The 109,920-nt window shown below is 68.8% G+C and carries 112 protein-coding genes, 1 tRNA gene and 3 pseudogenes (2 of these 116 cut by a window edge); 41 read left to right on the forward strand and 75 right to left on the reverse strand.

Annotated elements, in window-relative coordinates:
- Positions 1-490, reverse strand: the 5' end (the start) of a protein-coding gene (locus tag ACHMXA_RS01640) for a sugar ABC transporter permease (RefSeq protein ID WP_126021227.1). The gene continues 710 nt to the left of window position 1, outside the view; 490 of the gene's 1,200 nt are visible here — the first part of the coding sequence; its start codon is at positions 488-490; its stop codon lies off the left edge, out of view.
- Positions 491-655: 165 nt separating this feature from the next.
- Entirely contained in the window at positions 656-1,690 is a 1,035-nt protein-coding gene (gene xylF / locus ACHMXA_RS01645) for a D-xylose ABC transporter substrate-binding protein (protein ID WP_395317954.1), read from the reverse strand.
- 301 nt (positions 1,691-1,991) lie between these two features.
- On the opposite strand from xylF, the gene ACHMXA_RS01650 reads away from it, so the two are divergent.
- Complete coding sequence (locus tag ACHMXA_RS01650; RefSeq protein ID WP_176665127.1) at positions 1,992-2,264, forward strand: hypothetical protein; 273 nt, start codon at positions 1,992-1,994, stop codon at positions 2,262-2,264.
- A gap of 40 nt (positions 2,265-2,304) precedes the next feature.
- Here the strand turns inward: ACHMXA_RS01650 and ACHMXA_RS01655 are convergent, their stop codons facing one another.
- Positions 2,305-2,808: a PA2169 family four-helix-bundle protein gene (locus ACHMXA_RS01655; protein WP_395317956.1), complete on the reverse strand. Its 504-nt coding sequence runs from the start codon at positions 2,806-2,808 to the stop codon at positions 2,305-2,307.
- Between the two features lie 186 nt (positions 2,809-2,994).
- Entirely contained in the window at positions 2,995-3,630 is a 636-nt protein-coding gene (locus ACHMXA_RS01660; protein WP_176665129.1) for a response regulator transcription factor, read from the reverse strand.
- 401 nt (positions 3,631-4,031) lie between these two features.
- On the opposite strand from ACHMXA_RS01660, the gene ACHMXA_RS01665 reads away from it, so the two are divergent.
- The 7 genes from ACHMXA_RS01665 to ACHMXA_RS01695 all read left to right on the forward strand — a co-directional run bounded on the left by ACHMXA_RS01665 (position 4,032) and on the right by ACHMXA_RS01695 (position 11,603).
- Positions 4,032-4,940, forward strand: coding sequence for an AraC family transcriptional regulator N-terminal domain-containing protein (locus ACHMXA_RS01665; protein WP_395321201.1), 909 nt, complete (start codon positions 4,032-4,034; stop codon positions 4,938-4,940).
- 299 nt (positions 4,941-5,239) lie between these two features.
- Positions 5,240-5,893: an aldehyde dehydrogenase iron-sulfur subunit PaoA gene (gene paoA / locus ACHMXA_RS01670; protein ID WP_395317959.1), complete on the forward strand. Its 654-nt coding sequence runs from the start codon at positions 5,240-5,242 to the stop codon at positions 5,891-5,893.
- Positions 5,890-6,840 carry an FAD binding domain-containing protein gene (locus tag ACHMXA_RS01675; protein WP_395317961.1) on the forward strand — a complete coding sequence of 317 codons (951 nt, stop codon included), beginning with the start codon at positions 5,890-5,892 and terminating at the stop codon, positions 6,838-6,840. The genes paoA and ACHMXA_RS01675 overlap by 4 nt, the downstream gene beginning before the upstream one ends.
- A gap of 2 nt (positions 6,841-6,842) precedes the next feature.
- Positions 6,843-9,053: an aldehyde oxidoreductase molybdenum-binding subunit PaoC gene (gene paoC / locus ACHMXA_RS01680; protein WP_395317963.1), complete on the forward strand. Its 2,211-nt coding sequence runs from the start codon at positions 6,843-6,845 to the stop codon at positions 9,051-9,053.
- 107 nt (positions 9,054-9,160) lie between these two features.
- Positions 9,161-10,204 (forward strand): thiamine pyrophosphate-dependent dehydrogenase E1 component subunit alpha, encoded by a 1,044-nt coding sequence (locus ACHMXA_RS01685; RefSeq protein ID WP_395317965.1) that lies wholly within the window; start codon positions 9,161-9,163, stop codon positions 10,202-10,204.
- The gene (locus tag ACHMXA_RS01690) at positions 10,201-11,160 is read left to right on the forward strand and encodes an alpha-ketoacid dehydrogenase subunit beta (RefSeq protein ID WP_395317967.1); all 960 of its coding nucleotides are present in this window, start codon (positions 10,201-10,203) and stop codon (positions 11,158-11,160) included. Before ACHMXA_RS01685 ends, ACHMXA_RS01690 begins: the two co-directional genes overlap by 4 nt.
- 17 nt (positions 11,161-11,177) lie before the next feature.
- Entirely contained in the window at positions 11,178-11,603 is a 426-nt protein-coding gene (locus tag ACHMXA_RS01695) for a MarR family winged helix-turn-helix transcriptional regulator (protein WP_395317969.1), read from the forward strand.
- A 130-nt stretch (positions 11,604-11,733) separates the two neighbouring features.
- Here ACHMXA_RS01695 and ACHMXA_RS01700 read toward each other — a convergent pair whose 3' ends face one another.
- Positions 11,734-12,516 carry an SDR family oxidoreductase gene (locus ACHMXA_RS01700; protein WP_395317971.1) on the reverse strand — a complete coding sequence of 261 codons (783 nt, stop codon included), beginning with the start codon at positions 12,514-12,516 and terminating at the stop codon, positions 11,734-11,736.
- A 122-nt stretch (positions 12,517-12,638) separates the two neighbouring features.
- On the opposite strand from ACHMXA_RS01700, the gene ACHMXA_RS01705 reads away from it, so the two are divergent.
- Both ACHMXA_RS01705 and ACHMXA_RS01710 read left to right on the forward strand, forming a co-directional pair.
- The gene (locus ACHMXA_RS01705; RefSeq protein ID WP_395317973.1) at positions 12,639-13,586 is read left to right on the forward strand and encodes a LysR family transcriptional regulator; all 948 of its coding nucleotides are present in this window, start codon (positions 12,639-12,641) and stop codon (positions 13,584-13,586) included.
- A 91-nt stretch (positions 13,587-13,677) separates the two neighbouring features.
- Positions 13,678-14,703, forward strand: coding sequence for a Bug family tripartite tricarboxylate transporter substrate binding protein (locus ACHMXA_RS01710; RefSeq protein WP_395317975.1), 1,026 nt, complete (start codon positions 13,678-13,680; stop codon positions 14,701-14,703).
- 125 nt (positions 14,704-14,828) lie between these two features.
- Here ACHMXA_RS01710 and ACHMXA_RS01715 read toward each other — a convergent pair whose 3' ends face one another.
- Positions 14,829-15,152 (reverse strand): DUF1840 domain-containing protein, encoded by a 324-nt coding sequence (locus tag ACHMXA_RS01715; RefSeq protein ID WP_395317977.1) that lies wholly within the window; start codon positions 15,150-15,152, stop codon positions 14,829-14,831.
- Between the two features lie 11 nt (positions 15,153-15,163).
- The gene (locus tag ACHMXA_RS01720) at positions 15,164-16,435 is read right to left on the reverse strand and encodes a class I SAM-dependent methyltransferase (protein WP_395317979.1); all 1,272 of its coding nucleotides are present in this window, start codon (positions 16,433-16,435) and stop codon (positions 15,164-15,166) included.
- Positions 16,436-16,566: 131 nt separating this feature from the next.
- Between ACHMXA_RS01720 and ACHMXA_RS01725 the strand changes: the two genes are divergently transcribed.
- The 6 genes from ACHMXA_RS01725 to ACHMXA_RS01750 are packed head-to-tail and all read left to right on the forward strand — an operon-like array spanning position 16,567 to position 23,510.
- Entirely contained in the window at positions 16,567-18,951 is a 2,385-nt protein-coding gene (locus tag ACHMXA_RS01725) for a bifunctional salicylyl-CoA 5-hydroxylase/oxidoreductase (RefSeq protein ID WP_395317981.1), read from the forward strand.
- A 1-nt stretch (position 18,952) separates the two neighbouring features.
- Positions 18,953-19,435 carry a MarR family winged helix-turn-helix transcriptional regulator gene (locus ACHMXA_RS01730; RefSeq protein WP_395317983.1) on the forward strand — a complete coding sequence of 161 codons (483 nt, stop codon included), beginning with the start codon at positions 18,953-18,955 and terminating at the stop codon, positions 19,433-19,435.
- Positions 19,432-20,286, forward strand: a complete 855-nt coding sequence (locus tag ACHMXA_RS01735) for an enoyl-CoA hydratase family protein (protein WP_395317986.1) — start codon at positions 19,432-19,434, stop codon at positions 20,284-20,286. The genes ACHMXA_RS01730 and ACHMXA_RS01735 overlap by 4 nt, the downstream gene beginning before the upstream one ends.
- A 4-nt stretch (positions 20,287-20,290) precedes the next feature.
- A complete protein-coding gene (locus ACHMXA_RS01740) occupies positions 20,291-21,484 on the forward strand; it encodes an acyl-CoA dehydrogenase family protein (protein ID WP_395317988.1) in 1,194 nt (397 codons plus the stop codon).
- Between the two features lie 5 nt (positions 21,485-21,489).
- Positions 21,490-23,115, forward strand: a complete 1,626-nt coding sequence (locus tag ACHMXA_RS01745) for an AMP-binding protein (RefSeq protein ID WP_395317990.1) — start codon at positions 21,490-21,492, stop codon at positions 23,113-23,115.
- Positions 23,112-23,510 carry a RidA family protein gene (locus tag ACHMXA_RS01750; protein ID WP_176665145.1) on the forward strand — a complete coding sequence of 133 codons (399 nt, stop codon included), beginning with the start codon at positions 23,112-23,114 and terminating at the stop codon, positions 23,508-23,510. Before ACHMXA_RS01745 ends, ACHMXA_RS01750 begins: the two co-directional genes overlap by 4 nt.
- 143 nt (positions 23,511-23,653) lie before the next feature.
- Here ACHMXA_RS01750 and ACHMXA_RS01755 read toward each other — a convergent pair.
- From ACHMXA_RS01755 to rplN, 18 genes are all read right to left on the reverse strand, one after another.
- A tRNA-Met gene (locus ACHMXA_RS01755) sits at positions 23,654-23,730 on the reverse strand.
- An 18-nt stretch (positions 23,731-23,748) separates the two neighbouring features.
- On the reverse strand, positions 23,749-24,147 hold the full coding sequence (gene rplQ / locus ACHMXA_RS01760) for a 50S ribosomal protein L17 (protein WP_176665146.1): 399 nt from the start codon (positions 24,145-24,147) through the stop codon (positions 23,749-23,751).
- A gap of 96 nt (positions 24,148-24,243) precedes the next feature.
- The gene (locus tag ACHMXA_RS01765) at positions 24,244-25,233 is read right to left on the reverse strand and encodes a DNA-directed RNA polymerase subunit alpha (protein WP_009124827.1); all 990 of its coding nucleotides are present in this window, start codon (positions 25,231-25,233) and stop codon (positions 24,244-24,246) included.
- A gap of 142 nt (positions 25,234-25,375) precedes the next feature.
- Positions 25,376-25,999 carry a 30S ribosomal protein S4 gene (gene rpsD / locus ACHMXA_RS01770; RefSeq protein WP_093196104.1) on the reverse strand — a complete coding sequence of 208 codons (624 nt, stop codon included), beginning with the start codon at positions 25,997-25,999 and terminating at the stop codon, positions 25,376-25,378.
- A 131-nt stretch (positions 26,000-26,130) separates the two neighbouring features.
- Entirely contained in the window at positions 26,131-26,535 is a 405-nt protein-coding gene (rpsK, locus tag ACHMXA_RS01775; protein WP_009124825.1) for a 30S ribosomal protein S11, read from the reverse strand.
- Between the two features lie 12 nt (positions 26,536-26,547).
- Positions 26,548-26,913 (reverse strand): 30S ribosomal protein S13, encoded by a 366-nt coding sequence (rpsM, locus tag ACHMXA_RS01780; protein WP_013544105.1) that lies wholly within the window; start codon positions 26,911-26,913, stop codon positions 26,548-26,550.
- 23 nt (positions 26,914-26,936) lie between these two features.
- Positions 26,937-27,050 (reverse strand): 50S ribosomal protein L36, encoded by a 114-nt coding sequence (gene rpmJ / locus ACHMXA_RS01785; protein WP_013544106.1) that lies wholly within the window; start codon positions 27,048-27,050, stop codon positions 26,937-26,939.
- Positions 27,051-27,114: 64 nt separating this feature from the next.
- Entirely contained in the window at positions 27,115-28,428 is a 1,314-nt protein-coding gene (gene secY / locus ACHMXA_RS01790; RefSeq protein ID WP_176665147.1) for a preprotein translocase subunit SecY, read from the reverse strand.
- A 27-nt stretch (positions 28,429-28,455) separates the two neighbouring features.
- Positions 28,456-28,887 (reverse strand): 50S ribosomal protein L15, encoded by a 432-nt coding sequence (gene rplO, locus ACHMXA_RS01795; protein ID WP_019653975.1) that lies wholly within the window; start codon positions 28,885-28,887, stop codon positions 28,456-28,458.
- Between the two features lie 11 nt (positions 28,888-28,898).
- The gene (gene rpmD, locus ACHMXA_RS01800) at positions 28,899-29,084 is read right to left on the reverse strand and encodes a 50S ribosomal protein L30 (RefSeq protein WP_009124818.1); all 186 of its coding nucleotides are present in this window, start codon (positions 29,082-29,084) and stop codon (positions 28,899-28,901) included.
- A gap of 35 nt (positions 29,085-29,119) precedes the next feature.
- Complete coding sequence (gene rpsE, locus ACHMXA_RS01805; protein ID WP_176665148.1) at positions 29,120-29,638, reverse strand: 30S ribosomal protein S5; 519 nt, start codon at positions 29,636-29,638, stop codon at positions 29,120-29,122.
- An 18-nt stretch (positions 29,639-29,656) separates the two neighbouring features.
- Complete coding sequence (gene rplR, locus ACHMXA_RS01810) at positions 29,657-30,022, reverse strand: 50S ribosomal protein L18 (protein ID WP_026346312.1); 366 nt, start codon at positions 30,020-30,022, stop codon at positions 29,657-29,659.
- A 14-nt stretch (positions 30,023-30,036) separates the two neighbouring features.
- Complete coding sequence (rplF, locus tag ACHMXA_RS01815; RefSeq protein ID WP_176665149.1) at positions 30,037-30,570, reverse strand: 50S ribosomal protein L6; 534 nt, start codon at positions 30,568-30,570, stop codon at positions 30,037-30,039.
- 24 nt (positions 30,571-30,594) lie between these two features.
- Positions 30,595-30,990 (reverse strand): 30S ribosomal protein S8, encoded by a 396-nt coding sequence (gene rpsH, locus ACHMXA_RS01820; RefSeq protein WP_176665150.1) that lies wholly within the window; start codon positions 30,988-30,990, stop codon positions 30,595-30,597.
- A 20-nt stretch (positions 30,991-31,010) separates the two neighbouring features.
- Positions 31,011-31,316, reverse strand: coding sequence for a 30S ribosomal protein S14 (rpsN, locus tag ACHMXA_RS01825; protein WP_019653969.1), 306 nt, complete (start codon positions 31,314-31,316; stop codon positions 31,011-31,013).
- 8 nt (positions 31,317-31,324) lie between these two features.
- Positions 31,325-31,864: a 50S ribosomal protein L5 gene (gene rplE, locus ACHMXA_RS01830; RefSeq protein ID WP_093196100.1), complete on the reverse strand. Its 540-nt coding sequence runs from the start codon at positions 31,862-31,864 to the stop codon at positions 31,325-31,327.
- An 11-nt stretch (positions 31,865-31,875) separates the two neighbouring features.
- On the reverse strand, positions 31,876-32,208 hold the full coding sequence (gene rplX / locus ACHMXA_RS01835) for a 50S ribosomal protein L24 (protein ID WP_093196099.1): 333 nt from the start codon (positions 32,206-32,208) through the stop codon (positions 31,876-31,878).
- A 12-nt stretch (positions 32,209-32,220) separates the two neighbouring features.
- Positions 32,221-32,589, reverse strand: coding sequence for a 50S ribosomal protein L14 (rplN, locus tag ACHMXA_RS01840; protein WP_009124801.1), 369 nt, complete (start codon positions 32,587-32,589; stop codon positions 32,221-32,223).
- 310 nt (positions 32,590-32,899) lie between these two features.
- Between rplN and ACHMXA_RS01845 the strand changes: the two genes are divergently transcribed.
- A complete protein-coding gene (locus ACHMXA_RS01845) occupies positions 32,900-33,991 on the forward strand; it encodes an esterase-like activity of phytase family protein (protein WP_395321202.1) in 1,092 nt (363 codons plus the stop codon).
- Positions 33,988-34,845: a pyrroline-5-carboxylate reductase gene (proC, locus tag ACHMXA_RS01850; RefSeq protein WP_395318000.1), complete on the forward strand. Its 858-nt coding sequence runs from the start codon at positions 33,988-33,990 to the stop codon at positions 34,843-34,845. Before ACHMXA_RS01845 ends, proC begins: the two co-directional genes overlap by 4 nt.
- A gap of 20 nt (positions 34,846-34,865) precedes the next feature.
- Here the strand turns inward: proC and ACHMXA_RS01855 are convergent, their stop codons facing one another.
- The 16 genes from ACHMXA_RS01855 to ACHMXA_RS01930 all read right to left on the reverse strand — a co-directional run bounded on the left by ACHMXA_RS01855 (position 34,866) and on the right by ACHMXA_RS01930 (position 56,311).
- Positions 34,866-35,348 (reverse strand): MaoC/PaaZ C-terminal domain-containing protein, encoded by a 483-nt coding sequence (locus ACHMXA_RS01855; protein WP_395318002.1) that lies wholly within the window; start codon positions 35,346-35,348, stop codon positions 34,866-34,868.
- A gap of 5 nt (positions 35,349-35,353) precedes the next feature.
- Entirely contained in the window at positions 35,354-36,253 is a 900-nt protein-coding gene (gene ubiA, locus ACHMXA_RS01860; RefSeq protein ID WP_395318004.1) for a 4-hydroxybenzoate octaprenyltransferase, read from the reverse strand.
- Positions 36,243-36,818 carry a Dps family protein gene (locus tag ACHMXA_RS01865; RefSeq protein WP_019653962.1) on the reverse strand — a complete coding sequence of 192 codons (576 nt, stop codon included), beginning with the start codon at positions 36,816-36,818 and terminating at the stop codon, positions 36,243-36,245. The genes ubiA and ACHMXA_RS01865 overlap by 11 nt, the downstream gene beginning before the upstream one ends.
- 151 nt (positions 36,819-36,969) lie before the next feature.
- Entirely contained in the window at positions 36,970-37,935 is a 966-nt protein-coding gene (locus ACHMXA_RS01870) for a LysR substrate-binding domain-containing protein (RefSeq protein WP_176665153.1), read from the reverse strand.
- A 29-nt stretch (positions 37,936-37,964) separates the two neighbouring features.
- Positions 37,965-38,915 carry a hypothetical protein gene (locus ACHMXA_RS01875; protein WP_395318007.1) on the reverse strand — a complete coding sequence of 317 codons (951 nt, stop codon included), beginning with the start codon at positions 38,913-38,915 and terminating at the stop codon, positions 37,965-37,967.
- The gene (locus ACHMXA_RS01880) at positions 38,849-39,241 is read right to left on the reverse strand and encodes an acyltransferase family protein (protein WP_395318009.1); all 393 of its coding nucleotides are present in this window, start codon (positions 39,239-39,241) and stop codon (positions 38,849-38,851) included. The genes ACHMXA_RS01875 and ACHMXA_RS01880 overlap by 67 nt, the downstream gene beginning before the upstream one ends.
- A gap of 166 nt (positions 39,242-39,407) precedes the next feature.
- On the reverse strand, positions 39,408-39,629 hold the full coding sequence (locus tag ACHMXA_RS01885; RefSeq protein WP_395318011.1) for an MbtH family protein: 222 nt from the start codon (positions 39,627-39,629) through the stop codon (positions 39,408-39,410).
- Between the two features lie 36 nt (positions 39,630-39,665).
- Positions 39,666-40,988 (reverse strand): glycosyltransferase, encoded by a 1,323-nt coding sequence (locus tag ACHMXA_RS01890; RefSeq protein ID WP_395318013.1) that lies wholly within the window; start codon positions 40,986-40,988, stop codon positions 39,666-39,668.
- Positions 40,989-40,992: 4 nt separating this feature from the next.
- On the reverse strand, positions 40,993-48,513 hold the full coding sequence (locus ACHMXA_RS01895) for an amino acid adenylation domain-containing protein (protein ID WP_395318015.1): 7,521 nt from the start codon (positions 48,511-48,513) through the stop codon (positions 40,993-40,995).
- A gap of 293 nt (positions 48,514-48,806) precedes the next feature.
- Positions 48,807-49,805, reverse strand: coding sequence for a TRAP transporter substrate-binding protein (locus tag ACHMXA_RS01900; RefSeq protein WP_395318017.1), 999 nt, complete (start codon positions 49,803-49,805; stop codon positions 48,807-48,809).
- Positions 49,806-49,816: 11 nt separating this feature from the next.
- Entirely contained in the window at positions 49,817-51,547 is a 1,731-nt protein-coding gene (locus ACHMXA_RS01905) for an acetyl/propionyl/methylcrotonyl-CoA carboxylase subunit alpha (protein ID WP_395318019.1), read from the reverse strand.
- Between the two features lie 10 nt (positions 51,548-51,557).
- Positions 51,558-53,120 (reverse strand): 5-oxoprolinase/urea amidolyase family protein, encoded by a 1,563-nt coding sequence (locus ACHMXA_RS01910; protein WP_395321203.1) that lies wholly within the window; start codon positions 53,118-53,120, stop codon positions 51,558-51,560.
- 5 nt (positions 53,121-53,125) lie between these two features.
- Positions 53,126-53,890 carry a LamB/YcsF family protein gene (locus ACHMXA_RS01915; protein ID WP_395318021.1) on the reverse strand — a complete coding sequence of 255 codons (765 nt, stop codon included), beginning with the start codon at positions 53,888-53,890 and terminating at the stop codon, positions 53,126-53,128.
- A gap of 22 nt (positions 53,891-53,912) precedes the next feature.
- Positions 53,913-54,599, reverse strand: coding sequence for a pyroglutamyl-peptidase I (pcp, locus tag ACHMXA_RS01920; RefSeq protein ID WP_395318023.1), 687 nt, complete (start codon positions 54,597-54,599; stop codon positions 53,913-53,915).
- A gap of 9 nt (positions 54,600-54,608) precedes the next feature.
- Positions 54,609-55,565, reverse strand: coding sequence for a DUF979 domain-containing protein (locus ACHMXA_RS01925; RefSeq protein WP_126021188.1), 957 nt, complete (start codon positions 55,563-55,565; stop codon positions 54,609-54,611).
- A gap of 2 nt (positions 55,566-55,567) precedes the next feature.
- The gene (locus tag ACHMXA_RS01930; protein ID WP_176665163.1) at positions 55,568-56,311 is read right to left on the reverse strand and encodes a DUF969 domain-containing protein; all 744 of its coding nucleotides are present in this window, start codon (positions 56,309-56,311) and stop codon (positions 55,568-55,570) included.
- Between the two features lie 310 nt (positions 56,312-56,621).
- On the opposite strand from ACHMXA_RS01930, the gene ACHMXA_RS01935 reads away from it, so the two are divergent.
- Entirely contained in the window at positions 56,622-57,332 is a 711-nt protein-coding gene (locus ACHMXA_RS01935) for a GntR family transcriptional regulator (RefSeq protein ID WP_176665164.1), read from the forward strand.
- Positions 57,333-57,374: 42 nt separating this feature from the next.
- Positions 57,375-58,007: a LysE family translocator gene (locus ACHMXA_RS01940; protein ID WP_395318026.1), complete on the forward strand. Its 633-nt coding sequence runs from the start codon at positions 57,375-57,377 to the stop codon at positions 58,005-58,007.
- A 130-nt stretch (positions 58,008-58,137) separates the two neighbouring features.
- Here the strand turns inward: ACHMXA_RS01940 and recG are convergent, their stop codons facing one another.
- From recG to ACHMXA_RS01955, 3 genes are read right to left on the reverse strand one after another with little or no spacing between them, the layout of a single operon-like run.
- The gene (gene recG / locus ACHMXA_RS01945; RefSeq protein ID WP_395318028.1) at positions 58,138-60,270 is read right to left on the reverse strand and encodes an ATP-dependent DNA helicase RecG; all 2,133 of its coding nucleotides are present in this window, start codon (positions 60,268-60,270) and stop codon (positions 58,138-58,140) included.
- Between the two features lie 11 nt (positions 60,271-60,281).
- Positions 60,282-61,772: a TIGR01777 family oxidoreductase gene (locus ACHMXA_RS01950; RefSeq protein WP_395318030.1), complete on the reverse strand. Its 1,491-nt coding sequence runs from the start codon at positions 61,770-61,772 to the stop codon at positions 60,282-60,284.
- A complete protein-coding gene (locus ACHMXA_RS01955) occupies positions 61,769-62,449 on the reverse strand; it encodes a DUF4166 domain-containing protein (RefSeq protein WP_395318032.1) in 681 nt (226 codons plus the stop codon). Before ACHMXA_RS01955 ends, ACHMXA_RS01950 begins: the two co-directional genes overlap by 4 nt.
- A 166-nt stretch (positions 62,450-62,615) precedes the next feature.
- Here ACHMXA_RS01955 and queA point away from each other — a divergent pair, with 166 nt between their 5' ends.
- The 4 genes from queA to tgt are packed head-to-tail and all read left to right on the forward strand — an operon-like array spanning position 62,616 to position 65,476.
- Positions 62,616-63,665: a tRNA preQ1(34) S-adenosylmethionine ribosyltransferase-isomerase QueA gene (queA, locus tag ACHMXA_RS01960; protein WP_395318034.1), complete on the forward strand. Its 1,050-nt coding sequence runs from the start codon at positions 62,616-62,618 to the stop codon at positions 63,663-63,665.
- Between the two features lie 37 nt (positions 63,666-63,702).
- Positions 63,703-63,909, forward strand: a complete 207-nt coding sequence (locus ACHMXA_RS01965; protein ID WP_286553614.1) for an AbrB/MazE/SpoVT family DNA-binding domain-containing protein — start codon at positions 63,703-63,705, stop codon at positions 63,907-63,909.
- Complete coding sequence (locus ACHMXA_RS01970) at positions 63,909-64,304, forward strand: type II toxin-antitoxin system VapC family toxin (protein ID WP_126021179.1); 396 nt, start codon at positions 63,909-63,911, stop codon at positions 64,302-64,304. Before ACHMXA_RS01965 ends, ACHMXA_RS01970 begins: the two co-directional genes overlap by 1 nt.
- Positions 64,304-65,476 carry a tRNA guanosine(34) transglycosylase Tgt gene (tgt, locus tag ACHMXA_RS01975; protein ID WP_395318037.1) on the forward strand — a complete coding sequence of 391 codons (1,173 nt, stop codon included), beginning with the start codon at positions 64,304-64,306 and terminating at the stop codon, positions 65,474-65,476. Before ACHMXA_RS01970 ends, tgt begins: the two co-directional genes overlap by 1 nt.
- A 9-nt stretch (positions 65,477-65,485) precedes the next feature.
- On the opposite strand, the gene ACHMXA_RS01980 is transcribed toward tgt, so the two are convergent.
- Positions 65,486-65,863 (reverse strand): hypothetical protein, encoded by a 378-nt coding sequence (locus ACHMXA_RS01980; RefSeq protein WP_395318038.1) that lies wholly within the window; start codon positions 65,861-65,863, stop codon positions 65,486-65,488.
- Between the two features lie 121 nt (positions 65,864-65,984).
- On the opposite strand from ACHMXA_RS01980, the gene ACHMXA_RS01985 reads away from it, so the two are divergent.
- Positions 65,985-66,767 carry an SDR family NAD(P)-dependent oxidoreductase gene (locus ACHMXA_RS01985; protein WP_395318040.1) on the forward strand — a complete coding sequence of 261 codons (783 nt, stop codon included), beginning with the start codon at positions 65,985-65,987 and terminating at the stop codon, positions 66,765-66,767.
- 139 nt (positions 66,768-66,906) lie between these two features.
- Here ACHMXA_RS01985 and ACHMXA_RS01990 read toward each other — a convergent pair whose 3' ends face one another.
- The 7 genes from ACHMXA_RS01990 to ACHMXA_RS02020 form a co-directional block, all read right to left on the reverse strand.
- Positions 66,907-67,290 (reverse strand): DUF3597 domain-containing protein, encoded by a 384-nt coding sequence (locus ACHMXA_RS01990; protein ID WP_019653942.1) that lies wholly within the window; start codon positions 67,288-67,290, stop codon positions 66,907-66,909.
- A 138-nt stretch (positions 67,291-67,428) separates the two neighbouring features.
- Positions 67,429-68,505 carry a zinc ribbon domain-containing protein gene (locus ACHMXA_RS01995; protein WP_176665174.1) on the reverse strand — a complete coding sequence of 359 codons (1,077 nt, stop codon included), beginning with the start codon at positions 68,503-68,505 and terminating at the stop codon, positions 67,429-67,431.
- Positions 68,506-68,527: 22 nt separating this feature from the next.
- The gene (locus ACHMXA_RS02000) at positions 68,528-69,334 is read right to left on the reverse strand and encodes a DUF2145 domain-containing protein (RefSeq protein ID WP_395318042.1); all 807 of its coding nucleotides are present in this window, start codon (positions 69,332-69,334) and stop codon (positions 68,528-68,530) included.
- Positions 69,331-69,792, reverse strand: coding sequence for a hypothetical protein (locus ACHMXA_RS02005; protein ID WP_395318044.1), 462 nt, complete (start codon positions 69,790-69,792; stop codon positions 69,331-69,333). Before ACHMXA_RS02005 ends, ACHMXA_RS02000 begins: the two co-directional genes overlap by 4 nt.
- A gap of 29 nt (positions 69,793-69,821) precedes the next feature.
- Complete coding sequence (locus ACHMXA_RS02010) at positions 69,822-70,334, reverse strand: YiaA/YiaB family inner membrane protein (RefSeq protein WP_395318046.1); 513 nt, start codon at positions 70,332-70,334, stop codon at positions 69,822-69,824.
- Positions 70,335-70,461: 127 nt separating this feature from the next.
- Positions 70,462-72,420, reverse strand: a complete 1,959-nt coding sequence (locus ACHMXA_RS02015) for an MFS transporter (protein ID WP_395318048.1) — start codon at positions 72,418-72,420, stop codon at positions 70,462-70,464.
- A gap of 14 nt (positions 72,421-72,434) precedes the next feature.
- A complete protein-coding gene (locus tag ACHMXA_RS02020) occupies positions 72,435-73,289 on the reverse strand; it encodes a hypothetical protein (RefSeq protein WP_395318050.1) in 855 nt (284 codons plus the stop codon).
- A 145-nt stretch (positions 73,290-73,434) separates the two neighbouring features.
- Between ACHMXA_RS02020 and ACHMXA_RS02025 the strand changes: the two genes are divergently transcribed.
- Positions 73,435-74,169, forward strand: coding sequence for a helix-turn-helix transcriptional regulator (locus ACHMXA_RS02025; RefSeq protein WP_019653935.1), 735 nt, complete (start codon positions 73,435-73,437; stop codon positions 74,167-74,169).
- Between the two features lie 3 nt (positions 74,170-74,172).
- Here the strand turns inward: ACHMXA_RS02025 and pyrF are convergent, their stop codons facing one another.
- Genes pyrF through ACHMXA_RS02050 form a run of 5 tightly spaced genes read right to left on the reverse strand, consistent with a single transcriptional unit; the run spans position 74,173 to position 77,940 of the window.
- Complete coding sequence (pyrF, locus tag ACHMXA_RS02030; protein WP_395318052.1) at positions 74,173-74,997, reverse strand: orotidine-5'-phosphate decarboxylase; 825 nt, start codon at positions 74,995-74,997, stop codon at positions 74,173-74,175.
- A gap of 43 nt (positions 74,998-75,040) precedes the next feature.
- Positions 75,041-75,844, reverse strand: coding sequence for a uracil-DNA glycosylase family protein (locus tag ACHMXA_RS02035; protein WP_395318054.1), 804 nt, complete (start codon positions 75,842-75,844; stop codon positions 75,041-75,043).
- On the reverse strand, positions 75,841-76,383 hold the full coding sequence (rimI, locus tag ACHMXA_RS02040) for a ribosomal protein S18-alanine N-acetyltransferase (protein ID WP_395318056.1): 543 nt from the start codon (positions 76,381-76,383) through the stop codon (positions 75,841-75,843). The genes ACHMXA_RS02035 and rimI overlap by 4 nt, the downstream gene beginning before the upstream one ends.
- Before the next feature lie 10 nt (positions 76,384-76,393).
- On the reverse strand, positions 76,394-77,110 hold the full coding sequence (gene tsaB, locus ACHMXA_RS02045) for a tRNA (adenosine(37)-N6)-threonylcarbamoyltransferase complex dimerization subunit type 1 TsaB (protein ID WP_395318058.1): 717 nt from the start codon (positions 77,108-77,110) through the stop codon (positions 76,394-76,396).
- An 8-nt stretch (positions 77,111-77,118) separates the two neighbouring features.
- Positions 77,119-77,940, reverse strand: coding sequence for a DeoR/GlpR family DNA-binding transcription regulator (locus ACHMXA_RS02050; RefSeq protein WP_395318060.1), 822 nt, complete (start codon positions 77,938-77,940; stop codon positions 77,119-77,121).
- A gap of 79 nt (positions 77,941-78,019) precedes the next feature.
- On the opposite strand from ACHMXA_RS02050, the gene ACHMXA_RS02055 reads away from it, so the two are divergent.
- The 3 genes from ACHMXA_RS02055 (at position 78,020) to ACHMXA_RS02065 (ending at position 81,811) form a co-directional block, all read left to right on the forward strand.
- Complete coding sequence (locus ACHMXA_RS02055) at positions 78,020-78,607, forward strand: GDP-mannose pyrophosphatase (RefSeq protein WP_395318062.1); 588 nt, start codon at positions 78,020-78,022, stop codon at positions 78,605-78,607.
- 7 nt (positions 78,608-78,614) lie between these two features.
- Positions 78,615-80,048: a D-alanyl-D-alanine carboxypeptidase/D-alanyl-D-alanine-endopeptidase gene (dacB, locus tag ACHMXA_RS02060; RefSeq protein WP_395318064.1), complete on the forward strand. Its 1,434-nt coding sequence runs from the start codon at positions 78,615-78,617 to the stop codon at positions 80,046-80,048.
- Between the two features lie 155 nt (positions 80,049-80,203).
- Entirely contained in the window at positions 80,204-81,811 is a 1,608-nt protein-coding gene (locus ACHMXA_RS02065; RefSeq protein ID WP_395318066.1) for an alpha/beta hydrolase family protein, read from the forward strand.
- A gap of 115 nt (positions 81,812-81,926) precedes the next feature.
- Here ACHMXA_RS02065 and ACHMXA_RS02070 read toward each other — a convergent pair whose 3' ends face one another.
- The 3 genes and pseudogenes from ACHMXA_RS02070 to purE form a co-directional block, all read right to left on the reverse strand.
- Positions 81,927-82,928, reverse strand: coding sequence for an L-threonylcarbamoyladenylate synthase (locus ACHMXA_RS02070; RefSeq protein WP_395318068.1), 1,002 nt, complete (start codon positions 82,926-82,928; stop codon positions 81,927-81,929).
- Positions 82,925-84,133 (reverse strand): 5-(carboxyamino)imidazole ribonucleotide synthase, encoded by a 1,209-nt coding sequence (locus ACHMXA_RS02075; protein ID WP_395321205.1) that lies wholly within the window; start codon positions 84,131-84,133, stop codon positions 82,925-82,927. The genes ACHMXA_RS02070 and ACHMXA_RS02075 overlap by 4 nt, the downstream gene beginning before the upstream one ends.
- A gap of 147 nt (positions 84,134-84,280) precedes the next feature.
- Positions 84,281-84,685: pseudogene (purE, locus tag ACHMXA_RS02080) on the reverse strand (5-(carboxyamino)imidazole ribonucleotide mutase); the annotation flags it as partial.
- Between the two features lie 36 nt (positions 84,686-84,721).
- On the opposite strand from purE, the gene ACHMXA_RS02085 reads away from it, so the two are divergent.
- Entirely contained in the window at positions 84,722-85,642 is a 921-nt protein-coding gene (locus ACHMXA_RS02085; RefSeq protein ID WP_395318070.1) for a tetratricopeptide repeat protein, read from the forward strand.
- Between the two features lie 146 nt (positions 85,643-85,788).
- Positions 85,789-86,238 (forward strand): META domain-containing protein, encoded by a 450-nt coding sequence (locus tag ACHMXA_RS02090; RefSeq protein WP_395318072.1) that lies wholly within the window; start codon positions 85,789-85,791, stop codon positions 86,236-86,238.
- A gap of 6 nt (positions 86,239-86,244) precedes the next feature.
- Here ACHMXA_RS02090 and ACHMXA_RS02095 read toward each other — a convergent pair whose 3' ends face one another.
- The 4 genes from ACHMXA_RS02095 to ACHMXA_RS02110 form a co-directional block, all read right to left on the reverse strand.
- Positions 86,245-87,150: a phosphoribosylaminoimidazolesuccinocarboxamide synthase gene (locus ACHMXA_RS02095; protein WP_395318074.1), complete on the reverse strand. Its 906-nt coding sequence runs from the start codon at positions 87,148-87,150 to the stop codon at positions 86,245-86,247.
- Between the two features lie 104 nt (positions 87,151-87,254).
- Complete coding sequence (gene fba / locus ACHMXA_RS02100; protein WP_395318076.1) at positions 87,255-88,319, reverse strand: class II fructose-bisphosphate aldolase; 1,065 nt, start codon at positions 88,317-88,319, stop codon at positions 87,255-87,257.
- 65 nt (positions 88,320-88,384) lie between these two features.
- A complete protein-coding gene (locus ACHMXA_RS02105) occupies positions 88,385-89,317 on the reverse strand; it encodes an alpha/beta hydrolase (RefSeq protein ID WP_395318078.1) in 933 nt (310 codons plus the stop codon).
- Positions 89,318-89,352: 35 nt separating this feature from the next.
- Positions 89,353-89,838: an Lrp/AsnC family transcriptional regulator gene (locus ACHMXA_RS02110; protein WP_395318080.1), complete on the reverse strand. Its 486-nt coding sequence runs from the start codon at positions 89,836-89,838 to the stop codon at positions 89,353-89,355.
- 157 nt (positions 89,839-89,995) lie between these two features.
- Between ACHMXA_RS02110 and ACHMXA_RS02115 the strand changes: the two genes are divergently transcribed.
- A complete protein-coding gene (locus ACHMXA_RS02115; protein ID WP_395318082.1) occupies positions 89,996-91,012 on the forward strand; it encodes a 1-aminocyclopropane-1-carboxylate deaminase in 1,017 nt (338 codons plus the stop codon).
- 103 nt (positions 91,013-91,115) lie between these two features.
- Here the strand turns inward: ACHMXA_RS02115 and pyk are convergent.
- From pyk to ACHMXA_RS02135, 4 genes and pseudogenes are all read right to left on the reverse strand, one after another.
- Positions 91,116-92,565: pseudogene (gene pyk, locus ACHMXA_RS02120) on the reverse strand (pyruvate kinase).
- A gap of 89 nt (positions 92,566-92,654) precedes the next feature.
- Positions 92,655-93,848 carry a phosphoglycerate kinase gene (locus tag ACHMXA_RS02125; protein ID WP_395318084.1) on the reverse strand — a complete coding sequence of 398 codons (1,194 nt, stop codon included), beginning with the start codon at positions 93,846-93,848 and terminating at the stop codon, positions 92,655-92,657.
- A gap of 103 nt (positions 93,849-93,951) precedes the next feature.
- Positions 93,952-94,251 carry a LysR substrate-binding domain-containing protein gene (locus tag ACHMXA_RS02130; protein ID WP_395318086.1) on the reverse strand — a complete coding sequence of 100 codons (300 nt, stop codon included), beginning with the start codon at positions 94,249-94,251 and terminating at the stop codon, positions 93,952-93,954.
- Between the two features lie 103 nt (positions 94,252-94,354).
- Positions 94,355-94,822: pseudogene (locus ACHMXA_RS02135) on the reverse strand (LysR family transcriptional regulator); the annotation flags it as partial.
- A gap of 130 nt (positions 94,823-94,952) precedes the next feature.
- On the opposite strand from ACHMXA_RS02135, the gene ACHMXA_RS02140 reads away from it, so the two are divergent.
- From ACHMXA_RS02140 to ACHMXA_RS02165, 6 genes are read left to right on the forward strand one after another with little or no spacing between them, the layout of a single operon-like run.
- Positions 94,953-95,498 (forward strand): VOC family protein, encoded by a 546-nt coding sequence (locus tag ACHMXA_RS02140; RefSeq protein WP_395318088.1) that lies wholly within the window; start codon positions 94,953-94,955, stop codon positions 95,496-95,498.
- Complete coding sequence (locus ACHMXA_RS02145) at positions 95,491-96,612, forward strand: alpha/beta hydrolase family protein (protein ID WP_395318090.1); 1,122 nt, start codon at positions 95,491-95,493, stop codon at positions 96,610-96,612. Before ACHMXA_RS02140 ends, ACHMXA_RS02145 begins: the two co-directional genes overlap by 8 nt.
- 13 nt (positions 96,613-96,625) lie before the next feature.
- Positions 96,626-98,278 carry an FAD-dependent oxidoreductase gene (locus ACHMXA_RS02150; protein ID WP_395318092.1) on the forward strand — a complete coding sequence of 551 codons (1,653 nt, stop codon included), beginning with the start codon at positions 96,626-96,628 and terminating at the stop codon, positions 98,276-98,278.
- The gene (locus tag ACHMXA_RS02155) at positions 98,275-98,487 is read left to right on the forward strand and encodes a DUF2783 domain-containing protein (RefSeq protein WP_395318094.1); all 213 of its coding nucleotides are present in this window, start codon (positions 98,275-98,277) and stop codon (positions 98,485-98,487) included. The genes ACHMXA_RS02150 and ACHMXA_RS02155 overlap by 4 nt, the downstream gene beginning before the upstream one ends.
- On the forward strand, positions 98,484-99,449 hold the full coding sequence (locus ACHMXA_RS02160; protein ID WP_395318096.1) for an MBL fold metallo-hydrolase: 966 nt from the start codon (positions 98,484-98,486) through the stop codon (positions 99,447-99,449). The genes ACHMXA_RS02155 and ACHMXA_RS02160 overlap by 4 nt, the downstream gene beginning before the upstream one ends.
- A 44-nt stretch (positions 99,450-99,493) precedes the next feature.
- Entirely contained in the window at positions 99,494-100,468 is a 975-nt protein-coding gene (locus ACHMXA_RS02165; RefSeq protein ID WP_395318098.1) for a Bug family tripartite tricarboxylate transporter substrate binding protein, read from the forward strand.
- A 30-nt stretch (positions 100,469-100,498) separates the two neighbouring features.
- Here ACHMXA_RS02165 and ACHMXA_RS02170 read toward each other — a convergent pair whose 3' ends face one another.
- From ACHMXA_RS02170 to def, 5 genes are read right to left on the reverse strand one after another with little or no spacing between them, the layout of a single operon-like run.
- Entirely contained in the window at positions 100,499-100,810 is a 312-nt protein-coding gene (locus tag ACHMXA_RS02170) for an AzlD domain-containing protein (RefSeq protein WP_093055509.1), read from the reverse strand.
- Positions 100,811-100,842: 32 nt separating this feature from the next.
- Complete coding sequence (locus tag ACHMXA_RS02175) at positions 100,843-101,583, reverse strand: AzlC family ABC transporter permease (RefSeq protein WP_395318100.1); 741 nt, start codon at positions 101,581-101,583, stop codon at positions 100,843-100,845.
- Positions 101,583-102,548, reverse strand: a complete 966-nt coding sequence (gene fmt / locus ACHMXA_RS02180) for a methionyl-tRNA formyltransferase (RefSeq protein WP_395318102.1) — start codon at positions 102,546-102,548, stop codon at positions 101,583-101,585. The genes ACHMXA_RS02175 and fmt overlap by 1 nt, the downstream gene beginning before the upstream one ends.
- A complete protein-coding gene (locus tag ACHMXA_RS02185; RefSeq protein WP_395318104.1) occupies positions 102,545-103,060 on the reverse strand; it encodes a hypothetical protein in 516 nt (171 codons plus the stop codon). The genes fmt and ACHMXA_RS02185 overlap by 4 nt, the downstream gene beginning before the upstream one ends.
- Positions 103,061-103,071: 11 nt before the next feature.
- Positions 103,072-103,590, reverse strand: a complete 519-nt coding sequence (gene def, locus ACHMXA_RS02190; protein ID WP_395318106.1) for a peptide deformylase — start codon at positions 103,588-103,590, stop codon at positions 103,072-103,074.
- 158 nt (positions 103,591-103,748) lie between these two features.
- Here def and ACHMXA_RS02195 point away from each other — a divergent pair, with 158 nt between their 5' ends.
- From ACHMXA_RS02195 to ACHMXA_RS02205, 3 genes are read left to right on the forward strand one after another with little or no spacing between them, the layout of a single operon-like run.
- Complete coding sequence (locus ACHMXA_RS02195; RefSeq protein WP_395318108.1) at positions 103,749-104,966, forward strand: LysM peptidoglycan-binding domain-containing protein; 1,218 nt, start codon at positions 103,749-103,751, stop codon at positions 104,964-104,966.
- Between the two features lie 34 nt (positions 104,967-105,000).
- Positions 105,001-106,152: a DNA-processing protein DprA gene (gene dprA / locus ACHMXA_RS02200; protein WP_395318110.1), complete on the forward strand. Its 1,152-nt coding sequence runs from the start codon at positions 105,001-105,003 to the stop codon at positions 106,150-106,152.
- Between the two features lie 34 nt (positions 106,153-106,186).
- Positions 106,187-106,705 (forward strand): DUF494 family protein, encoded by a 519-nt coding sequence (locus ACHMXA_RS02205; RefSeq protein ID WP_176665211.1) that lies wholly within the window; start codon positions 106,187-106,189, stop codon positions 106,703-106,705.
- Between the two features lie 122 nt (positions 106,706-106,827).
- On the opposite strand, the gene ACHMXA_RS02210 is transcribed toward ACHMXA_RS02205, so the two are convergent.
- Together ACHMXA_RS02210 and secF are read right to left on the reverse strand one after the other, a co-directional pair.
- Positions 106,828-109,221 (reverse strand): DUF1631 family protein, encoded by a 2,394-nt coding sequence (locus tag ACHMXA_RS02210; protein WP_395318112.1) that lies wholly within the window; start codon positions 109,219-109,221, stop codon positions 106,828-106,830.
- A 162-nt stretch (positions 109,222-109,383) separates the two neighbouring features.
- On the reverse strand, positions 109,384-109,920 hold the 3' portion of the coding sequence (gene secF, locus ACHMXA_RS02215) for a protein translocase subunit SecF (protein WP_176665213.1). 417 nt of this gene lie beyond the right edge of the window; 537 of the gene's 954 nt are visible here — the last part of the coding sequence; the start codon falls outside the window, past its right edge; its stop codon occupies positions 109,384-109,386.

Consider the following 109,920-nt stretch of genomic DNA (forward strand, 5'->3'; position numbering starts at 1 on the left):
GGCGCTGGAAGAACTCGTCGTTCACCGGCTGCGTCTTTCCGTCGGCCACCAGGAAGGCCGCGCCGCGGAAGGACATGAGGCCGCCCAGCGTGACCACGAACGAAGGCACGCCCAGCACCGCCGTGAGCCAACCCTGGTAGATGGACACCAGCAGCGCCACCGCGAGCCCCGCAAGGCAGGCCGTGGGCCACGACCAGCCCGAGGTGTACTGCAGGTAGGCGATGAGCACGCCCACGAAGCCCATCACCGAGCCCACCGACAGGTCGATGTGCCGCGCCACGATGATGAGCACCATCACGGTGGAGACGATGCCCACCACCGCCGTCTGCTGCGCGACGTTGTAGAGGTTCTCGGGCGAGAGGAACACGCCGCCGGACATGACGCTGAACGCCACGGCCATGATGACCAGCAGCACGCACATCAGGATCAGCCGCAGGTCGACGCCGGTGCGGCGCCACCAGCCCGGCGTGGATGACGAAGGGTTGCTCATGTTTCGGATCCTTTTTCTGGGCTGCGCGGACTACGAAGAGATGCGCAGGCCCCCGCCGGCCGGGCCCGTGGGCGCCGGCAGCTGGTGCGTTGCATGGGAAAGGGAGAAAAGCCGGCGCGCTTTCCGCGGATGGCGCCGGCGGGGTTGCTCGTCTGTTGCGCCGCTTTACTTGCAGGCCGCGGGCGCGCTCGCGCCCGTCACGCCCTTGCAGAGCTCGTCCTTCTTGATCCAGCCGGCCTTGACCACGACGTCGAGGTTGTCGCGGGTCACGGCGACGGGCGTCAGCAGGCGCGACTGCAGCGCGACCTTCTTCGGGCCCGAGTTCCACGGCGCGGCCTTGTCGACCGGCTTGCCCTGCGACAGCGCGATGGCCGCGGCGGCGGCTTCGCGGCCGAGCTCGCGCGAGTCCTTGAAGATGGTTGCGGTCTGCGTGCCCAGCGCGATCCGGTTGAGCGCCGCGAAGTCGGCGTCCTGACCCGACACCGGAATGCCGCGGATGCCCTTGGCCGTGAGCGCTGCCACCGCGCCGCCGGCCGTGCCGTCGTTGGCCGCCACCACCGCGTCGACCTTGTTGCCGGCCTTGGTGAGGATCTGCTCCATGTTCTTCTGCGCGACCTCGGGCTTCCAGCCCTCGGTGTATTCGTCGCCGACGATCTTGATGTCGCCCTTCTTGATGGCGGCGTCCAGCACCTCCTGCTGGCCGGCGCGCAGGAAGTCGGCGTTCGGGTCGCTGGGCGAGCCCTTGATGATCACGTAGTTGCCCTTGGGCTTGACCTTGAAGACCTCGCGCGCCTCCATGCGGCCGACCTCGACGTTGTCGAAGGTGATGTAGAAGACGCCCGGCGCTTCGATGAGCCGGTCGTAGGCCACCACGGGCACCTTCTGGCGCGTGGCCTTGGTGACTGCCGGCAGGATGGCGTCCTTGTCCATCGCCAGCACGATGAGCGCCTTCGCGCCCTTGGACATCAGGCCCTCGATGTCGCCCAGCTGCTTCTCGGGCGAGCCGCCCGCATCGGCACTGATGTACTTGGCGCCGAGCTTTTCCAGCTCAGCCTTGATGGCGGCCTCGTCGGTCTTCCAGCGCTCTTCCTGGAAGTTGGACCAGCTCACGCCGACGACGGTCTGCGCCATCGCGCCCACGGCCGTGGAACCGAGTGCCGTGGCGAAGGCCATGGCGGCCAGGGTTTGTTTCAGTCGCATCGATGTCTCTCCTGTTGGTTCGCCCTGTCGATCGGCCATGGCCGCCGCAGTAAGAAATTAGTTAGTTTGAAGGGCGAACTAACTATCCCATCGCGGCGGGATTCGTGGCATCCGGGAATTCCCGAAGCGCATTCGAGGGCTCCCGCGCCCCTTTTTGCGAGACGCGGTCCTACGCGGCGGGACCGTACGGCCCGGTATCTTTCGCTGCCCCCGCCCCGGCGGGAGCCCCATTGAGCCCATTGACCCCATTGACCACCACTCCCCGACGCGCCAGGCGCGCCGCCCACAAGGAGACGACGAAATGTCCACCGACATGCTCAGGCAGATTGCCGCCACGCGACTGCCGATGGTGATGTCCTCGCCCCGGGACATCGATGAAGTGCTGAAGCTGCGCGCCGCCGGACTGGTGATCGCGCTGGTGCCCTCGGCCGCCGACATGGCGAAGATGCCGGGCCTGCGCGTGGTGCAGGTGCTCGCGGTCACGCAGAAGGGCTTCGAGACGCTGCAGTGCGTGCGCTATCCGGGCGAAGGCGCCCACGAGAAAAAGGGCCAGGAAGCCCTGGCCCTTTCCTGAGGCGCGCCGCTCGCCTCTATCTGGTCATTCATTCACCCGCTCATTCGCGCGTACGCGCGGCGTTGCGCAGGTCGCGGATCTGGTCGTGGTTGCGCTGCGCGCCCTCGGCCTGCATGGAGACGACCCTGCGCACTTCGAGCGGCAGGTTCTGCTTGAGCGCCTTGCGATAGCGCGCGACCGCCGCGTCTTCGCCGCGCTCGCACGACTCGAGGATCGACAGCTCGCTGTTCGCGCCCAGCGATCCCTTCACGTGCACCCAGCCGCGATGCAGCGCGCCGCTGGCGGTGCCGCCCGAGGCCGGCGTGCCGCCGTAGGTGGTGATCAGCGCGATCAGCTCGACGCCGGCCTGCCTGCATTGCTCGGCGCGATTCGCGAACAGCTGCTTGGTCGCGGGATCCTTCACCTCCTCGGCGCAGGCGCGGAAGCCGTATTCGCCGTCGCGCGCGTTCTCGAGAAGGTCGTTGAGCACGTCCACCACTTCGTCGTTGCCCAGCGTGGGGCCGGTGGTCAGGGTGTCCGCCGCGATTGCTTCGGTGTATGCCATGTCGTGGTCCTTTCGTTGCCTGCCTCGCGGCAGGCCGGGTCTTCGGAGTCCAGCCTTGCCGCCCGGCGCTGATGGCAGCGGCCGCGGGCGGTGTTGGCGGCTGGTCGAAGACCCATCTTGGAAAGATCGACGGCATCGCCGCGTCGGCCCATCGGGCAACGCGGCGTAGGCGAAGGACGACCCGGCTCAGTCGATGAGCTGCGTCTTGATGGCGTAGTAGGTCAGGTCGCTGTTGGTGGAGAGATTCATCTTCTCCATCAGGCGCGTGCGATAGGTGCTGATGGTCTTCACCGACAGCGAGAGCGCCTCGCCGATGGCGCCCACGGTCTCGCCCTTCGCCAGCTTGAGGAACACCTGGAACTCGCGCTCCGACAGCTGCTCGTGCGGCGGTGCGCTGCCGTCCTTGCGCTCCAGCTGGCCCGCGAGCAGTTCGGCCACCGAGGGCGAGATGTAGCGCCGGCCCAGCGCGATGGTGCGGATGGCCTTGGCGATCTCCTCGGGGTCGCATTCCTTGTTGAGGTAGCCCGATGCGCCCTGGCGGATCAGGTTCACCGCGTAGTGCTCCTCGGGGTAGCCGCTGAGGATGAGCACGCCCAGGTCCGGCGCCTTGGCGCGCACCATGGCGAGCGCGTCGATGCCGCTCTGGCCTGGCATGGACAGGTCCATCACCAGCACGTCGATGTCGGTCGTGCGCACGAGGTCGATGGCCTCGCGGCCGCTGCCGGCCTCGCCGACCACGCGGAAATCGACGAAGGTGGAGAAGAACGACTTCAGGCCTGTGCGGACGACCGCGTGGTCGTCGACGATGCCGATCTTGATCATGTGATGAGCCTCCTGTGATGTGGTTGTTGAGGGCCGCATGCCCGCGCGTCGGCAGGCAGCGGAAGGAGGGCGTCACGATGCCACATGCGTTCGCGCCTCGGGGCCTCCGAAGTCGGGTCGCGCGCTTGTCCTGCACGGGTTCGCTGAAACGTCTCGCAACGATGTAGGAGAGCAGGCGGGTGGCCACCCCGCGCGGCAGTGACAGAGCTTGCCCGCTCCTCTGGATTTCTTGCCCGATCCTGTGAAGACACGGCTGCCGCGTGAATGCCGCCGCGGCACGCGGGTAGAGTGCCGGGCAAGTTTTCGAAGCGAGCAAGATGTCACCCAGACCGGACGAGGAGGACGCGAAGGACTCGAACGACGCCGGCGCCGCGGCACGGTGCAGGGCCCTGCAGGCGGCGATGGCGCGGATCATCGGCGCGCGCACGCCGGCGCCGGGCGACTACGACACGCCCATCGCGAACCTCGGCTTCTTCCGGCGCGAGTCGCCCGCGCCGCCCGCGGTGTGCATGGTCGAGCCGAGCATCGTGCTCGTCGCGCAGGGCGCCAAGCGGATGTGGGTGGGCGGCGAGGCCTATCCCTACGACACCTCGCGCTTCCTCGTCACCTCGCTGGACATGCCCGCCAACTCCGAAGTGACGGCGGCGAGCCCGCGGCAGCCTTGCCTGGGCCTGATGCTCAAGCTCGACGTGCGCGTGCTGGCCGAGCTGATCGCGCAGGGCAACCTGCCGCCGCAGCGCGAGCGCCCCATCGGCATCGGCGTGGGACTCGGCGAGGCGACGCCCGCGCTGCTGGCGCCGATCGCCCGGCTGGTGGAACTGCTGGACGAGCCCGAGGCCATTCCCGTGCTCGCGCCGATGATCCACCGCGAGATCCACTACCGGCTGCTGCTGAGCGACCAGGCGGCCAGGCTGCGGCAGATCGCCTCCGTGGACGGGCAGGGCCACCGCGTGGCGAGGGCCATCGACTGGCTGAAGCTCAACTACGCATCGCCGCTGCGCATCGACGAGCTCGCGGCCCGCGTGCAGATGAGCGCGCCGACCTTCCACCACCACTTCCGCCAGCTCACCGCGATGAGCCCGCTGCAGTACCAGAAGTGGCTGCGGCTGAACGAGGCGAAGCGGCTGATGCTGAACGAGCACTTCGACGCGGCGAGCGCCGCCTTCAGGGTGGGCTACGAGAGCCCGTCCCAGTTCAGCCGCGAATACAGCCGCCTCTTCGGTGCCCCGCCCAGGCGGGACATCGAGGTGCTGCGCGAAGGAGCCAGGCGCGAGGCCGGGCAAGCGCGGCTTCCGCCGGCCGCGAACTGACGGAGCCTTCGCCGCCTCATCGGATCGGGCAAGAAAACAAGAGGATTGCTCTATCGATCGGCGTGCCGCTTCAGAAGAATGGGAGTCCCTGGCCCCGCTCGCAGGCGGGGACCGATTCCGATGCGGGAAGCCGGCCGCGGCTCCCGTCCTGAGAACCTTTTTCCGAAGCCAGCGATTCCATGAGCCACGGACAGGGGGCAACAGCCGCCGTTCTCCTACTGCCGAAGCCCATGGGCCGCGATATCAGCACTGATCAGCATTGATCGCCACCACCCGAACCTCGAACAGCAGGAGCCGACATGGACAGTCCCACGACCCCACTGATCTCCCGGCGCGACGCGCTCCTCGCAGGAGCAGCCACCGCCGCGGCGATCTCGACCTCATCCGCGCCAGCAGCGCCGGCGACGGCACAGGCGGCACCCGCGGCCAGCGCCGCCGGATTCCGCGCGAAGCTCTCGCTGAACGTCAACGGCATGGCGCACGCGCTCGACCTGGACACGCGCACCACCTTGCTCGACGCCCTGCGCGAGCACCTGCAGCTGACGGGCACCAAGAAAGGCTGCGACCACGGCCAGTGCGGCGCCTGCACGGTCATCGTCGACGGCAGGCGCATCAACTCATGCCTGACGCTCGCCGTGATGCACGACGGCGCGCAGGTCACGACCATCGAGGGCCTGGGCACGCCGCAGAACATGCATCCGCTGCAGGCCGCTTTCGTCAGGCACGACGGCTACCAGTGCGGCTACTGCACGCCCGGCCAGATCTGCTCGGCCGTGGCGGTGATCGACGAGGTCAGGCGCGGCATCCCGAGCCACGTGAGCGCCGACCTCACGGCCCGCCCCATCCTCTCGGCCGAGGAACTGCGCGAGCGCATGAGCGGCAACATCTGCCGCTGCGGCGCCTACTCCAACATCGTCGAGGCCATCACGGAAGTGGCGGGGAGCAAGGCATGAAGGCTTTCACCTACGAGCGCGCCGCCACCCCGGCGCAGGCCGCGTCCGCCGTTGCGGGCCGGCCCGGCGCGAAATTCATCGCCGGCGGCACCAACCTGCTGGACCTCATGAAGCTGCAGATCGAGGCGCCGGTGCATCTGGTCGACGTGAACGGCCTGGCGCTGGACCGCATCGAGCAAACGCCCGAGGGCGGCCTGCGCATCGGCGCGCTGGTGCGCAACACCGACCTGGCGGCCGACGAGCGCGTGCGCCGCGACTACGGCGTGCTCTCGCGCGCGCTGCTGGCCGGCGCATCGGGCCAGCTGCGCAACAAGGCGACCACCGCGGGCAACCTGCTTCAGCGCACGCGCTGCCCCTACTTCTACGACACCGACCAGCCCTGCAACAAGCGCCGTCCCGGCAGCGGCTGCAGCGCCATCGGCGGCGTGACGCGGCAGCTCGCGGTGATCGGCGGCAGCCGGTCCTGCATCGCCACCAACCCCAGCGACATGGCCGTGGCGATGCGCGTGCTGGACGCCTCGGTCGAGACCGTGCGGCCCGACGGGCGCACCCGCGTGATCCCCATTGCCGACTTCCATCGCCTGCCCGGCGACACGCCCCACATCGAGACGGCGCTGGAGCGCGACGAGCTCATCACCGGCGTGACCCTGCCGAAGCCGGTCGGCGGCACGCACGTCTACCGCAAGGTGCGCGACCGCGCCTCCTACGCTTTCGCGCTGGTGTCGGTCGCGGCCATCGTGCAGCGCGACGGCTCCGGCCGGGTGGCGCTGGGCGGCGTCGCGCACAAGCCGTGGCGCATGGAGGCTGCCGAATCCGCCATGCCGCAGGGCGCGAAGGCCGTGACCGCGCGGCTGCTCGCCGATGCGCAACCCACCCACGAGAACGCGTTCAAGCTGCAGCTCGCCGAGCGCACGCTGGCCGCGGCCATCACGCAAGCGAGGAGCTGAGCATGAGATTCGACACCCCCGCCACCACCAACCCCATCGACCAGCTGAAGATCATCGGCAAGCCCACCGACCGCATCGACGGCCCGATGAAGACCACCGGCTCCGCGCGCTACGCCTACGAGCGCAACGCCGAGATGCCGAATGCCGCCTATGGATATGTGATCGGCGCAGGCATCGCGAAGGGCCGCATCGCGTCGATGGACACAGCTGCCGCCCGGACGGCGCCGGGCGTGCTGGCCATCGTCACCGCGCGCAATGCGGGCAAGCTCGCCAAGGGCGACTTCAACACGGCGAAGCTCCTGGGCGGCCCGGAGATCGACCACTACCACCAGGCGGTGGCGCTGGTCGTGGCCGAGACCTTCGAGCAGGCGCGCGCGGCCGCGCAGCTGCTGCGCATCGAATACGAGCGCACGCCCGGCCGCTTCGACCTGGCCGCCGAGAAGGGCACGGCGCAGATGCCCGCCGCCAACCCCTTCTCGGGCGAGCCGCAGACGAAGACGGGCGATTTCGCCAGCGCGTACGCGGCCGCCCCCGTGCAGCTCGACGCGACCTACACCACGCCCGACGAGTCGCACGCGATGATGGAGCCGCACGCCTCCATCGCGCAGTGGCAGGGCGACAAGCTCACCATCTGGACCTCGAACCAGATGATCGCCTGGGGCGCCGGCGACGTCGCCAAGACGCTCGGCATCCCGAAGGCGAACGTGCGGCTGATCTCGCCCTTCATCGGCGGCGGCTTCGGCGGCAAGCTCTTCGTGCGGGCGGACGCGCTGCTCGCGGCGCTGGGCGCGCGGGCTGCGCGACGGCCGGTGAAGGTCGCGCTGCCGCGGCCGCTGATGGCGAACAACACCACGCACCGGCCCGCGACCATCCAGCGCATCCGCCTGGGCGCCGGCCGCGACGGCAGGCTCACCGCCATCGCCCACGAAGGCTGGTCGGGCGACCTGCCGGGCGGCCAGCCGGAAACGGCCGTGAACCAGACCCGGCTGCTGTACGCCGGCGCGAACCGCCTCACGACCACGCGCCTGGCCGTGCTCGACCTGCCCGAGGGCAACGCGATGCGCGCACCCGGCGAGGCGCCCGGGATGATGGCGCTGGAGATCGCCATGGACGAGATGGCCGAGAAGCTGGGCATCGACCCGATCGAGTTCCGCGTGCTCAACGACACGCAGGTCGATCCCGAAAAGCCGCAGCGCCCCTATTCGCAGCGCAAGCTGATCGAATGCCTGCGCACCGGCGCCGAGCGCTTCGGCTGGAACAGGCGCAACCCGGCGCCGGGGCAGCAGCGCGACGGCCGCTGGCTCGTCGGCATGGGCATGGCCGCCGCGTTCCGCAACAACCTGGTGATGAAGTCCGGCGCGCGCGTGCGCCTGGACAACCGGGGCATGGTCACCGTGGAAACCGACATGACGGACATCGGCACCGGGACCTACACCATCATCGCGCAGACGGCCGCCGAGACCATGGGGGTGCCGCTCGACAAGGTGCTGGTGCGCCTGGGCGATTCGGCGCACCCGGTCTCGGCCGGCTCCGGCGGGCAATGGGGCGCCAACAGCTCGACCTCGGGCGTCTTCGCGGCATGCATGAAGCTGCGCGAAGCGGTCGCCGCCAAGCTGGGCCTTCCGGCGGCCGAGGCGGAGTTCGCCGACGGCATGGTGCGCGCCGGCTCGCGCGCGGTGCCGCTGGCCGAGGCGGCCGGCGCGCAGGGGCTGGTGGCGGAGGACAGCATCGAATTCGGCGACCTCGACAAGAAGTACCAGCAGTCGACCTTCGGCGCGCATTTCGTGGAAGTCGGCGTCGACGCGGCCACCGGCGAGATCCGCGTGCGGCGCATGCTCGCGGTGTGCGCCGCGGGGCGCATCCTGAACCCGAAGTCCGCGCGCAGCCAGGTGATCGGCGCGATGACGATGGGCGTGGGCGGCGCGCTGATGGAAGAGCTCGCGCTCGATAAGCGGCACGGCTTCTTCGTCAACCACGACCTGGCGGGCTACGAGGTGCCGGTGCACGCCGACATTCCGCACCAGGACGTCGTCTTCCTCGACGAGACCGACCCGATCTCCTCGCCGATGAAGGCCAAGGGCGTGGGCGAGCTCGGCATGTGCGGCGTGGCCGCGGCGGTGGCGAACGCCGTCTACAACGCGACGGGCGTGCGGGTGCGCGACTACCCGATCACGCTCGACAAGCTGCTGGATCGGCTGCCGCCGGTGGCCTGAACCTGCGGGCAAGCAGGAGGAGGCGGCGGGTAAGCCCGGTGCCGCGAGTCCGTCTCGCTTGATACGATTTTTTCCGGAACGCCCGCTCCAAGGGCGTCGGAGACAAGATGGACTCGAGCATTTCCAGCAGCGCCGCCCACGGCGCGCATGGCGCGGGTGTGGCCCTGTACCGCGTCATGGTGCGGATACGGGCCTTCGAGAACGCGGCGGAGACCGCCAGCCAGGGCGGCGTGAGCGCCTACGGCCAGCAGGCGGCGGGCGCCGCCAAGGTGCGCGGGCCGCTGCACCTGTCGACCGGGCAGGAGGCGGTGCCGGCAGGCGTCTGCGCCCACCTGCGCGCGAGCGACTACCTCACTTCCACCCACCGCGGCCACGGCCACACGCTGGCCAAGGGCGCCGACCTCGCGCGGATGATGTGCGAGCTGTTCGGCAAGGCCACCGGCTTCAACGGCGGCAAGGGCGGCTCGATGCACATCGCGGACTTCTCGGTCGGCATGCTGGGCGCCAACGGCGTGGTGGCGGCGGGGCTGCCGATTGCGGTGGGCGCGGCGCATGCGCAGAAGCTGCTGAGCAAGGGCGACGACATCACCGTCTGCTTCTTCGGCGACGGCGCGATCAACCACGGCCCCTTCCTCGAAGCGCTGAACTGGGCGCGCGTGTACCAGCTGCCGGTGCTCTTCGTCTGCGAGGACAACCGCTGGAGCGCGACCACGGCGAGCGGCCCGATGACGGCCGGCGAAGGCGCCTCGGCGCGCGCCGAGGCGATGGGCATCGCGTCCACGCAGGTCGACGGCAACGACGTGTTCGCGGTGCACGCGGCCGCCGCGAAGCTGGTGGCGGAGGTTCGCAACGGCGGCGGGCCGCGCCTGCTGCATGCGCTGACCTACCGCGTGAAGGGGCATGTGTCGGTGGACGTCGCGGCGTACCGCGATCCAGCCGAACTGGCCGCCGCGCTCAAGACCGACCCGATCGCGCGGGCACGCGGCCATCTGCTGGCAGCCGGCGTTGCCGCCTCGACGCTCGACGCCATCGAGAACGCCGCGCGCGACGAGGTCGATACCGCCCTCGCGGTCGCCGACGCGGCCCCGTGGCCCGAGCCGGCCACCGCCTTCACCGACGTGCAGACCGTCGGGGAGGGCCAGTGGCGATGAAGCACGAACTGAGCTATTCGGAAGCCGCCCTGCTCGCCCTGCAGCGCGAGATGGAAGCCGACCCGCGCGTGGTGGTGCTCGGCGAGGACGTGGGCCGCGGCGGCATCTTCGGCCAGTACAAGGGGCTGCAGCAGCGCTTCGGCGAAGGTCGCGTGATCGACACGCCGATCAGCGAGGCGGCGATCATGGGCGCCGGCGTGGGCATGGCGCTCGCGGGCTTGCGTCCGGTGGTCGAGATGCGCGTGGTCGACTTCGCGCTGTGCGGCATGGACGAGCTGGTGAACCAGGCCGCCAAGAACCGCTTCATGTTCGGCGGCCAGGGCCGCGTGCCGCTGGTGGCGCGCATGCCCGGCGGCATCTGGGACGCCTCGGCGGCGCAGCATTCGCAGTCGCTCGAAGCCTGGTTCGCGCACCTGCCGGGCGTGGTGGTGGTGTGCCCCTCGACCCCACAGGACAACCACGGCCTGCTGCGCGCCGCGCTGCAATGCGGCGACCCGGTGGTCTACATCGAGCACAAGACACTGTGGGGCGCGCGCGGCGAGGTCGACGAAACCATCGCCGTGCCGCTGGGCAAGGCGGCGCGCGTGCGAGAGGGCGATGCGCTCACGCTGGTGAGCTGGAGCCGGCAGATGCAGGCCTGCGCGGCAGCGTGCGATGTGCTGGCCGCCGAGGGCATCGCGGTGGACCTGATCGACCTGCGCACGCTGTGGCCGTGGGACCGCGAGACGGTGCTGTCCTCGTGCGCGCGCACCGGCAGGCTGCTGGTGGTGCACGAGGCGGTGCAGGCCGCGGGCTTCGGCGCGGAGATCGCGGCCAGCGCGGCGGAGGCCACCGGCTGCCGCGTCGCGCGGCTGGGCGCCCCGCGCATTCCGGTCGGCTACGCGCCGGTGCTGGAGGCGCAGTCGCGCGTCGGCACGGAAGCGATCGTGGCCGCGGCAAAAAGGCTCGCCGGCTGAAGCACGATCGATCGGCCATGGACCCGCTCTTCTTCAAGCTGGTGAGGGTCGTGAACCTCACGGCCCGGCCCTTTCACGAGCGCGTGGGCCGCGAGCACCGGCTCACGCTCAACGAGTGGCGCACGATGGCGGTGCTCGCCGCGCAGCCCGGCCTCAACGCCACGCAGGTGGCCGACCAGACCGGCCTCGACAAGATGGCGGTGAGCCGCGCCCTCGCCGGCCTGCTGCGCCACAAGCGCGTACAGCGCCACGACGACCCGACCGACCGGCGCAGCAGCCGGCTCTACCTCACGGCCGCCGGCAAGGCGCTGCACGAGACGGTGGGCGCCCTCGGCCGCGAACGCGAAGTCGCGCTGTTCGGCGGCATCGATGCCGCCGAACTGGCCCAGCTCGACGCCACGCTCGACAAGCTCATCGAGGCCGTGCAGCGCGGCACCCCCTGACCGCAACCACGAGCAGGCCGCGCCCCATTCCAGAACACCACGGAACCGGCTTCGCCGGGCCGTCGGTGTTGCCCCCGGAAGGGGGTTGGCGCAGCGACACGAAGTGCGCGCAGCCTGGGGGCGAGCCAAGTCAAGCCGCGAAGCCGCCGTCGATGTTCAAGCTCGCGCCCGTCACGAAGCCGGCTTCGGGGCTGGCGAGGTAGCCGACCATGCCGGCGATTTCTTCCGGGCGGGCGTGGCGGGCCAGCGCCATCAAGCCGTGCATCGACGCGGCGTTGGGGCCGTCGACGGGGTTCATGTCGGTGTTGACCGGGCCGGGCTGCACGTTGTTGACGGTGATGCCGCGCGGGCCGAGGTCGCGCGACAGGCCCTGCACCAGGCCGACCAGCGCCGACTTGCTCATCGCGTAGGCGCTGCCGCCGGGCCAGGGCATGCGCTCGGCATTGGTGCTGCCGATGTTGATGATGCGGCCGCCCTCGCCCATGTGGCGCGAGGCCGCCTTGGCCGCGACGAACACGGCGCGCACGTTGATGGCCAGCGTCTTGTCGAAGTCTTCGAGCGAGAACTCGTCGAGGGTGCCGCCGAGGAACACGCCTGCGTTGTTCACGAGGATGTCGATCCTGCCGAAGGTGCGGGCGGCTTCGTCGATGCCGGCAGTGAGGGCCGCGGCGTCGGCGCTGTCGATCTTCAGCGCGAGGGCGCGGCCGCCTTCGGACTGGATGCTGCGCACCAGCTCTTCGGCCGGCGCGGCCGAGGCTGCGTAGCTGAAGGCCACGGCGGCGCCGTCGCGTGCCAGGCGGCGCACGATGGCCGCGCCGATGCCGCGCGAGCCGCCGGTGACGAAGGCGACCTTGCCGGTCAGGACGGGGGAAGAAGAGGACGAGGACGAGGAGGAAGTGGTGTTGGAGACCATGATTTTTCCGTTGAAGTGGAGGAAGAAGGCCTCAGTCTGAGCTTTTCATTCCATCTCCGGTAGCCATCAATCCATCCAATCAAATTCAATCAATAGTTGAAGATGAGACCGACAATGCCGCCATGGAACCGCTCAACCACCTCGAATCCTTCGTGCAGAGCGCGGAGGGCGGCAGCTTCTCCGAGGCCGCACGGCGCCTGGGCCTGACGCCGGCCGCCGTCAGCAAGAACGTGGCGCGCCTGGAGGCGCGGCTGGGCCTGCGGCTGTTCCAGCGCAGCACGCGCAGCCTGAAGCTGACCGAGGGCGGCGAGCGCTTCCTCGCGCAGATCGGCGGTGCGCTGGCCACGCTGCGCGAGGCGGTGGCGGGCGTCGACACCGACGACGGCCAGCCCTCGGGCACGCTGAAGGTCAGCATGGGCCAGGCCTTCGGGCGCGAGCACGTGCTGCCGCTGATGGGCGGGTTCCTCGCGCGCTACCCGGCCATCGTGCCCGACTGGCACTTCGACAACCAGCAGGTCGACCTGGTGGGCGAAGGCTTCGACGCGGCCATCGGCGGCGGCATCGAACTGCCGGCCGGGCTGGTGGCGCGCGAGCTGGCGCGCATCCACGTGGTGGCGGTGGCCTCGCCCGCGTACATGGAGGGGCGCAAGCCGCCCCGGCATCCGTCGGACCTGGCGGCGCTCGACACGCTGATGCGCCGCTCGTCGCCCACAGGGCGCGTGCGCAGCTGGACGCTGCGGCGCGTGCGCGGCGCAGGCGAAAGCGAAGGGGAACGCGAGGTCAGCGTCGAGCTTCCGCGGCCGCGCGCCATCTTCAACGACCCCGAGGCGATCGCGCATGCCGCGCTGATGGGACTGGGCGTGGCGATGCTGCCCCTGCCCTTCGTGGAGCGCGGGCTGCGCAGCGGCGAGCTGCTGCGGCTGGTGCCAGACTGGTACCAGGAGGCGGGCGCGGTGTGGCTCTACTACCCGAGCAAGAAGCTGCTGCCGCCGAAGACGCGGGTGTTCATCGACTTCGTGCTGGAGCGCTTCCGCGAGGAGCGGTTCGCGCAGCGGATGCAGGTGGCCTGAGGCGCCGCGGACCGCGCGCTGCCGACTCCCTCACGCAGCCACGGGGTTTTCACCCGCGACGGCCGGGGCGTGCGCCTGTACAAACGCGCGCATGACCAATCAGACTTTCTCTTTCTCCCCGAATCGCCGCACCGTGCTGGCCGCATCCGTTGCCGCCGCGCTGACCCTCATCACCGCGCCGTCGTGGGCCCAGGCCACCTGGCCGACCAAGCCGGTGCGCATCGTCGTGCCCTTTGCGGCCGGCGGCACCACCGACATCCTGGCGCGTGCCGTGGCGCCCGAGCTTTCCAAGGCCTTCGGCCAGCAGTTCATCGTCGACAACCGCGCCGGCGCGGGCGGCAACGTGGGCGCCGAGATCGTGGCGCGCGCGCCGAACGACGGCTACACGCTGCTGATGGGCACGGTGGGCACGCACGGCATCAACCGCGCGCTGTACCCCAAGCTGCCCTTCGACCCGATCAAGGACTTCGCGCCGATCACGCTGGTGGCCGCCGTGCCGAACGTGATGGAGATGAACGCCGACAAGGCGAAGTCGCTGAACATCCACAACGTGCAGGACTTCATCAAGTACGCCAAGGCCAACCCGGGCAAGCTGAACATGGCCTCCAGCGGCAGCGGCACCTCGATCCACCTGGCGGGCGAGCTGTTCAAGAGCATGACGGGCACCTTCATGGCGCACATCCCGTACAAGGGCTCGGGCCCGGCGCTGCTGGACATGGTGGGCGGCAATGCCGACGTGATGTTCGACAACCTGCCTTCGTCGATGACGCAGATCAAGGCCGGCAAGCTCACCGCGCTGGCCGTGACGAGCGCACAGCGTTCGCCGGCCCTGCCCGACGTTCCGACAGTGGCGGAAGTGGGCGGGCCCTCGCTCAAGGGCTACGAGGCGAGTTCGTGGTTCGGGCTGCTGGCGCCGGCGGGCACGTCACCGGAGATCGTGAACCGCATCCAGCAGGAAGTGGCCAAGGCATTGGGTACGCCGGCCATGAAGGAAAAGATGCTCGCGCAGGGCGCGATCCCGAGCGGGAATTCGCCTGCGGACTTCACGAAGCTCATTGCGAGCGAGCATGTGAAGTGGGCGAAGGTGGTCAAGGACTCCGGCGCTAAAGTTGACTGACCCCCAGGCTGCGCGCACTTCGTGTCGCTTCGCCACCCCCCTTGCAGGGGGCAACGCCTGCGGCCCGGCAGAGCCGGTTCCGGCGGCGTTTCACGTAAAGACCGAGGGCGGCTGATCTTTTGTGATCAGGTCTTCCAGGTCACGTCCTTCTTTTCGGCCAGGGAGTCCTTGAGCATGTGCAGCAGCGGGATCGCGCGCTGGTGCAGGCCGACGTGCTGCTTCTCGGCCTCGTTGGCGTGGCCTTCGACGGCGTAGTCGTCGTTGTTGTGGGCGTTGGAGGCCTCGCGCGCCAGGGCGGCTTCGAGGGCCGCGATGGCGCCGGGGATCTGTTCGACTGTGATGATGCCCTGCGGGGCGGCGGACTTGCCGACGATCTCGAGCAGTTGGCGGGCATGCACTTCGAGCATCACGAAATCGGGAGCGGCCCGGGACTGGAATCGATAGAGCATGGTGTTCTCACTCACTTGTTGTAGATGTAGTCACGCGCAAAAGGGTACACCGATTGCGCGCCGCGAAGGACGCCGTGTTCGACCTTCCCGTCGGGCCGGGTGGAAAGCATCTGGTGCAGCGAGATCCAGCCCTGCTCGAAGCTCATGGCCGAGCCCGCAAGGTACAGCCGATAGGCGCGCAGGATGCGTTCCGCGTTCTCTTTCTGGCGGCCGCCGCTTCGTTGCAGCACTTCCCGCGCGGCGTCGAGCTGCGACTCCAGCGCGTCCGACCAGGCCCAGAGCGTGCGCGCGTAGTGCGGCCGCAGGCTCTCGGTGTCGACCATCTCCAGGCCGGCCGCGGCGGTCTCGCGCAGCACGTGCGTCACGTGCAGCAGCTCGCCGCCCGGAAAGATGTACTTCTCGATGAAGTCGCCCATGCCGGCGCCGAGCTGGCGGTAGTTGAGCTCGCCGGAGGTGATGCCGTGGTTCATCACCAGGCCGCCGGGCTTGAGCAGCGCATGGATCTTGCGGAAGTAGGTCGGCATGTTGGCCGCACCCACGTGCTCGAACATGCCGACGGAGGAAATCTTGTCGAAGGGCTTGTCGGTGGGCACTTCGCGGTAGTCGCGCAGCTCGACGCGCACGCGGCCCTGCAGGCGCTTTTCTTCGATGAGCCGCTGCACGTGCGCGTGCTGGTTCTTCGACAGCGTGATGCCTGTGGCGTCCACGCCATAGTGCTCGGCCGCCCACAGCAGAAGCGCGCCCCAGCCGGAGCCGATGTCGAGATAGCGCTCGCCGGGCTGCAGCATCAGCTTGCGGCAGATGTGGTCGAGCTTGGCTTCCTGCGCCTGCGCCAGCGTGAGGTTGGGCGTGCGGAAGTAGGCGCATGAATACACGCGGCGCGGATCGAGCCACAGCGCGTAGAAATCGTCGGAGACGTCGTAGTGGAACTCGATCTGCGCCGCGTCCTTGCGCAGCGAGTGCGAACCGTGCGACTTGGCCCGGTGCTGAAGGCGGCTCCACCAGCCGGTGTCGGTCTCCGCCGGGTTGCCGGGGAGCATGCCGACCGTGGCGTCGATCAGGTCGCGCATGGCGCCCTCGATCTGCACCTTGCCCTCGACGTAGGCCTCGCCGATGGCCCCCACCTGCCGTGCCGCCAGCTTGGCCAGCACCGTCCACTCCTTGAAGGCCAGCGTGACGCGGGCTCCGGCCTGTGCGACGCGCCTGCCATCGGGCAGCTCGAGCGCGATGGGGACAGGCAGCGACGCCAGCTGCGACTCGATCTTGGGTATCAAGTGTTGCATGGGGCCATGGTATTGATTTTTCCAAGCTTTTGCATGACTTCCCGTGTCGGCGCAAGCCGCGATCTGGGCTGGCTCGCAGCCTGCGCGAACCCGGATTGACATTGGATTGTTTATGTCTAAACTATTTAGCCATGAACAGACTCGACCCGTCCAAGTCCGCTCCCGCCTCGGACCTCCAACGCATCCTGTGCATCGGCGGCGGGCCGGCAGGCCTGTACTTCGCCCTGTTGATGAAGGCGCGCAACCCGGCGCTGCAGATCACCGTGGTGGAGCGCAACCGCCCCTTCGACACCTTCGGCTGGGGCGTGGTGCTGAGCGACCAGACGCTCGCCAACCTGCGCGCGGCCGACGCGCCGACCGCGGCGCTCATCGGCAACGAGTTCCACCACTGGGACGACATCCAGGTCTTCTTCAAGGGCCGCCAGGTGCGCTCCGGCGGCCACGGCTTCTGCGGCATCGGCCGCAAGCGGCTGCTCAACATCCTGCAGGAGCGCTGCCTCGAACTGGGCGTCGAGCTGGTGTTCGAGACCGACGTCGCCGACGACCAGGCGATTGCCGCCAAGTACGAGGCCGACCTGGTGATCGCCAGCGACGGCCTCAACAGTCGCATCCGCCAGCGCTACGCCGACGTGTTCAGGCCCGACATCGACCTGCGCAACTGCCGCTTCGTGTGGCTGGGCACGCACCAGACCTTCGACGCCTTCACCTTCGCCTTCGAGCAGACCGAGCACGGCTGGTTCCAGGCGCACGCCTACCAGTTCGACGACAAGACATCGACCTTCATCGTCGAGACGCCCGAGGCCGTCTGGAAGGCCCATGGCCTCGACCAGATGGAGCAGCCCGAGGCCATCGCCTTCTGCGAGAAGCTCTTCGCCAGGTACCTCGGCGGCCACTCGCTCATCAGCAACGCCACGCACCTGCGCGGCTCGGCCAACTGGATCCGGTTTCCGCGCGTGGTGTGCGAGCGCTGGACGCACCGCATCGACGTCGAAGGCCGCTCCGTGCCCGTGGTGCTGATGGGCGACGCGGCGCACACGGCGCACTTCTCGATCGGCTCGGGCACCAAGCTCGCGCTGGAAGACGCGATCGACCTGGCCAACGAGTTCGCGCAGGGCGGCACGGTCGACCATGTGCTCGAAGGCTACGAGGCGCGCCGCAGCGTCGAGGTGCTGAAGATCCAGAACGCCGCGCGCAACTCCACCGAGTGGTTCGAGAACGTGCCGCGCTACACCGGCATGCAGATCGAGCAGTTCGCCTACTCGCTGCTCACCCGCTCGCAGCGCATCAGCCACGAGAACCTGCGCCTGCGCGACACGCAGTGGCTCAGCGGCTACGAGCAGTGGCTTGCAGGCGGCAAAGCGATGCCGCCGATGCTCATGCCCTACAAGGTGCGCGGGCTCACGCTGAAGAACCGCATCCTGGTGTCGCCCATGGCCACCTACAGCGCGGTCGACGGCGTGCCGCAAGACTTCCTTTTGGTGCACCTGGGCGCACGCGCGCTCGGCGGCGCGGCCATGGTGTTCGTCGAAATGACGAGCCCGACGCCCGAAGGTCGCATCACCCCCGGCTGCACGGGCCTCTACAACGATCAGCAGCAGGCCGCCTTCAAGCGCATCGTCGATTTCGTGCACACGCAGTCGAGCGCCAAGATCGCGATGCAGCTCGGCCACAGCGGCCCCAAGGGCTCGACCCGCGTGGGCTGGGAAGGCACCGACGAACCGCTCGAGAGCGGCAACTGGCCGCTGCTGGCCGCGAGTGCGCTGCCCTACGGCGAGCAGAACCAGCTGCCCGCTGCCATCTCGCGCGCCGAGATGGACACGCTGCGCGACCAGTTCGTCGACTCGACCCGCCGCGCCGCCGAGTGCGGCTTCGACTGGCTCGAGCTGCACTGCGCGCACGGCTACCTGCTGTCGGCCTTCATCAGCCCGCTCACCAACCTGCGCACCGACGAATACGGCGGCGACATCGAGGCGCGCTGCCGCTACCCACTCGAAGTGTTCCGCGCCATGCGCGCCGCGTGGCCCGCCGACAAGCCGATGAGCGTGCGCATCTCGGCACACGACTGGGCGCCCGGCGGCAACACCGATGCCGACGCCATCGTGGTCGCGCGCCTCTTCAAGGAGGCCGGCGCCGACTTCATCGACGTGTCGTCCGGCCAGACCACGCGCGCCGCGAAGCCGGTGTACGGCCGCATGTACCAGACACCGTTCTCCGACCGCATCCGCAATGAGGTCGGCATCTCGACCATCGCGGTGGGCGCCATCACCGACGCCGACCAGGCCAACAGCATCATCGCGGCCGGCCGCGCCGACCTGTGCGCCATCGCGCGCCCGCACCTGGCCGACCCCGCATGGACGCTGCACGAAGCCGCCAAGCTGCAAAGCCGCGACATCGAATGGCCCGTGCAGTACCTGAGCGGGCGCGACCAGATGTATCGCGAGATCGCCAAGCAGCAACAGCTCGCGGCCGCCGCCAATGCAGCGATGGCCGCGCAGAACAGCGAGGAGACGCACTGACATGGACCTCGAAGCGCGCGCGCACAGCGAACACACGGAGGCACTGCGGCTGTGGCTTCGGCTGCTCACCTGCACCCAGCTGATCGAGAAGCAGGTGCGCAACGAACTGCGCTCGCAGTTCGCCACCACGCTGCCGCGCTTCGACCTGATGTCGCAGCTAGAGCGCTCGCCCGAGGGCCTCAAGATGAACGAGCTCTCGCGCCGCATGATGGTGACCGGCGGCAACGTGACCGGCATCACCGACCAGCTCGTGTCCGAGGGGCTGGTGGAGCGCATCAACGTCGAGGGCGACCGCCGCGCATGGCGCGTGCGCCTCACGCCGCGCGGGCGCAAGCTCTTCAATGAAATGGCGCAGCAGCACGAGGACTGGATCGTCGAGGCCTTCGCTGGCCTCAGCGCCAAGGAGATCGCGCAACTGCACAAGCTGCTGGGCAAGGTCAAGCAGCACTCGCACAACCAACTACTGATGGCGGAGACCGAATGAAGCACTACATCGGCGCGGGCAATCCCATGCGCGCGCAATTCGAACCCAAGGCGGCCTACAAGGCGGAGCACTTCGCATGGGGCTTCGAGGCCGGCGTGGGCACCATCACGCTGAACCGGCCCGACCGCAAGAACCCGCTGACCTTCGACTCGTACGGCGAACTGCGCGACCTTTTCCGCGCGCTGGCCTACGCCACCGACGTGAAGACGATCGTCGTGACCGGCGCGGGCGGCAACTTCTGCTCCGGCGGCGACGTGCACGAGATCATCGGCCCGCTGACCGGCATGCGCATGCCCGAGCTGCTGGAGTTCACGCGCATGACGGGCGACCTGGTGAAGGCGATGCGCGCCTGCCCGCAGCCCATCGTCGGCGCGATCGACGGCGTGTGCGCGGGTGCCGGCGCGATGATCGCGCTGGCCTGCGACCTGCGCTACGGCTCGCCCGCCACGCGCACCGCCTTTCTCTTTACACGCGTGGGCCTCGCCGGTGCAGATATGGGCGCGTGCGCACTGCTGCCGCGCGTGATCGGCCAGGGCCGTGCGTCGGAGCTGCTCTTCACCGGCCGCGCGATGACGGCGCAGGAAGGCCATTCGTGGGGCTTCTTCAACGCACTGCATGAAAGTGATGCGCTGCTCGAGGCTGCCACCAAGGTCGCGCGCGACCTCGCCGAAGGCCCGACCTTCGCGCACGGCATGACGAAGACGATGCTGTCGCAGGAATGGTCGATGACCATCGACCAGGCCATCGAGGCCGAGGCGCAGGCACAGGCCATCTGCATGCAGACCGAGGACTTCAAGCGCGCCTACGAAGCCTTCGCGGCCAAGCGCAAGCCGGTCTTCGGCGGGGACTGACGCGATGTTGACCAAGGCTCCCGCACCACCTTCGACGGCGCACCTTGCGCTGCCCTTCTTCGACGACGCGCACCGCGCGCTGGCCGACGGCCTTCTGCCCTGGGCCGACGCGCAGCAAGTCGGCGAGCACGACGACCGCGCGGCCTGCCGCGACTGGGTCCAGCGCCTCGGCGCCGGCGGCTGGCTGCGCTACTGCGTGCCGGGCAGCTCCGGCGGCGCGCTGGAGCGGCTCGACTCGCGCGCCCTCGTGCTGCTGCGCGAGACGCTCGCCTACCACTCGCCGCTCGCCGACTTCGCCTTCGCGATGCAGGGCCTGGGCAGCGGCGCGATCACGCTCGCGGGCACGCCGCAGCAGCACGTCGACTACCTGACCGCCGTGGCCAAGGGCAGCAAGATCGCGGCTTTCGCGCTCAGCGAGCCCGAGGCCGGCTCCGACGTGGGCGCGATGGCGATGCGTGCCGAAGCGACCGCCGACGGCTGGAAGCTGAACGGCGAGAAGACCTGGATCAGCAACGGCGGCATCGCCGACTTCTACTGCGTGTTCGCAAAGACCGACCCGGCGGGCGGCACGCGCGGCATCACCGCATTCATCGTCGATGCGAAGACGCCGGGCCTCGACACCTCCGAGCACATCGACGTGATGGCGCCCCACCCGCTGGCCACGCTGCGCTTCGAGAACTGTGTCGTGCCGCGCGCCGCACAACTGGGTGAGCTCAACGGCGGCTTCAAGCTCGCGATGCGCACGCTCGACATCTTCCGCGCCTCGGTGGCCGGGGCGGCGCTCGGCATGGGCCGGCGCGCGCTGGCGGAAGCGATCGCCCATTCGAAGAAGCGCCGCATGTTCGGCCAGACGCTGGCGGACTTCCAGCTCACGCAGGCGAAGCTCGGCGAGATGGCCGCGCTGATCGACGGCGCGGCGTTGCTCACCTACCGCGCCGCATGGATGCGCGACGACGCCGAGCGGCGCGGTGCACCGGCAGTGGGCGACGTGTCGGCCGCTGCGGCCATGGCCAAGATGTGCGCGACCGAGAACGCGAGCCGCGTGATCGACATGGCGCTGCAGATGCACGGCGGCCTCGGAGTGAAGGTTGGCACGAAGGTTGAAAGCCTCTATCGCGACATCCGCTCGCTGCGCATCTACGAGGGCGCAACGGAAGTTCAACAACTGATCATCGGCAAATCCGTTCTACGGGGATAAACACCGTGTCTGCCCAAGTCGACCGCTTCGTTCACGACCGCTTGCCGCCCGCGGCGCAGCTGCCCGTCTTTCGCTACGACCTGCCTGAGCTGCAGCTGCCAGACCAGCTCAACCTGGTCGAGGAGCTGCTCGACAAGGCGGCGGCGAAGGGCTTCGGCGACAAGCCGATGCTGCGCTCGCCGCAGGGCACGCTGACCTATGCGCAGGCGGCCGTCGAGGTCAATCGCATCGCACAGGTGCTGGTCGAGGATCTCAAGCTGGTACCGGGCAACCGCGTGCTGCTGCGCGGCGGCAATTCGGTGGCGATGGCGCTCGCGTGGTTGGCGGTGGTGAAGGCCGGGCTGATCGCGGTGGCGACGATGCCGCTGCTGCGCGCGAAGGAGCTGGGCGACATCATCGAGAAGGCGCAGCCCGTGGCCGCGCTGTGCGACGGGCGGCTGTTGGACGAACTGGCGATCGCGCAGCGGGAGCATCCGGTGCTTGCCTCGGTGATCGCATTCAACAAGCCCGACGCGGAAGACTCGCTCTCTGCGCGCGCGGCGAAGAAGAGCGGCGTATTCCAGGCCTGCCCCACGGCTTCGGACGACATCGCGCTGCTGGCTTTCACATCGGGCACCACCGGCAAGCCGAAGGCGCCCGTCACGACGCACCGCGACGTGCTCGCGATGTGCCAGACCTGGCCGCGCCACGTGCTGCGCGCACGCAGCGACGACATCGTCGTCGGATCGCCGCCGCTGGCCTTCACCTTCGGGCTCGGCGGCTTGCTGGTGTTTCCGATGTGGGCCGGCGCCTCGGTCTACTTCCCCGATGCGCCGTTCACGCCCGAAGGGCTGGTGAAGCTCATCAACGAGGTCGGCGCGACCATCTGCTACACGGCGCCCACGTTCTATCGCCAGATGGCGCCGTTCGTGAAGCAGCACGGCATGCCCACCCTTCGCATCAGCGTGAGCGCCGGCGAAGCCCTGCCCGATGCCACGCGGCAGCTGTGGAAGGAAGCCTCCGGCATCGAGATGCTCGACGGCATCGGCGGCACCGAGGTCTTCCATATCTACATCTCGGCTGCCGGCGCCGACGTGCGCCGTGGCGCGGTCGGAAAGGTCGTGCCGGGCTTCACCGCGAAGGTGGTGGACAACCAGGGCAACGAAGTGCCGCGCGGCACGGTCGGCAAGCTCGCGCTGCAGGGGCCCGTGGGCTGCCGCTATCTGGACGATCCACGGCAGACCGATTACGTGAAGAACGGCTGGAACTATCCGGGCGACTCGTTCGTGCAGGACGACGACGGCTATTTCTTCTACCAGGCGCGCGCCGACGACATGATCATCACCGCCGGCTACAACGTCGGCGGGCCGGAGGTCGAGGACGCGCTGCTCAAGCACCCCGCGGTGGCCGAGTGCGGCGTGATCGGCAAGCCCGATCCGGAGCGCGGCATGATCGTGAAGGCGTTCTGCGTCCTCAAGCCGGGCAACGAAGGCAACGCCGCCCTCGTGAAGGTGCTGCAGGACCACGTGAAGGCGACCATCGCGCCGTTCAAATACCCAAGGGAGATCGAGTTCGTGCCGGCGCTGCCGCGCACCGAAACCGGCAAGCTCCAGCGATTCAAACTGAGACAACCCAACACGACGACATCATGATCAACAAACTCCTGCAACCCGAAGGCTGGCTGCCTCCCAAAGGCTATGCGAACGGCGTCGCCGCTCGCGGAACGATGCTGTTCATCGGCGGCCAGATCGGCTGGAATGCACAACAGCAGTTCGAGTCGGACGACTTCATCGACCAGTGCGGCCAGGCGCTGCGCAACATCGTCGAGGTGCTGCGCGCAGGCGGCGCAGGTCCCGAGCACATGGTCCGAATGACCTGGTACGTGACGGACCGCGATGAATACAGCCGGCGGCTGGGCGAACTCGGCCCGGTCTACCGCGACGCGATGGGCCGCAACTTCCCGGCCATGACCTGCGTGCAGGTGGCGGCGCTGGTGGAGCACCGGGCGAAGGTCGAGATCGAGGTCACCGCGGTCGTACCGGACTGAGCCTCATCGCCGGCCCAAAAACAGGAATGCCCTCATTGCGAGGGCATTTCTTTTGCCTTTCGTGGCAGTTGATCGGCAAAGAAGAGCGACAGAAAAGCGAAAAAGAAAAAGGCCCTTTGATTTCTCAAAGGGCCTTCTCAATTTGGTTGCGCGAGCAAGATTTGAACTTGCGACCTTTGGGTTATGAGCCCAACGAGCTACCAGGCTGCTCCATCGCGCGGCAGACTTAGATTATAGCTTATTCAGCAGCGTTTTGCTCGGCTGCGTCTTCTTTAATTTCAGGACGATCAACCAGTTCGACAAGCGCCATCGGGGCATTGTCGCCCACGCGGAAACCCATCTTCAGGATGCGGGTGTAGCCGCCCGGACGCGCGGCGAAACGCGGGCCGAGTTCGCCGAAGAGCTTGACGACGCTGTCGCGGCTGCGCAGGCGGTCGAAGGCCAGGCGCTTGTTGGCGACGGTGGGCTTCTTGGCCAGGGTGATCATCGGCTCGATGACGCGGCGCAGTTCCTTGGCCTTGGGGACCGTGGTCTTGATGACTTCGTGCTCGATGAGCGAATTCATCATGTTCTGCAGCATCGCGAGGCGGTGCGAGCTGGTGCGGTTGAGTTTGCGGAGTCCGTGTCCGTGACGCATGGTGCTTTCCTTTACTTTATAAAAACAGGCAGCCGTGTCAGGTACTGCCCGGTGCACTGGCCCTTTTCAGGAGGCCTCTTTCAAAAATTCAAATAATCAACGCTTGTCGAGACCGGCCGGCGGCCAGCTTTCGAGCTTCATGCCCAAGGTCAGGCCGCGCGAGGCAAGCACTTCCTTGATTTCGTTGAGCGACTTGCGACCCAGGTTCGGGGTCTTGAGCAACTCGTTCTCGGTGCGCTGGATCAGGTCACCGATGTAGTAGATGTTTTCGGCCTTCAGGCAGTTGGCCGAACGCACCGTCAGTTCGAGTTCGTCGACAGGGCGCAGCAGGATCGGATCGAACTGCTGTGCGCTGCGCGGAGCCGGAGCGTCGAACGCAGCGAGTTCGCCGCCTTCGAGCTGCGCGAACACGGCGAGCTGCTCGACCAGGATTTTAGCCGATGCGCGCACAGCGTCTTCGGCGGTGATCGCACCGTTGGTCTCGATCTCGACCAGCAGCTTGTCCAGGTCGGTGCGCTGCTCCACGCGGGCGCTCTCGACGGTGTAGCTCACGCGCTTGACGGGCGAGAACGAGGCGTCGAGGACGATGCGGCCGATCGACTTGGTCGGCTCGTCCGCGTAGCGGCGCATCGTGCCGGGCACGTAGCCGCGGCCCTTCTCGACCTTGATCTGCATGTCGAGCTTGCCGCCTTGCGACAGGTGGGCGATCACGTGGTCGGGGTTGATGATCTCGACGTCGTGCGGGGTCTGGATGTCGGAGGCCAGCACAGGACCTTCGCCGTCCTTGCGCAGGCTCAGCGTGACTTCGTCGCGGTTGTGGAGCTTGAACACCACGCCCTTGAGGTTCAGCAGGATGTTGACGACATCTTCCTGCACGCCGTCGATCGACGAGTACTCATGCAGAACGCCAGCGATCGTGACTTCGGTGGCCGAGTAGCCCACCATGGACGACAGCAGCACGCGACGCAGCGCGTTGCCGAGCGTGTGGCCATAGCCGCGCTCGAAAGGCTCGAGCGTCACCTTGGCCTTGTTGGCGGCAAGTTGCTCGACCTGGATGGTCTTGGGTTTCAGCAGGGTGGTTTGCATGCAGACTTCCTCTCAATACCCCCGGCTCGTTACACCGGTAAGGCTGGTGAAGCACCTGAGCCGCGACGAAGCGCGGAGCAGGAACGTGAACAACAAAAACAATCTCCCGCCGGCGCGTGGAAGCGCAGGCGGGTAGAAAAAATCAACGCGAATACAGTTCGACGATCAGCGATTCGTTGATGTCGGCTGCGAATTCGTCGCGATCGGGCACCTTCTTGAACGTGCCTTCGGCCTTGTCGGCGTTCACGTCGACCCATGCCGGAATACCGACTTGCTGGGCGAGTTGCAGCGCTTCGACAACGCGGGTCTGCTTCTTCGACTTGTCGCGCACGGCGATCACGTCACCGGTCTTGACCAGGTACGACGGGATGTTGACCGACTGACCGTTCACCGTGATCGCCTTGTGCGACACCAGCTGGCGCGCTTCGGCGCGGGTCGAGCCGAAGCCCATGCGGTAGACGACGTTGTCCAGGCGCGATTCGAGAATGAACAGCAGGTTGGCGCCCGTGTTGCCACGACGGCGGTCGGCTTCCTCGAAGTAGCGGCGGAATTGCTTCTCGAGCACGCCGTACATGCGCTTGACCTTCTGCTTCTCGCGCAGCTGCAGGCCGTAGTCGGAGGTGCGCTGACCCGAGGTGCGGCCATGCTGGCCGGGCTTGGAGTCGAACTTGGCCTTGTCCTGGATCGAACGGCGGGCGCTCTTCAGGAACAGGTCGGTGCCTTCACGGCGGGAAAGTTTGGCCTTGGGGCCGAGGTAACGTGCCACGATTTTTCCTTTGTGTCATCTGCCGCAGTTGCCTGCGGGAGCCGTCGGTTGCATGCCGATGGCGGTGGGCTTAGTAAAAAAACAAACGCGCAGCCGCTATTCAAAGCCGGCTGCGCCTTGCGGACTGACGATCAGATGCGGCGACGCTTCTGGGGACGGCAGCCGTTGTGCGGAACGGGCGTCACGTCGGCAATGGAATTGATCCGGATGCCGAGCGCAGCCAGTGCGCGCACCGACGATTCGCGACCGGGGCCGGGGCCCTTGATCTCGACGTCGAGGTTCTTGATGCCTTGTTCGACAGCAGCACGGCCGGCAACTTCCGAAGCGACCTGCGCAGCGAACGGGGTCGACTTGCGCGAGCCCTTGAAGCCCTGGCCACCCGACGAAGCCCACGACAGGGCGTTGCCCTGGCGATCGGTGATCGTGATGATGGTGTTGTTGAACGAAGCGTGCACGTGAGCGATACCGTCCGCGACGTTCTTGCGAACCTTCTTGCGAACGCGCTGTGCGGCGTTGTTTGCAGGTGCTTTAGCCATGCTGTTCTATCCTTATTTCTTCAGGGACTGCGCAGCCTTGCGCGGACCCTTGCGGGTGCGGGCGTTGGTGCGCGTGCGCTGGCCGCGCATCGGCAGGCCGCGACGATGACGGAAGCCGCGGTAGCAGCCGATGTCCATCAGGCGCTTGATGTTCATCGTCGTCTCGCGACGCAGGTCGCCTTCGATCGTGAACAGTGCGATCTGGTCGCGGATCTTCTCGAGATCGGCGTCGGTCAGATCCTTGATCTTCTTCGAATACTCGATGCCGCTCGCTTCGCAGATCTGACGGGCGCGGGTGCGACCGATGCCGAAGATGGCGGTCAGGCCGATTTCAGCGTGCTTGTGCGGCGGGATGTTGATGCCAGCAATACGTGCCATGTGCGTCCTCTAATACTCTTCAATCAACCCTGGCGCTGCTTGTGGCGCGGGTCGGTGCAGATCACGCGCACCACACCCTTGCGGCGGATGACCTTGCAATTACGGCAGATGGTTTTGACCGAAGCCGAAACTCTCATTTCACTCTCCTAAAACTGTTTAACGTGGCGGTCTACCGCCCGGACTCAATACTGAAACACAGCCCTACGATGTCTTGAAGTTAGCCTTCTTCAGCAGCGATTCGTACTGCTGGGACATCATGTAGTTTTGCACCTGGGCCATGAAGTCCATCGTGACGACCACGATGATCAGCAGGGAGGTACCACCGAAGTAGAACGGCACGTTGTACTTCAGGATCAGGAACTCTGGCAGCAGGCAGACGAAGGTGATGTACACCGCGCCAGCCAGCGTCAGGCGAACCAGAATCTTGTCGATGTAGCGAGCGGTCTGGTCACCCGGGCGGATGCCAGGAATGAATGCACCACTCTTCTTCAGGTTGTCGGCCGTTTCCTTGCTGTTGAACACGAGTGCCGTGTAGAAGAAGCAGAAGAAAACGATCGCAGCGGCATACAGCAGCACGTAGATCGGCTCGCCGGGGCGCAGCGCGCTGGCCACGTCCTTGATCCAGCGGAAGCCACCTTCGCCGGTGCTGAACCAGCCGACCACCGTTGCCGGCAGCAGGATGATCGACGAGGCGAAGATCGGAGGGATCACGCCAGCCATGTTCAGCTTCAGCGGCAGGTGCGACGACTGGCCGCCGTACACCTTGTTGCCGACCTGGCGCCGCGCATAGTTCACGAGGATCTTGCGCTGGCCACGTTCCACGAACACCACGAAGTAGGTGACCAGCACCACCACGGCGACGATGAAGAGCGCGACGATCACGTTCATGGCGCCGGTACGCACCAGCTCCAGCAGGCCGCCGATGGCGTTGGGCAGACCGGCCGCGATACCCGCGAAGATCAGGATCGAGATGCCGTTGCCGAGGCCGCGTTCGGTGATCTGCTCGCCGAGCCACATCAGGAACATCGAACCTGCCGTCAGGCTCACCATGGCGGTCAGGCGGAAGCCGAAACCGGGCGAGATGACCAGGCCGGCCGACGACTCGAGAGCCACTGCGATGCTGAACGACTGGAACAGGGCCAGGCCCAGCGCGCCATAGCGCGTGTACTGCGTGATCTTGCGGCGGCCGGCCTCGCCTTCCTTCTTCAATTGCTCGAAGGTCGGAAGCACGTAGGTCATCAGCTGCATGATGATCGACGCCGAGATGTACGGCATGATCCCCAACGCGAACACGGTGAAGCGCGACAGCGCACCGCCCGAGAACATGTTGAACAGGCTCAGAATGCCGCCCTGCTGGCCCTGGAACAGCGCAGCCAGCTGGTCCGGGTTGATGCCCGGGACAGGGATATGCGCGCCAATCCGGTAGACCACGAGCGCGAGCAGCAAGAAGACGAGCCGGCGACGGAGGTCGCCGAACTTGCCTGTCTTTGCGATCGTTGCCGCGTTAGTTGCCACGAAGAACTTCTTTCAGTTCGATGATGATCAGGCGATGCTGCCGCCGGCCGCTTCGATCGCAGCCTTGGCGCCAGCCGTTGCGCCCACGCCCGTCAGCTTGACGGCCTTGGTGAGCTCACCGGTCTTCACGACCTTGACGACCTTGGCCAGCTGGCCCACGAGGCCGGCTTGCTTCAGCGCCAGGATGTCCACTTCGGCCAGGCCGAGCTGCTCGAGAGCGGTCAGCGTGACTTCGGCGTTGAACTTCAGCAGGTGCGACTTGAAGCCACGCTTCGGCAGGCGACGCTGCAGCGGCATTTGACCGCCTTCGAAGCCGACCTTGTGGAAACCGCCTGCGCGCGACTTCTGGCCCTTGTGGCCGCGACCCGAGGTCTTGCCCAGGCCGGAGCCGATACCGCGGCCAACGCGGCGCTTGGCGTGCTTGGCGCCATCCGCCGGCTTGATGCCATTGAGTTCCATATCAGTCTCTCTTACAGAACTTTGACCAGATAACTGATCTTGTTGATCATGCCGCGCACTGCGGGCGTGTCTTGCAGTTCGCTCACGCTGTTGAGCTTGCGCAGGCCGAGGCCACGCACGGTCGCGCGATGCGATTCCTTGGTGCCGATCGGGCTCTTGACCAGCTGCACCTTGAGGGTTTGTTGTTGCGTCGTCATTTGAATGCTTCCTTCAGCCTTGCGAGAGCTCGCGCTCAGGCGAAGATTTCTTCGACGGTGAGGCCGCGCTTGGCAGCCACCTGGCCCGCCGTCGTCGAGTTCTTCAACCCGTCGAGCGTGGCGCGAACCATGTTGTAGGGGTTCGACGAACCATGGCTCTTGGCCACGATGTCGGTGATACCCATCACTTCGAACACGGCGCGCATCGGGCCGCCGGCGATGATGCCGGTACCCTTGGGAGCCGGGTACATCACCACCGTCGCAGCGCCATGGTGGCCTTGCACCTGGTGGTGCAGCGTGCCGTTCTTGATCGAAACCTTCAGCAGGTTGCGACGCGCTTCTTCCATTGCCTTCTGCACTGCAGCGGGCACTTCCTTCGACTTGCCCTTGCCCATGCCGACGCGGCCATCGCCGTCACCGACCACGGTGAGTGCTGCGAAACCGAGGATACGACCACCCTTCACCACCTTGGTGACGCGGTTGATCGCGATCATCTTCTCGCGCAAACCGTCCTCAGGGCCTTCGTTCTGAGCTCTTGCCTGAATCTTTGCCATTTTGAATCTCGTGTCCGGTTAGAACTGCAGGCCGGCTTCGCGGGCGGCTTCGGCCAGCGCCTTGACGCGGCCGTGGTAGGCAAAGCCTGCGCGGTCGAAAGCGACCTTCTCGATGCCGGCTGCCTTCGCCTTTTCAGCGATGCGCTTGCCGACGGCGGTGGCTGCTGCGGCATTGCCGCCCTTGCCCGAACCGCCGAGCGAGGTACGCACTTCGGCTTCTGCCGTCGATGCGGTTGCAATCACCTTGGCGCCGTCGCCGGAGATGACGGTGGCGTAGATGTGCAGGTTGGTGCGGTTCACCGTCAGACGGGCCACGCCCTGCGTCGCGATGCGAATGCGGGTCTGGCGCGAGCGGCGAAGACGCTGTGCTTTTTTGGTCAACATCATTTTGCTGCCCCTTACTTCTTCTTGGTCTCTTTGATCACGATCTTCTCGTCCGCATAGCGGATGCCCTTGCCCTTGTAGGGCTCTGGCGGACGAACAGCGCGGATCTCAGCGGCGATTTGACCCACTCGCTGACGGTCAGCACCCTTGATCACGATTTCGGTCGGGGTCGCGGTGGCCACCGTGATGCCTTGCGGCATGTCGATGTTGACCGGGTGCGAGTAACCGACTTGCAGGTTCAGCTTGGCGCCCGTTGCGGCGGCCTTGTAGCCGACGCCGATCAGGTTGAGCTTCTTTTCGAAGCCCTTGGTCACGCCAACCACCATGTTGTTCACCAGCTGGCGGATCGTGCCGCTCATGGCGTTCGCTTCACGCGAATCATTGGCGGGTTCGAAGTTCAGCTTGCCGTCCTTGCTGACGACGTTGACCAGTGCGTTGCGCGACAGGTTGAGCGTGCCGCCCGAACCCTTGACGCTGATCTGGTCTTCCTTGATCGACACATCCACGCCTGCGGGGATGGTGATCGGCATTTTTCCTACTCGGGACATTTCAGTAACTCCTCGATGTCTCGGTTAGGCGACGTAGCACAGAACTTCGCCGCCGACACCGGTAGCGCGAGCCTTGCGATCGGTCATCACGCCCTTGGGGGTCGTGACGATCGCAACGCCGAGGCCGTTCTGGACTTGCGGGATGGCGGCGCTGGCCTTGTAGACGCGCAGGCCGGGGCGGCTCACGCGTTCGATACGTTCGATGACCGGGCGGCCAGCGTAGTACTTCAGCGTGATGACGAGCTCGGACTTGCCGGCATCGGTCTTGACTTCGAAACCGTCGATGTAGCCCTCGTCCTTCAGGACTTGTGCAATCGCAGCCTTCACCTTGGAAGACGGGATCGACACAGTGGGCTTCGCCACCATCTGCGCGTTGCGGATACGCGTCAGCAGGTCGGCAATAGGATCACTCATGCTCATGTTGTTTGCTCCTGCCTGGCTTACCAGCTGGCCTTGGTGACACCGGGGATGTCGCCGTTGAAAGCCAGTTCGCGGATCTTGGCGCGGGCCAGACCGAATTGACGGAAGGTGCCACGGGGGCGACCGGTGATTTCGCAACGGTTGCGCTGACGCGTGGGGTTCGCGTTGCGCGGCAGCTTCTGCAGCGCCAGGCGTGCAGCAGCGCGCTCTTCTTCGGTCTTCTTCAGGTCGTTGGAGGCTGCCTTCAGTTCGGCGTGCTTCGCTGCGAACTTGGCAACCAGCTTGTCGCGCTTGAGTTCGCGCTGGATCAAAGATGCTTTAGCCACAGGTCACCTCAGTTCTTGAACGGGAAACGGAAGCCAGCGAGAAGCGCCTTGGCTTCTTCGTCGGTCTTGGCCGTCGTCGTGATGCTGATATTGAGACCGCGCAGGGCATCGACCTTGTCGTACTCGATCTCGGGGAAAATGATCTGTTCCTTGACGCCGATGTTGTAGTTGCCACGGCCATCGAAAGCACGGCCGGAGATACCACGGAAGTCGCGAACGCGCGGCAGCGCGATGGTCACGAAGCGGTCCAGGAATTCGTACATGTGCACGCCACGCAGCGTGACCATGCAGCCGATCGGCTGGTTTTCGCGGATCTTGAAGCCGGCGATGGCCTTCTTCGACTTGGTGACCACGGGCTTCTGGCCGGCGATCTTGGTCAGGTCGGCAACGGCGTTGTCGAGGACCTTCTTGTCGGCGACTGCTTCACCCACACCCATGTTGAGCGTGATCTTGGTGAGGCGCGGGACCTGCATCGGCGACGTGTAGCCGAACTTTTCCGTCAGGTCTTTCGCGATCTTTTCGCGATAGTGTTGTTGGAGACGTGCCATGTGAGTACCTCTTAGGCGAACTTGATTTCTTCGCCGCTCGACTTGAACACGCGAACAGCCACGCGCTTGCCGTCAGCATCCTGGGTGACCTTGACGCCCACGCGATCGGCCTTGCCGGTCGCGGCGTTGAAGATCGCCACGTTGGATTGGTGAATCGGCATGGCCTTCTCGACGATGCCACCGGTCGTACCCTTCAGGGGGTTCGGCTTGGTGTGCTTCTTGACGAGGTTGATGCCTTCGATGACCACGTGCGAGTCATCCTTGCGCAGCGAGACGGTGCCCCGCTTGCCCTTGTCGCGGCCGGCCAACACGATGACCTGGTCGCCCTTGCGAATCTTGTTCATGGCGTTGTGTCCTTAGAGAACTTCGGGTGCCAGCGACACGATCTTCATGAACTTCTCGGTGCGCAGTTCGCGCGTGACCGGTCCGAAGATGCGGGTGCCGATGGGCTCCAGCTTGGCGTTGAGCAACACTGCTGCGTTGCCGTCGAATTTCACGAGCGAGCCGTCGGCGCGACGGATGCCCTTGGCGGTGCGGACCACCACTGCGCTGTAGATCTCGCCCTTCTTGACGCGACCACGCGGAGCGGCTTCCTTGATGCTGACCTTGATGACGTCGCCCACGCTGGCGTAACGCCGCTTGGAGCCACCGAGCACCTTGATACACAGGACGGATTTCGCGCCCGTGTTGTCGGCCACTTCGAGCCGGGATTCAGTTTGGATCATTTCTTGATATTCCCAACTTGTACCGATGCGCCTCCAGGAGGGAGGCAAATCAGTCAGTCTTGGGCCCGTCGTCCATACCCCGAACCACTCGGGGCACTTCCGCTTTGGGCTGAAAGCTCCGCCTTTTGAAAGCGAAGCCCGCGATTTTTGCACGCGAAGGCCGGGAAGTCAACAACCCTGTTTGGGGCGAGACGGTGCCACTAGACTTCGGGGCGTGCGCCCGTCCGAAAAGCCCGAGAAATCCATCCTTTCGACCTCGTCGCCGCTGCCGCGCCGCCGCCTTCTGCTGGCCGGCGGCGCCGGGCTGGCGATGCTGGGCATGGCCGGCTGCAAGGGCGGCGCGACGCCCAGCCCGGACTCCGGCCGGCTGCGCCGCATTGCCGAGGCGCGATGGCCGCACCGCCTTCATATAGAAGGAACCACGGCCGGGGGGCTCTCGGGCATCGACTACGACCCGATCCGAGGTGAGTACCTGCTCATCAGCGACGACCGATCGGACCTGGCTCCCGTGCGCTATTACATCGCCCGCTGGCCCGACCCGCCGGCCGCGCCGCCCGAGCCGGCGGGCGTGGTTCAGCTGCAACGTCCCGGCGGCGGCCCATGGCCGAACCGGCGCAACGCGGTCGACGGCCTTCCGGTTCCGGACCCCGAGGCCCTCCGGCTGCGCCCCGCCACCAACACACTGCTGTGGACCAGCGAAGGCGACGTCGCCCGCGGCTTCGGCCCGGCGCTGTACGAATCGGCCCGCGACGGCCGCTTCCTGCGCGAATTCCCGATGCCGGCGATGTTCCAGCCCGACCAGGCAAGGCGTCGCGGCCCGCGCGACAACCTGACTTTCGAGGGCGTCAGCCTCACGCCCGACGGCCGCTTCGCCTGGCTGGCGATGGAAAACGCCCTGATCCAGGACGGCCCCGAACCCACCATCGGCGCCGCCGGCGGGCCCTGCCGCTTCACGCGGATCGACCTGGAGACCGGCCAGCCCGACCGCCAGATCGCCTACGTTCCCGACGCCATCCCGCTGCGCCCGCTCGTTCCCGGAAGCTACGCCGACAACGGCGTCAGCGAGATCCTGATGCTCGACGCCGACCGCATGCTGGTGCTCGAACGCGCCTACGCCACCGGCCGCGGCAATTCGCTGCGCCTGTATGAAATAGACACCCGCGCCGCCAGCGACGTGCTCGCGGTCGATGCGCTGGCGCCCGGCAACCACCGGCCGGCGGCCAAGACGCTGGTGGCCGACTTCGCTACGCTGGGCCTCTCCCGGCTCGACAACACCGAAGGCATGTGCTGGGGTCCACCCCTGCCCGGCGGCAAGCGCATGCTGGTGGTCGTGAGCGACGACAATTTCAATCCGCTTCAAATCACCCAGTTCGCCGCCTTCGAATACGCCGACCGACCATGACCATCGCCGTGACCTTCCTGCCCCGCACCGGCCCCGCGCCGCTGCCTCCCGTCGCCTTCATCGGGGGCGGCAACATGGCCAGCGCCATCATCGGCGGCCTGATCCAGCAAGGCACCCCGGCGGATGCCTTCGAGGTGGTCGAGCCCTTCGACGAGGCCCGCGCGAAGCTGGCGCAGTCCTTCGGCATCGTCGCGAAGGCCGAGGCGAGCGAGGCGCTGTCGCGCTGCGGCGTGGTGGTCTGGGCGGTCAAGCCCCAGACCTTCGCCGAGGCCGCCAGGCCGGTCCGCGCCTTCGCCGCCGATGCCCTGCACCTGAGCGTGGCCGCCGGCATTCCGTCCGACAGCATCGCGCGCTGGCTCGGCACGGAGCGCGTGGTGCGCGCGATGCCCAACACGCCCGCGCTTGTCGGCAAGGGCATGACCGGCCTGTTCGCGCGGCCCGGCGTCGAGAGCGCCGACCGCTCGACGGTCGGGCAACTGCTTGCGCCCACCGGCGAGCTGCTCTGGGTCGACACCGAACCGGCGCTCGACGCCGTCACCGCCATGTCGGGCTCCGGTCCGGCCTATGTCTTCTATTTCATCGAGGCGATGGCCGAGGCCGGCACCGAGATGGGCCTGACCTCCGAGCAGGCCCTGCGCCTGGCCATCGGCACCTTCACCGGCGCCTCGGCGCTGGCGCACAGCGCGACCGAGCCGCCATCGGTGCTGCGCGAACGCGTGACCTCCAAGGGCGGCACGACCTACGCGGCCATCACCTCGATGCAGGCGGCGGACGTGAAGTCCCAGTTCAAGACCGCGATCCGCGCGGCGCAGAAGCGTGCCGCGGAGCTGGGCGAGGAATTCGGCCGCGGCTGACCAGGGGCACCGGGCAGGACTCAGTCCGCGCCCAGCGCACGCGGGCCGAGCAGGAACAGCCATTCGGCGGCCAGCGTGACGGTGCCGTCCTCCAGCTCAAGCCAGACCTCTTCCTTCAGCAGGAAGCTGTCGCCAGCCTTCGGCGTCACGTCGGCGATGCGCACCCGCGCCCGGAAGCGCGCGCCCACCGGCATCGGCCGCACGAAGCGCAGGCGGTCGAAGCCGTAGTTGAGGGCGCGGTTCGAGTCGAAGGGCAGCAATGTGCGCATGGCCTCGCCGGTCAGCCGGATCAGGTGCGACACCTGGAAGAAGCCCTGCACGATGGTGCCGCCGTAGCCGGCCTCGCGCGCGGCGCGCTCGGGGTCGAGATGGATCCACTCGCCTTCGCCGTCGCCCGAGAGCTCCGAATAGCGGTCGACCATCTCCTGCGTGATGCAATGCCAGCCGGAGTGGCCCTCCTGGCCGATCTTGAACTTCAGCCGCTGCAGCAGCGCGTCGGACATCATGTTCAACGCAGCGCGTAGCCGGCCACGACGCCGGCGAACACGGTGAAGCCCAGCCAGTGGTTCAGGCGGAAGGCCTTGAAGCAGCCTTCGCGCGTGCGGTCGTGGATCAGCCGCCAGTGCCACAGCGCCTGCGCCGCGGCCACCGCGATGCCGACGTAGAACAGCACGCCCAGCGAACGGCTCGCGCCGGCCCAGGTCCAGACGGCGAGGAAGATCGCGTAGCTCGTCATCACCGCCGCCACGTCGAGACGGCCGAAGGTGATGGCCGAAGTCTTCATGCCGATCTTGAGGTCGTCGTCGCGGTCGACCATGGCGTACTCGGTGTCGTAGGCCAGCACCCAGAACAGGTTGCCCGCGAGCAGCACCGCGGCGAAGGGCGGCACGCTCGACTGCACGGCCGCGAACGCCATCGGAATGCCGAAGCTGAAGGCAATGCCCAGCACCGCCTGCGGCACCGAGACGAAGCGCTTGGCGAAGGGATACACCAGCGTGATGGCCAGCGCCGCGAACGACCACAGCACCGTCGTGCGGTTGGTCGTGAGCACCAGCCCGAAGGACACCAGCGCCAGCACCACGCCCAGCCCCAGCGCTTCCTTGACCGACATCGCGCCGCTGGTCACGGGCCGCTGCGCGGTGCGCTTCACGTGGCGGTCGAAGTCGCGGTCGGCCACGTCGTTCACGCAGCAGCCGGCGCTGCGCATGAGGAAGGTGCCGAGCGTGAACACGACCAGCAGGTGCCAGCCCGGCCAGCCGCCCGCCGCGAACCACAGCGCGCCCAGCGTGGGCCACAGCAGCAGCAGCCAGCCCGCCGGACGGTTCCAGCGGATCAGGTCGAGATACAACGCAAAACGCCCGCGGCGAGCCGCGGGCGCGATGGCGGAAGGGGCGGAATCAGTCTTCAAGGAGGGAACGCAGCATCCAGGCCGTCTGGTCGTGCACCGTGCAGCGCGCGGTCAGCATGTCGGCCGTCGGGTCGTCGCCGGCTTCCTCGGCGACAGGAATGAATTCGCGCGCGATGCGCGAGACGGTCTCGTGGCCCTTCACCAGGATGCGCACCATCTCCATCGCCTTGGGCGGGTTCTGCGGCACGTCGGGCACGGTGGCGATCTTGCTGAACTCGGCGTACGAGCCCGGCGCGTAGTGGCCCAGCGCGCGGATGCGCTCGGCGATCACGTCGGTCGCGCCCCACAGCTCGGTGTACTGCTGCATGAACATGGCGTGCAGCGAGTTGAAGTGCGGGCCCGTCACGTTCCAGTGGAAGTTGTGCGTGGTGAGGTAGAGCGTGTAGGTGTCGGCCAGCACGCGGCTCAGGCCTTCGGCGATGGCGGCGCGGTCCTGGCGCTCGATGCCGATGTTGATGATGGGCGCGTTGCGGCTGCCCGACTCCTGCGCGACCTGCTTGCCGCCCTTCTTGGGCACCTTGCCGGCGGAAGAGGCGGGCGACGGTTTCTTAGAGTCCTTGGCCATGGCGGGAGATCCTTTTCTTCAGTCGAGTTCTTGGAGGGATGTGTGGCTTCGATTCTGGAAGCCGGCACGCGGCTTCGCAACAGCGCCACTCTATCTCAGCGATCAGCGATTCAAAACAGCCGCCGCGTAGGCCAAGTTCTCGAATCGCAGCCTACGAAAGGCGCTTCACTCCCGGCAGCTCGCACGCATAGATCGCGTTGCGCAGCGCGGCGATGGCCTCGTAGCGCGTGAAGGTGCGCCGCCACGCGAGCACCACGCGGCGCGTGGGCGGATCGCGGTCCTGCGCATCGCGCACCGGCAGGTAGCGCACCATCTGCTCGGGCTCCTTGCGGCCCTTGACCTTCGGCTTGATCGCATCGGCCGGCACCGACAGGCGCGGCACCAGCGTCACGCCCATGCCCGAGGCCACCATGTGCTTGATGGTCTCCAGCGACGAGCCCTCGAAGCTCTTGCGGATGCCCTCGGCGTTGCTCGAGAAGCGCGCGAACTCCGGGCACACCTCCAGCACGTGGTCGCGGAAGCAGTGGCCGGTGCCCAGCAGCAGCATCGTCTCGCTCTGCAGTTCCTCGGACGTGACGGATTCGCGGTCGGCGAACTTGTGCTTGCTCGGCAGCGCGGCCATGAAGGGCTCGTCGTACAGCGGCGCCATCGCGAGGCCGGTGTCGGGAAAGGGCTCGGCCATGATGGCGCAGTCGATCTCGCCCGCGCGCAGCATCTCCAGCAGCTTGGCGGTGAAGTTCTCCTGCAGCACCAGCGGCATCTGCGGCGTGCGCGCGATCACCTGGCGCACCAGGTCGGGCAGAAGGTACGGCCCGATGGTGTAGATCACGCCCAGGTTCAGCGGACCGGCCAGCGGATCCTTGCCGCGCTTGGCGATCTCCTTGATGCTGGCGGCTTGGTCGAGCACGCTCTGGGCCTGCTGCACGATCTGCTCGCCCAGCGGCGTGACGGTCACTTCGCCGGCGCTGCGCTCGAAGAGCTTGACTTCGAGCTCGTCCTCGAGCTTCTTGATTGCGACGGAGAGGGTGGGCTGCGAAACGTAGCAGGCCTCGGCCGCCTTGCCGAAGTGCCTTTCGCGGGCCACTGCGACGATGTATTTGAGTTCGGTGAGAGTCATAGCTTGCGTCAATTATGCGCAAGGGTATGTCACGAGGATGGCTTGGGGTCTTGTAGCCCGCCCCCGTTCACGGCCGGGCGGCCTGCGCAGCGGGCATCGGGCGTGCGCCGGACCGCAGGCGCCGTCCGCGCGCGATGCCCGGCTTCTCGACCAGCCGGTAGCTCGCGACCGATGCCGCCGCCAGCAGCAGGGCGCAGCCCGCGCCCACCAGCCAGTAGGCCATCGGCCCCGACATCGCGAACGCCCTCACCGGCGGCACCGCGAACACCAGGGTCAGCACGAGCCCCTGGAGCAGGTAGATGCTGTAGCTCACCGAGCTCATGCGCCGGGCCGCGCGCGTGCCCAGCAGGCCGAAGAGCGTGCTGCCCGTGCACACCAGGTGGAAAGAACCCCCAGAGCAGCAGCACCTGCACGGGGCCGACCATGTGCTCGAAACCGAGGAACACCCCCGCGAGGCAGGCCAGCGCAAGCAGCGACGCCGCCCGCTGCGGCAGCCGCGGCCCCTCGCGACGGACCAGCCACGCCGACAGCATGCCCATGAGGAAGGACGCCAGCACCCAGGCCAGCGCGCCGATCACCAGCGCGAGTGTCGGGCGCGAAGGCGTGGCCCCCGGCGACAGCGCCGCGAAGACCAGCAGCGGCAGGCACACCAGCAGCATACCGCCGATAACGAAGCGCGGCGTGCGGTCGCCGCGCGCGAGCGGTGCCATCGGCCGCAGCGCGCCGTAGAACAGCCACTCCACGAACACCGTCCACGTGACGCCCGCGAGGATCAGCGTCGTGCCCACGTAGCCGTTGATGTCCGGCTGAAGCGGCCAGATGCCGAGGGCCAGCCACTGCAGCACCGCGCCCAGCACGGACCACGCCGGCTCCCTGAGTTCGAAGCCGGTTCTCCAGCCGACCACGAGGAACATCAGCCCCACGGCCAGCAGATAGGTCGGGCCGATGCGCCAGAGCCGGCCGGTGTACAGCCCCCCCAATCGGGCCGTCCTTTCGCGTCGAGCAGCTTTCCCCAGAACAGGAAGGCGGTGATCATGAAGAAGACGCCCACGCCTGCCTGCCCCAGCAGGGTGTGGAAGCCCGAGGGCGGAAAGGTCCACTCGCCGCGCTCGATGTGGCCGTGGGTCACCATCAGGTGGTGCACGAAGACGCTCAGCGCGAGAAAGCCGCGCAGCCCGTCGAGCGTTGCGGTGCGGCGGTCGCGGGCGTCGTGCGGCTCGTCGGCCGAGCGGAACACCGGCAGCGCCATCGCACCGAGCACCACCAGCACGAGCACGAAGTACGGCCAGGGCGAGAAGACGCTCATCGCCGTTGCGGCCTGCCTTGCCGCCGCGGTCTTTCCTGCCTTCCCTGCGCCGGCACTGCGCGCTCTTGCCGGTCGCCGGGAGCGACGCTCACCTCACCGGTGGCCGACGTGCGGAACCGCGACGCATACGCCCAGGCGGCGCCGCGCCGGTGCAGCGCGAACACCCTCATGCGCCTGCGGCATCGAGATCCCTGGCCGCGAGCGAGCGCGGGCGCATGTCGGTCCAGTTCGCCTCGATGTAGGCGCCGCACGTGGCGCGGTCGGTGGCGGGCAGCGCCACCTTCCAGCCGGCGGGCACGTCGATGAAGGCCGGCCACAGCGAGTGCTGGCCTTCGTCGTTCACCAGCACCTGGAAGGTGCCGTCCTTGTCGTCAAACGGGTTGCTCATCGTCTGTTTCCTCGGGGGTTCTTCAATCAGGCCGGGTCAGGCCATGGCCAGGGATTCGGGCACCGCGGCCTCGCGCAGCGCCTCGAGCGCGGCCGATATCTCGGTGAGCGCGTGATGGCGCGCGAAGTCGTCGCGCAGCACGCCCGCGCGCTGGCGATAGGCGGGCTCCTTCAGCAGCCTGCGCACCGCGTCGCCGATCTGGCGCGCGGTGGGTTGTCCGTTGCCCAGGTTGATGCCGGCGCCCGACCAGGCCACGCGCGCGGCAATCTCCGGCTTCTCCTCGGTGGCGCCGGCCACCACCAGCGGCACGCCGAGGCTCAGCGCATGGTTGACCGAGCCGTAGCCGCCGTTGGTGACCATCGCGTGCACCTTCGGCAGCAGCCGGTCGTAGGGCAGGAAGGGCAGCACGCGCGCATTCGCGGGCACCGCCATGTTCAGCGCCTCGGGCTGCGGGCCGCCGGTGGTCGCGATGACCTGGATGTCGCCCGCGCCGGCCAGGCCCTGCAGCGTCGGGCCGATCAGCTGCGCCGGATTCTGGTTGGCCAGCGTGCCCTGCGTCACCAGCACCACCGCGCGGCCGTCGTCCAGCTCGTGCCACCAGTCGGGCTCCACGAAGTCGCGGCTGGCCGGTGCGAGCAGCGGGCCCACGAAGCGCACCGAGGCCGGCAGGTCGCTGCGCGGGTATTCGAAGGATTCGGAGGTGAGCTGCAGGTAAACGTCCGGCAGCTTCACCATCGCATCGATGAAGAACTCCGGCAGCGCCGGCAGGCCCGCGCAGGTCAGCAGCGCATCGAAGTAGCGCTGCACCTCGCCGAACATCGCCTGCCTGAGATTGGCGTTCATCGCGCGGTTGCGCACGCGCCCTTCCGGCGTGGCCGAGGGCGGCAGCGCGGTGCCGAAGAAGGCGGTGTCGCAGCTCGAAAGCGGCAGCGCCGAGATGCCGATGCCCACGACGGCAGGGCGCTGCTCGCGCGGCCCCAGCAGCAGCGGGAAGGTGCCGCAGAACATGGTGTCGACCACCACGGCATCGGCCGCGAAGTCGCCCAGGATCGCGCGCAGGCCCCTGTGCTGCGCCGCCATGGCGTCGGCGAAGAAATGCTTCAGGCCGAAGCACAGCTGCGCATGCGCCGATGGCAGGCGCTGGCGCTGCGGAAAGCGTTGGTCGAGCTCGCGGTGGTCGAAGTCGATCGAGGCCTCGAAGGGCGTGAAGCCCGCACCCGTGGCCTCGGCCTGCGCCCGGAAGCGGCTCGCGGTGTGCACCCGCACCTCGTGCCCCAGGCCCACGAGGTGCTGGGCGATGGCCAGCATCGGCAGCACGTGTCCCGGCAGCGGCGTCGCGGCGATGAGATAGCGCGCCATGGCTTCAGGCCTCCTGCGATGCGCCGACTTCGGCCGCGCGGCGCGCCTTGGTGTCGATGCCCAGGTCGACGAAGTAGCGCTGCAGCAGGTCGCGGTCCACCGGGCGGATCGCCGCGCCGATGGCCTGCAGCTGCGCATGCGTGGCCTCGCCGCTCACCTTCGGCGGCGTGGCCGAGGCGTCGTAGCGGTCGAGGATCGCCAGCACCGCCGCGAGGTCGCGGTCCTGCCCCACCGCGAGCCGCGCGTGCGCGCGCTGCAGCCACGGTTCGAGCCCGACGGGTTCGAGTCGCATGCCGAGCCGCTCGAACACGGCCGGAATGTCGCGCACCCGCAGCGCCTCCTGGCTCGTCAGGTGGAACACCTGGCCCCACGACGACTGCAGCCCCGCGAGGCCGAGGATCGCGCGCGCCACGTCGTCCACCGGCGTGAGGTTCAGCGGCAGGTCCATGTCGGGAATGGCTTCGAGGTCGGCATAGAGATGCGCCACGCGCCAGATCAGGTCGTCGGCGTTGCAGATCGCATGCGTGTGGTCGCCGGTGACCGCGCCCAGCCGGTAGATCGCCACCGGCATGCCGCGCGACTGCGCCTCGCGCGCCAGCGCGTCGCCCACCCACTTGCTCTGGCTGTAGCCGTCGACCAGCCCGCGCCACGAGGCCAGCGCCGACTGCTCGGTGACGGTGGCGCCTTCCTTGCCGTTGTTCTGGTCGATCACCGCCAGCGTCGAGACGTAGTGCATGCTCTTCGGCCGGCCCTGCGCGGTCCATTCGAGCAGCGTGACCACGCTGTCGACGTTGGCCGGCTTCAGGCTCGCGTAGGGATGCAGGAAGTCCACCTGCGCGGCGCAGTGGTAGATGGCGTCGCAGTCCTCGCGCACCAGCCGCACCGCGCGGTCGTCCAGGCCCAGGTTCGGCTTGCCGAGGTCGCCGGTCACGACCTCGATGCGCGCGTCGTCCCAGATCGCGCCCAGCTGGCGCTGCGCCAGCGTGAGCTGCAGGCGGCGCTTGCCGGCTTCCTCGTCGGCGGCGCGCACGTGGCAGACCACGCGGGCGGCGGTGTCGCGCAGCAGCGCGGCCAGCAGGTGGCTGCCGACGAAGCCGCTGGCGCCGGTGAGAAACACGCGCTGCGGGGCCAGCGGCGGCGCAGTGTCCTGCCTGCGGATGTGCACGGGCAGGTCGAGCTCGCGCGAGAGGTCCAGCGCATCGGCGCCCGCCGCGTTGTCGTCCAGCCATGCGGCCAGCGCCGCGACGGTCGGGCGGTTGTAGACCTCCGCATGCGGGAAGTCCGCGCGCACCTGCTGGCGGATGCGCATGCCGAGCTGGATCGCCATCAGCGAATGCCCGCCGAGTTCGAAGAAGTTGTCGTGGATGCCCACGCGCTCCAGGTGCAGCGTCTCGGCCCACAGCGCGGCAAGCTGCCTCTCGGTGGCGGTGCGCGGCTCGGCGTAAGCCGAGGTGGCTTGCTGCTCCGGCGCGGGCAGCGCCCTGCGGTCGAGCTTGCCGCTTTGCGTCAACGGCAGGAACGGCAGGTGCACGAAGGCCGAGGGCACCATGTAGTCGGGCAGCGACTGGGCCATGTGGGCGCGCAGCTCCGCCGGCTGCGGATCGGGCGACGCCACCACGTAGGCCACCAGGCGCTTGTCGCCCGGCACGTCCTCGCGCGCGATGACGGCCGCCTGCGTCACCTGCGGATGGCGCAGCAGCACCGATTCGATCTCGCCGGGCTCGATGCGGTAGCCGCGGATCTTCACCTGCTGGTCGGCGCGGCCCAGGAAGTCGAGGCTGCCGTCATTGCGCCAGCGCACCAGGTCGCCGCTGCGGTACATGCGGCTGCCGGGCTCGCCGAAGGGATCGGCGACGAAGCGCTCGGTGCTCAGCAGCGGGCGGTTCAGGTAGCCGCGCGCAACGCCACCGCCCGCGATGTAGAGCTCGCCCGCCACGCCCGGCGGCACCGGCTGCAGCGCGTCGTCGAGCACGTACACGCGCGTGTTCCACACCGGCGTGCCGATGGTGGGCGGCTCCTGGCCGTTCATCGGCGCGCTGGTGCTCGCGCAGATGGTGATCTCGGTCGGGCCGTAGGCGTTGACCATGCGGCGGCCCCTGGACCAGCGCGCAGCCAGTTCGGCGGAGCAGGCATCGCCGCCCACCACCACCGTCTGCAGGCAGGGGTAAGCGCCCTCGGGCAGCGTCGCGAGCGCAGCCGGCGGAATCAGCGCGTGGCTCACGGCCAGCCTCTCGATCAGCGCGCCCAGCTCGGCGCCCAGCACCTGCTGCGCCGAAGGCACCACCAGCGCGGCGCCGGCATGGAAGGCCATCAGCAGGTCCATCACCGAGGCGTCGAAGCCGCTGGAGGAGAACTGCAGCACGCGCGAGCCGTGGTCGATGGCGAAGCGCTGCGCCATCGAGGCGCCCAGGCTTGCCAGGCCCTGGTGCGGCACCACCACGCCCTTGGGCTTGCCGGTGGAGCCCGAGGTGTAGATCACGTACGCGGCGTCGCGCGGATCGACCGCGCGCGGCTGCGCCACGGGCCCGTCCGACTGGATCGCCAGCGCGGCGACGGTCTCGTCGCTGTCCAGCGCAAGGCAGTGCGCAATGCCGGCCAGCTCCGGCAGCAGCGACGCGTGCGTCAGCACCGCGGCGGGCGCCGCCTCCTCGAACACGAAGGCGCTGCGCCCGGCCATGTGGTTCGGGTCGATCGGCAGGTAGGCCGCGCCGGCCTTCACGATGGCCAGGTGCGCCACCACGAGGTCGAGCGAACGCGGCAGCACGGTCGCGACGATCTGGCCCGCGCCCACGCCGCGGCCGCGCAGCAGGTGCGCGAGCCGGTTGGCGCGCACGTCGAGCGCGGCATAGCTCACCACCGAGGCGTCGTCGAGCACCACCGCCGCCGCATGCGGGCGCGCGGCGGCGTGCGCCTCGACCATTGCCGCGAGCGAGAGCGGCGCGATGTCGTCTCGCGTGCCGCTGCTGCGGCCGCTCCAGTCGTGCAGCAGCCGATGGCGCTCTTCTTCGCCGAGGATGTCCAGGCCGTTCAGCGCTGCATCGGGCGCATCGCAGGCCTGCTCCAGCAGGCGCACCAGCCGCCGGCCGATGGCCTCGACGGTCGGGCGGTCGAAGATGTCGGTGCTGTACTGGATGCCGCCCGCGATGCCGCCGGGCAGCCCGTCGGCGCCGCGCTGCTCGTCGAGGATGAAGGACAGGTCGAACTTGGCCGTGTCCACCTCCACCGGCTGCGGCGTGATCGACAGCCCCGGCAGCCCGAAGGACAGCCGGTTGCTGCCGCTCTGGAAGCCCAGCATGACCTGGAACAGCGGCAGGTTCGCGCCGCCGCGCTGCGGACGCAGCAGCTCCACGATGCGGTCGTACGGGAACTCCTGGTTCGCATAGGCCGCGAGGTTGGTGGCGCGCACCCGTGCGACCAGCTCGCGCAGGCTGGGCTGGCCCGCGAGATCGGTGCGCAGCACCAGCGCGTTGACGAAGCAGCCGATGAGCTCGTCCAGTGCGTGGTCGCTGCGGCCTGCCACCGGCGTTCCGATGACGATGTCGTCCCCCGCGCCCAGCCGGTTGAGCAGCCCCGCGAGCGCCGCCTGCAGCACCATGAAGACGCTGGCCTGTCCGTCGCGCGCGAGCTGCAGCATGCGCTCGTGCACCTGCGGCGGAATCTGCAGCGGCACCACGTCGCCGCGGTAGCTGGGCACGGCCGGGTGCGGGCGGTCGACCGGCAGGCTCAGCCGCTCGGGCAGGTCGCGCAGGGTCTCGCGCCAGAACTCGCGCTGGCGGCCGGCCATGCTCTCGGGGTCGTCCTCGCTGCCCAGCAGTTCCTGCTGCCACAGCGCGTAGTCGGCGTACTGCAGCGGCAGCGGCGCCCAGCCAGGTGCCTTGCCTTCGCTGCGCGCGGCGTAGGCCACGCTCAGGTCGCGCGCCAGCGGCAGCAGCGAGGCGCCGTCGCCCACGATGTGGTGGGTGAGCAGCAGCAGCACGTGCTCGTCGTCGGCCAGCCTGAAGAGCTGCGGGCGCAGCGGCGCGGTGGTGCCGAGATCGAAGCCGGCGCGCGCGGCGGCATGCAATTGCGCGGCGATCCCGTCCTCGCTGCTGTCGGCCTCGACCAGCAATGCGCGCGCCTGTTCGCCTTCGAGGATGCGCTGGTACGGCAGCCCGTCCTCGCTCGGGTAGATGGTGCGCAGGCTCTCGTGGCGCTGCACCAGGTCGTCGAGCGCCGACTGCAGCGCGGCGCGGTCGAGCGTGCCCGACAAGCGCAGCGCCAGCGGCATGTTGTAGGCGGGGTTGGCGTTCTCCAGCTGGTTCATCAGCCACAGGCGGCGCTGCGCGAACGACAGCGGGATGCGCGCCGGCCGCGGCATCGGCACGAGGCTCGGCCCCGCCTGCGAGGCCTGGTCGAGCAGCTCGGCGAGGCCGGCGATGGTGGAGACCTGGAACAGCGTGTCCAGCGGCAGGTCGATCATGAACTGCTGCCGGATCATCGAGATCAGCTGCACGATCATCAGCGAGTGCCCGCCGAGCTCGAAGAAGTTGTCCTCGATGCCCACGCGCGGCAGATGCAGCGTTTCGGCCCAGAGGCGCGCGAGGATCTTCTCGGTGTGCGTGCGCGGCGCCACGTAGGGTGTCGCCGCCTGCAGCTCGGGCGCGGGCAGCGCGCGGCGGTCGAGCTTGCCGCTGGGGCCCAGCGGCAGCGCCGGCACGTTGACGAAGGCCGAGGGCACCATGTACTCGGGCAAAGACTGCGCGAGGTGGGTGCGCAGATCGGCCGCCTGCGGATCGGCTCCCTCGGCGGCAACCACGTAGGCCACAAGGCGCTTCTCGCCCGGCACGTCCTCGCGTGCGACCACCGCTGCCTGCGCAACCTGCGCGTGCTGCAGCAGTGCCGATTCGATCTCGCCGAGCTCGATGCGCAGGCCGCGGATCTTCACCTGCTGATCGGCGCGGCCCAGGAAGTCGAGGCTGCCGTCCTCGCGCCAGCGCGCGAGGTCGCCGGTCCGGTACATGCGGGCGCCGGGCTCGCCGTAAGGGTTGGCCACGAAGCGCTCGGCGCTCAGCAGCGGGCGGCAGAGATAGCCGCGCGCGAGGCCGACGCCCGCGATGTAGAGCTCGCCGGTGGTGCCGGGCGGCACGGGCTGCAGGCCGCTGTCGAGCACATGCATCTGCGTGTTCCAGATCGGCCGGCCGATGGGCACGCTGCCCTTCGGAGCCTGTCCCTCGTCGGCATCGCGCGGGCACTCCCACGAGGTGACGTCGACGGCGGCCTCGGTGGGCCCGTAGAGGTTGTGCAACTCGCAGGGCAGCTGCTGCTGGAACTGCGCCACCAATGCGGGCGACAGCGCCTCGCCGCTGCAGATCACGCGCCGCAGCGAGGCGCACTCGCGGGCCCTCGGCTCGAGCAGGAACACCTCCAGCATCGACGGCACGAAGTGCGCGGTGGTGATGCCTTCATCGGCGATCAGCTTCGCGAGGTAGGCCGCGTCCTTGTGGCCGCCGGGCTTCGCGAGCACCAGCGTGGCGCCATCGATCAGCGGCCAGAAGAATTCCCACACCGACACGTCGAAGCTCGACGGCGTCTTCTGCAGCACGCGGTCGTCGGTCTTCAGGCGATAGCGGTCCTGCATCCACTGCAGGCGGTTGACGATGGCGCGGTGCGACACCACCGCGCCCTTGGGCCTGCCGGTGGAGCCGGAGGTGTAGATCACGTAGGCCGGATGCGAAGGGTCGATGGCGATGCCGTGATCGGCGTCGTCGCAATTCGCCAGGTCCGCAAACGTTTGCCCTACATCGAGCAGAAGGGTCGGGGCGCCCGCCTGCAGCGACTCCGCGAGCGCAGCGGTGGTGACGAGGCACGCCGGCTGCGCGTCGTCAAGCATGAAGGCGATGCGGTCCTGCGGGAAGTCGGGGTCGACGGGCAGGTAGGCCGCGCCGGTCTTCAGCGTGGCGAGCAGCGCCACCATGAGGTCGAACGAACGCGGAATGGCCAGCGCCACGGCGCGCTCCGGCCCCGCGCCGCGCGCGCGCAGCAGGTGCGCGAGGCGGTTGGCGCGGCGGTTCAGCTCGTCGTTGCTCATCGCCTCGCCCTCGAAGCGCAGCGCGACGCCTTGCGGATTGGCGGCAAGCTGCGCCTCCATCAGCGCGACGAGGTTCGTCTCGGGCACCGCGTGCGCCGTGTCGTTCCACGTCACCAGCAGCTGCTCGCGCTCGCCCGGCTGCAGCAGGTCGACGTGGCCGATGGCCTGGTCGGGCTCGGCGATCACGGCAGTCATGAAGGCCAGCAGCCGGCGCTGGTGGGCGGCGAGTTCCTGCGCGGTGTAGATCGCCGGGTTGGCGTCGAAGTCGATCTGCAGGTCCTGCCCGTTGCCGCGCTCGTACAGGAAGATGCCCAGGTCCTCGGCCGTGCCGTTCGAAAGGTTGCGCGGCTTCGCCTTGCTGCCGGCGAAGCGGAAGTCGTAGTCGAAGGGCTCGACGTTGACCACCGTGGTGAAGAGCTGCCGGTTGTTCACCAGCATGTTGAGGTCGCTGCGCAGGTGCTCGTAGCGGTAGGACTGGTGCCGCAGCACCTGCCGCATCTGGCGGCCCACTTCGTTGATGAGCTCCGGCACGCGCAGGTCGGCGCGCATCGCGAGGCGCAGCGGCAGCGCGTTGGCCACCATCGCAGGCACGCGGCGCATGCGGTCGTTGTGGCGCGCGGTCACGGGGATGCCGATCACCATGTCCTCGATGCCGGTGGCGCGGTAGAGGTAGGCGGCGGTGGTGGCGATCAGGATCTGCGGCAGCGTGGTGCCCAGCTGCTGCGCGATGTCGGCCAGCGCGCGCACGCTTTCGGCCGGCAGGTGCGAGGTCTGCCGCAGCAGGCCGCCGACGTTGACCGAGCGCTGCGAGGCCAGGCTCAGCGGATCGGGCGCGTCGGCGAAGCGTTCGCTCCAGTACTGGCGGTCGCGCGGGAAGCGGCCCGACTCGCGGTACGCCTTCTCTTCCTCGGCCAGCTGCGAGATCGGCGCGAGGCGCGAGGCCTCGGGCACCTCGGTGCCTTCGATGCGCGCGGTGTAGACGTCGGCGAAGCGCCGCGCGATGAGACCGCCGCCGAAGCCGTCGAGCACGATGTGATGGCTGCGGTGATACCAGACGTGGCGCTCCGGCGCGAGGCGGATCAGCGCGGACAACCACAGCTGGTCGCGTGCGAGATCGTCCTTGCGCGTGAAGTCGGCCTGCATCCACGCCTGCGCCGCGGCGGACGGATCCGCCTCGCCGCTGAAGTCGAGGAAGGGCATCTCGCGCGTGAAGTCGGGCGCGACCACCTGCCGCGGGCCCTGCGCGGTGTCGACGAAGCTCAGCCGCGTGGCCTCGGCTTCCCCGGTCACCTGCCGCATCGCGGCCATGAAGACGTCCGCATCGATGGGGCCCTCGATGTCGATGGCTTCGGCGAGATTGAAGTTGGTGTCGGGCGAGGCGAACCTGGCGCCGAGCCACATCGCCATCTGGCCCGAAGTGAGGACAGATGCGCCACCCTGAGGGTCGACCGTGCTCATGAACTTCTCCACGTCTTGAATTGATCGGCGGCGACTGCTCCTGCAAGGAAGCAATGGCCAGTCCCGATTCAATGTACAAGCTGTTTCAACAATTTCAGAGACAGCTTCCGGGGTGAAAACATTTCACGTGGAGCGTTGAGCAAGAAAGATTTCATCGGGAAGTGGTCACCCGATGCGCGGCCGAAAAATCCGATGGCTTTCGTCGTAACCGCAAGCGCAAGCGCGGGAAATGGAATGTTGCAACGCAGCAACTTCATCTCCTGGGTGTAGGGTTTTCCCTCCGCGCGCGGTCCTCAGCGCTTCTCGAAATACGGAATGAAGATGCCGTTGGCGGCCGTGCCCACCTGCTTGACCCAGTTCAGCGAAAAGTTCTCGCCGAGGCGCTGCAGGTCGCGCCCGAGCAGAAAGGGCACCAGCTCGATCTTCATGCCGTTGCGCCGCAGTTCGTCCGTCGAGCGGGCCGCGGCCTCGGCGCTGCGGGCCCATCCGCGCGTCTCGGCGACCGCGCATGCGGCGGCCAGCGAACTGCGCGACGACGGGTCGAGTCCGTCCCACGCCTTGGCGTTGACGAACACGAGGTTCTTCGGGAACCACGCGTTGATCTCGTAGAAGTGGCGCATCGACTGCCACGCCTGGTTTTCCACGCCGGTCACGGCGGAGGTCAGCATGCAGTCGATGCGGCCTTCGGCCAGCGCCTTGCCAAGGCCGGTGGCCGGAACGTCGACAGGCACCGCGCCCATCAGCGTCGCGATGCGCGCGGTGGTGTCGTTGTAGGCGCGCATGCGCATGCCGCGCAGGTCGCCCACGCCGCCGAGCGGCCGCGTCGAGAAGAGGCCCTGCGGCGGCCACGCCACCGCATAGAGCACGCGCAGGCCGCGCTGCGCGAAGTCCTGCTCGATCAGCGGACGCTGGATGCGCCACAGCAATTGCGCGTCGGCATAGCTGCGCGTGATGAAGGGAACGGAATCGGCGCCCGCCAGCGGCACGTCGGCCGCGAGGCTGCTCATGATGGCTTCGCCGGCCTCCACCTTGCCCTCCTGCACCGCCGCGCGGATCGCGTTCAGCGCGAACAGCGCGTTGCCCGGATGAACCTCGATGCGAAGCTGCCCGCCGGTCGCGGCCTCGACATCCTTCGCCATCGCCAGCAGGTTGGCGGTGTGGAAGTTCTCCGCCGGATAGCCGGTGGCCAGCCGCCACACGACGGCCTGCGCCGACCACGCGGCCGGCGGGAGAACGCCGGCCCCGCATGCCAGCCATGCGAAGCCGCGCCGCGTGATGCTGCCGCTTGTCATGCCGCTGCCTTTCAGGCGATGGTCGCAATGGCGGCGCCGACCGCCACATAGCCGCCTGCCGCCACCGAGAAGGCGATGCGCCCCGCGCGATGCGCGAGCACCTGCATCTCCATCTTCATCGCCTCCATCACCGCGATGACGGCGCCCTCGGCCACCTCGTCGCCATCGGCCACCTTCCATGCCTGCACGGTGCCCGAGACGGGCGCAGCCACCGCGGCGGCATCCGCTGCGGGTGCCTGCGACGCGGGAGCAGCCACGGCACCACCGGCCGCCGACGAGAGTCCGCTCAGCAGCACCGCCGGCAGGCCCACCGCCATGCGCCGCCCGTCGACCTCGATCGCCGTGCGCAGCAGCGCGGCATCGGGCAGCGGATCGGGGCGCAGGGCCGGCGCCTCGCCGTTGGCGAAGTCGGTCTCGATCCAGCGCGTGTGCACCTTGAAGGCGTCGCCCGAGACGAAGTCCGGATGCGCCATCACCGCGCGATGGAAGGGCAGCACCGTCGGCAGGCCCTCGATGCGGAACTCCTTCAGCGCGCGCCGCGCACGCGCGACAGCCTGCTCACGCGTGGCACCGGTGACGATGAGCTTGGCCATCAGCGAATCGAAGGTGCCCGGCACCTGCGAGCCCGACTCCACGCCGGCATCGACGCGCACGCCGGGCCCCGAGGGTGCGTCGAACACCTTCACCGGCCCGGGCGAGGGCAGGAAGCCGCGACCCACGTCCTCGGCGTTGATGCGGAACTCGAAGGCGTGGCCGCGCGGCGCGGGCGTCTGCGTGACGCGCAACGGCAGGCCTTCGGCGATGCGCAGTTGCTCGATCACGAGGTCGATGCCCGTGGTTTCCTCCGTCACCGGGTGCTCCACCTGCAGCCGCGTGTTCACCTCGAGGAAAGAGATCGCGCCGCTCGCGCTCAGCATGAATTCGACGGTGCCGGCGCCCGTGTAGCCGGCTTCCGCGCAGATGTCGCGTGCCGACTGGTGGATGCGCTCGCGCTGCGCGTCGCTCAGGAAGGGCGCGGGCGCCTCTTCCACCAGCTTCTGGTTGCGCCGCTGCAGCGAGCAGTCGCGCGTGCCGAGCACGACCACGTTGCCGTGCGTGTCGGCCAGCACCTGCGCCTCGACGTGGCGCGGGCGGTCGAGGAACTGCTCGACGTAGCACTCGCCGCGGCCGAAGGCCGTCACTGCCTCGCGCACTGCCGATTCGTAGAGGCCCTCGACCTCATCGAGCCGCCACGCCACCTTGATGCCGCGCCCGCCGCCGCCGAAGGCCGCCTTGATCGCGACCGGCAGCCCGTGCTTCTCTGCAAAGGCGAGCACCTCGCCCGCATCCTTCACCGGATCGGCCGTGCCCGCGACCAGCGGCGCGCCGACCTTCATCGCGAGCTTGCGGGCCTGCACCTTGTCGCCCAGCATCGCGATGGCGGCCGGCGGCGGGCCGATCCAGGTGAGCCCGGCGTCGATGACGGCCTGCGCGAAGGCCGCGCTCTCCGAGAGGAAGCCGTAGCCCGGATGCACCGCGTCGGCGCCGCTGCGCGCGGCCACGTCGAGCAGCTTGGCGATGTTGAGGTAGGTGTCGGCGGGCTTGTTGCCGTCGAGTCCGTAGGCCTCGTCGGCCATGCGCGCGTGCAGGGCATTCAGGTCAGCGTCGGCATACACGGCGACGGATTTCACGCCGTGGTCGGCACAGGCGCGCGCGATGCGCACGGCGATTTCGCCCCGGTTGGCGATCAGTACTTTCTTCATGGGGAGGCTTTCACTGGGCCATGGGCCTGAATCGGACGCGCGCGTTCACGGGGATCTGCCCCGCGCGGTCCAGGTGATGGGTGGCGACGGAGGCGATCACGGGATAGCCGCCCGTCAGCGGATGGTCGGCCAGGAACAACACGGGCTGGCCGCTCGCCGGCACCTGGATCGAGCCGCGCGCGGTGCCCTCGCTTGGCAGCTCGGCATGGTTGGCACGCTGCAGCGCTTCTTCGCCGGCAAGGCGGATGCCGACGCGGTTCGACTGCGGCGTGACAGCCCATGCCTGGCCGCAGAGCAGCTCGACCGCGTCGGGCGTGAACCAGTCGGTGCGCGGGCCGAGCACGATGTCGAGCACCACTTCCTCGTGCACGGTGGGCAGGCCGGCCGGCGGCGCCTCGGGCTCGCCGACCAGCGCACCGGCGGATACCGCGCGCACGGGCAGCAGGTCGCCCGCGGCGAGGGCGGCGGGGCCGACGCGCGCGAGCGTGTCGGTCGAGAGGCTGCCGAGCACTGGGGCGATGTCGAAGCCGCCGCGCACCGCGATGTAGCTGCGGATGCCGGCCACCGGCTCGCCGAGCGCGAGCACGTCGCCATCGGCCAGCGCGACGGGCTGGTAGCGCGGCAGCGGCCATTTCGCGCCATCGGCGCGGGTCAGCGTGACCGTACCTTCGGCGCCGGTGACGGCCACCACCGCATCGCCGCGGCAGGCGAGCTGGAAGCCGCCGTATGCGACCTCGATGCAGGCGGCGTCGGAGGCATTGCCGACGAGCCTGTTGGCCGCCTGCAGCGAGCGCCGGTCCATCGCGCCGGAAGCCGACACGCCCTGCTTCGCCTGGCCGTGGCGGCCGCCGTCCTGCAGCAGCGACTGCAGGCCCGGCGCGCGGATCTCCAGGGCGCAGCCGCTCTTCGGCACAGCCGGCTGCGCCGGCGCGGCGGCGGCCTTCACCTCCGCGCGCGGCTGGCCGGTCACGTCGACGAAGCGCACCGCATCGCCAGGCTGCAGCAGCGCGGGCGTCTCGCGCGAGAGGTCCCACATCGGCGCATCGGTGATGCCAAGGATTTGCCAGCCGCCCGGGCTGGCCTGCGGATAGACGCCGCTGAAGCTGCCCGCGAGCCCGACGGCGCCGGCGGGAATGCGCGTGCGCGGCACCTTGCGGCGCGGCACGTTCAGGCTCGGGTGCCCGCCCGAGAGGTACGCGAAGCCCGGGGCGAAGCCGGTGAAGGCCACGGTGTAGTCGCTGCCGGTGTGGCGGCGCACGACTTCATCGGGCGTGATGCCGAGCAGGCCGGCCACCTCGGCCAGGTCCTCGCCGTCGTAGCGCACGGGAATCTCGATGCGCCTTTCGATGCGCGTCTCGCACGCGTCGAGGCTGCGCGCGCCGACCTGCCGCGCGAGCTCGTCGGCTGAAATTGCGGCCGGCCGGAAGGTGATGAGCAGCGTGCGCGCCGCGGGCACCAGCTCCTCGATGCCCGCGATGGGCTCGGCGCGCAGCGAGGCCAGCAGCGCGAGCGTCTGCGGCAGGTCTTCGAGCTCGACCAGCACCGCATTCAGGTTGACCGGCAGGAAGCGCATGGTCGTCATGCGGCGTCCACGAAGGAACGGATCGCCACGCCCGACTGTTCCAGCAGCGCGCGCACCCGGCGCGCCATCTCCACCGCGCCGGGGCTGTCGCCGTGCACGCAGACCGACTCGGCCTCGATGCGCACGGTGCTGCCGTCGATAGCCGTGACCACGCCTTCGGAGGCCAGCCGCAGCATGCGCGCGGCCACTTCCTCGGCGTCGTGCAGCACCGCGCCGGGTTCGCGGCGCGACACCAGCGTACCCTTGGGCGTGTAGGCGCGGTCGGCGAAGGCTTCGGCCACCACGCGCAGGCCTGCGTCGCGCGCCCAGCCGATCAGCGGCGAGCCCGCGAGCGCCACCAGCACCAGGCTGGCATCGATCTCGCGGATGGCGGCGATCACGTCGCGCGCCTGGCGCTCGTCGTGGGCGATGGTGTTGTAGAGCGCGCCGTGCGGCTTCACGTAGCGCACCGTGGTGCCGGCCGCGGCGGCAAGGCCCTTTAGCGCGCCGATCTGGTAGATCACGTCGGCGCGCAGGTCGGCGCTTTCCACGTCCATGTTGCGGCGGCCGAAGCCCACGAGGTCGCGGTAGGCCACGTGCGCGCCAATGACCACGCCGCGCTCCTTGGCCTGCCGCAGCGTGCGCAGGATGCCGGCCGGGTCGCCCGCATGGAAGCCGCAGGCCACGTTGGCGCTGCTCACGAGGGAAAGCATGGCGGCGTCGTCGCCCATGCGCCATGCGCCCAGGCTCTCGCCGAGGTCGCTGTTCAAGTCGATGTTCATCGTTCGGTCTTCAGTGAGTCGGTCAGTGGAGGCGGCCCGCCGTCTCCCGCACGTCGTCGCGCACGAGCAGCGCGGTGTGGATCGCCATGCGGAAGGCTTCCACCTGCGTCTGCAGCGCCATGCTCGCCACGCCGGGCTTGGAGGCGGCCTGTTCGGGCAGGTAGGGCACGTGGACGAAACCGCCGCGCGTGTGCGCCAGCATCGGCCAGCTCGCGAGGCGGTGCATCAGCGCGTAGAAGATGTGGTTGCACACGAAGGTGCCGGCGCTGTTGGACACCGCCGCGGGCAGCCCGGCGGCGCGCATGTCGCGCACCATGGCCTTGATCGGCAGCGTCGAGAAGTAGGCGGCCGGCGCGCCGGGCACCACCTCGGTGTCGATGGGCTGGTGGCCGGCGTTGTCGGGAATGCGCGCGTCGTCGACGTTCAGCGCGGCGCGCTCCAGCGAGATCTCGGTGCGTCCGCCCGCGGCGCCGATGCACAGCACCAGCGGCAGCGGCCTGTCGCTCTCCGCGATGCCGGCCATGGCGTCGTCGAGCACCTGGATCGAGCGGCCGAACACGCAGGGCAGCTGCAGCGCCTGCACCACGGTGCCTTCGCAGCGCCAGCCGTCGAGCGCGCGGGCGATCTCCCACGCGGGGTTGACGGGATCGTTCTCGAACGGCTCGAAGCCCGCGACCAGCACCCGGGGCGCCTTGTCATCGGTGGTCATGCAGGGGCCTCAGCGGAACATCAGGAAGTACATCAGGAAGATGTTGACCACCAGCAGCGTGGCCGCGGTCGGTATCTGCACGCGGATCACCGCGTTCTTGTCGGGCAGCTCCAGCAGCGCCGCCGGCACGATGTTGAAGTTGGCCGCCATCGGCGTCATCAGCGTCCCGCAGTAGCCCGAGAACATGCCGATGGCCGCCATCACCGCCGGGTCGCCGTGGTACACGCCCACCAGCACCGGCACGCCGACGCCGCCCGTCATCACCGGGAAGGCCGCGAAGCCGTTGCCCATGATGATGGTGAAGAGCGCCATGCCCAGCACGTAGACCGCCACCGCGACGAAGCGGATGTCCATGTTGATGTAGCTGGTGGTGACGTACGCCACCGCCTTGCCCACGCCCGCGTCGGAGAACACCAGGCCCAGCATGCCCAGCATCTGCGGCAGCACCACGGCCCAGCCCAGCGCGTCGGTGAGGCGGCGCGACTCGCGCATGCCCTGCACAGGCGTCTCGCGCGTCAGCCAGCAGGCCAGCGCCAGCGCCGCCACGCAGCCCACGCCCAGGCTCACCAGCGTGGTGTTCTTGGGATCGAGCAGGAAGGCGTCGCCGATCTTGACCTTGCTCACGAGCACCGTGCCGATCACGGTGACCAGCGGGATCGCGAGCGCCGGCATGAAGAGCTTGTTGCCCAGGCGCTTCGCACTGGCCTCGTACTGGGCCGGCGTCGGCTCGTCGTGCTTGCCCGCGCCCACGCCGCGCATGCCGGCGATGACGGCCATGGCGATGGCGCCCACGCCCACCAGCGCGGGCGGCAGCTTGTCGCCGACCAGGAAGACCAGCGAATAGAGGCCCCAGAAGAGCGCGCTGGTGTAGCGCTTGGGATGCTGGCGGTCGGCCAGCGTCATGACCGCCGTGATCGCGAGGATCAGGCCGACAAGGATGTAGAGGTGCTGGATCGAGAGGATCATGATCAACGGCCCTCTTGCGTTGCGGGCACCGAGGGAACCGCGGGCACTTCAGGCTTGCCGCCGAGTTCGCGCGCCAGCGCCTGGTCTAGCCGGCGCAGGCGCCAGGCGTGGATCACGAAGGCGGCGATGGCCGTGGGAATGCCCCACATCGCGACGTGCAGCGGCTCCACGTCGATGCCGGCCTCATGCAGGAAGGTGGTCATCAGCACGATGGCGCCGAAGGCCACGAAGATGTCCTCGCCGAAGAACAGGCCCACGTTGTCGGTGGCCGCCGCATAGGCGCGCAGCTTGTGGCGGATGCGGTCGGGCAGCTTGCCGTAGCGGGTTTCGGTGGCGCCCTCGGCCATCGGCGCGAGCAGCGGACGCACCATCTGCGGATGGCCGCCCAGGCTGGTGAGGCCCATGGCCGCGGTGAGTTCGCGCGCGGCCAGGTAGACGATCAGCAGGCGCCCGGCGGTGGCCGACTTGATGCGGCTGATCCAGTTCTGCGCGTGCTGGCGCAAGCCGTGGCGCTCGAGCAGGCCGATCACCGCCAGCGGCAGAAGAATGATCAGCGGCAGGTTGCGCGTCTTGATGAAGCCGTTGCCGATGGCCGTGAGGATCGCCATCGGGCCGAAGCCCGCGGCCGCCGCGGTGGCGACGGCAGTGACGATCACCACCAGCATCGGATTGAAGCGCAGGACGAAGCCCGCAATGATCACGGCGACGCCGATCAGCGGCCAGAGGTGAGGGATGTCAGGAGTCATGTTGGTCTTTCGTTGGGTGATTCGGAGACACCTTGCGCCGGGAGCTCCGGCAGGCCGCTTCTTGCAAACTGCGTGCCAATGAATGAGCAATTCATTTCTCTTGAATCACTCATTTCCAATAAATTGTTGAACAATTTATGTGAGTGTGCCCAACAAAGGTGCCAACATGGCCCCATGAAAACCCTGAGCGCGCTGCCGTCTGGTGCATCCGGCGGAGCCCGGCTCGGGCCGGCCGGCCCGGGAAAACCTGCTACAAACGGCCGGGTTCACCGCCCTCCACCCCCGATTTCCTCCGCCCTCCGCTTTCGGCATGACCCCTCCGGCCTCCACGCCCCCTTCCGCCCTGCCCGCGGCCGCCGCCGGCGCACAGACGCTCAATGACAGGGTCGCGGAGCTGATCCGCCAGAAGATCGTGAAGGGCGAGTTCTCGCCGGGGCAGCGGCTGTCGGAGGCCGCGCTGGCCGACAGCTTCGAGATCTCGCGCAACACCCTGCGCGAGGTGTTCCGCACGCTGACCAAGGAGGGGCTGCTCAAGCACGCGCCCAACCGCGGCGTGTTCGTGGCGGTGCCGAGCATCGCGTCGATCATCGACATCTACCGCGTGCGACGGCTCATCGAATGCCAGGCGCTGGCCCAGGCCTACCCGCGCCACCCCGCCAAGAAGCACATGCGCGAGGCGGTGGAGATGGCGCTGAAGTGCCGCGAGGCCGGCGACTGGCTGGGCGTGGGCACGGCCAACATGGAGTTCCACAAGGGCATCGTGGAGCTGGCCGACAGCGAGCGGCTGAACAACCTGTTCGCCCACATCCTTGTCGAGCTGCGGCTGGCCTTCGGGCTGCTGAAGGACCCGGAGTTCCTGCACGCGCCCTACGTCGACATGAACATGAAGCTGCTCGAGCTCATCGAGGCCGGCAAGTTCGCCGAGGGCTCGGCCGCGCTGAACGACTACCTGGTGCACTCCGAGCGCATCGTGCTGGCGGTCTACGCGCGCAGCATGCCCGAGGGCGGCATCGACAGCTAGGTGCTGCGGATAATGGCTGTCCGCCCCTGAAGGACACCCGCCATGACCCTGTCTGCCTACCTGCTCTTTCTTCCGGCCTGCTTCGCCATCAACATGGCCTTCGGGCCCAACAACCTGCTGTCGGTGACCAACGGCGCCAGGCACGGCGTGTCTCCCGCGGTCATCGCGGCCAGCGGCCGGCTCGCGGCCTTCGCGATCATGATCGCCATCGCCGGGCTGGGCATGGGCGCGGTGCTGGTGGCCTCGGAGCTGGCTTTCGACGTCATCAAGTACATCGGTGCGGCCTACCTCGTGTGGATCGGCATCCGCCTGCTGCGCGCGCCGGCGCCAACGGCCGAGGTGCAGGCGCGCGACGCCGCATCCGCGCCGCCCTCGATGCGCGCGCTGGTGCGGCAGGAGTTCACCGTGGCGGCGGGCAACCCGAAGGCCATCCTGGTGTTCACCGCCTTCTTCCCGCAGTTCGTGGTGCCGGGCGCCTATGCCTCCAGCTACCTGCTGCTGGGCCTGACCTTCCTGGTGTTCGAGTTGGTGGCGATCGCGCTCTATGCGCTGCTCGGTGCGCGCATGCGCCGGCTGGCCAATGGGAGCCGTGCGATGCGCTGGTTCAACCGCATCAGCGGCAGCATGATGGTCGGCTTCGGGCTGATCCTCGCCTTCACGCGCCGGCCTGCATAGGAAGCACTTGCAGCTCAACTTTCATTTCGTGAAACACCGCGGAACCGGCTTTGCCGGGCCGCTGGTGTTGCCCCTGCAAGGGGGTTGGCGAAGCGACACGAAGTGCGCGAAGACTGGGGGTGTGCCTGGTTCAGGCTTTCAGGTACTCGGCCTTGGTGCCCAGCCAGCGGTCGATGTGCCGCTGCGCGAGGTCGGGGTGCTTGCGCAGCATGACCGGCGCGAGTTCGCGGGCCCAGTCGAGCAGCAGCGTGTCGGTCGTGAGGTCGGCAAAGCGCAGCAGCGGCGCGCCCGACTGGCGCGCGCCCAAGAATTCGCCGGGGCCGCGTATCTCCAGGTCGCGCCGCGCGATCTCGAAGCCGTCGCTGGTCTCCGCCATCGCCTTGAGCCGCGCACGCGCCGCCTCGCCGACGCGGCCGCTGTCGCCCGGCGCGTAGAGCAGCACGCAGGCCGAGGCCGCCGCGCCGCGCCCCACGCGGCCGCGCAGCTGGTGCAGCTGGGAAAGGCCAAAGCGCTCGGCATGCTCGATGACCATGAGCGAGGCATTCGGCACGTCCACGCCCACTTCGATCACGGTGGTGCTCACCAGCACCTGAATCTCGTTGGCGGTGAAGGCCGCCATCACCGCCTGTTTCTCCGCCGTGGGCATGCGCGAATGCAGCAGGCCGACCTGGATGGGCTCGCCCAGCGTCCCGGCCAGCTCGTCGCGCGTCTCGGTGGCGTTGCGCAGGTCGACGGCCTCGCTCTCCTCGATCAGCGGGCACACCCAGTACACCTGCCGGCCCTGCGCGATCTGCGCATGGATGCGGTCGATGACCTCGTCGCGCCGGTGGTCGGCCACCAGCCTGGTGACGATGGGCGTGCGGCCCGGCGGCAGCTCGTCGAGCGTGGAGACGTCGAGGTCGGCGTAGTAGCTCATCGCCAGCGTGCGCGGGATGGGCGTGGCACTCATCATCAGCAGGTGGGGCTCCAGGTGTCCTTCCGCCTTGCCGCGCAGGGCCAGGCGCTGCGCGACGCCGAAGCGGTGCTGCTCGTCGATGATCGCCAGCGCGAGGCTCTTGAAGCGCACCTTCTCGGAGATGACCGCGTGCGTGCCGATGACCAGCGCGGCCTGGCCGCTTTCCACCGCCGCCGACATCTCGTCGCGCTCCTTCTTCTTCTGGCTGCCCGTGAGCCACGCCACGCGCTGGCCGCGCGCGGCCAGCAGCGGATCGAGCCAGCCGACGAGCTTGCCGAAGTGCTGGGCCGCGAGGATTTCGGTGGGTGCCATCAGCGCGCACTGGAAGCCCGCGTCGATGCAGCGCGCCGCCGCGAGCGCCGCCACCACCGTCTTGCCCGAGCCCACGTCGCCCTGCAGCAGGCGGTGCATCGGGATCTCGCGGCCGAGGTCGCGCGTGATCTCCTCGCCGACGCGCTGCTGCGCACCCGTGAGGCCGAAGGGCAGCACGGCGAGCAGTTGGGCATGCAGAGAGGCCGCGTCGGGTTCGGGCGGCACGGGCGGCAGCACCGGCGCGCGCTGCGCCGCGCGCTCCATCCGCGCCTGCAGCTGCGAGAGCTGCTGCGCGAGCAACTCCTCCGCCTTGATGCGCTGCCAGGCCGGATGGCTGTGGTCTTCGAGCGTGGCGATCGCCACGTCGGGCGTCGGGTAGTGCAGGAAAGTCAGCGAGTCGCGCAGGTTCCACGCGCCGCGAAAACCGATCTGCACGGGAATGGTCTCGTCGAGCACCGCGCGCGCCAGGCCGGAGCGCACCTCGCGCCGCAGCACCGGCTGGGGAAGCCCGGCCACCGTCGAGTACACGGGCGTGAGCGCATTCGGCAGCGCGGTGCCGGCGGCCTTCACCGTCGGATGCATGATCTGCCGCCCCACGAAGCCGCCGCGCATCTCGCCACGCACGCGCACCTTGGCGCCGACCGCGAGCTGCTTCTGCTGCGACGGATAGAAGTTGAAGAAGCGCAGCTGGCAGGTGTCGCTGCCGTCGTCGATGGTCGCGATCAGCTGGCGGCGCGGGCGGTAGACCACCTCGCATTCGGTGACCACGCCTTCGACCTGTGCCACGTCGCCGTCGCGCGTGTCGGCGATGCGCACGATGCGCGTCTCGTCCTCGTAGCGCATCGGCAGGTAGAGCGCGAAGTCGATGTCGCGCACGAGGCCGAGCTTGCGCAGCGCGCGCTGGACCTGGCTGAGGCCGGAGCCCGGCGGCGACGGCTTCTCCGGCGCGGCGGCGGTCGCTTCGGCGGGGGGAGTCGGGGCTTTCTTGGCGGGCACGGACGAGTCTTCTAGCGCGGGCGGCAAAGGTCCGTCAAGGCGCTGCGGGCGTCGGGGAACATGAAGCCGAAGCCCGACTGCAGCAGCCGCGCCGGCACCACGCGCTGGCCTTCGAGCAGCAGGTCGGCCTGCTCGCCGAGCAGCAGCTTGACGGGCGCGGCCGGCGTCGGCATCCAGCAGGGCCGGTGCAGCACGCTCGCGGCGACGCGGGTGAATTCTTCCTGGCTCAGGGCGCCGGGCGCGGTGAAGTTGAACGCCTGAGCGGCGGCCGGTGCCGAGGCCTTCTCGGTCAGGGTCCACACATGCGCCATCGCTCGGATCAGGTCGTGCACATGCACCCACGACAGCCACTGCCGCCCGCTGCCGAGCCGCCCGCCGACGCCGAGCGAGATCGGCAGCAGCAGCTGCGGCAACGAGCCCTGGTGGCCCAGCACGAAGCCGAAGCGCATGCAGGCCACGTGCACGCCGTGCGCCACCGCCGGCTGCGCAGCCTGCTCCCAGCGCTGGCACAGCTGCGACATGAAGATCGGCTGCGGCGGTGCGTCTTCCGCGAGTTCGCTCGCGTCGCCCTGCGGCTGCACGCCGTAGTAGCCGATGGCGGAGCCGGACAGCAGCAGCCATGGCTTGCGCGGCCGCGCCGCGATCCACGCGACCAGCTGTTGCGTCAGCCCTTCGCGGCTTCGCAGCAGCTGCGCCCGGCGCCGCTCGCTCCAGCGCATGCCGAGGATGCGCGCACCCGCGAGGTTGACGACCACGTCGATGTCGTCGGCCGCCGGCACCTCGTCGAGCGACTGCACGCAGCGCACCGCGCCGCCGAAGTTCCAGGCGGCCGATCGCGCGTCGCGCGTCCACACCGTCACGGCATGGCCGTCGGCCACCAGGTGGCGCACGAGCAGCTGGCCGATGAAGCCCGTGCCGCCCGTCACCAGTACGTGCTGCGGCTTCGATCCGAAGCGCACCGGCGCCTGTGCATCGCGCGCCTGCTCCTGCACGCCACGCCTGAAGAGCGCGCGCGCCGCGAAGGCGTCGCGCAGGCCCGACAGGCCCACACCCACGCCGCACAGCGCCAGGAACGCGCCGAGCCAGCCTTGCGGCTGCCACACCATCGCGGTCGGCTGCGCGGCCCATTCCGTGGCGCTCATCGCCAGCAGCGCGATGAAGGCGCCCGCGTTGATGGCCAGCACCGTGTGCGTCACGCGCTCGGTCGGCGGCAGCAGGCGGCTGCGGTCTTCGACCACGAAGTCCCACAGCGTGAGCACGATCTCGACGCCGAACACCGCAAGCAGCACCCACGCCCATGCGCCATGCCAGGCCCAGGACGACAGCCCGATGAAGAGCGCGCAGTAGATCGACGAGCGCGTGGCATGGATCGCCAGCTCGCGCCCGGCCGTGCCGCGCCGCGGCAGCGCCTCGGTGCCCTCGTGGTGGTAGAGCGTGTCGAAGGCGCCGAGCGCGCCTTGCGCGGCCATGAGCTGCAGCGCGAGCAGGTGCGTGTCGATCATGCGGCCACCGCCTTCGGCTCGGGGATTTCCTCGAACACGCCGACCTGGGTGAAGGTCGTGCCCATCAGGCAGTGGCGGATCTCGATGCGGATGTTGAAGCGCTCCGGCGTCTCGTTGTGGTGCCAGAGGAAGGTCTTGCCGGGTGTGAGCACGCCGGGCAGCGGAATGCGCCAGCCGAACACGTCCCAGAAATAGCCGTCGCTCTGGAAGTGCAGGCTGCCGTTCTCCACGCTCAGCACCAGCTTCATGCCCAGCCCCATGCCCACGTACTCCAGCACCTCGCCGCGCTCGCTCTCGCGCATGAAGCTGGTGAACTGGATCGGCTTTCGCCCGCGCAGGCGGTAGATGCGCTGCTTGTAGATGGCCGGGTCCCGCGGCTTGGCGTAGACCTGGATCTCCACGGGGAAGTCGGCGTCGCTGTAGGGAATCAGCGCGCCCTGGATGATCGGCTGCGTGATGTGCCCCAGCAGCTTGCCGAAGCGCGAGCAGCGCAACTCGCTCAGCGCGCCCAGGTAGTGCAGCGCCTTGCCGGGCGACGGGTTCTTGTCGAAGCGGCGGCGGATGTCGGGGTGCAGGCCCTGCCAGGCGCTGCCGAGGATCTTCTTGAAGAGCTCTCCCTCGGAGGGACCGGGCGGCGAAGCTGACGAAGAAACACGCGCGGCTAGTGAATCGACCATCCGCCGATTCTGCCTCGGACAACCCCGTGAAGCCCGCGGAAACGGCCGGCTTTCGCGGCATGGGACAATCCGGGCCTTCCCCCGTGCCGTGCACCTGCGGTGCCGGGTGGAGCCTTCCCACCGCTTCCCGTCTTTCTTGGAACGGGCCCGTCCGGCCCTCAAGCACATGCGCGCTTTCACGCTCTCCGATTTCGACTTCGCCCTGCCGCCCGAACTGGTGGCGCAACACCCGGCCCCCGAACGAACCTCCTCCCGCCTGCTCGACGGCACGGGGCCCGCACCGGTCGACCGCATCTTCAGGAACCTGCCCACGCTGCTGCGCCCGGGCGACCTGCTCGTCTTCAACGACACCCGCGTGGTGAAGGCCCGCCTCTTCGGCGAGAAGCCGACCGGCGGCAAGCTCGAACTGCTGGTCGAGCGCGTGCTGCAGGGCCAGGAGGTCGTGGCGCACATGAAGGTGAGCAAGAAGCCGACCGTGGGCACCACGCTGGAGATGGTCGGCGGCTTCCGCGCCACGCTGCTGGGCCGCTGGCCGGACGAGAACGGCGCCCTCTTCCGCTTCGCCTTCGAGAGCGACAGCGGCGAGAACCCCTACATGCTGATGGAGCGCTGCGGCCACGTGCCGCTGCCGCCCTACATCACCCACACCGATTCGGCCGAGGACGAGAGCCGCTACCAGACCGTGTTCGCGCGCGTGCCCGGCGCGGTGGCCGCGCCCACCGCCGCCCTGCACTTCGACGAAGGCCTGCTGGCGGAACTGGAGGCGAACGGCGTGCAGCGCGCCAACGTCACGCTGCACGTGGGCGCAGGCACCTTCCAGCCGGTGAAGACCGAGAACATTTCAGAACACACGATGCACGCCGAGCGCTACGAGGTGCCGGAGTCGACGCAACATGCGATTGCCGAATGCAAGGCCCGCGGCGGACGCATCGTGGCCGTGGGCACGACCACCGTGCGCACGCTCGAGTCGTGGGCCAGGAGCGGCGAGGCCGCGGGCGACACGCGCATCTTCATCACGCCGGGCTTCGCCTTCGAGCACGTCGACCTGCTGGTGACCAACTTCCACCTGCCCAAGAGCACGCTGATGATGCTGGTCTCGGCCTTCGCGGGCTACGAGCGGGTGATGGGGCTGTATGCCCATGCCATCGCCGAACGCTATCGCTTCTTCAGCTATGGCGATTCGATGCTGCTGGCTCGTACGAACACCCCAATTTGACGATCGATATAATTCCGCTTACCAATCGGATATCGATATGCCAACCGTTACCGTTTCCTCCAAATTCCAGGTGGTCATCCCTCAAGCCATCCGCGAACAGATGGCCATTGAGCCGGGTGCACGATTCAGCGTCGTGCGGCACGGCAAGGCCATCGAGCTGATCCCCGTCCCGACGCTGGAAGAGCTGCAGGCCGAGTTGCGCGGCATCCCGACGGATATCGTCGACGATCCCGAGCGCTTCTGATGGCGCGCAGTTCCGTCAAGGCCCCCGTCGGGCCTCTGGTTCTGGATTCGTCCTGCTGGCTCGAAGTCTTCGGTGCCACCGAGCGCGCGAAGCTCTACCAGCCCGCTGCGGCCGACCCCAGCTTGCTCGTCGTTCCGGTGGTGACCCTGTACGAGGTCTACAAGACACTGCGCCGAATCCGCGATGCCTCCATCGCATCACGTGCCGCGGCCTACATGCAGCAAGGCGATGTGGTCGAACTCGATGCCGCCTTGTGCCTGGGAGCCGCCGACAACGGTCTTCCTTTTGCCGACAGCCTCATCTACGCCACGGCGCAGGCGCGCGGCGCCACGCTCTGGACGCAGGACGCGCACTTCGATGGACTGCCCGGCGTCAAATACTTCTCCAAGCCCTGATGCTGAACTTCGAACTCCTCAAGACCGACCCCGACAGCCACGCGCGCCGCGCCACGCTCACGCTCAACCACGGCAAGGTGCAGACGCCGATCTTCATGCCCGTGGGCACCTACGGCACGGTCAAGGGCGTGATGCCGCGCAGCCTGGAAGAGATGGGCGCGCAGATCATCCTGGGCAACACCTTCCACCTGTGGATGCGCCCGGGCCTCGACGTGATGGCCAGCTTCGGCGGGCTGCACCAGTTCGAGAAGTGGGACAAGCCCATCCTCACCGACTCGGGCGGCTTCCAGGTGTGGTCGCTGGGCGCGATGCGCAAGATCAGCGAGGAGGGCGTGAAGTTCGCGTCGCCGGTCAACGGCGACAAGCTGTTCCTCACGCCCGAGGTCTCGATGCAGATCCAGACCATCCTCAACAGCGACATCGTGATGCAGTTCGACGAGTGCACGCCCTACGACACCAAGGGCCACATCACGACCGAGGCCGAGGCGCGCGTCTCGATGGAGCTGAGCCTGCGCTGGGCGAAGCGCTGCCAGGCCGAGTTCGAGCGCCTGCAGAACCCGAACGCGCTCTTCGGCATCGTGCAGGGCGGCATGTTCGAGAACCTGCGCGAGGAGTCGCTCGCCGCGCTGGTCGACATGGACTTTCCCGGCTACGCCATCGGCGGCGTGAGCGTGGGCGAGCCCAAGGAAGAGATGCTGCACATCATGGGCCACACGCCGCACCGGCTGCCCGCCAACAAGCCGCGCTACCTGATGGGCGTGGGCACGCCCGAGGACCTGGTGCAGGGCGTGGCCGACGGCGTGGACATGTTCGACTGCGTGATGCCCACGCGCAATGCGCGCAACGGCACGCTCTTCACCCGCTTCGGCGACCTGAAGATGCGCAACGCGCGCCACAAGAGCGACCCGCAGCCCATCGACCCGAGCTGCACCTGCCACGCCTGTGCCGGCACCTCGGGCGTGAGCTGGAACGACGGCGGCCGCGAAGGCTTCAGCCGCGCCTACCTGCATCACCTCGACCGCTGTGGCGAGATGCTGGGGCCGATGCTCACGACCATCCACAACCTGCACTACTACCTGAACCTGATGCGCGAGATCCGCGAGGCGCTGGACGCGGGCACGTTCACGGAGTTCCGCGCGCGCTTCAAGTCGAAGCGGGCGCGCGGGGTCTGAGGCCTCGCCCTACTTCAGCGGCTGGATCGGCAGCGGCGTGGCATAGGGCTCGATGCGCAGCGCATCGTTCCTGAACACCACGATCTGCCTGAGCGGCGCCTGCACCAGCGCGCCGCCCGCGTCCTTGCTGGAGGCGTACTGCCAGAGGGTGAGCTGGCCCTTGGCGGCGAGCTGCGCCGCCAGCCGCTCCACCGCGGGGCCCGAGCCGGCGCCGAGCATCGCGGCGTCGGCGCCGACGATCACCTCGTCGCGCGACGAGACCACCTTGAAGAGCTGAACGCCCGGCGCGGACGACTGCGCCCGCACGGAGCGCAGCGCCAGCGCGGCGGGAACGAGCATCGCGAACGCGACGAGGGTGCGGCGGCGGGGAAGTGTCTTCGTCTTCATGGGAGCAAGCGTAGCCACGCACGTGCGCGCCGCCCATTCGCCGGAAGCCATACACCGATACACCGGCCAGCCGCTATCCGCTACGCTTGCCGTCCGTCTCCAACGCCGTTGCCGCATCCCCATGACCGACGCATCACAACTTTCGCCCTACACCGCCCGCTATCCCTCGCTGGCTGGACGCACCGTGTTCATCTCGGGCGGCGCCAGCGGCATCGGCGAAGCGCTGGTGCGGGCCTTCCATGCGCAGGGCGCGAAGGTGGGGTTCTGCGATCTCGACAGCGCCGCCGGCAATGCGCTCGCGGCGCAGTTGCTGGGCGAGCACCCGGCTCTCTTCCTGCCTTGCGACGTGACCGACACGGCCGCCCTCGCGGCCACCATCGACGCGGTGCGCCAGCGCTTCGGGCCGGTGTCCGTGCTGCTGAACAACGCCGCCAACGACCGCCGCCACGAGATGGCCGACGTGACCGACGAGGACTTCGACCGCCTCGTGGCCGTCAACTTCAAGCACCAGTTCTTCGCCGCGCAGGCGGTGGCCGACGACATGCGCGCGCTGGGCGGCGGCTCGATCGTCAACTTCGGCTCGATCAGCTGGATGATCAAGGGCAAGGGCTACCCGGTGTACCAGGCCTGCAAGGCGGCGGCGCGCGGCCTCACGCGCTCGCTGGCGCGCGACCTGGGCAAGCAGAACATCCGCGTGAACTCGATCGTGCCGGGCTGGGTGATGACCGAGCGGCAGATCAAGCTGTGGGTGAAGCCCGAATCAGCCGCCGAGATCGATGCGGCGCAGTGCCTGCCGGGGCGCGTGATGGCGGAGGACATCGCGGCGATGGCGCTCTTCCTCGCAGCCGACGATTCGCGCATGTGCACCGCGCAGGACTACGTCGTCGACGCCGGCTGGACCTGAAAAAAAGCCTCGCGCATCGCGCGAGGCTTTTCCCTTTCGAGAACACCGCCGGAACCGGCTTTGCCGGGCCGCCGGTGTTGCCCCTGCAAGGGGGTTGGCGCAGCGACACGAAGTGCGCGCAGCCTGGGGGTGTGCTCGATCAGTCCCGAAGCTCTGCTGGAACCGTACCGCCATTGGCGGCCAGCTTGGTCATGACCTGGCGATGCAGCCAGATGTTCATCTTGGCGCTGTCGCTGGTGTCTTCGCCGTAGCTCAGCTCGGCGGCCAGCTGCTTGCGGGCTTCGAGGCTGCTGTCCAGGCCCAGCAGCTTCATCAGGTCGACGATGGAGGTGCGCCAGTTCAGGTTCTTCGAGCCCGGCATGGCGTCGAGCACGGCGGCCACGTCGCCCAGCGGAATGGCGGGCGGCGGCGCGGCCACGGCGGGCGCTGGTGCATCGGCTGGCGCCGCGGGGGCAGGCGCCGGGGCCTCGGCGGCTTTGGCGCCCGGGAAGATCTTGGAAAGGATGCTGCCAAAAATGCTCATGCTTGTGCTCCGTCGAAGGGGTTGGCTGGAAGTCTGCGGCAACATTTGTGTCGCAGCCGGCGGGTTGTAGCACGACCGTACAGCATGTCCGCTACATGACGTGTCGAAGCTTCCGCCGGCCGTGACCGAATTCGCAGACTACGCCTCGGCCGTGCCCGTCCCCAGAGGCGGCAGCACGCGCGGCGCAGCCGAGGTGCCGCACGCGTGGCAGAACTTCGAGAACGCGCTCTTGCGGGTTTCGCAGTTGCCGCAGTGGTCGAAAAGGCCGATGCCGCAGTGCGGGCAGAAGTCGATCTCGTTGTTCTTCAGGTCCACCGGCCGCTCGCAGCCCGGGCACACGCTCTTGGCCAGGCGCGCGAGCGCGGTGTCGTAGCTCAGTTCCTCGCGGCGCACCTGGTCGGGCTGCTGCTCGGCCAGCTTCTGCCGCGCGAGGTACCGGTTGAGCGCGACGATGGCGTAGCGTCCTACCAGCACCGTGAGCAGGATGCCCACCACGTAGCGCACGTAGCCGCCGTAGCTGGGCAGGTAGGGCACCAGCTCGACGAAGAAGGCGAACAGCGCGAAGAAGATGAAGCCCCACACGAAGGGCCAATAAGTGCTCTTGCGCTTCTTCACGAAGAGCCAGCCCGCCACCACCAGCAGCGGCAGCGTGAGCGCCAGGCGGTAGGCGAACACGCGCAACTCCACGCGGCGGTACTCGGCGTCCAGCTTGATCTGCGCATCGCGCTCCAGCTCCGACAGCGCCATGCGCGCGCGCTGCTCGCCCTGGCGCGCATCGAGCGTGATCTTCTGCTGCGCGTTGACCTTGCGCTGCAGCTCTTCTTCCTTCTGCTTGAACGCGTCGAGCGCCTTGGTGCGCGCGATGAGCTCGGTGTCCTGGTCGGGCAGCGCGGTGGCGCGCCGCGTGGAGAGCCAGTTGGCAAAGGTCTCGCGCGCATTGCGGCTGGCCTGCTGCGCGGCGTTGAGCTGCAGCTGGATCTGGTCGAGCTCGCGCGCAGCTTCCAGTTCGGCGGCTTCCGATGCCTTGATGGTGGCGCGCAGCGGCTCGGCCCTGGGCTTGTCGATGAAGTCGTCGATGCCGCGCACGCGCTCGACCTGCGGCAGGTCGCTCACCACGGTGCTGCCGAGTCCGATGAGGAAGCTCGCGAACACCAGCGCCACCAGCCAGAGGCCGCGTCGGAACCATTTCTCGGAAAGTCTCAAAGACTTGCTCATGTTGTTTTCTCCTCGTTCTTTCTCACTGAAGCTTCAGCGTCACCGGCGCCGCACTCAGACCGGCGCGCGGCATCCAGGCGAATACCGAATCGACCGTCACCGTCTCGATGCGGTCTGAAAAACGCTTGTCGTTCGGATGATCGTCGAAAGCCACGTTGGCCGAGCCCACGCGCCCGCCCAGCCGCGTGAGCGGGCCCAGCTTCAGCGTGGTGGGCTCGTACCCCTTGAACTGCATCCATGCCTGCGCCTGCGCGCGGTTGGCGATGGTCGCCGGTTCCATGGCGGCGGCGAGCGTTTCCATGGCCCACTGGTTCGACTGCTGGTACTTGCGGCCCCACACGTAGCTCACGATGCTGTAGGGCTCGGTGTGCAGCCGCACGATGCGCGCGGGCGATTCGTTCAGCGCGGCCAGCAGCCGCGCCTGCACGTCGGGCATGGGCACCACCCAGGCGGCCTCGTAGCGCCAAGGGTCGTCGAGGAAGAACTCGCCGAGCCCCTGCCGGTAGACCTCGGCGATGGCGGTGCCGCACTGGTTGAGCTTGTGCACCACACGCCACGGGCCGGCCTCGGTCTTGTAGGCGAAGCCGAGATGCGAGTAGCGCAGGCCGTACTTGCTCAGGTCCTGCCCGGCGCGCGCCAGGAGCACCACGCGCGCGCCGCTGGCGTCGAGCGCCTGCGAGGTGCGCTCGGCCATCCGCATGCCCTTGACGATCACGTCGGGCGTGGGCCTGACCTGCTCGCAGGAGCGGCCGGCCTGCGCCTGCAGGGGCAACAAGACCGCCGCGACCGCAAGCGCTAGTGCGAGCAGCGGCGCCAGCGCGCGGTTCACGACAACCTCTCGTTGTGGAGCAGCGCGCGGCCGATGGCGTTGGGCACGAAGGCCAGCACCTCGCCGGCCGCCGACAGCACCACGCCCGAGCCGATCACGGTGACGAGCACGCTGGCGCCCACCGCGTTCGCCGAGCTTTCGGCGACGCGGCCTGCGACCTTGATGCTGGCACGCGCGCCGTCGGAGGCGCGTTCGAGCACGTACACCGTGCCGTCCACCGAGGCTTCGACCGCAACCACGGCCAGTGTCGAGCCGCCCACCGACAGCGCGGCGGGCAGCGCGACCGCCGTGGTGGCCGAGGCCCCGACGGCGGAGCCCGCGACCACCACCGACGCCACCGGCATCAGCGAGAGGGCGAGCGAGGCGTCGCTCTGGGCCCGGGCCTGCATGGGAACCGCGACACCGGCGAAGACAGTGCTGGCGGCGACGAGGGCGGCGGCAATCGACTTCCTGATCATGATGAGTCTCCGTTCTTCGGGTGCGTGGGTCATTCGGAGGCGGCAGCAGCGGCGGCGGCTTCGGCGCGCGCCATGCGGCGGCCCTGCAGGCGGGCTTCGGCCAGGTCGGCCTCGTGGCGGTCGCGCAGCGTCTTGGCCAGCGTGAAGGCCGAGCTGATGAGGAACAGCCAGCTCACGCCCAGGAAGGCCTTGTAGGCTTCGTTGATGTCCATGCGCACGAGGCCCCAGCCGGTCAGGCCCATCGCGACGAAGAAGCTGCCCCAGACGACCAGCTTCCACATCGGCACGTCACGCGACGCTTCGGAGCCCCGCTCGGCGGCCTGCTGGCTGTCGCGCACGAACTTCGACAGCATGAAGGCGGTGCTCAGGCAGAAGACGTAGCCCATCACCATGAACGCCCGGTCCAGCGCCTCGCCCGGCAGCCAGCTCAGGCCGGTCGCGCACAGGAAGACGGCGATCGCGAACGATGCCCAGGCCTGGAACTGCCAGGCCCGCGTGTCGCGCTGGATGAAGACGGTCGTGGTGGATGAGAGGGGTTGCATGTGTGCCTCGCGGCGTAGTGAAGGTGAGCGAATGATGGTTCGCTCCCGCACCGCGAGGCTTGAATGCTTGCACCAGTTGCGGTTTCCGGCTCCGCCGGTATCCGCAATCGATACTTTTGGGGGTGTTTCAGGCGGCCAGCAGGGCGCTCACGCGCTGGCGCAGCGCGTCGGGCTGCACCTCTGCCGGCGGCACCGGGGCGCCGACGTTCAGGCCCACGCGGCTGAAGAAGCCGCGGCGGAAGGGCTTGGCCATGGCCACTCGCTCGCCGCCGCGCAGCTCGATGCGGCTGAAGTACGAACCCCAGAGGTTGGTGAGCGCCATCGGAATCACCGGCGGCTCGATGCCCTGGGCGCGCGCGCCCTCGAGGATCTTCATCACGCCGCCCTTGAAGGGCTGCAGCTCGCCGTCGCGCGTGATCGCACCTTCGGGGAAGATGGCCAGCAGGTCGCCCTCGCGCAGCACCTCCTGCGCCTTCGCGAAGGCCGCCTCGTAGGCTGCCGGGTCGTCCTTCTGCGGCGCGATCGGAATCGCCTTGGCCAGCTTGAACAGCCAGCCCAGCACCGGCACCCTGAAGATGCGGTGGTCCATGATGAAGCGGATCGGCCGCGGGCTCGCCGCCATCAGCAGCACCGCGTCGATGAAGCTCACGTGGTTGCACACCAGCACGGCCGCGCCCTCGGTGGGAATGTGCGTCTCGCCCTTGATGTCGAAGCGGTAGACGAAGCGCGACAGCACCCAGGCCACGAAGCGCAGCAGGTACTCGGGCACCAGCATGAAGATGTAGAACGCCACCACCGCGTTGGCGATGCCGGTGAACAAAAAGATCTGCGGAATGGTGAAGCCCGCGCCCAGCAGCGCGCCCGCGATGACCGAGCTGCCGATCATGAAGAGCGCGTTGAGGATGTTGTTGGCGGCGATGATCCGCGCGCGGTGCGTGGGCTGGCTGCGCAGCTGGATCAGCGCGTACATCGGCACGCTGTAGAGCCCCGCGAACAGCGACAGCAGCGCCAGGTCGGCCATCACGCGCCAGTGCGCGGGCTGGTGCACGAAGGCGCCGATGCCCATTTCCGCCACCTTGGGCAGGCCGCGCGAGGCAAAGTACAGGTCGATCGCGAACACGCTCATGCCGATGGCGCCCAGCGGCACCAGGCCGATCTCCACCTGCCGGCGGCTGAGCGTCTCGCACAGCAGCGAGCCGACGCCGATGCCCACCGAGAACACCACCAGCAGCAGCGAGGCCACCTGCTCGTCGCCGTGCAGCACTTCCTTGGCGAAGCTCGGGAACTGGCTCAGGAACACCGCGCCGAAGAACCACATCCACGAGATGCCCAGCAGCGAGCGGAACACCACCACGTTCTGGTTCGCGAGCTTGAGGTTGCGCCAGGTCTCGCTGACGGGGTTCCAGTTGATGACCAGCCCCGGGTCGGTGGCCGGCGCCCTCGGAATGGCCTGCGCCACGCCGCGCCCGACCAGCGCCAGCAGCACGCAGCCCACGGCCACGCTCGTGTGGCCGACGTTCGGCAGGGCCACCAGCAGCCCGCCAGCGACCTGGCCGAGCAGGATGGCGACGAAGGTGCCCATCTCGACCATGCCGTTGCCGCCGGTGAGCTCGCGCGCGTCGAGCACCTGCGGCAGGTAGGCGAACTTGACCGGGCCGAAGAGCGTGGAGTGCAGCCCCATCAGGAACACGCAGGCCAGCAGCACCACCGCATTGGCCGTGACGAAGCCCCAGGCGGCGATCAGCATGATCACGATCTCGAGGTCCTTGACGAAGCGGATCATCTTCGTCTTGTCGAACTTGTCGGTGAGCTGGCCGGAGGTGGCCGAGAACAGCAGGAAGGGCAGGATGAAGAGCGCGCCGATCACCAGGCCCGCCATCGACGGCGGCATCCAGCTCAGCTGGAGCTGGTAGGTCACCATCACGGTGAAGGCGAACTTGAAGAGGTTGTCGTTCGCGGCACTCGCGAACTGGGTCCAGAAGAAGGGCGCGAAGCGCCGCTGCCCGAGGAGCGCGAACTGGTTGGCGTGGGCGTTCTCCTCGTGAGCCACGGGCGTGGCCGGGGCTGCGGCGGCGGGATTTGTCATTCGAAGAGTGCTCCTCATGCGGCCACGGCGGCGGCGCCCGGATTGTGCCGCAGCGCGGCTTCCCAGCGCATCTCCAGCTTGCGCAGCGCGAACACCACGGGCAGCCCGGCGAGCGAGGCCGTCAGGTGCTTGAGCGTGTGGCCCGACACCGTCTGATGCGTGAATTCGTAGATCTGGTGGTCGGCCATCTCGAAGCCCTTGGCCAGCACGTAGAAGAAGATCACCCAGCCCAGCTTCAGCCCCACCGACTTGCGCATCGGCGTGGCGAGCGCCAGCGTCAGCACCAGCGCCATGCCGCCGAACTGCACCAGCGCCCAGGGCATGACGTTGCCCGTCTCCTGGAACACCTCGGCCGAGAGCAGCCCCGCCGTCAGCACGAACCAGGCGGCGGGCCAGCCGGCGCGCTGGCTCACCCGTTCGCAGACCGCCACGCCGATCAGCCCGGCGAAAGCCACCGCCATGCCGGCGCGGTCGGCCGCGAGCCGGGGGCCGTCGGGCATGAGGTGGTAGAAGGCCGAGCCGGCGGCGGCGGCGATCAGGCCGGCGAAGAAGAGCCACGCGCAGTCGAGCGTGTTGTCCGGCGGATCACTGGCCGGAGGAGCCAGCGGGAACTGCGACAGCGCCTCCTGGTGCGAGCGGTCGATGCGGTTGAGCCGGTACAGGCCCCAAAGGCCGATCACCACGAAGGGGATGTTGCTCAGCACGTCCATGGCGTTGGGCAGCCCATGCCAGCCGCGGTTGTCGGCGAACACCGAGGCGATGGCCACGTCGGCGGCCGGCAGCTCGGGGCCGAAGAAGGCGATCAGCGCGAGCAGCGCGAAGGTGAAAAGCAACCCGCGTTCGCGGCGGCTGAGGGAGGGCAGAAGCATGGCGGTCCTCGGTGGTGGTCTGAACTGGGGCGGAATTTAGGGTCCGCACCCCTCCAGAGGCATCGAGAATCGATACGAGGTACTAATTCACACCCGGTGGTATCTCCGATTGATACTTGCCGACGCCCGTGTACGCTTCCGGCCCATGAGTACCACCGTCGATCTCGTCCAAGCCCTCAAGAACGAACTCAAGAACGCCCGCATGACCTACGCCGACCTGGCGCGGTCGCTCGACATGGCCGAATCCAGCGTCAAGCGCATGCTGGCCAAGAGCGACATGCCGCTGTCGCGCGTGGACGCCATCTGCCGGGCGCTGAAGATCGATTTCGCCGAGCTGGCGCGCCGCGTGGCCGACGCCCAGCCGTTGCTGAAGGAGCTGACGCACGAGCAGGAGAAGGCCGTGGTCAAGGACAAGAAGCTGCTGCTGGTGGCCATCAGCGTGCTGAGCCAGTGGACGCTGGAGCAGATCGTGGCGGCCTACCGCGTGAGCGAGGCCGAGTGCATCGGCTTCCTGGCGCAGCTGGACCGCATCGGCATCATCGAGCTGCGCCCGCTCAACCGGTATCGCCTGAAGCTCGCCAAGACCTTCCGCTGGCGCCCGCACGGCCCGGTGATGGAGTTCTTCCGCGAGAACGTGGTGCTCGACTACTACAAGGGCGGCTTCGACGGCCCGGCCGAGGGCCTGCTGCTGGTGCACGGCCAGATCAGCCGCTCGCTGGCGCCCGCCTTCCTGGAACGCCTGCAGCGCGTGGCGCAGGACTTCGCCCAGCAGCACCAGACCGACCAGAAACTGGCCGCCAAGGACCGCGAGGGCTACACGCTGCTGCTGGGGATGCGGAACTGGGAGTTCGAAGCCTTCACCCGCCTACGCCGGGCCTGAGCCTCAGGGCTTGGCGGCTTCGAGGGTGTCGCGCATGCTGCGCGCGGCGGCTTTGGCCGCCTCGGCGAAGTCTTCGCCCGACGAGGCATAGATGATCGCGCGCGACGAGTTCACGACGATCGGCGCATCGGCGCGCCAGCCGGCGCGCACCGTGGCGACGGCATCGCCGCCCTGGGCGCCGACGCCGGGAATCAGCAGCGGCACGGTCGGCGCGAGTTCGCGCACGCGCTCGATCTCGGCGGGGTAGGTCGCGCCCACCACCAGGCCGAGCTGGCCGTTGAGGTTCCACGGCCCCTGCGCCAGCTTGGCGACGTGTTCGTACAGGAAGGGCTGCCCCTCGACGTCCGCCAGGCGCTGGCCCTGCAGGTCGGAGCCGCCGGGGTTGCTGGTGCGGCACAGCAGGAAGGCGCCCTTGCCCTCGTGCTTGAGGTACGGTGCCACCGAGTCGAAGCCCATGAAGGGCGACAGCGTCACCGCGTCGGCGCCGTAGCGCTCGAAGGCTTCGAGGGCGTACTGCTCGGCGGTGGAGCCGATGTCGCCGCGCTTGGCGTCGAGGATCACGGGCACGTGGGGCGCGTTGCGGCGCATGTGCTCCATGAGCTTTTCGAGCTGGGCTTCGGCGCGGTGGGCGGCGAAGTAGGCGATCTGCGGCTTGAAGGAAATGACCAGGTCGGCCGTGGCGTCGACGATGCGAGCGCAGAAATCGTAGATGCGGGTGGCGTCGCCCTTGAGCTGACCCGGGAACCTGGCTGGCTCCGGATCGAGCCCCACGCAAAGCAAGGAACCGTTTTTTTGCTGTGCGGCGGCCAGCTTGTCGAGAAAAGTCATGAGGCCCGATTTTAGGCGGGCCGCCCCGGAACCACTCCAGGCGTCAGTTCGACGCCGGCGTGTGCTGCTCGGCGGCCAGGCAGAGATCGGCCCAGGCACGGGCCTTGTCGGCCGGATTGCGCAGCAGGTAGGCCGGGTGGTAGGTGGCGACCACCGAGGCGCCCTCGACGCCTTCCAGCGGCACCGCGCGCCCGCGCAGCTTGCCCAGCGGGTCGCCGCTGCGCATCAGGCTCTGCGCGGCCAGCGGGCCCATGGCCAGAACGACGCGCGGGGCGATCGCCGCCGCGTGCTCGCCGAAGGCTTCGTCCATGGCGCGGGGGCTGCCGGGCTGGCCGATGGCCACGCCGCGGTGGGTGCGCATGAGATGCACAGGCGTGCTGCCGTCGTGCAGCTTCAGGGCGCGCAGCATGTTGTCGAGCAGGCGGCCGGCATCGCCCGCGAAGGGGTCGCCGTGGCGGCCGTCGGCCTCGGGCGGCATGTCGGCGACGACCAGCCAGCCGCCCTGCACGGAGTCGGCGGCGCCGGCATCGGCATAGAGGCGGCAGGGCGCTTCGACCAGCACGGCCGCGCCCTGGGTGACCGGCGCGGCGGCACGGGGAGCCGGCGCAGGAGCCTGCACCGGCGCGGCGACGGGCCTCGCGGCGGGCGGCGGCGGTGCGGCCACGGGCATATCGGCTTCGGGGCGTTCGTCGACGACGGGCAAATCCTGCTCGACCGGCGCGGGAGCCTCGGGCGCGGCAGCCACTTCGGCCGCCTCGGGCACGGGCCACCAGACCTTCACGCCCATCTCGTCGAGCATGGCGCGCTGGCGGGCGTCCAGCCTCAGCGTCTGCACCGCGGCGCTCATCGCAGGCCTCCCCAGGCGGTGGAGCTTTCGTTCAGGCGCAGGCTCATGACGACAGCGTCCTCGCGTTTGCCGTCGTGCGCCGGGTAGTAGCCCTTGCGCACGCCGACGCTGCGGAAGCCCTGGCGCAGGTAGATGTCGAGCGCGCGCTGGTTGCTCTGGCGCACTTCGAGCCAGAGCCACTGCGCGCCCTCGGCGCGCGACCAGCCGCCCAGCGCCTCGAGCATGAGCGGCGCCCAGCCCTGGCGCTGGAAGGCCGGCGCCACGGTGATGTTCAGCAGGTGCACCTCGTCGACGCCCTTCATGGCGACGAAGTAGCCGATCAGCGTCTCGCCCAGCTGCGTGACCGGCGAAGTCACGCCCGGCGCCACGCCGGGGGCCAGCAGGCACTGGCAGTGGTAGCCCACGGCCATGGAATCGGTGAAGTTGGCGCGCGTCCAGGGGTGGCTGTAGGCCGTCTGCTCGACCGCGCAGACGGCATCGATCCGCTCGACGGTGAGCGGTTCGAGGCGGGCTTCGACGGGCTGGAGGACGGCGCTCATGCGAGGGTGACTAGCGTGCTGCGGCGGCAGCCTTGATGGCGGCGCGCTCTTCGGTGGTTTGCGCCACTTTATCGCGAACGTAGAGCGGCCAGGCCTGCGCGGCCGGCACGGTGCGCCCGGCGGCGAGCAGCGCGGGCGCCAGCCGCAGCATGGCGGCGGCCATCGGCAGCGCCTCGTGGCGGGCCGCGGCAGGGGCCAAGCGCGCGCCGTAGGCGGCGAAGGCATTGCCGGCGAGCGCCCAGCCGGCGGGCACTTCGAGTTCCTCGGGGGCCAGCAGCAGCGGCTCCTCGCCGCCTTCGGGCTGGCCGAGCGGGCCGTGCGCCGCGAAGTCGTAGCGCGCGGCGTAGACCTGCTCCATGCGCGCATCCAGCGCCGCCACCACCTGCTGCGCACCGAAGGCGTGGCGCGCTTCGTCGGCCACCGCGAGCAGGGTGTCGACCGGCAGCAGCGGCACCTTGGCGCCGTAGGCCAGGCCCTGCGCCACCGAGCAGGCGGTGCGCAGCCCGGTGAAGGAGCCCGGGCCGCGGCCGAAGGCGATGGCGTCGAGCTCGGCCAGCGCAAGGCCGGCTTCTCCCAGCAGCTGCCGGATCACGGGAAGAAGGGTGCTGGAGGCCTGCGCGCCGCCGGCGCCGTCGTGCGACAGGAGCCTGTCGCCATGCAGCACGGCCACGGACAGGTGTTCGGTGCTGGTGTCGAAGGCGAGCAGCTTGGGCGGGACGGGAGACATCCCTGCGATTATCGAGCGCCGGGCAATTCCGAAGCCCCGCCTGCGGTATCGGCAGCTTTCCCGCCGTCGGCATCGTCGCTGCGCAGGATCGCCAGCCCCGCCCGGCGCAGCGGCACCAGCGCCGCTGCCGGCGCCTGCGGCGAGACCAGCAGCGTGCCGGCCGATGCCACCGGATTGACCACCCAGGCCGACGCCGCGCCGATCTTCTCCGACGAGGCCATCACCACCGTCTCGGCCGCCGAGGCCATCAGCGCGCGCTTGATCTCGGCCTCTTCCAGGTCGCCGGTGGTCAGGCCGGCCTCGGCGTGCACGCCGGTGACGCCCATGAAGTAGGTGTCGGCGTGGATGCGCGAGATGGCCGCCATCGCCGCCGAGCCCACCGCGACCATCGAATGCCGGAAGAGCCGCCCGCCGATCAGCACCACCTCGATGCCCGCGTGCGAGGCCAGCTCCACCGCCACCGACGGGCTGTGCGTGACCACCGTGGCCCGCAGGCTCGCCGGCAGGTGGCGCGCCATCTGCACGGCGGTGGTGCCGCCGTCGATGAACACCACCTGCCCTGGCTTCACCAGGCGCGCGGCGGCACGGCCGATGGCGATTTTTTCGTCGGGCACGAGCTGCTGGCGGCCGGCGAAGTCGGCCTCGGCCGCCGCCAGCGGCAGCGCGCCGCCGTGCACGCGCTGCAGGAGGCCCTCGGCCGCCAGCTCGCGCAGGTCGCGGCGGATGGTGTCTTCCGACAGGCCGAGTTCCTCGCTGAGCGACTTGGCGACGACGTTGCCGTCGCGCCGCAGGACCGAGAGGATGTGTTGCTTGCGCTGGCTGGTGAGCATCCGGCGATGGTATCGGCCGCCGCGGCCTTTTGCACGATTTTTCTTGTTATTGCACGAACATGCACATATGCTCGGCGCCATGACCATCCACGACCGCGTCCGGGTGCACGAAGTCACCCTGCTTTCCGACAACTGGTACACGCTGCGCACCACCGCCTTCGACTGGCGCCGCAACGACGGCCAGTGGCAGCGCATGCACCGCGAGACCTACGACCGCGGCAACGGCGCCACGCTGCTGCCCTACAACCTGCAGCGGCGCACGGTGCTGCTCACGCGCCAGTTCCGCTACCCGGCCTTCGTCAACGGGCACGACGACCTGCTGATCGAGGCCGCCGCCGGCCTGCTGGACGACGCGGCGCCCGAGGAGCGAATCCGCGCCGAGGTCGAGGAAGAGCTCGGCTACCGGCTCGGCGAGGTGCGCAAGGTCTTCGAGTGCTTCATGAGCCCGGGCTCGGTCACCGAGAAGCTGCATTTCTTCGTCGCGCCCTACGAGTCGTCGATGCGCGTCGGCGAAGGCGGCGGGCTGGCCGAGGAAGGCGAGGACATCGAGGTGCTCGAACCCGGCATCGACGAGGCGCTGGCCATGGTGGCCGACGGCCGCATCGCGGACGCCAAGACTGTGATGCTGCTGTATCACGCGAAGCTGCACGTTTTCCCGCCGGGATAATCGGCGGATGCCCTTCGACTTCCGCCGCGCCGCCTGCGCCCTGATCTTCACGACGCTGGCCCCGGCCGGCGCGTTCGCCCAACAACAGGCTCCGCAAGCCCTCCCCACCCAGGTCGAAGCCGCCCTCGCCCGCGCCAAGGTGCCGCGCGAGTCGGTGACCATGCTGGTCGCCGAGGCCGACGGCACGCGCCAGCCGCGCCTGGCCTGGCGCACGCAGGCGCAGGTGAACCCGGCGTCGATCATGAAGCTGGTGACCACCTACGCCGCGCTCGACCTGCTGGGCGCCGCCTACAGCTGGACCACCCCGGTCTACGTCGACGGCACGGTGAACAACGGCGTGCTCAACGGAAACCTCTACATCAAGGGCCAGGGCGACCCCAAGCTGGTGCTGGAGCGCGTGTGGCTGCTGCTGCGCCACGTGCAGGGGCTGGGCATCACCACGGTGAGCGGCGACATCGTCCTCGACCGCAGCGCCTTCGAGACCACGGTGGAGGGCGACCCTTCTGCCTTCGACGGCGAGCCGCTGCGCCCCTACAACGCCTCGCCCGACGCGCTGCTGGTGAACTTCAAGTCGGTCAACATGACTTTCGCGCCCGACCGCGCCGGCCAGATCGCGCGCGTGAGCTACGAGCCCCCGCTGGCCAGCGTGGCGATGCCGCAGACCGTGGCGATCGTGCCCGGCGAATGCGGCGACTGGCGCGGCACGCTGCGCGCCGACTTCTCCGACGTGAACCGCATCCGCTTCAACGGCGGCTTTCCCAGCGGCTGCGGCGAGAAGAGCTGGGCCGTGGCCTACGGCGATCCGCGCACCTACGCCATGCGCGCCATCGGCGGCATGTGGGCCGAGATGGGCGGGCGGGTGGGCGGGCAGATGCGCGAGGGCCGCGTGCCGGCGGGGCTGAAGCCGGCCTTCGAGTTCGAGTCGCCGCCGCTGGCCGAGGTGATCCGCGACGTCAACAAGTACAGCAACAACGTGATGGCGCAGCAGCTGTTCCTCACCATCGGGCTCGCGCAGAAGAACCGCGGCACCTTCGAAGCCTCGCGCGCGGCCATGGGCCAGTGGTGGCGCGATCGCATCGGCACGGGCGAGGCGCAGCCGGTGTTCGAGAACGGCTCGGGCCTGTCGCGCGACGAGCGCATCAGCGCAGCCGCGCTGGGCAAGATGCTGCAGGTGGCATGGCGCTCGCCGGTGATGCCGGAGCTGATGTCCTCGCTGCCGGCCATGGGCGTGGACGGCACGCTGAAGAGGCGCTCGCTGCGCTCCGGCGGCTCGGCGCACCTGAAGACCGGCACGCTGCGCGACGCCTCGGGCGTGGCCGGCTACGTGGACGGCGCCAGCGGACGCCGCTACGTGCTCGTGGCCATCGCCAACGGCGAGAACGCCGGGGCCGCGCGCGCGGCCTTCGACGCGCTGGTCGACTGGGCCTCGCAGGACAACTGAAGGCCGGCCGCCGGCCTGCTGCCGGCTCCCGGTGCTGTGTACTGAAGTCTTCTGAGGGCAAACGCCCGCTTGCGCGCGGACATGCCGCTGCCCAGAATCGGACGGTCGTTCGATTCCATACAAGCCAGACGCCTCGCCGGCGCAGGAGACATGCCTTGAACCAGCCGCACCGCCAGCCCTCCAGCCCCATGCGCAAGAAGACCGCCGCCTTCACGGCCGTCGCAAGCGCCGCGACCCTGCTGCTGCTCGCCGCCTGCGGCGGTGGTGGCGGGGGCGGAGGAGGCATCGGCATCGGGGTGGGCGTTCCGCCGTCCGCGGCCGACAACGGCCGGGGCTCGGTGGTCACCGACCCGCCCGAGAAGACGGCCGCCCTGACGGCCAGCCAGTTCACCGCCAGCCTGCAGGCCAGCGACCAGGGCAAGGCCCTGCTGCAGGTGGCGGGCACACCCAAGTGCGGCGTGGACCTGCGCTACCTCGAATACCGCACCATCGGCGCGAAGAACGAGGCCACCAACGCCACCGCCGCGATCATGGTGCCCACCGGCTCCGACGTGGCCTGCAGCGGCCAGCGCCCGGTCGTGCTCTATGCCCACGGCACCACCGCCGCCAAGGCCTACAACCTGGCCAAGTGGACCGACAGCACCCAGGCCGCCGCCGGCGAGGGCCTGATGGTCGCCGCCATGTTCGCGGCGCAGGGCTACATCGTGGTGGCGCCCAACTACGCGGGCTACGACAAGTCGACGCTGCCCTATCACCCGTACCTCGACGGCGACCAGCAGGGCAAGGACATGGTCGATGCGCTCACCGCGGCGCGCAAGACCTTCTCGGGCATCGGCGCGAACGACGCCGGTTCGCTCTTCATCACCGGCTACTCGCAGGGCGGCTACGTGGCGATGGCGGCGCACCGCGAGATGCAGGCCAACGGCAAGCCGGTGACAGCCTCGGCGCCGCTGTCTGCGCCCTCGGCCATCAGCCTGCTGAGCGACTACACCTACCTGGGCTGGCCAGCGCTGGGCGCCACGCTGTTCGTGCCGCTGCTGTCGACCAGCTGGCAGCAGCAGTTCGGCAACGTCTACGGCTCGACCAGCGACGTGTACGAGGCCCAGTACGCGAGCGGCATCGACACGCTGCTGCCGAGCGCATCGCCCGGCACGCTGTTCTCCAGCGGCAAGCTGCCGCAGCTCGCGCTGTTCCCGGCGGACGCCAAGCCGGGGCCGGTGAGCCCGGAGCTTTCGATCTTCTACGGCCTCAACAACCTCATCAAGCAGAGCTTCCTCACGCAGGCGGCCGGCGACATCCAGGGCAACCCCTGCCCCGGCAACGCGCTGCCGCCGACGGCCGCTTCGCTGAGCACCACCTCGCCGCTGGACTGCAAACCCTCCACGGGCTTCCGCAAGGCCGCCATCGCCAACGACCTGCGCAACTGGGTGCCGACCCGGCCCATGCTGATGTGCGGCGGCGCCAACGACCCGACGGTGAACTTCGTGAGCACCCGCGCCACTTCGGGCTACTTCCGCGCCAAGGGCATGCCCTCCAGCCTGCTGTCCGTGGTCGACCTGGAGGATTCGGCAGCCATCGACGCATACGCCACCGCCCGCGCCGGCTTCGCGCAGGCCAAGGCCCTGCTCGCGCAGAACACCTCGGGCAGCGCGTCGGACAAGGCCCAGGCCGTCACGCTCGCGTACCACGGCACGCTGGCGCCGCCGTTCTGCCTGGCATCGGCCCGTGGCTTCTTCCAGGGCGTGCTCGCAGCCGGAGGCTGAACGAAGAGCCCATTCCAGGAACACCGCGGAACCGGCTTTGCCGGGCCGCTGGTGTTGCCCCCTGCAAGGGGGTGGGCGGCCACACGAAGTGGGCAAGCCTGGGGGTTAGCCAGGTTTAAGCGGCCGACGCTCTTTGGAGGCGGTCTTTCACGCCTTCCCACTCGTGCGTGTCGGGCGGCGTCTCGACCCAGATCAGCTTCACGCCCTGCGCGTCGAACTCGCGCAGCACCGCGAAGAGCAGCTGTGCGCTGGCCGCCGCGTCGTCGGGCATGCGCCGCAGCAGCACGCGCTGCGAGCGGCTGCGCACCGCGGCGCGCGACCACACGGCGATGTGGGCGGCGTTCGCGCCGAGCACGTCGAGGCCGGTCTGGATCGACTTGGCGTCCATCAGCCGGACCTTGGCGTTCGGGGCGTAGTGGGCTTCCAGCGTGCCCGATGCGCGCGGGTCGGGCGTTTCGAGCACTTCGCGGTCGGCGAGCTTCTCGCCGCAGGCCGCCTCGATCTGCGCGCGCGTGATGAGGCCGGGGCGCAGCAGCACGGGCGCGCCGCGGCTGCAGTCGACGATGGTCGATTCGATGCCCACGTCGCAGGCTCCGCCATCGATCACCAGCAGCTCGTCGCCGAACTCGTCGTGCACGTGCTGCGCGGTGGTCGGGCTGACGCGGCCGAAGCGGTTGGCGCTGGGCCCCGCGAGGCCGGGCACGCCCTGCTCGGCGCAGGCTTCGAGCAGCGCCTGCGCAACGGGATGCGAGGGGCAGCGCAGGCCGATGGTGTCCTGCCCGCCGGCGGCAGCGGCGCCCACGCCGGGCTGGCGCGTGACGATCAGCGTGAGCGGCCCGGGCCAGAAGGCCTGCACCAGCTTCTGCGCGAAGTCCGGCAGCGGCTGGGCGAAGCGCGAGAGCGACTCGGTGCCCTTGGTGCCGGCCGCCACGTGCACGATCAGCGGATGGTCCGACGGCCGGCCCTTGGCTTCGAAGATGCCGGCCACCGCGGTGTCGCTGCTCGCGTCGGCGCCCAGGCCGTACACCGTCTCGGTCGGGAAGGCCACCAGCCCGCCCGCGCGCAGCACGCGCGCCGCCTCGGCAATGGCTTCGGGGGTGCTGCCGTCGAGGATCATGCGAGGTCGGCGGTGCTCACCGCCGGCAGGCCCAGCAGCAGCGCGGCCTGCGAGGCCGTGGCGCGCACCGCCTCGAGCGTGGCGCCGGTCAGCGTGAGGTGCCCCATCTTGCGGCCGCGGCGGGGTTCGATCTTTCCGTAGAGGTGCAGGTGGACGCCGGGCAGCGCGAGCACCTCGCTCCAGCGCGGCGAGACCGGCTTTTCGGACTTGCCGTCGGCACCGGCGGGAAACCACAGGTCGCCCAGCAGGTTGAGCATGATCGCCGGGCTGTGCTGGCGCGGCGCGGCCAGCGGCAGGCCGGCAAGGGTGCGCACCTGCAGTTCGAACTGCGACACGTCGCAGGCTTCCATGGTGTAGTGGCCGCTGTTGTGCGGACGCGGCGCCATCTCGTTGACGACCAGCGAGCCGTCGGCCAGCGCGAAGAACTCGACGCACAGCACGCCCACGTAGCCAAGGCCGTTGGCGATGCTCTTCGCCGAGTTGACGGCGCCCTGCGCCACGGTCTTGGGCATGTTCTGCGGGTGCACCTCGGTCACGGCGAGGATGCCGTCGCGGTGCAGGTTGCGCTGCGGCGGGAAGTGCACGATCTGGCCGTCGCGGCCGCGCGCGAGGATGACGGAGCACTCGAATTCGAGCGGCAGCATCTTCTCGAGCACGCAGGGCACGCAGCCCGTGGCCTGCCAGGCGTCGACGAGCTCATCGCGCGTCTTCACACGCTGCTGGCCCTTGCCGTCGTAGCCCAGGCGCGCGGTCTTGAGGATGCCGGGCAGCAGGTTGTCGTCGATGGCGGCAAGCTGCGCCGCCGTTTCGATCACGGCGTAGGGCGCGCAGGGCACGCCGCAACGGGTGAAGTGCGCCTTCTCGGCGATGCGGTCCTGAGCGATGGCGATGGCCGGCGCGGCGGGCGACACCGGGCGCGCCACCGCGAGATGCTCCAGCGAGGGCGCGGGCACGTTCTCGAACTCGGTGGTCACCGCGTCGGCCAGGCCGGCAAGGCGAGCCAAGCCGTCGATGTCGTCGTAGTCGGTGTGGATGTGGTGGTGGCTCACGCGGCCGGCGGGGCTGTCGGTGTCGGGGTCGAGCACCGCCGTGAAGTAGCCCATGCGCTGGGCGGCGTGGACGAACATGCGCCCCAGCTGGCCGCCGCCGAGCACGCCGAGCGTGGCGCCCGGGAGGATGGGCAGGTCGCCGTTCTTGCTGCTCACAGGGCACCTCCGCCTTGCGGCGAGAAAGGAGACACGGGGGGAGCCGCTTCGCCGGCGGGGGCCGGGGGGCAGCGTCATGGCTTCGGCGGCGGCCGTCTGCGCGGCACGGAAGGCGTCGAGCTTCGCGCGCAGCGCGGGGTCGTTCACCGCCAGCATCGACACCGCGAACAGCGCCGCGTTGGCCGCGCCGGCGTTGCCGATGGCGAAGGTGGCGACCGGCACGCCCTTTGGCATCTGCACGATGCTGTAAAGCGAATCGACGCCCTGCAGGTGGCGGCTGGCCACCGGAACGCCGAGCACCGGCACCGTGGTTTTCGAGGCCAGCATGCCCGGCAGGTGGGCCGCGCCGCCCGCGCCGGCAATGATCGCGGCAAGGCCGCGCCCGGCGGCGCTTTCGGCATATTCGAAGAGCGTATCGGGCATCCGGTGGGCCGAGACCACCCTGGCTTCGTGCCCGATTCCGAATTGCTGGAGAATCTCGACCGCGTTGCGCATCGTCTCCCAATCGGAGTTCGAGCCCATCACTACACCGACCTGAATGGTTTCGTTCATGGTTTCAATTTTACGTTTCACCCCCAGCTGGTTCCGATGATCGACATCACTCTCGAAAATTTCCAGGCCGAACTGATCGAAGCCTCGGTCGCCACGCCGGTGCTGCTGGACATCTGGGCCGAATGGTGCGGCCCCTGCAAGCAGCTCGGCCCGGTGCTCGAAAAGCTCGAGGTCGAGTACGGCGGCCGCTTCACGCTGGCCAAGCTCGACGCCGACAAGGTGCCGCAGATTTCCTCGCAGCTGTCGGAGATGTTCGGCGTACGCAGCATCCCGTTCTGCGTGATGTTCAAGGACGGCCAGCCGGTGGACGGCTTCGTCGGCGCCATCCCGGCCGACAAGGTCCGCGAATTCCTCGACAAGCACGTGCCCGGCGCCGACGAGGCCGAGGCCGCCTCCGAGGAAGCCGCCGCGCAGGAAGCGCTGGCCGGCGGCGACACCCAGGGCGCGCTCGAGAAGCTGCAGCACGCGGTGGCCACCGACCCGGCCAACGACGACGCCCGCTTCGACTACGTGAAGCTGCTGCTGCAGGAAGGCCGCATCGACGATGCCAAGGTGGCCTTCGCCCCGGTGATCGCCAAGACCTCGCTGGTGCGCCGCTTCGACGCGCTGCAGCGGTGGATGGATGCTATCGATTTCGCAGCACCGCCCACCGGCGCCGCGCCCTCGGTCGCCGATTTCGACGCGAAGATCGCCGCCAACAAGCGCGACTTCGACGCCCGCTTCGGCCGCGCCCGCCTGCTCATGGCCGAGCAGCTCTGGACCGACGCCATGGACGAGCTGCTCGACATCCTGATGCGCGACAAGACCTGGAGCGAGGACCTCGCCCGCAAGACCTACATCGCCATCCTGGACATCATCGAGCCGCCGAAGGTGAAGGTGGCCGACGGGCAGATCCCGCCGGACGATCCGGTGGTGGCGAGCTACCGCCGCCGGCTCAGCAGCATCGTGCTGAGCTGACTTTCCTGCAGACCTTCCACGAAAGCGGCCTACGGGCCGCTTTTTTCATGGCTTGGCGACCTGGGAGCGGCATTGGCGGGCCAGGCGCCGTCGCATACGATCACGCCCGATTCAACTTGTTGCAGATGCAAAAAGGAACACTGGCCATGCGCTCCTTCGCCCGCCGCACCGCGCTCTTCCCCGCCCTTGCCGCCACGGCGCTGCTGGCCACGCTGGCCGGTTGCGGCAGCGGCATCAGCCTCGACGAGCCGATCGAGGGTCCGGCCTGGCAACTGGCCCAGCTGGGCGATGAACCGGTGCAGCCGGGCAGCGGCGCCCAGGTGCAGTTCGACCGCAGCAGCGGGCGCGTGAGCGGCTCGGGCGGCTGCAACCGCATCTCCGGCACTTTCACGCGCACCGGGGTCACGCTGAAGATCGGCCAGCTGGCCTCCACCCGCATGGCCTGCACCGACCCGACGCGCGGCGCCAACGAGGCGCAGTTCATTTCCGCGCTGCAGAGCGCCGCGAGCTACCGGCTGGCCGGCCCGACCCGGCTGGCGCTGCTGGATGCCAGCGGGCGGACGGTGGCGCTGTTGAACAGCGGCGGGGGGCGCTGACGAGCCTCAGCCCGTCAGCCGCTCCAGCGCCTCGCGGTACTTGGCCGCCGTCTTCTCGATGACCTCGGCCGGCAGGCGCGGCGCCGGGGGCGTCTTGTCCCAGGGCTTGCCGTTGATCTTGGTGGCCTCGAGCCAGTCGCGCACGAACTGCTTGTCGTAGCTCGGCGGATTCGCGCCGGACGCCAGCGCGGCCTGGTAGCCCTCGACGGGCCAGTAGCGCGAGCTGTCGGGGGTGAGCACTTCGTCCATCAGCACCAGGGTGCCGTTCTCGTCGAGGCCGAACTCGAACTTGGTGTCGGCAATGATCATTCCCTTGGCCAGGGCGATCTGCGCGGCGGTCTCGTAGATGGCGATGCTGGTCTCGCGGATCTGCTGCGCGAGCTTGGGGCCGACGATCTCGACCACGCGCTCGTAGCTGATGTTCTCGTCGTGCTCCCCGGCCGCGGCCTTGGCGGCGGGCGTGAAGATGGGGCGCGGCAGCTTGCTCGCGTTGGTCAGGCCCTCGGGCAGCGGCACGCCGCAGACCGAGCGGCTTTCCTGGTATTCCTTCCAGCCGCTGCCGGCCAGGTAGCCGCGCACCACGGCCTCGACCGGGATCGGCTTCAGGCGCTTGACCAGCATCGAGCGGCCGGTGACCTGCGGCACCTCGGCCTCGGTGACCACGCTCTCGGGCGCCTCGCCGGTCAGGTGGTTGGGGCAGAGCTGGCCGAGGCGGTCGAACCACCACAGGGCCATCTTCGTGAGGATCTCGCCCTTGCCGGGGATGGGCTCGCCCATGATCACGTCGAAGGCGCTGAGCCGGTCGCTCGCGACCATCAGGATGCGGTCTTCGCCGACGGCGTAGTTGTCGCGCACCTTGCCGCGCGCAAGCAGGGGCAGGCTCTGGATGGAGGAGGTGTGGACGGTGGTCATGGGAGCAACGGCAAATGCAGTGAGAAACGTGGGGACGGTGAAAGCGGATTGTGCGCGCAGAAAAAGCCACCGCGAACGGTGGCCTTCGGATCAGCGGGAAGTGATCAGATGACTTCCTGCGCGAGTTCGCCCTTGGCGTACTTGGCGGCGACCACCTGCAGCGTGTCGCCCTTGATCTTGGCGCCCTGGCCTTCGCAGCCGAATTCGATGTAGCGCTGCTTGCAGATCTGCTTGGCGGCCTCGCGCGCGGGCTTGAGCCACTCGCGGGCGTCGAACTTCTCGGGGTTCTCGAACAGGAACTTGCGCACCGCGCCGGTCATGGCCAGGCGGATGTCGGTGTCGATGTTGATCTTGCGCACGCCGTACTTGATGGCTTCCTGGATTTCCTCGACGGGCACGCCGTAGGTTTCCTTCATGTTGCCGCCGTACTTGCGGATGATCTCCAGCAGGTCCTGCGGCACCGACGACGAGCCGTGCATCACCAGGTGGGTGTTGGGCAGGCGGGCGTGGATTTCCTTCACGCGCTGGATCGACAGGATGTCGCCCGTGGGCTTGCGGGTGAACTTGTAGGCGCCGTGGCTGGTGCCGATGGCGATGGCCAGCGCGTCGAGCTGCGTGGCCTTGACGAACTGGGCGGCTTCCTCGGGGTCTGTCAGCAGCGCGGAGTGGTCGAGCACGCCTTCGGCGCCGATGCCGTCTTCCTCGCCGGCCATGCCGGTCTCCAGCGAGCCCAGGCAGCCCAGCTCGCCCTCGACGGTCACGCCGACCTTGTGCGCCAGCTGCACCACCTTGCGGGTCACGTCGACGTTGTAGTCGAAGGAGGCGGGCGTCTTGCCGTCTTCATGCAGGGAGCCGTCCATCATGACGGAGGAGAAGCCGAGGTCGATGGCACCCTGGCAGATGGCCGGGCTCTGGCCGTGGTCCTGGTGCATGACCAGCGGGATGTTCGGGTACTGCTCGATGGCGGCCTGGATCAGGTGCTTGATGAAGGCCTCGCCGGCGTATTTGCGGGCGCCTGCGCTGGCCTGCAGGATGACGGGAGCGCCGGTTTCCTTGGCGGCCTCCATGACGGCCTGGACCTGTTCGAGGTTGTTGACGTTGAAGGCCGGAATGCCGTAGCCATTGGCTGCGGCATGGTCGAGCAGTTCGCGCATCGAGACGAGTGCCATGGGAAATACCTCGCGGGAAATTGGAAAAAGAAGAAGACGGAAAGGCGGGAAAAACTGCCGTAATTCTACCGAGCACCCTTGTGGGACAGGACCGACGCCAGCCCGAGGAAATCCATGACAGGCGGCAGCACCGGCCCGCCCAGCCACTGGATGGGCCTGGCGAAGGCGCCGATCAGCGTCACGTGGCTCAGGTCGTCGAACAGCCTGACCTCGACCGGTACGCCCGCCGCGCGCAGCGCCGCGGCCATCTGCCCCGTGTTGCGGTCGGGATAGACCAGCTCGTCCTTCGACGCCGCCATGAGCAGGGCGCGCGGCGACCCGGACGTGACGTGCGCCAGCGGCTGCGAATCGCGCGGCGTGTCCGGCCAGTTGAAGGCCACCTGCGCCTGCGGGTCGCCGATGGGTAGGAAGTCGTAGGGGCCCGCAAGGCCGATCCAGCCCGCGAGCTGCTTCGGGCTGGCTCCCAGTTCCCCGAGCCAGCGCCCGTCGAGCGCCACCATCGCGGCGTTGTAGCCGCCCGAGCTGTGGCCCATGACGTACACCCGCTTCGGATCGGCGCCCAGCCGGGCCGCGTTGTCGAGCGCCCATTTGGTGGCCAGCGCGCTGTCGCGCACGAACGCCGGGTAGGTGAAGGCCGGCGAGAGCCCGTAGTCGGGCACCACCACCACGGCGCCCCGCGCGGCCAGGGCCTCGCCGACGAACCGGTAGCTGGCGCGGTCGCCGTTCGTCCAGGTGCCGCCGTAGAAGAACACGACCAGCGGCCGGGCGCCCGGCGCCGGCTGCACGGACGGCAGCGGCCGGTACACGTCGAGCAGCTGGCGCGGCGCCTCGCCGTAGGCGATGCCGCCCTGGAACCGGTAGGTGTCGGTGGGCACCAGTCCGTTGAGCACCTTGACCGGCGAACAGGCCGAAAGCAATGCGGAGGCAAGGGCAAGGGCAAGGGCGAGGACGAAGGCGCCGCGGCGCCGGAGAAATGACGCGGAGGAGGGAGGAATCATCCGTGCTGTACGCAGACAGCCGCGCGCCGGTTTCGTCAGATCGGCAGCTGCGTGGTCGAAAGCACCTGCTTGAGCACGATGAAAGTGCGGATCTGCCGCACCCCCGGCAGGTACAGCAGCTGCTCGGCGTGCAGGCGGTTGAAGCTGTCGTTGTCGCGGGTGCGCACGAGCATGAAATAGTCGAATTCGCCGGACACCACGTGGCATTCCAGGCAGCCCGAGACCTTCTGCGCGGCCTTCTCGAAGTCGGAGAAGGAGTCGGGCGTGGAGCGGTCGAGCACCACGCCGATCATCACCAGCATGCTGGCGTCGAGCGCGTCGGGGTCGAGCAGCGCGACGATGCCCTTGATGAGGCCCGCCGCCTTGAGTCGCTCCACGCGGCGCAGGCAGGCGGCCGGGCTCAGGTTGACCTTGGCGGCCAGCGCCACGTTCGACAGCGAGGCGTCGCGCTGCATGGTGCGCAGGATGGCGCGGTCGGTGCGGTCGAGCCCCGGGGTGTCACGCAATTTTGTTGTGCTCATCTTGTCTTGGTCAGAATGAAAGCATTTACCTTCTCGATATTGCCTCTTTTTCTCTGACGAATCCAACAAACTTCGCAAGCACGTTGTGCGGCATTGTTCCTACGATGGAGGCTTCGACACACCCCTCCTTCTTCCTCCCTTTCCTGGAACTGCCGCCATGAACCTCGAGAAATTCCCCCGCTACCCGCTGACCTTCGGCCCCACGCCGATCCAGCCTCTCAAGCGCCTGAGCGCGCACCTGGGCGGCAAGGTCGACCTCTATGCCAAGCGCGAGGACTGCAACAGCGGCCTGGCCTTCGGCGGCAACAAGACGCGCAAGCTCGAATACCTGATCCCCGAGGCGATCGAAGGCGGCTACGACACGCTGGTGTCCATCGGCGGCATCCAGTCGAACCAGACGCGGCAGGTCGCGGCCGTGGCGGCGCACCTCGGAATGAAGTGCGTGCTGGTGCAGGAGAACTGGGTCAACTATTCCGACGCGGTGTACGACCGCGTGGGCAACATCGAGATGTCACGCATCATGGGCGCCGACGTGCGCCTGGACGCAGCGGGCTTCGACATCGGCATCCGCAAGAGCTGGGAAGACGCCATGGACAGCGTGCGCAAGGCCGGCGGCAAGCCGTTCCCGATTCCCGCGGGCTGCTCGGAGCATCCGCGCGGCGGCCTGGGCTTCGTCGGCTTCGCCGAGGAAGTGCGCCAGCAGGAGGCCGAGTTGGGCTTCAAGTTCGACTACATCGTGGTCTGCTCGGTCACGGGCAGCACGCAGGCCGGCATGGTGGTGGGCTTCGCCGCCGACGGCCGCGCCGACCGCGTGATCGGCATCGACGCCTCGGCCAAACCGCAGCAGACCTTCGACCAGATCCTGCGCATCGCGAAGAACACGGCCGAGCTGGTGGAGCTGGGCCGCGACATCACCGAGAAGGACATCGTTCTCGACCGCCGCTTCGGCGGCCCCGAATACGGCCTGCCCAACGAGGGCACGCTCGAAGCCATCCGCCTGAGCGCGCGCTTCGAGGCCATGCTGACCGACCCCGTGTACGAGGGCAAGTCGATGCACGGGATGATCGAGAAGGTACGCCTGGGCGAATTCCCGGCGGGCTCGAAGGTGCTGTATGCGCACCTGGGCGGCGTGCCGGCCTTGAACGCCTACAGCTTCCTGTTCAGGAACGGCTGAAATCCCAGGAACACCGCGGAACCGGCTCTGCCGGGCCGCAGGTGTTGCCCCCGGCGAGGGGGTTGGCGCAGCGACACGAAGTGCGCGCAGCCTGGGGGTGTGCTCAGCTGGCTCGGCAGATTTTGAGCATGTTGGTGCCGCCGGGGGCACCCATCGGCTCGCCGCAGGTGATGGCGTAGACGTCGCCGCTTTGCACGATGCCGCGCTTCTTCAGGTGGTTCTCGGCCTGCAGCAGCGCGGTGTCGCGGTCGCTTTCCGAGTCCATCAGCAGCGGGCGCACGTTGCGGTAGAGCGCCATCTTGCGCTGCGTGGCCAGGCGCGAGGTCAGCGCGTACATGGGAATGTGCGCGCGGTGGCGGCTCATCCACAGCGGGGTGGAGCCCGACTCGGTGAGCGCCACGATGGCCTTGGCGCCCAGGTGGTGGGCGGTGAAGAGCGCGCCCATGGCGATCGACTGGTCGATGCGGCTGTAGTTCTGGCCGCTGAAGTCGGCGTCGAGCTGCTTGTCTTCGGCGGCCTCGGCGGCCTCGCAGATGCGGCTCATCTCCTGCACGGTCTCGAGCGGATAGCGGCCCGAGGCCGTTTCGGCGGAGAGCATCACGGCGTCGGTGCCGTCGAGCACGGCGTTGGCCACGTCGCTCACCTCGGCGCGGGTGGGCACGGGGTTGGTGATCATCGACTCCATCATCTGGGTCGCGGTGATGACCACCTTGTCCATCTCGCGCGCCATGCGGATCATCTTCTTCTGCAGCGCGGGCACCGCCGCGTTGCCCACCTCGACCGCGAGGTCGCCGCGCGCGACCATGATGCCGTCGCTTGCGCGCAGGATCTCTTCGAGCTTCGGGATGGCCTCGGCGCGCTCGATCTTGGCGATCATGCCGGGCTTGTGGCCGTACTCGGCCGACGGCCACGTTGCACAGCTGGCGGGCCATTTCCATGTCGGTGGCGTTCTTGGGGAAGCTCACGGCCACGTAGTCGGCCTGGAAGCTCATCGCGGTCTTGATGTCTTCCATGTCCTTGGCCGTCAGCGCGGGCGCGGTGAGGCCGCCGCCCTGCTTGTTGATGCCCTTGTTGTTCGACAGCTCGCCGCCGAGCTTCACGGTGGTGTGCACGGCCTCGCCCTTGACGGCGTCCACCGTCAGCACGATGAGGCCGTCGTTCAGCAGCAGCCTGTCGCCGGGCTTCACGTCGCGCGGCAGGTCCTTGTAGTCGAGGCCCACGGCATCGGCGTCGCCAAGCTCGGTGCGCGAGGCGTCGAGCACGAACTTGGCGCCGGCCTCCAGCCAGACCTTGCCCTGCGCGAACTTGCCCACGCGGATCTTCGGGCCCTGCAGGTCGGCCATGATGGCCACTTCGCGCCCGGCCTTGCGGGCGGCTTCGCGCACCATGGTGGCGCGATCGATGTGGTCCTGCGCCGTACCGTGGCTGAAGTTCAGCCGCACCACGCTGACCTTGGCCAGGATCATCTTTTCCAGCAGTTCGGGCGTGCTGGACGCCGGACCGAGGGTGGCAACGATCTTGGTGGCGTGGCGGGGAATGCGGTCCGTGCTCATGAGGGTAGTCTCCGTTTTGTATTCGCTACTGTATACACTTTGTGTGTCGAACGGAAGTCACCCATGGGTTTTCCCGCTTCGGGTTTCGCTCAGCCCGCGGCGCGCTTCGACAGGATCTCGAAGGCCGGCAGGGTCTTGCCTTCCAGCACTTCCAGGAAGGCGCCGCCGCCGGTCGAGATGTAGCCCACCTGCTTCTCGATGCCGTACTTGGCAATGGCCGCCAGCGTGTCGCCGCCGCCGGCGATAGAGAACGCGCTGCTCTCGGCGACGGCCTGCGCGATAGCCTTGGTGCCGCCCGCGAAGGCGTCGAACTCGAACACGCCCACCGGGCCGTTCCAGACGATGGTGCCGGCCTCGCGCAGCTGCGCTGCGAGCTGGGCGGCCGTCTTCGGGCCGATGTCGAGGATCAGGTCGTCGTCGGCCACGTCGCTCGCGTCCTTGACGGTGGCGGCCGCGTCGGCCGCGAAGGTCTTGGCCGTGACCACGTCCACCGGGATCGGCACGTCGGCGCCGCGCGCGCGCATGGCGTCGATCACCGCCTTGGCCTGGTCGACCAGATCGGGCTCGGCCAGCGACTTGCCGATCTTCAGGCCCGCGGCCAGCATGAAGGTGTTGGCGATGCCGCCGCCCACGATGAGCTGGTCGACGTTGGCCGACAGGCTCTTCAGGATGGTCAGCTTGGTGCTCACCTTGGAGCCCGCCACGATGGCCACCAGCGGCCGCTTCGGCTGCGCCAGCGCCTTGGTGATGGCGTCGATCTCGGCCGCCAGCAGCGGGCCGGCGGCCGCCACCTTGGCGAACTGCGCGATGCCGTAGGTGGTGGCCTCGGCGCGGTGCGCGGTGCCGAAGGCGTCGTTCACGTAGATGTCGGTGAGCGCGGCCAGCTTGCGGGCCAGGCCTTCGTCGTTCTTCTTCTCGCCCTTGTTGACGCGGCAGTTCTCCAGCAGCACCACCTGGCCGGGCTTCACGTCGACGCCGTCGACCCAGTTGGAGACCAGCGGCACTTCGCGACCGAGCAGTTCGCCCAGGCGCTTGGCGACGGGGGCCAGCGAGTCTTCGGGCTTGAACTCGCCCTCGGTCGGGCGGCCCAGGTGCGAGGTGACCATCACGGCCGCGCCGGCGTCCAGCGCCAGCTTGATGCAGGGCACCGAGGCGCGGATGCGCGTGTCTTCGGTGATGTTGCCGGCGTCGTCCTGCGGCACGTTGAGGTCGGCACGGATGAAGACGCGCTGGCCGGCGGCCTTGCCCTGCGCGCAGAGGTCGGTGAAGCGAATGACGTTCATGGGGGGAGTCCGGAGAAGATGGAAGACAAGACGGAAATCGGCCTGCATTGTAGTTTTGGCCCCATCGCCGCTCTATGCGCCTCTTGCCGCGCACCGATGCTTTTCAGCCCTTTTGCTGCTGCTCGCGCGCAAAGCCTTCCAGCACCTCGACGAAGCTCGCCGCCGCCGGCGACAGCGAGCGCCGCGCGGCGCTGTAGACGCAAACCTCGCGGTGGAAGTCGGGCGACTCCAGCCGCACCATCTGCAGGCCGTGCGCGCGCACCAGCGGCGCGGAGTACGTGGGGCACACGGTCAGCCCCAGCCCCGAGGCCACCATGCCCAGCGCGGTGGTCATGTACGACACCTCCTGCGTGCCGGGGCGCAGCATGTACTCGCGCTCGGCGGGCGCCAGCTCGGGCAGCACGCGCTGGCGGAAGTCGCGCGTGGGCGCGATGAAGGTGTAGGGGTCGAGCTCGGTGCCAGCGCACCTTGCGGCGATCGGCGAAGGCGTGGCCCGGCGGGCAGATCAGCCAGTGCCGGTCGCGCAGCAGCGTGCGGCGCTCGATGGCGTCGTCGACCGGCACGTCCTGCCCCACGGCCAGTTCCACGTCGCCGGCCGTCACGCCCGCGAGCAAGTGCTCGGGCAGGGTGTCGGCCAGGCGCACGTCGACGTCGGGGTACTGCTCGCGGTAGAGGGCGATCACGCGCGGCATCAGCGTGCAGGCCATGAGCTGCGGTGCGGCAAGCCGTAGCAAGCCTTTCTTCTTGTCACGCAAATCCGTGACGCCCGCCACCGCGCCGGCCAAGTCGCCCAGCAGCCGGTGCACCGAGGGCAGGAACTCGCGCCCCGCCTCCGACAGCTGCACGCGGCGCGTGTTGCGGTCGAGCAGCTGCACGCCCATCTCGCGCTCCAGTTCGCGCACCAGCACGCTGAGCGCCGATTGCGTGAGGTGCAGCTGCTGCGCCGCGGCGGTGAAGCTGCCGGTTTCGGCCACGGCGGCGAAGGCGCGCAGCTGGCGCAGGGTGAGGTTCATATATACGGTTATTTCATCAATCGATGAATTAATTTCGATTGCATCATAAGAGCAGGCATCGCCCAATATCGGCTCACCGGAGACACGAGCCATGCCGACCCCACCACCGCCACCGCCCGTGCGCGGGCTGCACCACTTCGCCTGGCGCTGCCGCGACAGCGAGGAAACCCGCCGCTTCTACGAAGACCTGCTCGGCCTGCCGCTGGCCCACGTCATCAAGAGCGACCACGTGCCGAGCACCGGCGAGTACTGCCCCTACGTGCACATCTTCTTCCAGATGCGCGACGGCTCTTACATCGCCTTCTTCGACCTCGGCGACGACGTCGCCGCGCTGCCCTCGCCCAACACGCCCTCGTGGGTGAACCACATCGCGCTGCGCGTCGATTCGGTGGCCGACCTGCTGGCCGCCAAGTCCAGGCTCGAAGGCGCGGGCGTCGAGGTGCTGGGCGTGACCGACCACCACATCATCGAATCGATCTACTTCTTCGACCCCAACGGCATCCGCGTGGAGCTGACCACGCCGACCGTGCCGCAGGCCGAGATGGACGCGCATGCGCTGCGCGCGCGGGCAGACCTCGACGCATGGACCATGCGCAAGGCCGAACTGCGTGCGGCAAGGAGCGCGTCGAATGCCTGAGCTGCAACTCGCCGTCATCGACGTGAAGCCCGGCGCGGCCATGGAGAGCCAGTCGGGCCTGCAGCTGCTGCGCCCGCGTATCTACGGCGCCTACCGCGCGCCGCAGGGCCCGAAGAAGATCGCCGCCATCGTGATGCACCCCACGAGCAACTTCATGGGCCATTACCTGATCGGCCCGCTGGCCGAGCGCGGCATCTGCTGCATGGGCCTGAACTCGCGCTTCGTGGGCAACGACACCGTGCTGCTGATGGAGCGCGCCATCCAGGACCTGGGCGCCGGCGTGCAGTACCTGCGCTCGGCCGGCTACGAGAAGGTGTTCCTCGTCGGCAACTCCGGCGGCGCCGCGCTCTCGGCCTTCTACCAGGCACAGGCCGAGAAGCTCACCGCCACGCACCTGCCCGACGGCGACCCCACGCACCTGCACCCCGGCGACCTGCCGCCCGTGGACGGCATCGCGCTGTGCGCCGCGCACCTGGGCCGCACGCGGCTGATGCGCGACTGGATCGACCCCTCGGTCACCGACGAGCACGACCCGCTCTCGGCCGACCCCGAGCTCGACATGTACGACGCCCGCCACCGCGTGCCCTACGACCGCGACTTCCTCGCGCGCTTCGGCGCCGCGCAGAAGGCGCGGCTCGATCGCATCGAGCAGTGGTGCCTCGAGCGCCTCGCGCTGCTGCGCGGCACACCCGGGGCACCGCGCGACCAGACCTTCATCGTCTACCGCACGCATGCCGACCCGCGCTGCGTGGACCTCTCGCTCGACCCCAACGATCGCCTGCCCGGCAGCGTGTGGGGCGACGCGCGGCAGGTGAACTACTCGGCCAACGCGATGGGGCGCACCACCTCGCTCACCGCCTTTCTCTCGCAGTGGTCGTCGCGCTCGCAGGCCGACGGTCCGACCAACCTCGCGCGCACCACGGTGCCCAAGCTGCTGCTGACCTACACGGGCGACCAGTCGACCTTCCCGAGCACACGCGACGCTTGGATGGCGGCGGGCGGATCGCGCATCCGCAACGTCGACATCGTCGGCGGCAACCACTACCTGGCAGGGCAGCCGGAGCTGGTCCCGAAGGCGGCGGACGCCATTGCCGAGTTCGCGCACGCGCTGTAGCCGCAGAACCACCATGGAAAACTTCGCTTTCGCGCCGGCCTACGAGCTTCCGGCCTGGCCCTTCACGCCGCCGCCCGAGCTGGGCAGCACGAAGCCCGTGCGGCATCCGATCGTGATCGTCGGCGCCGGCCCCTCGGGCCTCACGCTGGCCTGCGACCTCGCGCAACGCGGCGTGCGCGCCGTGCTGCTGGACGAGGACGACACCGTCGGCGTGCGCGGCGCATCGTCGCGCGGCATCTGCTACGCGCAGAAGAGCCTGGAGATCTTCGAGCGCCTAGGCATCTACGAACGCATCGCGGCCAAGGGCATCACCTGGTCGTTCGGGCGCACCTTCTCGGGCGAGCAGGAGGTCTACAACTTCAACCTGCAGGCCAACAGCGTCTCTCGGCAGCCGCCCTTCATCAACCTGCAGCAGTTCTACGTCGAATGGTTCCTGGTCGACCGCATCCTCGAACTGGGGCTCACCGATGTGCGCTGGAAGAACCGCGTCACGCGCGTGGAGCAGCTCACCGACGGCGTTCGCCTGGAAGTCGAGACGCCCGCCGGCAGCTACACCATCGAGGCCGACCGGCTGATCGACGCCACCGGCGCCAACAGCGCCATCCGCACGCAGATGGGCATCGACGCGCACTCCTCGCGCAGCACCGACCGCTGGTGCATCAGCGACGTGCGCTTCAAGAAGCCGCTGCCCACCGAGCGCTGGACCTGGGTGGACGCGCCCTTCAACGAAGGCCGCGGCGTGTGGCAGCACCTGATGGCCGACGGCGTGTGGCGCATCGACTACCAGATGCCCGAGGACTGCGACACCGCCTACATCAGCAAGCCCGAGGTGGCGGGCGCGCGGCTGCGCGAGCAGCTGGGGCCGGACGTGGAGTTCGAGTTCGTCTGGATCGGCCCCTACGGCTACCGCGACCACCTGCTAGACAGCTTCCGCCATGGCCGCGTGTTCTTCATCGGCGACGCGGCGCACGTGGTGAGCCCCTTCGGCGCGCGCGGCGGCAACAGCGGCATCCAGGACGCGGCCAACCTCGGCTGGAAGCTCGCGCTCGTCGCGCATGGCAAGGCCGGCGATGCGCTGCTCGACAGCTACGACGCCGAGCGCCAGCCCGCCGCGGAGCAGAACCTGCAGGTGACGAGCCGCTCGGCGCGCTTCCTCGCGCCGCGCTCGCCCGCCGAGCACACGCTGCGCCGCGCGGTGGTGGCGCTGGCGGCGCGCCATCCGTTCGCGCGGGCGCTGGTGAACACCGGCCGCATGTCGGTGGCCAACGACTATCCGCCCGCGGCGGTGCTGCCCCAGGGCGCGCGCTCGGTGCAGAACCTGCCGCTGCGCCTGGCCGATGGCCGCGAGATGACGCTGATGCAGCTGCTGGCCGAAGGCACCGAGTGCATCGGCCTGTGGTTCGCGCCGACACGCGAGCAGGCAGGAGCGGCGCTCGATGCCATCGCGTCGCTGCCGCTGCGCCTGCTGGCGGTGGGCGGTGACAGCGGCCTGCCCACGCTACAGGCCGACGAAAAGCTCGCGAGCCATCTCGGCGCGGGCGACGCCGGCAGCTTCGTCCTTGTGCGGCCCGACGCCTACCGCGCCGCCGTGTTGCCGAACGCCACGCCCGAAGCCATCGCCTCCGCCGTGCGTACCGCACTGGCCGCCAACGACCGCAACCCATGATCACCGAGCCCCGCATCCCCGACCCCGACGGCTTCTACGCCGCGTTGCTCGCCGCCCACGAAGGCCGCAGCGAGGCGCAGAGCGCCGACCTCAACGCGCGCCTCGTGCTGCTGCTGGCCAACCAGTGCGCCGACGAGGACGTGCTGCTCGCGTGCATCCGCGCGGCGGCCGAAGAAGAACCCACGACGACGGACCACGACACCCCATGACCACGAGCGTTTCCTTCGCATCCGCCTCCGACACCCGCGAGCAGAAGCCCCGGCTGCAGGAGCTGGGCCCCGGCGCCTACGGCTACATCAGCGACTTCGATCCCAACTGCGGCTTCGTCGTCGGCGACGAGCACGTGGTGCTGATCGACACCCGCCCCACGCCGCGCATGGCGCGCGACTTCCTCGCGGCCATCCGCACGGTGACCGACAAGCCGATCCGCACCATCGTGCTCACGCACTACCACGCGGTGCGGGTGATGGGCGCCAGCGCCTTCGCCGAGGTGCGCGACATCGTCGCCAGCAGCGGCACGCTCTACTGGATACGAACGCGCGGGCAGGCCGACTTCGACTCGGAGGTCGGCCGCTTTCCGCGACTGTTCGCCGGCGTCGAGGAGATACCTGGCCTGACCATTCCCACGAAGGTCTTCGACCGCGAGATGACGCTGCCGCTGGGCGGCGGCCGCGAGCTGCGGCTGATGTCGCTGGGCCGCGGCCATTCGGGCGGCGACGCGGTCGCGTGGCTGGCCGACTGCGGCGTGCTGTTCTCGGGCGACGTGGTCGAGAACCGCTGCGGCGTGTACGCGGGCGACGCCTACATCGGCGACTGGGCCGGCACGCTCGACGCGGTGGCCGCGCTGAAACCGCGCGTGCTGGTGCCCGGCCGCGGCGCGGTGCTGCAGGACGAGGCCGCCTGCGCCGAGGCCATCGGGCTCACCAAGGCATTCCTCTCGACGCTGCTGGAGAGCGTGAAGGCCGGCATCGCGGCCGGCGAAACGCTCAAGGGCTGCTTCGCGCGCGCCGAGGCGGTGATGACGCCGCGGTTCGGCGACTGGCCCGTGTTCCAGCACGTGCTGCCTTTCGACGTCTCGCGCGCCTACGACGAGCTGCGCGGCATCGAGCACCCGGTGGTATGGACCGCCGATCGCGACCGCGAGTTGTGGCAGACCCTGCGCGGCGAGTGAGCCGACAGAACGGATTTCAAAACGAGCAACGGAGACAAGAGACGATGAAGCGATTCCTTCCCCTGCTGGCAGCGGCCCTCGCGCTGGCCACTTCCACCTTCGCATCGGCGCAGACGACCACCTATCCCACGCAGCCGATCAAATGGATCGTGCCCTACGTGGCCGGCGGCGGCACCGACAACCTCGCGCGCACGCTGGCCGAGGCGATGCAGCCGTCGCTGGGGCAGCCGCTCATCATCGACAACCGGCCGGGCGCCTCCACCAACATCGGCGTGGGCGTGATGATGCAGGCCAGGCCCGACGGCTACACCATCATGCAGGCCGAGAACGCCGCGCTGCTCTTCAACGAGCACATGTTCGCCAAGCTGCCCTACAAGCCCGCGAGCGACTTCACCTACATCGGCACCATCGGCCGCTTCCCGGTGGCTCTGGTGGTGCACCCGGACTTCCCCGCGAAGAACGTGGCGGAGTTCGTGCGCTACGTGAAGGCCAACCCCGACAAGGTGAGCTACGCCTCGCCGGGCAACGGCTCGCCGCACCACATGGCGATGGAGCTCTTCAAGCAGAAGGCCGGACTGACGATCACGCACGTGCCCTACAAGGGCGCGGCGCCCGCCATGACCGACGTGATGGGCGGACAGGTGCCGACGATGATGCTGGACCTGGCCTCGGGCCTGCCGATCATCAAGTCGGGCAAGGTGCGCGTGCTGGCCATCGCGCTGCCGCAGCGCGCGAGCGCCCTGCCGGACGTTCCGACCTTCGTCGAGGCCGGCTTCAGCGACGTCAACGCCTACGCCTTCCACGGCCTGATCGGCCCGGCCGGCATGCCGCCGGAAGCGGTGGCGCGGCTCAATGCCGAGTTGCACAAGGCGATGAAGACGCCGAAGGTGGTGAAGCTCTTCGCGGACTTCGGCTTCGAGGCGCTGCCGGGGACGCCGCAGGACTTCTACAAGCTCTCGCGTGCCGAAAGCGAGCGCTGGGGGAAGATCATCGTCGCGGCCGGCGTGAAGCTCGACTGAGGAACCGAGAGCCTCCCGCCAGTCGGCCGCCTACCAGCCCAACCCGAGGTGCAGCGGCAGGTACACCGCCATCCCCGCGAGCATCGTGCCCAGCACGCCGCGCCGCCAGTAGAAGTAGGCGGCGCCGACCACCGCCGCGTACAGGCGCGCGTCGTGCAGCGTGGTGATGAGGTGGCCCTGCGTCATGACGATCTCGGGCGCGATCACGCCCGCGAGCGCGGCAGCCGGCGCGTAGTGCAGCGCGCGGTGCGCCCACTCGGGCAGGCCCCAGGGCCGGTCGAGGATGAAGAAGAAGCAGCGCGTGAGCACGGTGACCAGCGCCAGGCCGACGATCACGCCCATGGTCCACCAGTCGGTGGTCGCGGCGACGCTGTTCACTTGTCGTCCTCCACGTTCGGGTCGAGCCCGAGCTGCTTCTCGAGCCAGAAGCACAGCAGCACCGCCACGCCGATCGCGACCACGATGTTGAGCTTCAGCGGCAGCGCGTAGGCCGCGACCGCCGTGGCGCCGGCGATCAGCGCGGCCAGCACGCGCAGGCGGGTCGTCGCCATCGAGCAGACGATGGCCACCAGGCTCAGCACGCCGGCGAAGCTCAGGCCCCAGGTCTGGGGAATGAAGTTGGCCAGCGCGATGCCCAGCAGGCTCATGCCCATCCAGGCGCACCAGGTGACGAAGTAGTTGCCGGTGAGGTAGGCCTCCTGCGATTCCTGCTCGGCGACGGTCAGCGGCGGCTTGGGGTACTTCTTCGTGAAGAGCGCGTAGCTCATGTCGGCCGTGAGGTAGCCGTGCAGCATGCGGCGCCAGCGCGGCATGTGCATGAGGTAGGGCCGCAGGTGCAAACTGAACACCACGAAGCGCAGGTTGACGCAGAAGCCCGTGGCCAGGATCACCCAGGCCGGCGCCCCGGCGAAGAGCAGTGGAATGGCCGCGAGCTGTGAGCTGCCCGCGTAGACCAGCAGCGTCATCGCCACCGCCTCGACCACGCTCATGTTCGACTTGACCATGGCCACGCCGGTCATGAGCCCCCAGGCGCCGATGCCCAGCGCCACGGGGGACATGTCGCGCACGCCGACGCGGAACTCGGGGCGGCTGCGGATGCTGCGCGAGAGGAACATCAGCCGAACGCCTGCCCGGGCTTCAGGTCGAAGCCGTGCAGGAAGTCGGCCACGGGCAGGCGCTTGCCGCCGGGCCGCTGCAGTTCGGTGAGGACGACGGCCGAGCCGGCGGCCGCGGCCACCGTGACGCCGGCCGGGTCGACGGCCAGGATGGTGCCCGGTGCGGCCGGAGAGGCAGCGGAAGACTTTTCGGCGCGGGCGGCCCAGAGCTTGATGGTCTCGCCGTCCAGCGGGCTGTTGGCGCCGGGGAACGGATCGAAGGCCAGCACGCGGCGCACGATGGCGTCGGCGGGCTGGTTCCAGTCGACCTGCGCCTCGTGCTTCTCCACCTTGCTGGCGTAGGTGACGCCTTCGGCCGGCTGCGGCGTGCGCGCGAGCGTGCCGATGCGGGCCAGAGCCTCGACGATCATCCTGCCGCCGAGCTCGGCCAGGCGGTCGTGCAGGCGGGAGGTGTTGTCGCCCGCGCCGATGTCGACGGCCTCGCGCAGCAGCATGTCGCCGGTGTCGAGGCCGGCGTCCATCTGCATGATGGTGATGCCGGTCTGCGCGTCCCCGGCCTCGATGGCGCGGTGGATCGGCGCGGCGCCGCGCCAGCGTGGCAGCAGGCTCGCGTGGATGTTCAGGCAGCCGTGCGCCGGCAGGTCGAGCACCCACTGCGGAAGGATCAGGCCGTAGGCGGCGACCACCATCACGTCGGGCTTGAGCGCCAGCAGGGTGTCGCGGGCGGCGGCAGCTTCGTCGGGGTACTTGCCGTCGAGGCGCAGGCTGCGCGGCTGGGCCACGGGCCAGCCGTTGGCGACGGCGCATTGCTTGACGGGGGAGGCCTGCAGCTTCATGCCGCGGCCGGCGGGGCGGTCGGGCTGGCTCATCACCAGCACGATCTCATGGCCGGCGGCTGCGATGGCTTCGAGCGCGACGCGCGCGAACTCGGGCGTGCCCGCGAAGACGACTCTGAGGCGGCTCAATCGCGGATCCGATCGAGCTTGAGATCGTCCCCCGTGTGATAGCGCCGGACCACGCCGGTCGGATCGATGTAGATGTACAGCATGCGGCGCTCGTTCACGGCCTTGTAGCGCCAGGTCCAGACGGCGCCGTCGAAGGAGCTGACGCGGGTGATCTCATAGGGGCGGCCGTAGAAGGCCATCACGTCGTTCTGCCGCCACTGATTGACCTTGATGTCCTGGCCGAAGCGCGCCTCGCTGAGCACCTGCGTCACCGAGACGACCTTGCCGGAGGCGTCGAGGTCGATGTCGACCACCTCGAAGCCGGCCGGCATGCGCGAATACTGCAGCCGCTCGCCGCCGCCCGTGAGCGGATAGCGGCCGGTGGGCGCGCCCAGGCGCTGGAGGGTGTCGGCAGCCGAGGTGCCGGGCTGGATGCGGGTGGGTTCGCTGGCGCAGCCGGCCAGGAGCCCCAGGCCGGCGACCGCGAAGAACGCCAGCGCCGCAAAGGAGCTGCGGCGGCTTGCGGCGGTCATGGAGGGAAGGTTCAAGCCCGCTCCCGCATTTCTTCGCGCTGCTGCTTCAGCAGCTTGCTCTTGATGCGGTTGCGCTTCAGGGGGGAGAGGTACTCGACGAACACCTTGCCCAGCAGGTGGTCGAGTTCGTGCTGGATGCACACGGCCAGCAGGCCTTCGGCCTCGATGGTGCGCGTCTCGCCGTTCTCGTCGAGCGCCTGCACCTTCACGGAGGTGGAACGCAGCACGCCGTCGTAGATGCCGGGCACCGAGAGGCAGCCCTCCTCGTTCACGACCTTTTCATCGCTGGCCCAGGTGATCTCGGGGTTGATCAGCACGATCGGCTGGTTACGCTCCTCGGACACGTCGATCACGACGAGGCGCTCGTGCACGTCGATCTGCGTGGCGGCCAGGCCGATGCCGTTGGCGTCGTACATGGTCTCCAGCATGTCGGCGACCAGGGCCTTGATGCGCGCGTCGACGCCCTGCACCGGCTTGGCCACGGTGTGCAGGCGCTTGTCCGGGTAACTCAGAATGTTTCGTTTGGCCATGAAATCGGGGGAAAGTTGTGGCTATTTTCGCCAATTCCGCGACGACACGCGGCTGCGGAGCCCGAAAACGTTGCCCTCCCAAGGGCTTCAGCGCAGAATTCGTAGCAAATTGTGAGATTCGTATGCGCAGCGATACGTCGCGCGCTCACCATCCAGACATGAAAAAGCTCAGACTCACCGAACGCCGGCGCCCCTCCTTCCTTGCCACGCTGACAGCCCTGGCGGTGATCGGCAGTTGCGGCGCCACGACGGCCTGGGCTCAGAACTACCCCGTCACGCCGCAGCAGCGCGCCACCGCGCAGCAGACCGCCCAGACCGGCGTTCCCCTGAGCGAGCTGGCGCCCAACGCGCCCGACGAATACACGGTCAAACCGGGCGACACGCTCTGGGCCATCTCCCGCCTCTACCTGCTGCGCCCCTGGCGCTGGCCGGAACTCTGGGGCATGAACATCAATGAAATCGCCAACCCGCACCGGATCTACCCCGGCCAGGTGCTCTACCTGGACAAGACGGGCGGCCGCGCGCGCCTGACCATGCGCCGCGGCGGGTCCGGCGGCGACGGCGGAACCATCAAGCTGTCACCGCGCACCCGCTTCGACTCGCTGGCCGGCATGGCGCTGCCCACGCTCAACCCGAGCATCATCGAGCCGTTCCTGAGCGAACCCATCGTGGTCGACGCCGGCACGCTCGAGGCCGCGCCGCGCATCGTGGCCGGCAACGACAGCCGCGTGCTGCTGTCGCGCGGCGACCGGGCGTATGCCCGCGGCACCGCCGAGGCGCCGCTGGTCGAGGTTCCCGGCCCGGTGCAGAACTTCCGCATCTTCCGCAACGCCACGCCGCTGAAGGACCCGGGCACGGGCGAGATCCTCGGCTACGAGGCGCAGTACCTGGGCAAGGCGCGCCTGCAGCGCGGCGAGTCGACCACCATCGAGACGGTCGAGAACAAGGACCTCATCACGGTGGTGCCCGCCAGCATCGACATCATCGCCTCGCGCGAGGAAATGCGCGCCGGCGACCGCCTGCTGCCCGAGCCGCCGCGCCAGCTGTTGAGCTACGTGCCGCGCGCCCCGTCCACGCAGGTCGACGGCCGCATCATCTCGGTCTACGGCAACGCGGTGCAGTTCGCGGCGCAGAACCAGGTGGTCGCCATCAACAAGGGTACGCGCGACGGCATCGACAACGGCCACGTGCTGGCGATCCTGAAGAACGGCGAGACCATCCTCGACCGCACCGGCGCGAGCAAGGAAACCATCAAGCTGCCGAACGAACGCATCGGCCTGCTGATGGTCTTCCGCACCTTCGAGAAGGTCTCCTACGCGCTGGTGCTCGAAATCAACGACACTCCGCGCGCCGGCGACTTCCTCGTCAATCCCTGACCCGCGAACCCGGCCTTTCTTCTCGCACACTCGTTTGGAACGCGCAGAACTCGCAGGCTGGCTGCGGCTTTCGCTGACGCCCGGCATCGGTGACGGTGCCGCGCGCCGTCTTCTCTCGGCCTTCGGGCTGCCCGAGCGCATCTTCGCGCAGCCCGACGCCGCGCTGCGCGAGGTCGTCTCGCATGCGCAGGCCGAGGCGCTGATGCAGCCGCCCGCCGGCCTGCAGGCGCAGATCGACCTGACCTGGCAGTGGCTGCAGGCTGGCGACGACAGGGTCTCGCGCCGCGTGGTCACGCTCGGCGATGCCGGCTACCCGGCCTCCCTGCTCGAAATGGCCGACCCGCCGCTGATGCTCTACGTGCTCGGCGCCGCCGGCTTCGACCTCACGCAGCTCGGCCACAGCATCGCCGTCGTGGGCAGCCGCAACCCGACGCCGCAGGGCGCGACCAATGCGCGCAGCTTCGGGCGCGCGCTCGGCGAGGCGGGGCTGCCCGTGGTGTCGGGGCTGGCGCTGGGCGTGGACGGCGCGGCGCACACCGGCGCGCTCGATGCGGCGGGCGATGCGCACCGGCTCGCAACGGTGGCGGTGGTCGGCACCGGGCTCGACCGGGTCTACCCCGCGCGGCACCGCGACCTCGCGCACCGCATCACACTGCAGGGGCTGATCGTGAGCGAGCTGCCGCTGGGCACGCCGCCGCTCACCCAGAATTTTCCGAAGCGCAACCGGCTCATCGCCGGCCTGGCGCGCGGCACGCTGGTGGTCGAGGCGGCGCTGCAGTCGGGTTCGCTGATCACCGCGCGGCTCACCTCGGAGCAGGGCAAGGAGGTGTTCGCGATCCCGGGCTCGATCCACTCGCCGCAGTCGCGCGGCTGCCATGCGCTGATCCGGCAGGGCGCGAAGCTCGTGGAGTCGGTGAGCGACATCCTCGAGGAGCTGCCGCCCCTGCATGCGCCGCGCGCTGCTTCGGCTCCATCCTTGTCCTTCTCCAACGGAGCGAGCGCGGCTTCGTCGCCGGAAGACCCGCTGCTTGAGGCCCTCGGCTTCGAGCCCGCGAGCCTCGACGCCCTCGGCGCCCGCACCGGCTGGGGTGCGGCCGCGCTGCAGGCCAGGATGCTCGAACTGGAACTGGACGGGCATATCTCCCGGTTGCCCGGCGGCCTCTTCCAGCGAGTGGCTTCCACCTAGTCGGCATGGCACGAACGTCGGCTATATTGGGCCCATGTTCGAAGTGCTTGTTTTTGTGTACGAAAACTATTGGCGCGGCGATGCCTGTCCCGAGGCCGAGCAACTGGGCCGCAAGCTCAGCGCCCACGGCTTCGAGGCGGAAGAGATCCGCGAAGCCCTTCACTGGCTCGACGGCCTGAGCCTTGCAACGCAGGGCATGCAGATCGAGCGAAGCTCCGATGACGACGCCGCCGCCACGGTCGTGCTGTCCGGAACGCCTCCCGCGGCCATGCCGCAATCCGCCAACGCGATGCGCGTCTACTCGCAGGCCGAGCAGGACCACCTGGGCGCCGAGTGCCTGGGCTTCATCCGCTTTCTCGAATCGTCGAACGTGCTGCCCTGCGGGCTGCGCGAGATCGTCGTCGAGCGCGCGATGGCCGCACCGGGCGATCCGGTCGCGCTCGACGAGCTGAAGATCATCGTGCTGATGGTGCACTGGAGCACCGGCATCGAGCCCGATGCGTTGGTGCTCGACGAACTCTGCGAGAGCCGCGAAGGCCGCACGGCACACTAGCTAGGTTCGCCCCCAGGCTGCGCGGCACTTCGTGTCCGCTGCGCCAACCCCCTACCGGGGGCAACACCGGAGGCCCGGCGGAGCCGGTTCCTCGGTGTTCCGCGAAAACTGCCGGGCAGCAACTAGTTCAGGAGGCGCTCGGGGTTCGCGTCGAGCTTCGCCAGTGCTTCGCGGGTGGCGCGCACGGTGAGGGTTTCCTCTTCGGCGGGCACCAGCAGGCCGGCCTGCAGGTAGGTCGCCAGGCGTCCTGCCTGGATCAGGAAGCTGCGCCCGTCGCCCGATGCGAACAGGTGCAGCTGCTTGCGGTCGCTGCGCCAGACGAACTGGACCTGGCTCACGCGGTCGTTGTGGTCGAGCATGAACCAGTTGCCCACCTGCAGCTCGTTGGCCCAGGCGACCATGTCCTCGGGCACCTTGCTGCCGGCGGTGTCGGGAATGACCTCGATCGATGCCGCATCCACGCCGAGCAGCAGTTCGATGCTCTGGGCGTCGAGCGGCAGGTCGGCGGTGCCGCCCACGTCGCTCACGAAATCCTCAAGGTGCGCCAGCCGCTCGGCCATGGCTTCGATCTTGGCCTGCGGGATCGCCTCGGTCTTCGAGAGGAAGGCGTCGGACAGCGTGGCGCCGATGATCTTGATCTGCGCTTCCTGCGGCTCGTCGACGATGCCCAGCAGCGCCATGCCCTGGCGCAGGCGCTGCAGCAGCTGCGGCAGGTCTTGTATGACGCGCGCGCGGTCGGTGCGGTTGGGCTTGGCGCTCGCGGCCCACACGAGGTCGGAGGCCACGCGCTTGAGCATCACGGTCTGCTCGCCCTGGGCGCCGTAGCGCAGCGCGGCGATGGCCAGCACCTCGGCCCAGATCTTGAAGAGGAACTCCCGGATCTCGTCGCGCACCGGCATGTCGTTGAGCATCTTGCGCAGCTCGATGGTGTACTGGATCGCCATCGTCTCCTTCTGCTCGACCTGCTGCGCCACGCTCATCACGCGCTGCGTGGTGTCGCTCTGCGTCAGGTAGCGGTTGAGGAAGGCGACGAACTCGTCGAACACCAGCTTGAACACGCGCTGGCCGGTCTCGGGATACTGCTCGATGACCTGCACCACCCGGCGGATCTCGCCTTCGAGCGCGCTGCCGGTGATGGCGGCCGCGTCGAAGCCCATCACGCACGAGCCCATGCGGTCGATCAGCATGCGCGCCGGATGCTGCAGGGTGCCGAAGAATTCGGGCTCGGCGATGGCCACGCGCAGCACCGGCATCTGCAGGCGGGCGAACCACACGCGGGCCGAGAACGGAATGCGTTCCTCGGCAAGGATGGCCTGGAACATCAGCGCCACGATCTCGACCGTGGCCTTGTCGGCCGTGGTGGGCGCGCGCTTCTTGAGCTCGGCGCTGCGCCGGCGCAGGTCGACGGCCGTCTGCTGCATCAGCGTGGCCTGCTCGCCGGCGCCTTCCATGTACTGCGTGGCGGCCATCCGGTAGGCCGCCTCGGCCTCGGCGATGGCGCCGGCGAATGTCCTGGAGAACGCACGCGGCGCCCCGCCGCCGCCCTGGCCCGGCTGGCTGCCGGGGCTGGTGGTACGGCCGTCCGCGCCCGCGGTCTGGAACACCCCGGCGGAGCCTCCGGCGTCGCCGCCGATGCGCGCCGTCACGAAGCGCTTGAGGCTCAGCAGCGCGGTCTGGGCGCGCTGCCGCGCGATCGCCAGCGGCGAGCTGCTCATGGTCGACGGAGCGGTCGGCACCGATTGCTGCGGCTGGCCGTCGAATCCGAAGCCGGTGCGCTGCATGTTGTTCTGGGGGCCGGCGGAGACTGCGCCGTCGACCGGGGCCGCACCCGAGCTGCCGCCATTGCCGCCACCGGCTCCTCCAGCGTTGCCCGTGCGCCGCACGAAGCTCTTGAGGTCGATCTCCGGCATCACGCCGTTGGCGATCAGGTAGGCGTTGGCGTTCTCGTAGGCCTTGACGATCACGTCGACGAGGCCCTGCTGCACGGTGTCCTGCACCCGGGTCCAGAGCCCGCGGCTCAGGCCCACCGCGAGCCATTGCTCGACCAGCAGCTTGGCCAGCGTCTCGGGCTTGAGCACGTCCTTGGCGTCGAGTTCGGTGGTGCCCTCGAGGTGCTGGATGCGCAGGCGCAGGTCGCTGAGCTCGAAGCTGGCCTTGTCGTGGATCAGCTGAGCGAGCCGCGAGGAGAGGATGTTGCTTTCCACCACCTCGTCGCCGATCAGCTCGAGCCGCAGCGCCGAAGGCATGCTCGACGCGCCACCGGAACTGGCGGCCAGCGCCTTGCGCCAGCCGGTCTGGGAGAGCGTCACCCACTGCGTCGCCTGGCCCTGGAACGCGACGAAGTCGTCGCGGTTCTCCTGCATGGAGCGGGCGGTGCCGGCCTCGGAGGCCATGGCCGTCAGCCGGTCCTTGATCGCGCGGGCCAGCGGCAGGATGGCGCCTTCGGTCGCCGATACGAAGCGCTCACGCGTCTCGCGTGCGAGCTGCAGGGAAGAGGCGGACCGAGCGGTGCTCATTGAAAAGTCGGAGGGGCCAGGGTGTTCTGTTCGTCGGCGACAACCGCGAGCTTGCATCGGGACGGGCTGCCGCACAAGTGTGGAAGTGCCCGGCGTTGCATGCGAACAGCGCCGGCGGTGTTGCCGCCGCCGGCGCCTTGTTGCCGAACCCTGGAGTATCCGTCAGACGACGGCGCCGGCGTTGGGGTCGTCCTCGGAGCCGCCGTCGCGCTTGGCCGGGCCGCCCTTGACGAGGTCTTCGCGCTTGATGCCCAGCCACATGGCGATTGCCGCCGCCACGAAGCAGGAGGAATAGATGCCGAAGCAGATGCCGATGGTCAGAGCCAGGGCGAAGTAGTGCAGCGTCGGACCGCCGAAGAAGAACATCGACAGCACCACCAGCTGGGTGGAGCCGTGGGTGATGATGGTCCGGCTGATGGTCGAGGTGATCGCGTTGTCGATGATCTCGACCGTCGACATCTTGCGGTAGCGGCGGAAGTTCTCGCGGATGCGGTCGAAGATAACGACCGACTCGTTCACCGAGTAGCCCAGCACCGCCAGCACCGCCGCCAGCACCGCCAGCGAGAACTCCCACTGGAAGAAGGCGAAGAAGCCGAGGATGATCACCACGTCGTGCAGGTTGGCCAGCACGGTAGCCAGCGCAAACTTCCATTCGAAGCGGAACGCCAGGTAGATCATGATGCCGACGACCACCATCGC

This window comes from Variovorax sp. UC74_104 (genome assembly GCF_044055375.1).
In the GTDB taxonomy this organism is placed as follows: Bacteria; Pseudomonadota; Gammaproteobacteria; order Burkholderiales; family Burkholderiaceae_C; genus Variovorax.

Coding starts and splice junctions, on each gene's coding strand:
- ACHMXA_RS01735 (WP_395317986.1), top strand. CDS start 19,432: ATGAAGCACTACATCGGCGCGGGCAATCCCATGCGCGCGCAATTCGAA.
- proC (WP_395318000.1), top strand. CDS start 33,988: ATGACCATCGCCGTGACCTTCCTGCCCCGCACCGGCCCCGCGCCGCTG.
- ACHMXA_RS01965 (WP_286553614.1), top strand. CDS start 63,703: ATGCCAACCGTTACCGTTTCCTCCAAATTCCAGGTGGTCATCCCTCAA.
- ACHMXA_RS01915 (WP_395318021.1), bottom strand. CDS start 53,890: ATGAACATCGACTTGAACAGCGACCTCGGCGAGAGCCTGGGCGCATGG.
- ACHMXA_RS01675 (WP_395317961.1), top strand. CDS start 5,890: ATGAAGGCTTTCACCTACGAGCGCGCCGCCACCCCGGCGCAGGCCGCG.
- ACHMXA_RS02115 (WP_395318082.1), top strand. CDS start 89,996: ATGAACCTCGAGAAATTCCCCCGCTACCCGCTGACCTTCGGCCCCACG.
- ACHMXA_RS01950 (WP_395318030.1), bottom strand. CDS start 61,772: ATGATCGACACGCACCTGCTCGCGCTGCAGCTCATGGCCGCGCAAGGC.
- ACHMXA_RS01695 (WP_395317969.1), top strand. CDS start 11,178: ATGGACCCGCTCTTCTTCAAGCTGGTGAGGGTCGTGAACCTCACGGCC.
- ACHMXA_RS01730 (WP_395317983.1), top strand. CDS start 18,953: ATGGACCTCGAAGCGCGCGCGCACAGCGAACACACGGAGGCACTGCGG.
- rplX (WP_093196099.1), bottom strand. CDS start 32,208: ATGAACAAGATTCGCAAGGGCGACCAGGTCATCGTGTTGGCCGGCCGC.
- ACHMXA_RS02010 (WP_395318046.1), bottom strand. CDS start 70,334: ATGCAACCCCTCTCATCCACCACGACCGTCTTCATCCAGCGCGACACG.
- ACHMXA_RS02125 (WP_395318084.1), bottom strand. CDS start 93,848: ATGAACGTCATTCGCTTCACCGACCTCTGCGCGCAGGGCAAGGCCGCC.
- ACHMXA_RS01690 (WP_395317967.1), top strand. CDS start 10,201: ATGAAGCACGAACTGAGCTATTCGGAAGCCGCCCTGCTCGCCCTGCAG.
- rplF (WP_176665149.1), bottom strand. CDS start 30,570: ATGTCCCGAGTAGGAAAAATGCCGATCACCATCCCCGCAGGCGTGGAT.
- tsaB (WP_395318058.1), bottom strand. CDS start 77,110: ATGTCTCCCGTCCCGCCCAAGCTGCTCGCCTTCGACACCAGCACCGAA.
- rpsK (WP_009124825.1), bottom strand. CDS start 26,535: ATGGCTAAAGCACCTGCAAACAACGCCGCACAGCGCGTTCGCAAGAAG.
- ACHMXA_RS02195 (WP_395318108.1), top strand. CDS start 103,749: ATGAAAAAGCTCAGACTCACCGAACGCCGGCGCCCCTCCTTCCTTGCC.
- ACHMXA_RS01970 (WP_126021179.1), top strand. CDS start 63,909: ATGGCGCGCAGTTCCGTCAAGGCCCCCGTCGGGCCTCTGGTTCTGGAT.
- rplQ (WP_176665146.1), bottom strand. CDS start 24,147: ATGCGTCACGGACACGGACTCCGCAAACTCAACCGCACCAGCTCGCAC.
- ACHMXA_RS01910 (WP_395321203.1), bottom strand. CDS start 53,120: ATGCGCTTCCTGCCGGTCAACCTGAATGCGGTGCTGGTCGAGCTCGAA.
- ACHMXA_RS01985 (WP_395318040.1), top strand. CDS start 65,985: ATGACCGACGCATCACAACTTTCGCCCTACACCGCCCGCTATCCCTCG.
- ACHMXA_RS01980 (WP_395318038.1), bottom strand. CDS start 65,863: ATGAAGACGAAGACACTTCCCCGCCGCCGCACCCTCGTCGCGTTCGCG.
- ACHMXA_RS02170 (WP_093055509.1), bottom strand. CDS start 100,810: ATGGGCGTGATCGTCGGCCTGGCGCTGGTCACCGTGCTCACGCGCTGC.
- ACHMXA_RS02015 (WP_395318048.1), bottom strand. CDS start 72,420: ATGACAAATCCCGCCGCCGCAGCCCCGGCCACGCCCGTGGCTCACGAG.
- xylF (WP_395317954.1), bottom strand. CDS start 1,690: ATGCGACTGAAACAAACCCTGGCCGCCATGGCCTTCGCCACGGCACTC.
- ACHMXA_RS01715 (WP_395317977.1), bottom strand. CDS start 15,152: ATGCTCTATCGATTCCAGTCCCGGGCCGCTCCCGATTTCGTGATGCTC.
- rpmD (WP_009124818.1), bottom strand. CDS start 29,084: ATGACGACGCAACAACAAACCCTCAAGGTGCAGCTGGTCAAGAGCCCG.
- queA (WP_395318034.1), top strand. CDS start 62,616: ATGCGCGCTTTCACGCTCTCCGATTTCGACTTCGCCCTGCCGCCCGAA.
- ACHMXA_RS02160 (WP_395318096.1), top strand. CDS start 98,484: ATGACCACGAGCGTTTCCTTCGCATCCGCCTCCGACACCCGCGAGCAG.
- ACHMXA_RS01855 (WP_395318002.1), bottom strand. CDS start 35,348: ATGTCCGACGCGCTGCTGCAGCGGCTGAAGTTCAAGATCGGCCAGGAG.
- rpsM (WP_013544105.1), bottom strand. CDS start 26,913: ATGGCACGTATTGCTGGCATCAACATCCCGCCGCACAAGCACGCTGAA.
- ACHMXA_RS02005 (WP_395318044.1), bottom strand. CDS start 69,792: ATGATCAGGAAGTCGATTGCCGCCGCCCTCGTCGCCGCCAGCACTGTC.
- ACHMXA_RS01685 (WP_395317965.1), top strand. CDS start 9,161: ATGGACTCGAGCATTTCCAGCAGCGCCGCCCACGGCGCGCATGGCGCG.
- ACHMXA_RS02035 (WP_395318054.1), bottom strand. CDS start 75,844: ATGAGCGCCGCGGTGCAGACGCTGAGGCTGGACGCCCGCCAGCGCGCC.
- ACHMXA_RS01720 (WP_395317979.1), bottom strand. CDS start 16,435: ATGCAACACTTGATACCCAAGATCGAGTCGCAGCTGGCGTCGCTGCCT.
- ACHMXA_RS02210 (WP_395318112.1), bottom strand. CDS start 109,221: ATGAGCACCGCTCGGTCCGCCTCTTCCCTGCAGCTCGCACGCGAGACG.
- fba (WP_395318076.1), bottom strand. CDS start 88,319: ATGGCACTCGTCTCGATGCGCGAACTGCTCGACCATGCCGCAGCCAAT.
- ACHMXA_RS02095 (WP_395318074.1), bottom strand. CDS start 87,150: ATGACCACCGTCCACACCTCCTCCATCCAGAGCCTGCCCCTGCTTGCG.
- tgt (WP_395318037.1), top strand. CDS start 64,304: ATGCTGAACTTCGAACTCCTCAAGACCGACCCCGACAGCCACGCGCGC.
- ACHMXA_RS02110 (WP_395318080.1), bottom strand. CDS start 89,838: ATGAGCACAACAAAATTGCGTGACACCCCGGGGCTCGACCGCACCGAC.
- ACHMXA_RS02175 (WP_395318100.1), bottom strand. CDS start 101,583: ATGTTCCTCTCGCGCAGCATCCGCAGCCGCCCCGAGTTCCGCGTCGGC.
- ACHMXA_RS02090 (WP_395318072.1), top strand. CDS start 85,789: ATGCGCTCCTTCGCCCGCCGCACCGCGCTCTTCCCCGCCCTTGCCGCC.
- rimI (WP_395318056.1), bottom strand. CDS start 76,383: ATGAGCGCCGTCCTCCAGCCCGTCGAAGCCCGCCTCGAACCGCTCACC.
- def (WP_395318106.1), bottom strand. CDS start 103,590: ATGGCCAAACGAAACATTCTGAGTTACCCGGACAAGCGCCTGCACACC.
- ACHMXA_RS01650 (WP_176665127.1), top strand. CDS start 1,992: ATGTCCACCGACATGCTCAGGCAGATTGCCGCCACGCGACTGCCGATG.
- ACHMXA_RS01885 (WP_395318011.1), bottom strand. CDS start 39,629: ATGAGCAACCCGTTTGACGACAAGGACGGCACCTTCCAGGTGCTGGTG.
- ACHMXA_RS02150 (WP_395318092.1), top strand. CDS start 96,626: ATGGAAAACTTCGCTTTCGCGCCGGCCTACGAGCTTCCGGCCTGGCCC.
- ACHMXA_RS02020 (WP_395318050.1), bottom strand. CDS start 73,289: ATGCTTCTGCCCTCCCTCAGCCGCCGCGAACGCGGGTTGCTTTTCACC.
- ACHMXA_RS01750 (WP_176665145.1), top strand. CDS start 23,112: ATGATCAACAAACTCCTGCAACCCGAAGGCTGGCTGCCTCCCAAAGGC.
- rplR (WP_026346312.1), bottom strand. CDS start 30,022: ATGTTGACCAAAAAAGCACAGCGTCTTCGCCGCTCGCGCCAGACCCGC.
- ACHMXA_RS02155 (WP_395318094.1), top strand. CDS start 98,275: ATGATCACCGAGCCCCGCATCCCCGACCCCGACGGCTTCTACGCCGCG.
- ACHMXA_RS01995 (WP_176665174.1), bottom strand. CDS start 68,505: ATGAGCAAGTCTTTGAGACTTTCCGAGAAATGGTTCCGACGCGGCCTC.
- ACHMXA_RS02145 (WP_395318090.1), top strand. CDS start 95,491: ATGCCTGAGCTGCAACTCGCCGTCATCGACGTGAAGCCCGGCGCGGCC.
- rplN (WP_009124801.1), bottom strand. CDS start 32,589: ATGATCCAAACTGAATCCCGGCTCGAAGTGGCCGACAACACGGGCGCG.
- ACHMXA_RS01940 (WP_395318026.1), top strand. CDS start 57,375: ATGACCCTGTCTGCCTACCTGCTCTTTCTTCCGGCCTGCTTCGCCATC.
- ACHMXA_RS02140 (WP_395318088.1), top strand. CDS start 94,953: ATGCCGACCCCACCACCGCCACCGCCCGTGCGCGGGCTGCACCACTTC.
- ACHMXA_RS02070 (WP_395318068.1), bottom strand. CDS start 82,928: ATGATCCTCGACGGCAGCACCCCCGAAGCCATTGCCGAGGCGGCGCGC.
- ACHMXA_RS01900 (WP_395318017.1), bottom strand. CDS start 49,805: ATGACAAGCGGCAGCATCACGCGGCGCGGCTTCGCATGGCTGGCATGC.
- ACHMXA_RS01865 (WP_019653962.1), bottom strand. CDS start 36,818: ATGGCCAAGGACTCTAAGAAACCGTCGCCCGCCTCTTCCGCCGGCAAG.
- paoC (WP_395317963.1), top strand. CDS start 6,843: ATGAGATTCGACACCCCCGCCACCACCAACCCCATCGACCAGCTGAAG.
- rpsH (WP_176665150.1), bottom strand. CDS start 30,990: ATGAGCATGAGTGATCCTATTGCCGACCTGCTGACGCGTATCCGCAAC.
- ACHMXA_RS02165 (WP_395318098.1), top strand. CDS start 99,494: ATGAAGCGATTCCTTCCCCTGCTGGCAGCGGCCCTCGCGCTGGCCACT.
- pyrF (WP_395318052.1), bottom strand. CDS start 74,997: ATGACTTTTCTCGACAAGCTGGCCGCCGCACAGCAAAAAAACGGTTCC.
- ACHMXA_RS01905 (WP_395318019.1), bottom strand. CDS start 51,547: ATGAAGAAAGTACTGATCGCCAACCGGGGCGAAATCGCCGTGCGCATC.
- ACHMXA_RS01705 (WP_395317973.1), top strand. CDS start 12,639: ATGGAACCGCTCAACCACCTCGAATCCTTCGTGCAGAGCGCGGAGGGC.
- rpsE (WP_176665148.1), bottom strand. CDS start 29,638: ATGGCAAAGATTCAGGCAAGAGCTCAGAACGAAGGCCCTGAGGACGGT.
- ACHMXA_RS01765 (WP_009124827.1), bottom strand. CDS start 25,233: ATGCAAACCACCCTGCTGAAACCCAAGACCATCCAGGTCGAGCAACTT.
- ACHMXA_RS02105 (WP_395318078.1), bottom strand. CDS start 89,317: ATGATTCCTCCCTCCTCCGCGTCATTTCTCCGGCGCCGCGGCGCCTTC.
- ACHMXA_RS01845 (WP_395321202.1), top strand. CDS start 32,900: ATGCTGGGCATGGCCGGCTGCAAGGGCGGCGCGACGCCCAGCCCGGAC.
- ACHMXA_RS01930 (WP_176665163.1), bottom strand. CDS start 56,311: ATGACTCCTGACATCCCTCACCTCTGGCCGCTGATCGGCGTCGCCGTG.
- ACHMXA_RS02025 (WP_019653935.1), top strand. CDS start 73,435: ATGAGTACCACCGTCGATCTCGTCCAAGCCCTCAAGAACGAACTCAAG.
- ACHMXA_RS01700 (WP_395317971.1), bottom strand. CDS start 12,516: ATGGTCTCCAACACCACTTCCTCCTCGTCCTCGTCCTCTTCTTCCCCC.
- ACHMXA_RS01880 (WP_395318009.1), bottom strand. CDS start 39,241: ATGAGCGTCTTCTCGCCCTGGCCGTACTTCGTGCTCGTGCTGGTGGTG.
- ACHMXA_RS02085 (WP_395318070.1), top strand. CDS start 84,722: ATGATCGACATCACTCTCGAAAATTTCCAGGCCGAACTGATCGAAGCC.
- ACHMXA_RS01870 (WP_176665153.1), bottom strand. CDS start 37,935: ATGACTCTCACCGAACTCAAATACATCGTCGCAGTGGCCCGCGAAAGG.
- dacB (WP_395318064.1), top strand. CDS start 78,615: ATGCCCTTCGACTTCCGCCGCGCCGCCTGCGCCCTGATCTTCACGACG.
- ACHMXA_RS02185 (WP_395318104.1), bottom strand. CDS start 103,060: ATGACCGCCGCAAGCCGCCGCAGCTCCTTTGCGGCGCTGGCGTTCTTC.
- ACHMXA_RS01725 (WP_395317981.1), top strand. CDS start 16,567: ATGAACAGACTCGACCCGTCCAAGTCCGCTCCCGCCTCGGACCTCCAA.
- ACHMXA_RS01655 (WP_395317956.1), bottom strand. CDS start 2,808: ATGGCATACACCGAAGCAATCGCGGCGGACACCCTGACCACCGGCCCC.
- paoA (WP_395317959.1), top strand. CDS start 5,240: ATGGACAGTCCCACGACCCCACTGATCTCCCGGCGCGACGCGCTCCTC.
- ACHMXA_RS01990 (WP_019653942.1), bottom strand. CDS start 67,290: ATGAGCATTTTTGGCAGCATCCTTTCCAAGATCTTCCCGGGCGCCAAA.
- ACHMXA_RS01660 (WP_176665129.1), bottom strand. CDS start 3,630: ATGATCAAGATCGGCATCGTCGACGACCACGCGGTCGTCCGCACAGGC.
- rplO (WP_019653975.1), bottom strand. CDS start 28,887: ATGGAACTCAATGGCATCAAGCCGGCGGATGGCGCCAAGCACGCCAAG.
- ACHMXA_RS01925 (WP_126021188.1), bottom strand. CDS start 55,565: ATGATCCTCTCGATCCAGCACCTCTACATCCTTGTCGGCCTGATCCTC.
- ACHMXA_RS01935 (WP_176665164.1), top strand. CDS start 56,622: ATGACCCCTCCGGCCTCCACGCCCCCTTCCGCCCTGCCCGCGGCCGCC.
- ACHMXA_RS02205 (WP_176665211.1), top strand. CDS start 106,187: ATGTTCGAAGTGCTTGTTTTTGTGTACGAAAACTATTGGCGCGGCGAT.
- ACHMXA_RS01665 (WP_395321201.1), top strand. CDS start 4,032: ATGGCGCGGATCATCGGCGCGCGCACGCCGGCGCCGGGCGACTACGAC.
- ACHMXA_RS02050 (WP_395318060.1), bottom strand. CDS start 77,940: ATGCTCACCAGCCAGCGCAAGCAACACATCCTCTCGGTCCTGCGGCGC.
- rpmJ (WP_013544106.1), bottom strand. CDS start 27,050: ATGAGAGTTTCGGCTTCGGTCAAAACCATCTGCCGTAATTGCAAGGTC.
- ACHMXA_RS01895 (WP_395318015.1), bottom strand. CDS start 48,513: ATGAGCACGGTCGACCCTCAGGGTGGCGCATCTGTCCTCACTTCGGGC.
- ACHMXA_RS01955 (WP_395318032.1), bottom strand. CDS start 62,449: ATGGTCGATTCACTAGCCGCGCGTGTTTCTTCGTCAGCTTCGCCGCCC.
- ACHMXA_RS01740 (WP_395317988.1), top strand. CDS start 20,291: ATGTTGACCAAGGCTCCCGCACCACCTTCGACGGCGCACCTTGCGCTG.
- ACHMXA_RS01710 (WP_395317975.1), top strand. CDS start 13,678: ATGACCAATCAGACTTTCTCTTTCTCCCCGAATCGCCGCACCGTGCTG.
- pcp (WP_395318023.1), bottom strand. CDS start 54,599: ATGACCACCGATGACAAGGCGCCCCGGGTGCTGGTCGCGGGCTTCGAG.
- ACHMXA_RS02055 (WP_395318062.1), top strand. CDS start 78,020: ATGACCATCCACGACCGCGTCCGGGTGCACGAAGTCACCCTGCTTTCC.
- rplE (WP_093196100.1), bottom strand. CDS start 31,864: ATGGCACGTCTCCAACAACACTATCGCGAAAAGATCGCGAAAGACCTG.
- ACHMXA_RS01890 (WP_395318013.1), bottom strand. CDS start 40,988: ATGGCGCGCTATCTCATCGCCGCGACGCCGCTGCCGGGACACGTGCTG.